This is a genomic window from Massilia eburnea (assembly GCF_050709955.1).
Taxonomy (GTDB): Bacteria; Pseudomonadota; Gammaproteobacteria; order Burkholderiales; family Burkholderiaceae_D; genus Rugamonas; species Rugamonas eburnea_A.
On sequence record NZ_JBNZFX010000002.1, the window covers coordinates 224,228 to 331,210 of the forward strand.

Annotated in this window: 127 protein-coding genes, 1 tRNA gene and 5 pseudogenes (2 of these 133 only partly in view); 57 read left to right on the forward strand and 76 right to left on the reverse strand. The window is 61.1% G+C overall.

Annotated elements, in window-relative coordinates; all coding sequences use genetic code 11:
- Window positions 1-1,855, forward strand: partial view of a 5-methyltetrahydropteroyltriglutamate--homocysteine S-methyltransferase gene (gene metE, locus ACQ4MM_RS02420; RefSeq protein ID WP_431475868.1) — the 3' portion only. 476 nt of this gene lie to the left of the window's left edge; 1,855 of the gene's 2,331 nt are visible here — the last part of the coding sequence; its start codon lies off the left edge, out of view; its stop codon occupies window positions 1,853-1,855.
- 71 nt (window positions 1,856-1,926) lie between these two features.
- On the forward strand, window positions 1,927-2,142 hold the full coding sequence (locus tag ACQ4MM_RS02425; protein ID WP_431475869.1) for a hypothetical protein: 216 nt from the start codon (window positions 1,927-1,929) through the stop codon (window positions 2,140-2,142).
- On the opposite strand, the gene ACQ4MM_RS02430 is transcribed toward ACQ4MM_RS02425, so the two are convergent.
- The gene (locus ACQ4MM_RS02430) at window positions 2,139-2,627 is read right to left on the reverse strand and encodes a GNAT family N-acetyltransferase (RefSeq protein ID WP_431475870.1); all 489 of its coding nucleotides are present in this window, start codon (window positions 2,625-2,627) and stop codon (window positions 2,139-2,141) included. The genes ACQ4MM_RS02425 and ACQ4MM_RS02430 overlap by 4 nt on opposite strands.
- Window positions 2,628-3,086: 459 nt before the next feature.
- On the opposite strand from ACQ4MM_RS02430, the gene minC reads away from it, so the two are divergent.
- Genes minC through minE form a run of 3 tightly spaced genes read left to right on the forward strand, consistent with a single transcriptional unit; the run spans window position 3,087 to window position 4,939 of the window.
- The gene (gene minC / locus ACQ4MM_RS02435; RefSeq protein ID WP_431475871.1) at window positions 3,087-3,851 is read left to right on the forward strand and encodes a septum site-determining protein MinC; all 765 of its coding nucleotides are present in this window, start codon (window positions 3,087-3,089) and stop codon (window positions 3,849-3,851) included.
- A 21-nt stretch (window positions 3,852-3,872) separates the two neighbouring features.
- On the forward strand, window positions 3,873-4,688 hold the full coding sequence (gene minD / locus ACQ4MM_RS02440; protein WP_431475872.1) for a septum site-determining protein MinD: 816 nt from the start codon (window positions 3,873-3,875) through the stop codon (window positions 4,686-4,688).
- Window positions 4,688-4,939 (forward strand): cell division topological specificity factor MinE, encoded by a 252-nt coding sequence (gene minE, locus ACQ4MM_RS02445; protein WP_055927094.1) that lies wholly within the window; start codon window positions 4,688-4,690, stop codon window positions 4,937-4,939. Before minD ends, minE begins: the two co-directional genes overlap by 1 nt.
- A 33-nt stretch (window positions 4,940-4,972) precedes the next feature.
- Here minE and ACQ4MM_RS02450 read toward each other — a convergent pair whose 3' ends face one another.
- Entirely contained in the window at window positions 4,973-5,467 is a 495-nt protein-coding gene (locus ACQ4MM_RS02450; RefSeq protein ID WP_431475873.1) for a hypothetical protein, read from the reverse strand.
- Window positions 5,468-5,673: 206 nt separating this feature from the next.
- Between ACQ4MM_RS02450 and ACQ4MM_RS02455 the strand changes: the two genes are divergently transcribed.
- From ACQ4MM_RS02455 to ACQ4MM_RS02485, 7 genes are all read left to right on the forward strand, one after another.
- Window positions 5,674-6,363 (forward strand): response regulator transcription factor, encoded by a 690-nt coding sequence (locus ACQ4MM_RS02455; RefSeq protein ID WP_431475874.1) that lies wholly within the window; start codon window positions 5,674-5,676, stop codon window positions 6,361-6,363.
- Between the two features lie 54 nt (window positions 6,364-6,417).
- Window positions 6,418-7,692, forward strand: a complete 1,275-nt coding sequence (hemA, locus tag ACQ4MM_RS02460) for a glutamyl-tRNA reductase (RefSeq protein WP_431475875.1) — start codon at window positions 6,418-6,420, stop codon at window positions 7,690-7,692.
- Window positions 7,693-7,758: 66 nt separating this feature from the next.
- Window positions 7,759-8,835 carry a peptide chain release factor 1 gene (gene prfA, locus ACQ4MM_RS02465; protein ID WP_431475876.1) on the forward strand — a complete coding sequence of 359 codons (1,077 nt, stop codon included), beginning with the start codon at window positions 7,759-7,761 and terminating at the stop codon, window positions 8,833-8,835.
- A gap of 169 nt (window positions 8,836-9,004) precedes the next feature.
- Entirely contained in the window at window positions 9,005-9,472 is a 468-nt protein-coding gene (locus ACQ4MM_RS02470; RefSeq protein ID WP_431475877.1) for a disulfide bond formation protein B, read from the forward strand.
- Window positions 9,469-10,299: a peptide chain release factor N(5)-glutamine methyltransferase gene (gene prmC, locus ACQ4MM_RS02475; protein ID WP_431475878.1), complete on the forward strand. Its 831-nt coding sequence runs from the start codon at window positions 9,469-9,471 to the stop codon at window positions 10,297-10,299. Before ACQ4MM_RS02470 ends, prmC begins: the two co-directional genes overlap by 4 nt.
- A 110-nt stretch (window positions 10,300-10,409) precedes the next feature.
- Window positions 10,410-12,002, forward strand: coding sequence for a glutamate--cysteine ligase (gene gshA, locus ACQ4MM_RS02480; RefSeq protein WP_431475879.1), 1,593 nt, complete (start codon window positions 10,410-10,412; stop codon window positions 12,000-12,002).
- Window positions 12,003-12,005: 3 nt separating this feature from the next.
- Window positions 12,006-13,013: a histone deacetylase family protein gene (locus ACQ4MM_RS02485; RefSeq protein ID WP_431475880.1), complete on the forward strand. Its 1,008-nt coding sequence runs from the start codon at window positions 12,006-12,008 to the stop codon at window positions 13,011-13,013.
- 2 nt (window positions 13,014-13,015) lie between these two features.
- On the opposite strand, the gene ACQ4MM_RS02490 is transcribed toward ACQ4MM_RS02485, so the two are convergent.
- Entirely contained in the window at window positions 13,016-14,335 is a 1,320-nt protein-coding gene (locus ACQ4MM_RS02490) for an ATP-binding protein (RefSeq protein ID WP_431475881.1), read from the reverse strand.
- The gene (locus ACQ4MM_RS02495) at window positions 14,332-15,072 is read right to left on the reverse strand and encodes a response regulator (protein ID WP_431475882.1); all 741 of its coding nucleotides are present in this window, start codon (window positions 15,070-15,072) and stop codon (window positions 14,332-14,334) included. Before ACQ4MM_RS02495 ends, ACQ4MM_RS02490 begins: the two co-directional genes overlap by 4 nt.
- A 153-nt stretch (window positions 15,073-15,225) precedes the next feature.
- Between ACQ4MM_RS02495 and ACQ4MM_RS02500 the strand changes: the two genes are divergently transcribed.
- The 5 genes from ACQ4MM_RS02500 to ACQ4MM_RS02520 all read left to right on the forward strand — a co-directional run bounded on the left by ACQ4MM_RS02500 (window position 15,226) and on the right by ACQ4MM_RS02520 (window position 17,879).
- Window positions 15,226-15,927, forward strand: coding sequence for a cytochrome c biogenesis CcdA family protein (locus ACQ4MM_RS02500; RefSeq protein ID WP_431475997.1), 702 nt, complete (start codon window positions 15,226-15,228; stop codon window positions 15,925-15,927).
- Window positions 15,928-15,929: 2 nt separating this feature from the next.
- Complete coding sequence (locus ACQ4MM_RS02505; protein WP_431475883.1) at window positions 15,930-16,448, forward strand: thioredoxin family protein; 519 nt, start codon at window positions 15,930-15,932, stop codon at window positions 16,446-16,448.
- A 153-nt stretch (window positions 16,449-16,601) separates the two neighbouring features.
- Complete coding sequence (locus tag ACQ4MM_RS02510) at window positions 16,602-17,030, forward strand: organic hydroperoxide resistance protein (RefSeq protein WP_055927128.1); 429 nt, start codon at window positions 16,602-16,604, stop codon at window positions 17,028-17,030.
- Between the two features lie 55 nt (window positions 17,031-17,085).
- Window positions 17,086-17,385 (forward strand): DUF4148 domain-containing protein, encoded by a 300-nt coding sequence (locus ACQ4MM_RS02515; RefSeq protein ID WP_431475884.1) that lies wholly within the window; start codon window positions 17,086-17,088, stop codon window positions 17,383-17,385.
- Between the two features lie 41 nt (window positions 17,386-17,426).
- Window positions 17,427-17,879, forward strand: coding sequence for a GNAT family N-acetyltransferase (locus ACQ4MM_RS02520; protein WP_431475885.1), 453 nt, complete (start codon window positions 17,427-17,429; stop codon window positions 17,877-17,879).
- Window positions 17,880-17,930: 51 nt separating this feature from the next.
- Here the strand turns inward: ACQ4MM_RS02520 and ACQ4MM_RS02525 are convergent, their stop codons facing one another.
- Both ACQ4MM_RS02525 and ACQ4MM_RS02530 read right to left on the reverse strand, forming a co-directional pair.
- Window positions 17,931-19,136 (reverse strand): FKBP-type peptidyl-prolyl cis-trans isomerase, encoded by a 1,206-nt coding sequence (locus ACQ4MM_RS02525; protein ID WP_431475886.1) that lies wholly within the window; start codon window positions 19,134-19,136, stop codon window positions 17,931-17,933.
- A 98-nt stretch (window positions 19,137-19,234) separates the two neighbouring features.
- On the reverse strand, window positions 19,235-21,115 hold the full coding sequence (locus tag ACQ4MM_RS02530) for a potassium transporter Kup (protein WP_431475998.1): 1,881 nt from the start codon (window positions 21,113-21,115) through the stop codon (window positions 19,235-19,237).
- A gap of 131 nt (window positions 21,116-21,246) precedes the next feature.
- On the opposite strand from ACQ4MM_RS02530, the gene rarD reads away from it, so the two are divergent.
- The 4 genes from rarD to ACQ4MM_RS02550 all read left to right on the forward strand — a co-directional run bounded on the left by rarD (window position 21,247) and on the right by ACQ4MM_RS02550 (window position 25,493).
- A complete protein-coding gene (rarD, locus tag ACQ4MM_RS02535; protein ID WP_431475887.1) occupies window positions 21,247-22,122 on the forward strand; it encodes an EamA family transporter RarD in 876 nt (291 codons plus the stop codon).
- Window positions 22,123-22,274: 152 nt separating this feature from the next.
- Complete coding sequence (locus ACQ4MM_RS02540) at window positions 22,275-23,057, forward strand: PEP-CTERM sorting domain-containing protein (RefSeq protein ID WP_431475888.1); 783 nt, start codon at window positions 22,275-22,277, stop codon at window positions 23,055-23,057.
- A gap of 107 nt (window positions 23,058-23,164) precedes the next feature.
- Window positions 23,165-24,832 carry an energy-dependent translational throttle protein EttA gene (gene ettA / locus ACQ4MM_RS02545; protein ID WP_431475889.1) on the forward strand — a complete coding sequence of 556 codons (1,668 nt, stop codon included), beginning with the start codon at window positions 23,165-23,167 and terminating at the stop codon, window positions 24,830-24,832.
- 187 nt (window positions 24,833-25,019) lie between these two features.
- Entirely contained in the window at window positions 25,020-25,493 is a 474-nt protein-coding gene (locus ACQ4MM_RS02550) for a DUF6265 family protein (protein ID WP_431475890.1), read from the forward strand.
- A gap of 101 nt (window positions 25,494-25,594) precedes the next feature.
- Here the strand turns inward: ACQ4MM_RS02550 and ACQ4MM_RS02555 are convergent, their stop codons facing one another.
- A complete protein-coding gene (locus ACQ4MM_RS02555; RefSeq protein WP_431475891.1) occupies window positions 25,595-26,179 on the reverse strand; it encodes a porin family protein in 585 nt (194 codons plus the stop codon).
- Window positions 26,180-26,363: 184 nt separating this feature from the next.
- Window positions 26,364-26,957: an alpha-ketoglutarate-dependent dioxygenase AlkB family protein gene (locus ACQ4MM_RS02560; protein ID WP_431475892.1), complete on the reverse strand. Its 594-nt coding sequence runs from the start codon at window positions 26,955-26,957 to the stop codon at window positions 26,364-26,366.
- An 18-nt stretch (window positions 26,958-26,975) separates the two neighbouring features.
- Here ACQ4MM_RS02560 and ACQ4MM_RS02565 point away from each other — a divergent pair, with 18 nt between their 5' ends.
- Window positions 26,976-27,554 carry a molybdopterin-dependent oxidoreductase gene (locus ACQ4MM_RS02565; protein WP_431475893.1) on the forward strand — a complete coding sequence of 193 codons (579 nt, stop codon included), beginning with the start codon at window positions 26,976-26,978 and terminating at the stop codon, window positions 27,552-27,554.
- Here the strand turns inward: ACQ4MM_RS02565 and ACQ4MM_RS02570 are convergent.
- A complete protein-coding gene (locus tag ACQ4MM_RS02570; protein WP_431475894.1) occupies window positions 27,545-27,907 on the reverse strand; it encodes a hypothetical protein in 363 nt (120 codons plus the stop codon). The genes ACQ4MM_RS02565 and ACQ4MM_RS02570 overlap by 10 nt on opposite strands.
- Window positions 27,908-28,125: 218 nt before the next feature.
- Between ACQ4MM_RS02570 and ACQ4MM_RS02575 the strand changes: the two genes are divergently transcribed.
- The 3 genes from ACQ4MM_RS02575 (at window position 28,126) to ACQ4MM_RS02585 (ending at window position 29,522) form a co-directional block, all read left to right on the forward strand.
- Window positions 28,126-28,746 (forward strand): MarR family winged helix-turn-helix transcriptional regulator, encoded by a 621-nt coding sequence (locus ACQ4MM_RS02575; protein ID WP_431475895.1) that lies wholly within the window; start codon window positions 28,126-28,128, stop codon window positions 28,744-28,746.
- 62 nt (window positions 28,747-28,808) lie between these two features.
- Complete coding sequence (locus ACQ4MM_RS02580) at window positions 28,809-29,336, forward strand: carboxymuconolactone decarboxylase family protein (protein ID WP_431475896.1); 528 nt, start codon at window positions 28,809-28,811, stop codon at window positions 29,334-29,336.
- Between the two features lie 9 nt (window positions 29,337-29,345).
- Window positions 29,346-29,522, forward strand: coding sequence for a hypothetical protein (locus tag ACQ4MM_RS02585; RefSeq protein ID WP_431475897.1), 177 nt, complete (start codon window positions 29,346-29,348; stop codon window positions 29,520-29,522).
- A 16-nt stretch (window positions 29,523-29,538) separates the two neighbouring features.
- Here the strand turns inward: ACQ4MM_RS02585 and ACQ4MM_RS02590 are convergent, their stop codons facing one another.
- The 5 genes from ACQ4MM_RS02590 to ACQ4MM_RS02610 are packed head-to-tail and all read right to left on the reverse strand — an operon-like array spanning window position 29,539 to window position 33,769.
- Complete coding sequence (locus ACQ4MM_RS02590) at window positions 29,539-30,369, reverse strand: Rossmann-like and DUF2520 domain-containing protein (protein ID WP_431475898.1); 831 nt, start codon at window positions 30,367-30,369, stop codon at window positions 29,539-29,541.
- Window positions 30,369-30,953 carry a DUF924 family protein gene (locus ACQ4MM_RS02595; RefSeq protein WP_431475899.1) on the reverse strand — a complete coding sequence of 195 codons (585 nt, stop codon included), beginning with the start codon at window positions 30,951-30,953 and terminating at the stop codon, window positions 30,369-30,371. The genes ACQ4MM_RS02590 and ACQ4MM_RS02595 overlap by 1 nt, the downstream gene beginning before the upstream one ends.
- Window positions 30,954-30,962: 9 nt before the next feature.
- Entirely contained in the window at window positions 30,963-31,706 is a 744-nt protein-coding gene (locus tag ACQ4MM_RS02600; RefSeq protein ID WP_431475900.1) for an MgtC/SapB family protein, read from the reverse strand.
- A 12-nt stretch (window positions 31,707-31,718) separates the two neighbouring features.
- Complete coding sequence (locus ACQ4MM_RS02605; protein WP_431475901.1) at window positions 31,719-31,982, reverse strand: hypothetical protein; 264 nt, start codon at window positions 31,980-31,982, stop codon at window positions 31,719-31,721.
- Window positions 31,979-33,769, reverse strand: coding sequence for a M24 family metallopeptidase (locus ACQ4MM_RS02610; RefSeq protein WP_431475902.1), 1,791 nt, complete (start codon window positions 33,767-33,769; stop codon window positions 31,979-31,981). The genes ACQ4MM_RS02605 and ACQ4MM_RS02610 overlap by 4 nt, the downstream gene beginning before the upstream one ends.
- Window positions 33,770-33,839: 70 nt before the next feature.
- Here ACQ4MM_RS02610 and ACQ4MM_RS02615 point away from each other — a divergent pair, with 70 nt between their 5' ends.
- Entirely contained in the window at window positions 33,840-34,625 is a 786-nt protein-coding gene (locus ACQ4MM_RS02615) for a nucleotidyltransferase domain-containing protein (RefSeq protein WP_431475903.1), read from the forward strand.
- A gap of 5 nt (window positions 34,626-34,630) precedes the next feature.
- On the opposite strand, the gene ACQ4MM_RS02620 is transcribed toward ACQ4MM_RS02615, so the two are convergent.
- Window positions 34,631-35,437, reverse strand: a complete 807-nt coding sequence (locus tag ACQ4MM_RS02620; protein WP_431475904.1) for a beta/gamma crystallin-related protein — start codon at window positions 35,435-35,437, stop codon at window positions 34,631-34,633.
- A 146-nt stretch (window positions 35,438-35,583) separates the two neighbouring features.
- A complete protein-coding gene (locus tag ACQ4MM_RS02625) occupies window positions 35,584-36,267 on the reverse strand; it encodes a Crp/Fnr family transcriptional regulator (RefSeq protein WP_057262169.1) in 684 nt (227 codons plus the stop codon).
- A gap of 135 nt (window positions 36,268-36,402) precedes the next feature.
- Here ACQ4MM_RS02625 and ACQ4MM_RS02630 point away from each other — a divergent pair, with 135 nt between their 5' ends.
- From ACQ4MM_RS02630 to ACQ4MM_RS02670, 9 genes are all read left to right on the forward strand, one after another.
- Window positions 36,403-38,325, forward strand: coding sequence for an AMP-dependent synthetase/ligase (locus tag ACQ4MM_RS02630; RefSeq protein ID WP_431475905.1), 1,923 nt, complete (start codon window positions 36,403-36,405; stop codon window positions 38,323-38,325).
- A gap of 14 nt (window positions 38,326-38,339) precedes the next feature.
- Complete coding sequence (locus ACQ4MM_RS02635; RefSeq protein WP_431475906.1) at window positions 38,340-39,152, forward strand: ABC transporter ATP-binding protein; 813 nt, start codon at window positions 38,340-38,342, stop codon at window positions 39,150-39,152.
- A 5-nt stretch (window positions 39,153-39,157) separates the two neighbouring features.
- A complete protein-coding gene (locus ACQ4MM_RS02640) occupies window positions 39,158-40,054 on the forward strand; it encodes a branched-chain amino acid ABC transporter permease (RefSeq protein WP_431475999.1) in 897 nt (298 codons plus the stop codon).
- Window positions 40,055-40,057: 3 nt separating this feature from the next.
- Window positions 40,058-41,116, forward strand: a complete 1,059-nt coding sequence (locus tag ACQ4MM_RS02645; RefSeq protein ID WP_431475907.1) for a branched-chain amino acid ABC transporter permease — start codon at window positions 40,058-40,060, stop codon at window positions 41,114-41,116.
- 29 nt (window positions 41,117-41,145) lie between these two features.
- On the forward strand, window positions 41,146-42,450 hold the full coding sequence (locus tag ACQ4MM_RS02650; protein WP_431475908.1) for an ABC transporter substrate-binding protein: 1,305 nt from the start codon (window positions 41,146-41,148) through the stop codon (window positions 42,448-42,450).
- Between the two features lie 7 nt (window positions 42,451-42,457).
- Window positions 42,458-43,258 carry an ABC transporter ATP-binding protein gene (locus ACQ4MM_RS02655; protein WP_431475909.1) on the forward strand — a complete coding sequence of 267 codons (801 nt, stop codon included), beginning with the start codon at window positions 42,458-42,460 and terminating at the stop codon, window positions 43,256-43,258.
- Window positions 43,259-43,262: 4 nt separating this feature from the next.
- A complete protein-coding gene (locus ACQ4MM_RS02660) occupies window positions 43,263-43,616 on the forward strand; it encodes an MmcQ/YjbR family DNA-binding protein (protein ID WP_431475910.1) in 354 nt (117 codons plus the stop codon).
- A complete protein-coding gene (locus ACQ4MM_RS02665; RefSeq protein ID WP_431476000.1) occupies window positions 43,616-44,872 on the forward strand; it encodes a phenylacetate--CoA ligase family protein in 1,257 nt (418 codons plus the stop codon). Before ACQ4MM_RS02660 ends, ACQ4MM_RS02665 begins: the two co-directional genes overlap by 1 nt.
- Before the next feature lie 95 nt (window positions 44,873-44,967).
- A complete protein-coding gene (locus ACQ4MM_RS02670; protein WP_431475911.1) occupies window positions 44,968-45,549 on the forward strand; it encodes a hypoxanthine-guanine phosphoribosyltransferase in 582 nt (193 codons plus the stop codon).
- A gap of 2 nt (window positions 45,550-45,551) precedes the next feature.
- Here ACQ4MM_RS02670 and ACQ4MM_RS02675 read toward each other — a convergent pair whose 3' ends face one another.
- The 10 genes and pseudogenes from ACQ4MM_RS02675 to ACQ4MM_RS02720 all read right to left on the reverse strand — a co-directional run bounded on the left by ACQ4MM_RS02675 (window position 45,552) and on the right by ACQ4MM_RS02720 (window position 51,337).
- Entirely contained in the window at window positions 45,552-46,985 is a 1,434-nt protein-coding gene (locus ACQ4MM_RS02675; RefSeq protein WP_431475912.1) for an ATP-binding protein, read from the reverse strand.
- Window positions 46,978-47,694, reverse strand: a pseudogene (locus ACQ4MM_RS02680) (response regulator). The gene ACQ4MM_RS02675 and the pseudogene ACQ4MM_RS02680 overlap by 8 nt, the downstream one beginning before the upstream one ends.
- On the reverse strand, window positions 47,666-48,193 hold the full coding sequence (locus ACQ4MM_RS02685) for a hypothetical protein (protein ID WP_431475913.1): 528 nt from the start codon (window positions 48,191-48,193) through the stop codon (window positions 47,666-47,668). Before ACQ4MM_RS02685 ends, ACQ4MM_RS02680 begins: the two are co-directional and overlap by 29 nt.
- Before the next feature lie 78 nt (window positions 48,194-48,271).
- Window positions 48,272-48,616, reverse strand: coding sequence for a hypothetical protein (locus ACQ4MM_RS02690; protein WP_431475914.1), 345 nt, complete (start codon window positions 48,614-48,616; stop codon window positions 48,272-48,274).
- 45 nt (window positions 48,617-48,661) lie between these two features.
- A complete protein-coding gene (locus ACQ4MM_RS02695; protein WP_431475915.1) occupies window positions 48,662-49,009 on the reverse strand; it encodes a hypothetical protein in 348 nt (115 codons plus the stop codon).
- A gap of 32 nt (window positions 49,010-49,041) precedes the next feature.
- Window positions 49,042-49,347 (reverse strand): hypothetical protein, encoded by a 306-nt coding sequence (locus ACQ4MM_RS02700; protein WP_431475916.1) that lies wholly within the window; start codon window positions 49,345-49,347, stop codon window positions 49,042-49,044.
- 510 nt (window positions 49,348-49,857) lie between these two features.
- On the reverse strand, window positions 49,858-50,169 hold the full coding sequence (locus tag ACQ4MM_RS02705; RefSeq protein ID WP_431475917.1) for a hypothetical protein: 312 nt from the start codon (window positions 50,167-50,169) through the stop codon (window positions 49,858-49,860).
- 280 nt (window positions 50,170-50,449) lie between these two features.
- Window positions 50,450-50,740 carry a hypothetical protein gene (locus ACQ4MM_RS02710; RefSeq protein WP_431475918.1) on the reverse strand — a complete coding sequence of 97 codons (291 nt, stop codon included), beginning with the start codon at window positions 50,738-50,740 and terminating at the stop codon, window positions 50,450-50,452.
- Window positions 50,718-50,885, reverse strand: coding sequence for a hypothetical protein (locus tag ACQ4MM_RS02715; protein WP_431475919.1), 168 nt, complete (start codon window positions 50,883-50,885; stop codon window positions 50,718-50,720). The genes ACQ4MM_RS02710 and ACQ4MM_RS02715 overlap by 23 nt, the downstream gene beginning before the upstream one ends.
- Before the next feature lie 101 nt (window positions 50,886-50,986).
- Window positions 50,987-51,337, reverse strand: coding sequence for a TonB-dependent receptor domain-containing protein (locus tag ACQ4MM_RS02720; protein ID WP_431475920.1), 351 nt, complete (start codon window positions 51,335-51,337; stop codon window positions 50,987-50,989).
- A 119-nt stretch (window positions 51,338-51,456) separates the two neighbouring features.
- Between ACQ4MM_RS02720 and ACQ4MM_RS02725 the strand changes: the two genes are divergently transcribed.
- The gene (locus tag ACQ4MM_RS02725) at window positions 51,457-51,582 is read left to right on the forward strand and encodes a hypothetical protein (protein ID WP_431475921.1); all 126 of its coding nucleotides are present in this window, start codon (window positions 51,457-51,459) and stop codon (window positions 51,580-51,582) included.
- Between the two features lie 363 nt (window positions 51,583-51,945).
- On the opposite strand, the gene ACQ4MM_RS02730 is transcribed toward ACQ4MM_RS02725, so the two are convergent.
- The 12 genes and pseudogenes from ACQ4MM_RS02730 to ACQ4MM_RS02785 all read right to left on the reverse strand — a co-directional run bounded on the left by ACQ4MM_RS02730 (window position 51,946) and on the right by ACQ4MM_RS02785 (window position 60,134).
- Window positions 51,946-52,164: a hypothetical protein gene (locus tag ACQ4MM_RS02730; protein WP_431475922.1), complete on the reverse strand. Its 219-nt coding sequence runs from the start codon at window positions 52,162-52,164 to the stop codon at window positions 51,946-51,948.
- The gene (locus ACQ4MM_RS02735) at window positions 52,157-52,729 is read right to left on the reverse strand and encodes a hypothetical protein (protein WP_431475923.1); all 573 of its coding nucleotides are present in this window, start codon (window positions 52,727-52,729) and stop codon (window positions 52,157-52,159) included. The genes ACQ4MM_RS02730 and ACQ4MM_RS02735 overlap by 8 nt, the downstream gene beginning before the upstream one ends.
- Before the next feature lie 2 nt (window positions 52,730-52,731).
- Window positions 52,732-53,064: a TonB-dependent receptor plug domain-containing protein gene (locus tag ACQ4MM_RS02740; protein WP_431475924.1), complete on the reverse strand. Its 333-nt coding sequence runs from the start codon at window positions 53,062-53,064 to the stop codon at window positions 52,732-52,734.
- 90 nt (window positions 53,065-53,154) lie between these two features.
- A complete protein-coding gene (locus ACQ4MM_RS02745; protein ID WP_431475925.1) occupies window positions 53,155-53,745 on the reverse strand; it encodes an extracellular solute-binding protein in 591 nt (196 codons plus the stop codon).
- Window positions 53,726-54,163 (reverse strand): hypothetical protein, encoded by a 438-nt coding sequence (locus ACQ4MM_RS02750; RefSeq protein WP_431475926.1) that lies wholly within the window; start codon window positions 54,161-54,163, stop codon window positions 53,726-53,728. Before ACQ4MM_RS02750 ends, ACQ4MM_RS02745 begins: the two co-directional genes overlap by 20 nt.
- A gap of 464 nt (window positions 54,164-54,627) precedes the next feature.
- Window positions 54,628-55,624, reverse strand: a pseudogene (locus ACQ4MM_RS02755) (NAD(P)H-dependent flavin oxidoreductase).
- 10 nt (window positions 55,625-55,634) lie between these two features.
- On the reverse strand, window positions 55,635-56,324 hold the full coding sequence (locus ACQ4MM_RS02760) for a DUF4139 domain-containing protein (RefSeq protein ID WP_431475927.1): 690 nt from the start codon (window positions 56,322-56,324) through the stop codon (window positions 55,635-55,637).
- The gene (locus tag ACQ4MM_RS02765; RefSeq protein WP_431475928.1) at window positions 56,269-56,556 is read right to left on the reverse strand and encodes a DUF4139 domain-containing protein; all 288 of its coding nucleotides are present in this window, start codon (window positions 56,554-56,556) and stop codon (window positions 56,269-56,271) included. Before ACQ4MM_RS02765 ends, ACQ4MM_RS02760 begins: the two co-directional genes overlap by 56 nt.
- The gene (locus ACQ4MM_RS02770; RefSeq protein ID WP_431475929.1) at window positions 56,531-57,232 is read right to left on the reverse strand and encodes a DUF4140 domain-containing protein; all 702 of its coding nucleotides are present in this window, start codon (window positions 57,230-57,232) and stop codon (window positions 56,531-56,533) included. Before ACQ4MM_RS02770 ends, ACQ4MM_RS02765 begins: the two co-directional genes overlap by 26 nt.
- A gap of 58 nt (window positions 57,233-57,290) precedes the next feature.
- Window positions 57,291-58,733: a hypothetical protein gene (locus ACQ4MM_RS02775; protein ID WP_431475930.1), complete on the reverse strand. Its 1,443-nt coding sequence runs from the start codon at window positions 58,731-58,733 to the stop codon at window positions 57,291-57,293.
- 263 nt (window positions 58,734-58,996) lie between these two features.
- Window positions 58,997-59,905 carry an MBL fold metallo-hydrolase gene (locus ACQ4MM_RS02780; protein WP_431475931.1) on the reverse strand — a complete coding sequence of 303 codons (909 nt, stop codon included), beginning with the start codon at window positions 59,903-59,905 and terminating at the stop codon, window positions 58,997-58,999.
- Window positions 59,906-59,909: 4 nt separating this feature from the next.
- Entirely contained in the window at window positions 59,910-60,134 is a 225-nt protein-coding gene (locus ACQ4MM_RS02785) for a DUF1289 domain-containing protein (RefSeq protein WP_431475932.1), read from the reverse strand.
- A 108-nt stretch (window positions 60,135-60,242) separates the two neighbouring features.
- On the opposite strand from ACQ4MM_RS02785, the gene ACQ4MM_RS02790 reads away from it, so the two are divergent.
- Window positions 60,243-61,211 carry an extracellular catalytic domain type 1 short-chain-length polyhydroxyalkanoate depolymerase gene (locus tag ACQ4MM_RS02790; RefSeq protein ID WP_431475933.1) on the forward strand — a complete coding sequence of 323 codons (969 nt, stop codon included), beginning with the start codon at window positions 60,243-60,245 and terminating at the stop codon, window positions 61,209-61,211.
- On the opposite strand, the gene ACQ4MM_RS02795 is transcribed toward ACQ4MM_RS02790, so the two are convergent.
- A complete protein-coding gene (locus tag ACQ4MM_RS02795) occupies window positions 61,153-61,416 on the reverse strand; it encodes a SemiSWEET transporter (RefSeq protein ID WP_431475934.1) in 264 nt (87 codons plus the stop codon). The two genes, ACQ4MM_RS02790 and ACQ4MM_RS02795, sit on opposite strands and share 59 nt — an antisense overlap.
- Window positions 61,406-61,624, reverse strand: a complete 219-nt coding sequence (locus ACQ4MM_RS02800) for a cysteine-rich CWC family protein (protein WP_431475935.1) — start codon at window positions 61,622-61,624, stop codon at window positions 61,406-61,408. The genes ACQ4MM_RS02795 and ACQ4MM_RS02800 overlap by 11 nt, the downstream gene beginning before the upstream one ends.
- Before the next feature lie 144 nt (window positions 61,625-61,768).
- Between ACQ4MM_RS02800 and argB the strand changes: the two genes are divergently transcribed.
- Both argB and ACQ4MM_RS02810 read left to right on the forward strand, forming a co-directional pair.
- A complete protein-coding gene (gene argB, locus ACQ4MM_RS02805; RefSeq protein ID WP_154668170.1) occupies window positions 61,769-62,662 on the forward strand; it encodes an acetylglutamate kinase in 894 nt (297 codons plus the stop codon).
- 39 nt (window positions 62,663-62,701) lie between these two features.
- Window positions 62,702-62,776 (forward strand) — tRNA-Thr (locus tag ACQ4MM_RS02810).
- Between the two features lie 6 nt (window positions 62,777-62,782).
- Here the strand turns inward: ACQ4MM_RS02810 and ACQ4MM_RS02815 are convergent.
- Window positions 62,783-62,866 (reverse strand): hypothetical protein, encoded by an 84-nt coding sequence (locus ACQ4MM_RS02815; protein WP_431476001.1) that lies wholly within the window; start codon window positions 62,864-62,866, stop codon window positions 62,783-62,785.
- Between the two features lie 70 nt (window positions 62,867-62,936).
- A pseudogene (locus tag ACQ4MM_RS02820) lies at window positions 62,937-63,767 on the reverse strand (TraB/GumN family protein); the annotation flags it as partial.
- Between ACQ4MM_RS02820 and ACQ4MM_RS02825 the strand changes: the two are divergent.
- From ACQ4MM_RS02825 to pabB, 3 genes are read left to right on the forward strand one after another with little or no spacing between them, the layout of a single operon-like run.
- Window positions 63,699-64,379 carry a pyrimidine 5'-nucleotidase gene (locus tag ACQ4MM_RS02825; RefSeq protein ID WP_431475936.1) on the forward strand — a complete coding sequence of 227 codons (681 nt, stop codon included), beginning with the start codon at window positions 63,699-63,701 and terminating at the stop codon, window positions 64,377-64,379. The pseudogene ACQ4MM_RS02820 and the gene ACQ4MM_RS02825 sit on opposite strands and share 69 nt — an antisense overlap.
- A 15-nt stretch (window positions 64,380-64,394) precedes the next feature.
- A complete protein-coding gene (slmA, locus tag ACQ4MM_RS02830) occupies window positions 64,395-64,970 on the forward strand; it encodes a nucleoid occlusion factor SlmA (RefSeq protein WP_431475937.1) in 576 nt (191 codons plus the stop codon).
- On the forward strand, window positions 64,967-66,796 hold the full coding sequence (pabB, locus tag ACQ4MM_RS02835; RefSeq protein ID WP_431475938.1) for an aminodeoxychorismate synthase component I: 1,830 nt from the start codon (window positions 64,967-64,969) through the stop codon (window positions 66,794-66,796). Before slmA ends, pabB begins: the two co-directional genes overlap by 4 nt.
- Here pabB and ACQ4MM_RS02840 read toward each other — a convergent pair.
- From ACQ4MM_RS02840 to ftrA, 5 genes and pseudogenes are all read right to left on the reverse strand, one after another.
- Window positions 66,784-67,155 (reverse strand): diguanylate cyclase domain-containing protein, encoded by a 372-nt coding sequence (locus ACQ4MM_RS02840; protein WP_431475939.1) that lies wholly within the window; start codon window positions 67,153-67,155, stop codon window positions 66,784-66,786. The genes pabB and ACQ4MM_RS02840 overlap by 13 nt on opposite strands.
- Window positions 67,127-67,426 (reverse strand): annotated as a pseudogene (locus tag ACQ4MM_RS02845) (diguanylate cyclase domain-containing protein); the annotation flags it as partial. The pseudogene ACQ4MM_RS02845 and the gene ACQ4MM_RS02840, both read right to left, overlap by 29 nt.
- Window positions 67,422-68,954: pseudogene (locus tag ACQ4MM_RS02850) on the reverse strand (PAS domain-containing protein); the annotation flags it as partial. The pseudogenes ACQ4MM_RS02845 and ACQ4MM_RS02850, both read right to left, overlap by 5 nt.
- 91 nt (window positions 68,955-69,045) lie before the next feature.
- Window positions 69,046-69,405 (reverse strand): DUF1428 domain-containing protein, encoded by a 360-nt coding sequence (locus ACQ4MM_RS02855; protein ID WP_431475940.1) that lies wholly within the window; start codon window positions 69,403-69,405, stop codon window positions 69,046-69,048.
- 30 nt (window positions 69,406-69,435) lie between these two features.
- Complete coding sequence (ftrA, locus tag ACQ4MM_RS02860; protein WP_431475941.1) at window positions 69,436-70,410, reverse strand: transcriptional regulator FtrA; 975 nt, start codon at window positions 70,408-70,410, stop codon at window positions 69,436-69,438.
- 98 nt (window positions 70,411-70,508) lie between these two features.
- Between ftrA and ACQ4MM_RS02865 the strand changes: the two genes are divergently transcribed.
- On the forward strand, window positions 70,509-70,922 hold the full coding sequence (locus tag ACQ4MM_RS02865; RefSeq protein ID WP_431475942.1) for a rhodanese-like domain-containing protein: 414 nt from the start codon (window positions 70,509-70,511) through the stop codon (window positions 70,920-70,922).
- On the opposite strand, the gene ACQ4MM_RS02870 is transcribed toward ACQ4MM_RS02865, so the two are convergent.
- Window positions 70,923-71,528, reverse strand: coding sequence for a glutathione peroxidase (locus tag ACQ4MM_RS02870; protein WP_431475943.1), 606 nt, complete (start codon window positions 71,526-71,528; stop codon window positions 70,923-70,925).
- A 37-nt stretch (window positions 71,529-71,565) separates the two neighbouring features.
- Here ACQ4MM_RS02870 and ACQ4MM_RS02875 point away from each other — a divergent pair, with 37 nt between their 5' ends.
- Window positions 71,566-72,546, forward strand: coding sequence for an extracellular catalytic domain type 2 short-chain-length polyhydroxyalkanoate depolymerase (locus ACQ4MM_RS02875; RefSeq protein WP_431475944.1), 981 nt, complete (start codon window positions 71,566-71,568; stop codon window positions 72,544-72,546).
- Here the strand turns inward: ACQ4MM_RS02875 and ACQ4MM_RS02880 are convergent.
- Genes ACQ4MM_RS02880 through ACQ4MM_RS02895 form a run of 4 tightly spaced genes read right to left on the reverse strand, consistent with a single transcriptional unit; the run spans window position 72,512 to window position 74,736 of the window.
- Window positions 72,512-72,835, reverse strand: coding sequence for a sensor histidine kinase (locus ACQ4MM_RS02880; protein ID WP_431476002.1), 324 nt, complete (start codon window positions 72,833-72,835; stop codon window positions 72,512-72,514). The two genes, ACQ4MM_RS02875 and ACQ4MM_RS02880, sit on opposite strands and share 35 nt — an antisense overlap.
- Window positions 72,741-73,511, reverse strand: a complete 771-nt coding sequence (locus tag ACQ4MM_RS02885) for a histidine kinase dimerization/phospho-acceptor domain-containing protein (protein ID WP_431475945.1) — start codon at window positions 73,509-73,511, stop codon at window positions 72,741-72,743. Before ACQ4MM_RS02885 ends, ACQ4MM_RS02880 begins: the two co-directional genes overlap by 95 nt.
- Window positions 73,504-74,235 (reverse strand): response regulator, encoded by a 732-nt coding sequence (locus ACQ4MM_RS02890; RefSeq protein WP_431475946.1) that lies wholly within the window; start codon window positions 74,233-74,235, stop codon window positions 73,504-73,506. Before ACQ4MM_RS02890 ends, ACQ4MM_RS02885 begins: the two co-directional genes overlap by 8 nt.
- Window positions 74,236-74,250: 15 nt before the next feature.
- Complete coding sequence (locus ACQ4MM_RS02895; protein WP_431475947.1) at window positions 74,251-74,736, reverse strand: Spy/CpxP family protein refolding chaperone; 486 nt, start codon at window positions 74,734-74,736, stop codon at window positions 74,251-74,253.
- A 207-nt stretch (window positions 74,737-74,943) separates the two neighbouring features.
- Between ACQ4MM_RS02895 and ACQ4MM_RS02900 the strand changes: the two genes are divergently transcribed.
- The 5 genes from ACQ4MM_RS02900 to ACQ4MM_RS02920 all read left to right on the forward strand — a co-directional run bounded on the left by ACQ4MM_RS02900 (window position 74,944) and on the right by ACQ4MM_RS02920 (window position 77,900).
- Window positions 74,944-75,129, forward strand: a complete 186-nt coding sequence (locus tag ACQ4MM_RS02900) for a hypothetical protein (RefSeq protein ID WP_057262264.1) — start codon at window positions 74,944-74,946, stop codon at window positions 75,127-75,129.
- A 51-nt stretch (window positions 75,130-75,180) separates the two neighbouring features.
- Window positions 75,181-75,480: a hypothetical protein gene (locus ACQ4MM_RS02905; RefSeq protein ID WP_431475948.1), complete on the forward strand. Its 300-nt coding sequence runs from the start codon at window positions 75,181-75,183 to the stop codon at window positions 75,478-75,480.
- 47 nt (window positions 75,481-75,527) lie between these two features.
- Window positions 75,528-75,836: a hypothetical protein gene (locus ACQ4MM_RS02910; protein ID WP_431475949.1), complete on the forward strand. Its 309-nt coding sequence runs from the start codon at window positions 75,528-75,530 to the stop codon at window positions 75,834-75,836.
- A gap of 47 nt (window positions 75,837-75,883) precedes the next feature.
- On the forward strand, window positions 75,884-76,177 hold the full coding sequence (locus tag ACQ4MM_RS02915) for a hypothetical protein (protein WP_431475950.1): 294 nt from the start codon (window positions 75,884-75,886) through the stop codon (window positions 76,175-76,177).
- A gap of 112 nt (window positions 76,178-76,289) precedes the next feature.
- The gene (locus ACQ4MM_RS02920; RefSeq protein WP_431475951.1) at window positions 76,290-77,900 is read left to right on the forward strand and encodes an alkaline phosphatase D family protein; all 1,611 of its coding nucleotides are present in this window, start codon (window positions 76,290-76,292) and stop codon (window positions 77,898-77,900) included.
- 8 nt (window positions 77,901-77,908) lie between these two features.
- On the opposite strand, the gene ACQ4MM_RS02925 is transcribed toward ACQ4MM_RS02920, so the two are convergent.
- Both ACQ4MM_RS02925 and ACQ4MM_RS02930 read right to left on the reverse strand, forming a co-directional pair.
- Window positions 77,909-79,516 carry an NAD(P)-binding protein gene (locus ACQ4MM_RS02925; RefSeq protein ID WP_431475952.1) on the reverse strand — a complete coding sequence of 536 codons (1,608 nt, stop codon included), beginning with the start codon at window positions 79,514-79,516 and terminating at the stop codon, window positions 77,909-77,911.
- Window positions 79,516-81,027, reverse strand: coding sequence for a polyamine aminopropyltransferase (locus ACQ4MM_RS02930; protein ID WP_431475953.1), 1,512 nt, complete (start codon window positions 81,025-81,027; stop codon window positions 79,516-79,518). The genes ACQ4MM_RS02925 and ACQ4MM_RS02930 overlap by 1 nt, the downstream gene beginning before the upstream one ends.
- A gap of 64 nt (window positions 81,028-81,091) precedes the next feature.
- Between ACQ4MM_RS02930 and ACQ4MM_RS02935 the strand changes: the two genes are divergently transcribed.
- From ACQ4MM_RS02935 to rsgA, 6 genes are all read left to right on the forward strand, one after another.
- Complete coding sequence (locus ACQ4MM_RS02935) at window positions 81,092-81,478, forward strand: DUF350 domain-containing protein (RefSeq protein ID WP_431475954.1); 387 nt, start codon at window positions 81,092-81,094, stop codon at window positions 81,476-81,478.
- Window positions 81,479-81,489: 11 nt separating this feature from the next.
- A complete protein-coding gene (locus ACQ4MM_RS02940; RefSeq protein WP_431475955.1) occupies window positions 81,490-82,545 on the forward strand; it encodes an SPFH domain-containing protein in 1,056 nt (351 codons plus the stop codon).
- Between the two features lie 11 nt (window positions 82,546-82,556).
- On the forward strand, window positions 82,557-84,038 hold the full coding sequence (locus tag ACQ4MM_RS02945; protein ID WP_431475956.1) for a DUF4178 domain-containing protein: 1,482 nt from the start codon (window positions 82,557-82,559) through the stop codon (window positions 84,036-84,038).
- Window positions 84,035-84,205, forward strand: coding sequence for a hypothetical protein (locus ACQ4MM_RS02950; RefSeq protein ID WP_431475957.1), 171 nt, complete (start codon window positions 84,035-84,037; stop codon window positions 84,203-84,205). The genes ACQ4MM_RS02945 and ACQ4MM_RS02950 overlap by 4 nt, the downstream gene beginning before the upstream one ends.
- Window positions 84,202-84,561, forward strand: a complete 360-nt coding sequence (speD, locus tag ACQ4MM_RS02955; RefSeq protein WP_431475958.1) for an adenosylmethionine decarboxylase — start codon at window positions 84,202-84,204, stop codon at window positions 84,559-84,561. The genes ACQ4MM_RS02950 and speD overlap by 4 nt, the downstream gene beginning before the upstream one ends.
- 207 nt (window positions 84,562-84,768) lie before the next feature.
- Complete coding sequence (gene rsgA / locus ACQ4MM_RS02960; protein WP_431475959.1) at window positions 84,769-85,782, forward strand: ribosome small subunit-dependent GTPase A; 1,014 nt, start codon at window positions 84,769-84,771, stop codon at window positions 85,780-85,782.
- Here rsgA and ACQ4MM_RS02965 read toward each other — a convergent pair.
- The gene (locus ACQ4MM_RS02965; protein WP_431475960.1) at window positions 85,779-86,168 is read right to left on the reverse strand and encodes a VOC family protein; all 390 of its coding nucleotides are present in this window, start codon (window positions 86,166-86,168) and stop codon (window positions 85,779-85,781) included. The two genes, rsgA and ACQ4MM_RS02965, sit on opposite strands and share 4 nt — an antisense overlap.
- Before the next feature lie 112 nt (window positions 86,169-86,280).
- Between ACQ4MM_RS02965 and ACQ4MM_RS02970 the strand changes: the two genes are divergently transcribed.
- Entirely contained in the window at window positions 86,281-86,835 is a 555-nt protein-coding gene (locus ACQ4MM_RS02970; RefSeq protein ID WP_431475961.1) for a hypothetical protein, read from the forward strand.
- Here ACQ4MM_RS02970 and ACQ4MM_RS02975 read toward each other — a convergent pair whose 3' ends face one another.
- The 15 genes from ACQ4MM_RS02975 to ACQ4MM_RS03045 form a co-directional block, all read right to left on the reverse strand.
- Complete coding sequence (locus tag ACQ4MM_RS02975; protein WP_431475962.1) at window positions 86,836-87,519, reverse strand: SDR family NAD(P)-dependent oxidoreductase; 684 nt, start codon at window positions 87,517-87,519, stop codon at window positions 86,836-86,838. It abuts the gene before it with no gap.
- A gap of 62 nt (window positions 87,520-87,581) precedes the next feature.
- On the reverse strand, window positions 87,582-88,007 hold the full coding sequence (locus ACQ4MM_RS02980; protein WP_055939532.1) for a F0F1 ATP synthase subunit epsilon: 426 nt from the start codon (window positions 88,005-88,007) through the stop codon (window positions 87,582-87,584).
- Between the two features lie 52 nt (window positions 88,008-88,059).
- Window positions 88,060-89,460 carry a F0F1 ATP synthase subunit beta gene (gene atpD / locus ACQ4MM_RS02985; protein WP_055939529.1) on the reverse strand — a complete coding sequence of 467 codons (1,401 nt, stop codon included), beginning with the start codon at window positions 89,458-89,460 and terminating at the stop codon, window positions 88,060-88,062.
- Between the two features lie 30 nt (window positions 89,461-89,490).
- Window positions 89,491-90,363 carry a F0F1 ATP synthase subunit gamma gene (atpG, locus tag ACQ4MM_RS02990; RefSeq protein ID WP_055939526.1) on the reverse strand — a complete coding sequence of 291 codons (873 nt, stop codon included), beginning with the start codon at window positions 90,361-90,363 and terminating at the stop codon, window positions 89,491-89,493.
- 45 nt (window positions 90,364-90,408) lie between these two features.
- The gene (atpA, locus tag ACQ4MM_RS02995; RefSeq protein ID WP_431475963.1) at window positions 90,409-91,950 is read right to left on the reverse strand and encodes a F0F1 ATP synthase subunit alpha; all 1,542 of its coding nucleotides are present in this window, start codon (window positions 91,948-91,950) and stop codon (window positions 90,409-90,411) included.
- A 48-nt stretch (window positions 91,951-91,998) separates the two neighbouring features.
- A complete protein-coding gene (locus tag ACQ4MM_RS03000) occupies window positions 91,999-92,532 on the reverse strand; it encodes a F0F1 ATP synthase subunit delta (RefSeq protein WP_431475964.1) in 534 nt (177 codons plus the stop codon).
- 2 nt (window positions 92,533-92,534) lie between these two features.
- Window positions 92,535-93,005 carry a F0F1 ATP synthase subunit B gene (locus tag ACQ4MM_RS03005; RefSeq protein WP_055939514.1) on the reverse strand — a complete coding sequence of 157 codons (471 nt, stop codon included), beginning with the start codon at window positions 93,003-93,005 and terminating at the stop codon, window positions 92,535-92,537.
- A gap of 40 nt (window positions 93,006-93,045) precedes the next feature.
- Complete coding sequence (atpE, locus tag ACQ4MM_RS03010; RefSeq protein WP_426166986.1) at window positions 93,046-93,327, reverse strand: F0F1 ATP synthase subunit C; 282 nt, start codon at window positions 93,325-93,327, stop codon at window positions 93,046-93,048.
- Window positions 93,328-93,399: 72 nt separating this feature from the next.
- Window positions 93,400-94,212 carry a F0F1 ATP synthase subunit A gene (gene atpB / locus ACQ4MM_RS03015; protein WP_431475965.1) on the reverse strand — a complete coding sequence of 271 codons (813 nt, stop codon included), beginning with the start codon at window positions 94,210-94,212 and terminating at the stop codon, window positions 93,400-93,402.
- Window positions 94,213-94,231: 19 nt separating this feature from the next.
- Window positions 94,232-94,600 (reverse strand): ATP synthase subunit I, encoded by a 369-nt coding sequence (locus tag ACQ4MM_RS03020; RefSeq protein WP_431475966.1) that lies wholly within the window; start codon window positions 94,598-94,600, stop codon window positions 94,232-94,234.
- A 247-nt stretch (window positions 94,601-94,847) separates the two neighbouring features.
- Entirely contained in the window at window positions 94,848-95,735 is an 888-nt protein-coding gene (locus ACQ4MM_RS03025; protein ID WP_431475967.1) for a ParB/RepB/Spo0J family partition protein, read from the reverse strand.
- 14 nt (window positions 95,736-95,749) lie between these two features.
- Window positions 95,750-96,520 carry a ParA family protein gene (locus tag ACQ4MM_RS03030; RefSeq protein ID WP_431475968.1) on the reverse strand — a complete coding sequence of 257 codons (771 nt, stop codon included), beginning with the start codon at window positions 96,518-96,520 and terminating at the stop codon, window positions 95,750-95,752.
- A gap of 98 nt (window positions 96,521-96,618) precedes the next feature.
- Window positions 96,619-97,263, reverse strand: a complete 645-nt coding sequence (gene rsmG, locus ACQ4MM_RS03035) for a 16S rRNA (guanine(527)-N(7))-methyltransferase RsmG (RefSeq protein ID WP_431475969.1) — start codon at window positions 97,261-97,263, stop codon at window positions 96,619-96,621.
- Window positions 97,263-99,191, reverse strand: coding sequence for a tRNA uridine-5-carboxymethylaminomethyl(34) synthesis enzyme MnmG (gene mnmG / locus ACQ4MM_RS03040; RefSeq protein ID WP_431475970.1), 1,929 nt, complete (start codon window positions 99,189-99,191; stop codon window positions 97,263-97,265). The genes rsmG and mnmG overlap by 1 nt, the downstream gene beginning before the upstream one ends.
- 157 nt (window positions 99,192-99,348) lie before the next feature.
- Window positions 99,349-100,110, reverse strand: coding sequence for a TSUP family transporter (locus ACQ4MM_RS03045; RefSeq protein ID WP_431476003.1), 762 nt, complete (start codon window positions 100,108-100,110; stop codon window positions 99,349-99,351).
- A 92-nt stretch (window positions 100,111-100,202) separates the two neighbouring features.
- On the opposite strand from ACQ4MM_RS03045, the gene ACQ4MM_RS03050 reads away from it, so the two are divergent.
- Window positions 100,203-101,360: an iron-containing alcohol dehydrogenase gene (locus tag ACQ4MM_RS03050; protein WP_431476004.1), complete on the forward strand. Its 1,158-nt coding sequence runs from the start codon at window positions 100,203-100,205 to the stop codon at window positions 101,358-101,360.
- Window positions 101,361-101,380: 20 nt separating this feature from the next.
- Here ACQ4MM_RS03050 and ACQ4MM_RS03055 read toward each other — a convergent pair whose 3' ends face one another.
- The 6 genes in view from ACQ4MM_RS03055 to ACQ4MM_RS03080 are tightly spaced (at most 26 nt apart) and all read right to left on the reverse strand, a layout consistent with a single transcriptional unit that may run on beyond the window.
- A complete protein-coding gene (locus ACQ4MM_RS03055) occupies window positions 101,381-102,358 on the reverse strand; it encodes a branched-chain amino acid ABC transporter permease (protein WP_431475971.1) in 978 nt (325 codons plus the stop codon).
- Window positions 102,359-103,243, reverse strand: a complete 885-nt coding sequence (locus tag ACQ4MM_RS03060; protein ID WP_431475972.1) for a branched-chain amino acid ABC transporter permease — start codon at window positions 103,241-103,243, stop codon at window positions 102,359-102,361.
- A gap of 5 nt (window positions 103,244-103,248) precedes the next feature.
- Complete coding sequence (locus tag ACQ4MM_RS03065) at window positions 103,249-104,445, reverse strand: ABC transporter substrate-binding protein (protein WP_431475973.1); 1,197 nt, start codon at window positions 104,443-104,445, stop codon at window positions 103,249-103,251.
- 26 nt (window positions 104,446-104,471) lie between these two features.
- Window positions 104,472-105,176 (reverse strand): ABC transporter ATP-binding protein, encoded by a 705-nt coding sequence (locus ACQ4MM_RS03070; RefSeq protein WP_431475974.1) that lies wholly within the window; start codon window positions 105,174-105,176, stop codon window positions 104,472-104,474.
- Entirely contained in the window at window positions 105,173-105,934 is a 762-nt protein-coding gene (locus ACQ4MM_RS03075; protein WP_431475975.1) for an ABC transporter ATP-binding protein, read from the reverse strand. The genes ACQ4MM_RS03070 and ACQ4MM_RS03075 overlap by 4 nt, the downstream gene beginning before the upstream one ends.
- 18 nt (window positions 105,935-105,952) lie before the next feature.
- A protein-coding gene (locus tag ACQ4MM_RS03080; protein WP_431475976.1) for a GMC family oxidoreductase crosses the window boundary here: on the reverse strand, window positions 105,953-106,983 show its 3' portion. 574 nt of this gene lie beyond the right edge of the window; only the last 1,031 of its 1,605 coding nucleotides appear in the window; the start codon falls outside the window, past its right edge — the gene reads right to left on this strand; it ends in the stop codon at window positions 105,953-105,955.

The following is a 106,983-nucleotide window of genomic DNA, read 5'->3' on the forward strand; positions in this document are numbered from 1 at the left end:
CGGCCACCCGGTCAAAGCGGTGCTGCTCGGACCGCTCACCTTCCTTTGGCTCGGCAAAGAGCGCGGCGCGGCCGCAGGCTTCAATCGCCTGGACCTGCTGGACCGCCTGCTGCCGCAATACAGCCGGCTCCTGATGCAGTTGCGTGCCGCTGGCGCCGAGTGGGTGCAACTGGACGAGCCAATCCTTGGCCTCGACTTGCCCAACGCCTGGCGCAACGCCTTCGAGCCGGCTTACTGGCTCCTCAACCAGGCTGGCGCGCAACTGATGGTTGCCACTTACTTTTCGCCGCTGGAAGAAAACGTCAGCCTGGCCTGCCGCTTGCCGGTCGCCGGCTTGCATGTGGATGCCGTACGCGCCGCCAGCGAGCTGACCAGCGTAGCCGACTGGCTGCCCGCGCATAAGGTGCTGTCGATCGGCATCATCGATGGCCGCAACATCTGGCGCGCCGATCTGGATGCCACCCTCGCGACGCTGTTGCCGGTGATTGCCAAGCGCAGCGGCCCGGTCTGGCTCTCGACGTCCTGTTCGTTACTGCATGTGCCATACAGCCTGGCCGCCGAGCCTGCGCTGGACGATGAGCAGCGCTCCTGGCTCGCCTTCGCTGAAGAAAAGCTGGCAGAGCTTGAGCTTCTCAAATCCGCCCTCTCGGCGGACGAGCGGGTATCCGGGCAGGTGGCACGTGGCTTTGCCGCGGCGCGTGCAGCGCTGGAGAGCCGCCGCGCCAGCCCGCGCGTTCACAATGCCGGCATCAAGGCACGTGTCGCAGCGCAGGCTTCGGATCAGGACGCCGACCGCCGTGCGTCCCCCTTCACCGAGCGCCAGCGCCAGCAGCAGGCTCGCCTCGGGCTGCCGGCCTTCCCGACCACCACGATCGGCTCCTTCCCGCAAACATCGCAGATCCGCACCGCACGCGCTGCTTTCAAGCGTGGTGATTTGTCGACCCCGGACTACCAGCGAGCGATGCGTGAAGAAATCGAGCACGCCATCCGCAAGCAGGAGAAACTCGGGCTGGACGTGCTGGTGCACGGCGAAGCGGAGCGCAACGACATGGTCGAATACTTTGGCGAACAGCTCGATGGATTCGCGTTCACCGCCAATGGCTGGGTGCAATCCTACGGTTCGCGTTGCGTAAAGCCGCCAATCATTTACGGCGACGTGCAGCGCCTGCGAGCGATGACGGTGCATTGGGCCGAGTATGCGCAGAGCCTGACCGCAAAGCCGGTGAAAGGCATGCTGACTGGTCCGGTCACCATCCTGCAATGGTCGTTCGTGCGCGACGACCAGCCGCGTTCCGACACCACCCTGCAGATCGCGGCCGCCATTCGCGATGAGGTGCGCGACCTAGAGAACGCCGGCATCGCCATCATCCAGATCGACGAGCCGGCGCTGCGAGAAGGCCTGCCGCTACGGCGCAGCCGCTGGGATGGCTATCTCGCGTGGGCCACCAAGGCCTTCCGCATCAGCGCTGCTGTCGCCGCCGACGCCACGCAGATCCACACCCACATGTGCTACGCCGAGTTCAACGACATCTTGCCGGCGATCGCCGCACTCGATGCTGACGTGATTACGATCGAATCAAGCCGCTCCGCCATGGAGCTGCTGGGCGGCTTCGCCAGCTTCCGTTACCCGAACGAGATTGGTCCCGGCGTGTACGACATCCACTCGCCGCGCGTACCCGGCAGCGATGAAATGGCTGATTTGCTGCGCAAAGCAGCGCGCGTGGTACCGCCGGCACAACTCTGGGTCAATCCCGACTGCGGCCTGAAAACACGGGCCTGGCCAGAGACCGCCGCAGCCCTGCAAAACATGGTCGCCGCCGCGCAAAAGCTTCGCGCCGAGATGGAACCTTCCTAAAGCATCCCTGTCCAAGCTCAAAGTCTCCTCCCACGAATCGGCTCAAAGTTGAGCCATTCGAAGGAGGCAATATGGATAACCGCGAGCGAATTGCCAAAGTAGAGACAGAGGTGACTAGCATGCAAAAAGATATCGACAGGCTCTATGGCGCGATCGAATCCTTGCGTGAGCATATGGACATAGGTTTCGAGTCGCTGCGCAAGGAACACGCAATTACGACTCGCTGGCTGGTTGGACTAACAATCATGATGGCCGGCATGTTCGGACGGCTATTTGGACTGTACTAGGAAACAGAATAGATCCAACGCACCACTGTTTCGCCGTCCGTGTCGACGAGAGTCTCACGCTCCGTGAAACCCAGGCGCGATACAACTTTCGACGAGCCGATGTTTGACGGGAGGATCTCTGCGACAACCTGCCGCACCGAGCGATCCGCTGCCGCCAACTTCAAGAGCTGAGCTACGGCGGCACTTGCAATGCCGCGGCCGCGCATAGGCTTGGCAACTCCATATGCTATTTCAACGTCGCCATTCGACGGCATGCCTTTAAAGGTGCATCCACCAAGGATGGTGCGCTCGCTCCGGGCTACGATCAGGAACGGCGAACACCAGAAAGCAGGCACCCCGGCTTCCTGTTGCTTCAACGCGCGGTCGGCAACATGCGGCGGTGGAAGCGCGCCTTCCGGCGTGCCGGTGAAATGATCGGCAGGTTCCGATTTCGCCCAGCCAAGCAATTCCTCACGCGTGAGCTGAAGCAATTCGATTTCAAGCACTAATTGGTACCTCCTCACCGGCAAAGTTTTCTGCCAACGCTGCAAAGCGCGCGCGGTTATCCATGGCTAGCCTTCCATTGTTGAATTGGCAAATACTAACCGGTTGGCAGCGGTCAGGCATAACAGCTCCAGCGTCAACGCGATTTCAACCAAGCTAAAAGTTACTTCTGACACTAGAAATTGTCGACATCGGAGGTGTCGAGATTGCAATTCAGGCGGCCAGCAACTTTCGGCAGTTGCGGTCTCTAGGGGTCACAATCAGGAAAACCGTCGACACCCTGATCGCGACGCGCTGCATCGAATCGCACTATGCACTGCTCTATAGCGGCAGGGATTTCAAACCGTTCGTCGAACATTTAGGCCTGCAGGCCGCATAAACACTGGGCTCCCCTCCCCAAGCAAGCTTAAGCAAAGTACAATGCACCCAGCCTGGGCCCAGCCCGTTACTTTGCGATTGTTATGCCTAAGAGTACGTTCCAGAAGCCTATCGAGATCAAGATTTCCACCGTCGTCGCCGTGTCCGCCATCATGTACACGAGCGATCTGGTCGCCCTCGACGCCGCCATGCATGAGATGACCGGCGGCGTTTCCGATTTCTTCGAAGGCGACTTGGCCGTCATCGACGTCGGCGACCTGGCGCCAGGCTGCGAACGTATTGACTGGGCGGCAACTATCGCCCTCCTGAAAAAATACTGCCTGAATCCGGTGGCTGTGCGCAACGCCAAGCCGGAGATGGTGGAAGAAATCCAGCAACACGGCCTGCAACTGGACAGCGGCAAGCGCGAAGAAGCGCCGATCCCTGCCTCCAAACCAGCGCCAGCTCCGGCCCCTGCGCCGGCCCCGGTTCCTGCCAAAGCAGCGGCACCGGCGGCACCAGCTTTCGGCGGTACCATGATCATCGACACCCCGGTCCGTGCCGGCCAGCGCATCTATGCGCGCGGCGGCGACCTGATCGTGATGGCAGTCGTCAATAACGGCGCCGAGATCATCGCGGATGGCAGTATTCACGTTTACAACACTCTGAACGGCCGTGCCCTGGCAGGCGCCTCCGGCGACACCTCGGCCCGTATTTTCGCTATGGCGATGAGCCCTGAACTGGTCTCAATCGCTGGTGTTTATCGTACTTTTGAAGATGGTTTCCCGACCGAAAACGCGCGCAAGCCGGTACAAATCCGGCTGAACGGCGAGAGTCTGGATATACAATCTGTCAATTCCGCAAAATAACAGTTCAGTAAAGGATTCTTTGTGGCACGAATTATTGTAGTTACGTCCGGCAAGGGCGGTGTCGGCAAAACGACTTCCAGCGCCAGCTTCTCCACCGGCCTCGCCATGCGCGGCCACAAAACCGTCGTCATCGACTTTGACGTCGGCTTGCGCAACCTGGACCTGATCATGGGTTGCGAACGACGCGTTGTGTATGACCTGATCAACGTGGTGCATAAAGAAGCAACCCTGAACCAGGCCCTGATCAAGGACAAGCACTGCGAGAACCTGTACATCCTGCCGGCGTCCCAGACCCGCGACAAGGATGCCCTGACTGAAGACGGCGTGGAAGGCGTGCTGGCTGAGCTGATCAAGATGGAGTTCGAGTACATCATCTGCGACTCGCCGGCTGGTATCGAACACGGCGCCCTGATGGCGCTGACCTTCGCCGACGAAGCCCTGATCGTGACCAACCCGGAAGTGTCGTCAGTGCGTGACTCCGACCGCATCCTGGGCATCATCCAGGCCAAGTCGCGCCGCGCGCTGTCCGGCGGCGAGCCGGTCAAGGAACACCTGTTGATCACCCGTTACTCGCCGAAGCGCGTAGAAGCGGGCGAAATGCTGTCATTTGAAGACGTGCAAGAGATTCTGCGCATTCCTTTGATCGGCATCATCCCTGAGTCGGAGCAAGTACTGCATGCTTCCAACCAGGGTAACCCGGCAATCCACTTCAAGGGAACCGATGTGGCCGAAGCCTACACCGACGTGGTGTCGCGCTTCCTGGGCGAAGAAGTTGAGCTGAAGTTTACCGACTATGAAAAGCCTGGTTTCCTGAAGCGTATCTTTGGAGCTAAATAATGGCCCTGCTTTCTTTCCTGTTCCAGAACAAGCCGAAAACGGCCAGTGCGGCGAAGGAGCGCTTGCAGATCATCATTGCTCGCGAGCGTAACGGCCGCGCCGGTCCGGACTTCATGCCGGCGCTGCACAAAGAGCTGGTTGACGTGATCTCGAAGTACACCAAGGTGTCGGCTGACGATATCAAGATCTCGCTGGACCGCCAGGGTAACCTGGAAGTGCTTGATGTGAACGTGGTCCTGCCGGACGCCTGACATCGGGGTCAGACCCTTGGGTCTGACCCAGCCTTACCGGTTTTGACCCGCAACCATCACCTGCCGCGCCACCTTGGCGCAAGCTTCCACGTGCTGGTAGCCTATCTGCCGGAAGGCAAAGAAACCAATAGTAGCTGACGCAATTTGACCGGCAATGGGCACCAGTTTGCCCGCCTGTTTGGCTGCGATCTTGCCCGCGCTGCGCTTCAACACGACCGCAACCAGTTCGCGTGTGACGACTTTCCCCACCAGCATCCCGCCCAGGCTGATGACCGCCTCGTACGCGATCAGCTTCAATTTGGGCTGCATGCGGTCGATCTGGTCCGGCGACAGGCCGAATTCGTGGTTCACGTCGTCGATCAACTGGGTGAACAGGCGCAGGTCAGACACGACGTCGATACCGGGGATCGGCACCGCCGCAACCCCGGCCGAAACCGCCGCGCGGCGCCGTACCAGGCGCCGGCAACGTTCGCGTACGGCATCGATATCCACCTCGGTGGAGGGCAACACAGTCCAGTCATTTTTCATGTTTCGCTCCCCATTCGACTTGCAGAATAAGACCTGTTCCATTGTGCTAGCCTCCCAAGCAGTGTACCGTGTGATAGAGGGACAGCCTCGCACGGCACCCGACAGAGTAGTACCATACGGCAATCTTTGATCAAATTGGTAACTATTTCTTGTAAAACTCTGTTATATTCGTGTGACTGCTTCTTAACATTTTGCTGTAAAGAACCATGAGAATCGTTGTCCTTGATGCTGACCGAAGCCAGGCGGACCTGATCTGCCAGGTCCTGACTTCTGCTGGTCATGCCTGCCATGGCTACCAGACGGCCAAGGACCTGCTTGCCAATATGCGCAAGGACAGCGTCGATATGCTGATTCTTGACTGGCAGGTTACCGATATGGATCCTGCCGAGGTAATTCGCAAGGCCCGCGAAAAACTGCCTGAAAACGGCCCTGTGATGTTCCTGACCACCAGTTCCGGCGAAGACGATATCGTGGCCGGCCTGTCGGCCGGCGCCGAAGACTTCCTGGTCAAACCGCTGCGCCGCGCCGAATTGGTGGCGCGCGTCCAGGCCCAGTTGCGCCTTGCCTATCCGAGCCAGAATGGCGCCGAGCAATTGCAATTCGGCCAATACGTCTTCGAAACCCGCCCTGGCCGCTTGTTGATGGATGGGCAAGTGCTGGATGTCACGCACAAAGAGTTTTACCTGGCGCTGCTGTTTTTCCGCAACATTGGCCGTCCGCTATCGCGCGCCTACATCCATGAAGCGGTCTGGATCCGCGAAACCGAGGTGCCGTCGCGCACCATGGATACCCATGTTTCCCGCGTTCGCAATAAACTGCAATTGAAACCGGAAAACGGCTTCCGCCTGGTACCGGTATATAGCTACGGCTACCGGCTGGAAAAGCTCGGCTCCTAAGAGCGAAACCAGCTCAAGGTATAATGGCGTCTGGAATCTTCCGTCTGGACCAAGATGCAACTGCTCGCCGTCGGCCTCAACCACACCACTGCACCCGTCGCGCTGCGCGAACGGCTGGCGTTCGCGCCTGAGCAGCTGGGCACGGCGGTGGCGGCCGCACGCAACTGGTTTGCCTGCGCGGATTCGAAAGGCGGCGACGAAGCGGCCATCCTGTCCACCTGCAATCGCACCGAGCTGTACGCGGCCAGCAATGCCGCCCACCCGCTCGACGCCGGCGCGCAATTCCTGGCCGACTTCCACAAACTGAATTACGCCGAGCTGCGCCCGCACCTGTACATGCTGCCGCAACATGACGCCGTGCGCCATACCTTCCGCGTCGCTTCCGGCCTGGATTCAATGGTGCTGGGCGAGACCCAGATCCTGGGCCAGATCAAGGATGCGATCCGCACTGCCGACGAAGCGGGCGGCCTCGGCACCTACCTGCACCAGCTGTTCCAGCGCAGCTTCTCCGTTGCGAAGGAAGTGCGCAGCACCACCGAGATCGGCGCGCATAGCGTATCGATGGCCGCGGCGGCCGTGCGCCTGTCGCAACGCATCTTCGACAAGATCTCCGAGCAGCACGTGCTGTTCATCGGCGCCGGTGAAATGATCGAGCTGTGCGCCACGCACTTCGCGGCGCAGAATCCGAAATCGATCACGGTTGCCAACCGCACCATGGAACGCGGCGAAGCGCTGGCGCACCGCTTCAACGGCAAGGCCATGCGCCTGGCCGAACTGGGTAGCCAGCTGCAGCAATACGATATCGTCATTTCCTGCACCGCTTCTTCGCTGCCGCTGATCGGGCTGGGCATGGTGGAACGCGCCATCAAGGCGCGACGCCACAAACCGATGTTCATGGTCGACCTGGCCGTGCCGCGCGATATCGAGCCGGAAGTGGGCCGCCTGAACGACGTCTTCCTCTACACCGTGGATGACCTGGGCAAGGTGGTGCAGACCGGCATGGAAAACCGCCAGGCTGCGGTCGCGCAGGCCGAGGCGATTATCGAAACCCGCGTGCAGTCCTTCATGCACTGGATAGACGACCGCGCCGTGGTGCCGGTGATCCAGGGCCTGCAGGAAAACGGCGAAGCGATTCGCCTGATGGAACTTGAACGCGCGCGCAAGCTGCTGGCCAAGGGCGAATCGGCCGATGCTGTGCTGGAGGCATTGTCCAAAGGCCTGACCGCGAAATTCATGCACGGTCCGCAGCAAGCGCTGCATCGTGCGCAGGGCGACGAGCGCGCCCAACTGGCCGAACTGCTGCCACAATTGTTCCGCGGCCGCCGTTAGCGGCGCCACACTTCTTCCTGCCGCCCCTGCGCGGCTACCCGTGCTACCCCTCGAATTCAGGAACGTATGAAACCATCAATGCTGGCCAAGCTGGACCAATTGGCAAACCGCCTTGTCGAACTGGACGAACTGCTGATGTCCGAAGGCGCCACGTCGAATATGGACAGCTACCGCAAGATGACGCGCGAGCACAGCGAGCTGCAGCCGCTGGTGGCGCTATACAAGGATTACCTGCAGGTGCTGGGCGATATCGACGACGCGCAAGCCATGCTGTCCGATCCGGACATGAAGGAATTCGCGCAGGAAGAAATCGAGGCCGGCAAAGCGCGCCTGGGAGGGCTGGAGCTTGACCTGCAGAAGATGCTGCTGCCGAAGGATGAAAACGACGAGCGCAATATCTTCCTCGAAATCCGCGCCGGTACTGGCGGCGATGAATCGGCTCTGTTCGCGGGCGACCTGCTGCGCATGTACACTCGCTTTGCCGAGCGTTCACGCTGGCAGGTGGAGATTGTGTCGGCATCCGAAAGCGACCTTGGCGGCTATCGCGAAGTGATCGTGCGCATTATCGGCAATGGCGCCTACTCCAAGCTGAAGTTCGAATCGGGCGGCCATCGCGTGCAGCGCGTGCCGGCGACCGAAACCCAGGGCCGTATCCACACGTCCGCCTGCACCGTGGCGGTGATGCCGGAAGCGGATGAGGTGGAAGACGTCCATATCAACCCGGCCGACTTGCGCATCGACACCTACCGCGCATCCGGCGCCGGCGGGCAGCACATCAACAAGACCGATTCGGCGGTGCGCATCACCCACCTGCCATCGGGCATCGTGGTGGAATGCCAGGACGACCGCTCGCAGCACAAAAACAAGGCTTCGGCGATGAAGGTGCTGGCAGCGCGCATCAAGGACGTGCAGCTGCGCGAGCAGCAGTCGAAGGAAGCGGCCACCCGTAAGAGCCTGATCGGCTCCGGCGACCGTAGCGAACGCATCCGCACGTATAACTTCCCGCAGGGCCGCATGACCGACCACCGCATCAACCTCACGCTGTACAAGCTGGACATGATCATGGACGGCGACCTGGGCGAACTGACCACCACCCTGACCACCGAGCATCAGGCCGAACAACTGGCCGCCCTGGGCGACTAAATGTCCACCATGGGGTCAGGAACAGAAGTGGACATTTCAAGAAAATGTCCACTTTCGTTCCTGACCCCATGGTGGACATTTGCTCGGCCGTAATAATGGCAACTTAAGGATTGCGCTGGCGCTTTGTGCGAGAATTGGGCGGATTTTTAACCTTGATAACTTGATGACGATGAGCAACCGAAATGTATTGCTGGCGATCGCCTTTGTGAGCTTTGGCATGATCGGCGCGGCGATGTATCTGCAGCATGTGCTGTACCTGATGCCTTGCCCGCTGTGCGTGATCCAGCGCTACCTGTTCATCGCGATCGGCCTCGCGGCCCTGATCGGCGCCTTGACCTCCAAGCCGAAAATCGCGGCTGGCGTTGGCTTGCTGGCCGCATTGGGCGGCGCTGGCGTGGCGATCAAGCAGTTGTGGATACTGGCCCACCCTGGTTTGTCCTGCGGCATCGATCCGATGGAAACGATGTTGAACAAGATCCCGACGTCCGAGTACCTGCCATGGCTGTTCTACGCCGAAGGCCTGTGCCAGGACGCGAACGAAAAATTCCTGGGCCTGGTGATTCCGATGTGGTCCTGCATCTGGTTCGGCATCCTGGCCATCGTCACCGCGTGGCTGGTGCTGCGCAAGCGCGCATGAAAGACCAGGTAACGGCCGGCATCACGCTTGGCGCCCTGCAGCGCAAGCCCCTGCTCGATCCGGTCGACCAGCGCATCCTGGTCTGCCACGCCCTCGGCATCAGCCGCACGGCACTGATTACCCAATCCGACCGTGTGCTGAACGCGCAGGAAGCGGCGCGTATATCGGACCTGCTGCAGCGCCGCCATGGCGGCGAGCCGGTGGCGTATATCGTCGGCCAGCGCGAATTTTTTGGCCTCGATTTTGAAACCACTCCGGCGGTATTGATCCCGCGTCCCGACACGGAACTGCTGGTGGAACTGGCGCTGGTGCGCCTGCCGCCGCGCGGCAAGGTGCTGGACATGGGTACCGGCAGCGGCGCCATCGCCGTCGCCATCGCCCACAACCGGCCAGACGCCAGCGTTAGCGCGCTGGACGTGAGCCTGGACGCCCTCGCCGTCGCCACGCGCAATGCCGAGCGCAATGGCGCCAACGTACGCTTCCTGCACAGCGACTGGTACGCTGCGGTGGAAGGCGAACAGTTCGACCTGATCGTCTCCAACCCTCCCTATATCGCCGATGGCGACCGCCACCTGTCGGAAGGCGACCTGCGCTTCGAGCCTGGCGCTGCGCTGACCGACTTTGCGGATGGCCTGAGCGCCCTGCGCATCATCATTTCCGGCGCCCAGGCCAAACTGGCGCCGGGTAGCTGGCTGCTGATGGAACATGGCTACGACCAGTCAGCCGCGGTACGCGAGCTGCTGTTGTCATCCGGTTACACTGACGTGCAAAGCTGGCAAGATCTGGCTGGCATCGAACGGGTCAGCGGCGGCCGCCGGCCCGGGTAAAATACGGCAACATGCGGCTTCCGGGCCGTTTTTGGCGGTCATCGTACGCGCCTTTCGGTTTTCGGTTAATCTCGCACCAATTTGATTTGCTGCATCGGAAAGGAAGCAAATTGTCCAATCTATTGACTCGCCGCCTGGCCTTGTTGGCCGGCGATAAGCACCGTGCGGTGCTGGGCGGCGGCCTGCGCGGCATTGAACGAGAAACCTTGCGGGTGCAAGCGGATGGCCGCCTGGCGCATACGCCCCATCCCCTGCCCCTGGGCTCGGCCCTGACGCACCCGCACATCACCACCGATTACGCCGAGACCCTGCTGGAGTTCATCACCCCGGCGGAGCACGACATCAAGACTACGCTGGAAAAGCTGGATGCGATCCACCGCTTCAGCTACACCAAACTGGGCAATGAGCTGATCTGGAGCCAGTCCATGCCTTGCGAATTGCCGGGCGAAGAAGAGATCGAGATCGCGTGGTACGGCAAGTCCAACCTGGGCATGTTGAAGCACGTATACCGGCGCGGCCTGGCCCTGCGCTATGGCAAGGCGATGCAGTGCATCGCCGGCATCCACTACAACTATTCGCTGGACGAGCGCCTGTGGCGCATCCTGGCCGAGAACGAGGGCGCGACCCACGTCACGCCCAAGGCCTACCAGTCGGAAGCCTACCTGGCAACCATCCGCAACTTCCGCCGCTATAGCTGGCTGTTGATGTACCTGTTCGGCGCTTCACCGGCGCTGGCCGAAGGCTTCCTGCGCGGCCGCCCGCACAAACTGGAAAAACTGTCCGGCGACACGCTGTACCTGCCGCATGCCACCAGCCTGCGCATGAGCGACCTGGGTTACCAGAACGAGGCGCAATCCGGCCTGCATCCGCACGAAAACAGCCTGGATTCCTATGTGGCCACGCTGACCAAGGCGGTCAACCAGCCTTACGAGCCGTATGCGAAGGTCGGCACCAAGATCAATGGCGAGTGGGTCCAGCTGTCGACCAATGTGATCCAGATCGAAAACGAGTACTACTCGACCATCCGTCCCAAGCGCGTGATCAATACCGGCGAGCGTCCGATCCAGGCGCTGTGCAACCGCGGCGTGCAGTACATCGAAGTGCGCTGCATGGACGTGGACCCGTTCGAGCCGGTCGGCATCAACGTGCAGACCGGCCGCTTCCTCGATGTGTTCCTGCTGTTCACCGCGCTGGAAGAAAGCCCGCTCATCACGCCGGAACATGGCGCACTGCTGGCGCGTAATTTCGCGCGCACGGTGAAGGAAGGCCGCCGTCCTGGCCTGACCCTGACCCGCGATGGCGAGGAAGTCACTCTGAAGCAGTGGGGCCTGGATCTGCTGGAGCGCTTCAAGCCGGTGGCTGAATTGCTGGACCGCGAACACGGCGGCCGCGAACACATGGCGGCGCTGGAAGCACAGGCGGCCAAGCTGCACGATCCTGAAGTCACACCATCGGCACGCGTGCTGCAAGCGCTGCGCGAGAACGGCAAGTCGTTCACCGCTTTCGGCCTGCACCAGAGCGAAAAACATGCGGCTTACTTCCGCAGCCATCCGCCAAGCGCGGAAGATGTGGCGCGCTTCACCGAGATGGCGCGTGTCTCGATCGCGGAGCAGGAGGAGCTGGAACGCACCCAGACCGGCAGCTTCGACGATTACGTCAAGGCCTACCGCGCCAGCAACCTGTGCCCGAATCACTGCACCTGACCCTTGCTCACTTTCTTTAATGAACAGCACGCGCAGCACTTCGGCGGTACGGCCCATCTGGTAGGGTCCGTACAGGCCGAACTGGAGCGGCGCGGGCTGGGCCAGATCGTGACGCCGCAAAGCGTGCCGCTTACCGCGCTTGAACGCACGCACAGCCCACGCTACCTGGCTTTCCTGCGCAACGCATGGAGCGAATCGCAAGCGCAGGCGAAATTTGTGGGCTGGCCGGTCGTCACCGCCAATCAGTTGGCGATACGCACCATGCGCACCGATATCGAGCCGGAAGACTTGCTCGCCCGTTTCGGGCTGTATTCGATGGATACCTTCACCGGGATCGGTGCCGGCACCTGGAGTGCTGCCAAGGGCGGCGCCGACTGCGCGGTCAACGCTGCCCATGCCTTGCGGGTCGGCGAGCGCGGCACCTTTGTGCTGACGCAGCCGCAAGGCCACCACGCGGGGGCCGATTTTTGCGGCGGCTACAGCTACCTGAATAACGCGGCGCTGGCCGCGCAGCACTTGCTGGACGACGGACTGGCCAAGGTTGCCATCCTCGACCTCGACTACCAGCACGGCAACGGAGCGCAGGGCATATTTTACGAACGGGCCGACGTGCTTTGCCTGTCGATCCATGGCGACCCGCGCCAGACCTACCCTTACTTCTGCGGCCACGCCGACGAAACCGGCGCCGCTGCCGGCCTGGGCTATAACGTCAACATCCCGCTGGCGCCGGGCTCCAATGTGCAGGCCTGGTTTGCCGCGCTGGAAACGGCTTGCATACGCTTGTCGATGTACCGCCCGGAGGCGCTGGTCGTGGCCTTGGGCGGCAACATCTTCCTCGGTGAGCAGCATGGCGGCTTCGGCCTGGCGCCCGCCGACTTCCTGCGCCTTGGCGAACGCCTGGCCTGGCTTGGCATTCCCACCACGTTCCAGCTGGAAGGCGGAACGGTCCGGCGCGAACTGGGCACCAATATCGTCAACGTGCTGGAAGGCTTCGACTGCGCCATGGCCTAGGCTTAGCCGGGCAGCGCCAGCCGCGCTTCCAGGCCGCCGCCTTCGCGCTGGTGCAGCGCCAAGCTGCCGCCCATCGCGGTGGCCAGTTGGCGCGCAATCGCCAGGCCCAGCCCCGTGCCGCCGGTTTCGCGGTTGCGTGAGGATTCCAGCCGCACGAAGGGCTCAAAGACCGTTTGCAGCGACTCCTCCGGGATGCCCGGGCCGCGATCGAGCACCTTGATCACGATGCTGCTGCGATCCCCCCCCGCGCCGTCCGCGCGCGCCACGTGCACCTCGGCGCTGCCGCCGAATTTCAGCGCATTGTCGATCAGGTTGCCCAGCACCCGGCGCAGCGCTTGCGGGCGCAATTCCATCGCGTGGCCGACCGCGCCATGCAGCGTGACGTCCTGGCCTGCATCGGTGTAATCGTGCACCATGCTGTCGAACAGCGCATCGGGGTCGATGCGGGTGGGCGCCTCGGCAGTGCCGTGCAAGGTGCGTGCATATGCCACGCCTTCCTTCACCAGCTGCTCCATCGCCTGCAAGTCCTGGCGCAGCTTCGCCTGCTGCGTCTCGTCGTCCATCAGGTCGACCCGCAAGCGCATGCGGGTAATCGGCGTCTGCAAATCGTGCGAGATCGATGCCAGGATCTGGATGCGTTCCGCCATATAGCCGCCGATGCGCTGCTGCATGGCGTTGAAAGCTCGGGCCGCACGTGCCACTTCCGAAGGGCCGCTTTCCGCCAGGTGGGCGCCCTGCATGTCGGGTCCCAGCGCATCGGCGGCTAGCGCCAGCTGCTCCAGTGGACGGGTGGCGAGACGCACCGCCAGCCAGCAGCACAAGGCAAACACCGCAAGCTGCGCCACCATCAGCGCGCCAAACCAGGGCGACATCGGCACGCTGCGCATGGGGCGGAAATCGATCGTCAGCGGCATGCCGTCGCTCAATCGCAGGTGCACCTGGTAGCGTTCATGTTCGCCCAGAATCTGGTGCACGGTCAGCTTGTATTGCTTGCCGACGCCTTCCTCAAACGAGCGCACCGCATTGGCTTCCAGCACGTCCAGGTGCGGCAGCGATTCGTCGCATTCCTCCAGCCTGAATTCATAGCTGCGGCGCGCCAGGCGCGGCAGCCACTCCGCACGTTGCGCGGCAGGCAAGGCATCGAGCAGGGCTACGGAAGTGGTGACCTCGCGCTCGATATAGCCCATCATCATGTTGGTGGTCGCCTCGTTCCGCTCGCGCATGGTGAGCCAGAACGACAAGCCCTGAGCCACTGCCACGCCAAGGCACAGCAGCAAGGCCAGGCGCGCAAACAGGGTGCGAGGCCAGCGCAGGCGCATCATGCCTCTCCCGCCGTCAACGTCACGCTGGCGGAAAATACATAGCCTTCACTGCGCAAGGTCTTGATGTAGCGCGGTTCGCGAGCCGTATCGCGCAGTCGCTGGCGCACACGGCTTACCAGCAGGTCGATCGAACGGTCGAACTGGTCGGCATTGCGGCCCTGGGTCAGGTTCAAGAGCTGATCGCGCGTCAGCACCCGCTGCGGATGATCGAGGAAGACGCGCAGCAGGCGATATTCGGCGCCGCTCAGCGCCACTTGCGTGCCGTCGGCGTCAATCAGGTGGCGCGCCACCGTATCGAGGCGCCAGTCGCCGAATGCCAGCACAGGCACCGACTCGTTGACCTGCATATTCGGCGGCAGCATGCGCGTGCGGCGCAGCACCGCGTTGATGCGCGCCAGCAGTTCGCGTACGGCGAACGGCTTGGGCAGGTAATCGTCGGCCCCCATTTCGAGTCCGATGATGCGATCGGTTTCGTCATTGCGCGCGGTCAGCATCAGCACCGGAATGGCCTTGTGCTTGCCGGCCCGCAGGTCGCGGCACAGCGCCAGGCCGTCTTCGCCGGGCAGCATCAGGTCCAGCACGATCAGGTCCGGCGTGTCCTCTTCAATGACAGCGCGCATCTGGCGGCCGTTGGCTGCCAGCGAGGCGCGCAGGCCGTTTTTCTGCAAGTAGGCGCCGATCAACTCGCGGATATCGCGGTCGTCGTCAACAATCAGGATGTGGTCTTGGTTTTCCATGAAGCCATGATACCCAATGCCTGGGAGAGATTTGTATCCCAGTGTGTACAGCCGGACCAGGTACACAAAACATTGCACAGGCGGGTGTGCAGCGACATATGCCAGATACCTGCGGGCGGTCCAATGGAGTCATTCCAAAACACGGAGCTGACCATGACCAACCCGCTCGATACTCCGCTGGCCTTCCTGGCCGGCCTACTGACCATCGCTTCGCCTTGCGTGCTGCCGATGCTGCCCATCCTGCTGGGCTCCGGCGTCAACCAGCGCAACCGCCGCCGCCCGCTGTTCATCGTGGCCGGATTCATCCTGAGCTTTGCCAGTTTCGCCATGCTGCTGGGCGTGGTCTCGGCCACCATCGACGTGGCGCAGGAAGTGCTGCGCAATACCGCCATCGCCCTGCTGGCCTTGTCCGGCCTGTTCCGCCTGTGGCCGGCGCCGTATGAATGGCTGATCGCACGCCTGCCGGTGCGCGGTGCCGGCACCGCACCGCGCGAAGATGACGGCAGCAACGGCGGCGCCTTCCTGCTTGGCATATCGCTGGGTGCGGTGTGGACGCCGTGCGCCGGACCCGTGCTGGCGTCCATCCTGGTGCTGGTGGTGAAGGCGCAGGACCCGGCCTGGTCGGCCCTGCTGCTCACCTTGTACGCCATCGGCGCGGCCGTGCCGATGCTCGGGATTATTTACGGCGGCCAGTACGCCACCCAGCGCGTGCGTTCGGTCGCCCGCCATGCCCAGCGCCTGCAGCAAGTGTTCGGCGTGCTGGTGGTGGCCACCGCCATCGCGATCTACCTGCAATACGACACCCTGGCCTATTCCTGGGCCGCCCAACACCTCCCAACCCTGAAAGGACTGTGAACATGAAGAACACCCTGAAATTGCTGGCTGCCGCGGCCACCCTGCTCGGTGCCAGCGCCGGCGCCAGTGCGGCAACGGCCCCGTTCGAAGCCCCTGAGTTCAGCGGCATCAGCCAGTGGCTGAACAGCGAGCCGCTCACGATCAAGCAACTGCGTGGCAAGGTGATACTGGTTGATTTCTGGACCTATGACTGCATAAACTGTATCAACACCCTGTCCCATGTCGTGCAGTGGCACGACAAGTACAAGGACAAGGGCTTGGTCGTGGTCGGCGTCCATACGCCGGAGTACGCTTTCGAGCGCAAGACCGAGAATGTGCGCACCGCACTTAAGCGCTTTGACATACGCTATCCAGTCGCCCAGGACAACCGCTACGCAACCTGGAACGCGTACAACAACCGCTACTGGCCAGCTTTCTATTTAGTCAACAAGAAGGGCCAGGTGGTGTACACCCACTTCGGTGAAGGCCAGTACGAGCAAACCGAAGCGCGGATCCAGCAACTGCTGGCTCAAACCGAGTGAGTTCAAGATGAGCGATAAATTGTTTAAAAATAGCTTGCAATTGAATCGCACACTATCTATAGTGTGCACATGGGCAGCAAGCAAGGCCCCGGAAACTGGAAACAAATAGCACGCTAGTTAATCGCTCACTACTCACGAAAAGGAAACATCATCATGGCAAAGATCTCCAACATCCTGTACCGCGCAAACGCCACCTCCACCGGCGGCCGCGAAGGCAAATCCAGCTCCAGCGACAACGCACTGGACGTCAAGCTGACCACTCCAAAAGAACTGGGCGGCAATGGCGCGTTCGGCACCAACCCGGAGCAACTGTTCGCGGCCGGCTACTCGGCCTGCTTCATCGGCGCCTTGAAGTTTGTTGGCGGCCGCGACAAGATCGCGGTCCCGGCTGACGCTTCGATCAATGCCACCGTCGGCATCGGCCCGATCGAGACCGGCTTCGGCATCGAAGTGGAGCTGAAGATCTCCCTGCCAGGCGTAGACCGCGCCACCGCAGAAAAACTGGTGAACGCCGCCCACATCGTCTGCCCGTACTCGAACGCGACGCGCGGCAACATCGACGTCACCCTGACCATCGTATAAGCAAGCAAGGGCCCGGCAACACAAGCGGCCGGGCCCACTTAATAGGAGAAATATCATGAAAGCATTTGCAACCATCATCGCTTCCGCCGCCCTGGCCCTCTCCACTGCCGCCCAGGCAGCGCCGCCCGACAATTACAGCGGCGAAGGCTACCAGGCCGACACCAGTTTCGTATCGACCAAGACCCGCGCGGAAGTAAAGGCTGAGACCATCGCCGCCCTGCGCCGTGGTGAAATCCTGACCGGCGAACTGTATCCACTAGATTTTGCCTCCCCGATCCGCGGCAAGACCCGCGCCCAGGTGAAAGCCGAGTTGGCCTTGGCCCTGCGTGATGGCGAGATCCGCATCGAGCAGTAAGCTGGCATAAAATGGTCGCCTCCCATCAAGCGAGGCGACCAATGACTGAATGGCAGTGGCTGGACTTCAACAGCATTCCCAACGCAGACCTTTACGAAATGCTGCGCCAGCGGCAAGAGGTCTTCGTGATCGAACAGCAGTGTTTTTACTCGGATATGGACGGCTACGATCAGGCCGCCCATCACCTGCTCGGCTGGCAATCAGTCGACGGCAAGCGCACGCTGGCCGCCTACCTGCGCTGTATTGCGCCGGGCATCAAATATCCTGAAATGTCATTGGGCCGTGTGCTGACCACGCAAGCTGCGCGCGGCAGCGGCGCTGGCCGCCAGTTGATCGCGGAAGGCATCCGCCATGCGGAAGCGCTGCATCCTGGCCACCGCATCCGCATCGGCGCCCAGTCCCACTTGGAAAAGTTCTATGGCAGTGTCGGCTTCAAGGCTGTGGGCGAGCCTTATGACGAGGACGGCATTCCGCACCTGGAAATGCTGCGCTGAGCAAAAAAAAACGGCCCGCAGGCCGTTTTTCTTTTCCTGGCTCCCGCCTGCTCAAGGAGCGGTAACGGAAATCACCTCGATCTCGAAGATCAGCGGGGCATTGGCCGGAATGCTGCTGCCCTGCGCGTTGCCACCGTAGGCCTGGTCGGCCGGGATGATCAGGGTACGCTTGCCGCCTGCTTTCACGCCGAGCAAGCCCGTCTCCCAACCCTGGATGACTTTATTTTCGCCCAGCTTGACCGAGAACGGGGTCCCGGTGATACGCGAGGTATCGAAACGCAGGCCCTTTTTGTCGGTCACGTTATCGTTGTACAGGTAGCCGGTGTATTGCACCGACAGGGTGTGGCCTTTGGCCGCGGCCAGGGTGCCGGTGCCAATCACATCGTCGATAACCTTGTAGGCAGGCTGGGTGGTCTGTGCTGGTGGCGTGGCATTCACCGCGGTCAGTTCGATGTCGTACACCACACTGGTATTGGCCGGCACAAGGACGTTCCCTGCGTTATCTTTGCGACCATCCTTGCCCCATGCCAAGCTGGAATCAATCTCCAGGGTGCGCTTACCGCCCACTTTCATGCCGAGAATGCCCAGGTCCCAGCCCTGGATACGGCTATCGACGTTCAGCAGGAAGGAAAACGGCGCACTGGAGGTTTCAAACCGCGCGCCCTTCTTGTCGGCCTTGCTTTCGTCGCGCAGGTAGCCAACGTAATTGATGGTTACCAGGTTCTTGGTAGCAGCAGTGGCGCCGGTGCCGATAACGGTGTCGGTCTTTGGAACCAGCGACAGCGTCGTAAAGGAAACCACCTCCAGGTCGAAGACCACGGCAGTGTTGGCTGGTACTTGAACTTTTCCGCTTGCGTCGGTGAAGCCGGTCGGGCCGAATGCCATGTTTGCGGGGATCAGCCAGGTGCGCTTGCCGCCCACTTTCATGCCAACCAGGCCTTGGTCGATGCCGGGAATAACCGCGCCGACGCCGACGGTGACCGCGAGCGGTGCTCCGGCACGCGGAGTGATGAACGCCGGCGTGCCTTTCTTGTCTGTCTTGGTCTCGTCGTACAGGTAGCCGGTGGCATAGTAAGACACGAGGTCGCCGTTTGCCACGGCAGTGGGGCCGGTCCCGACGACTTCACCTGCCGCCATGGTGTAGGTGGGCTGTGGTGGCAGCGGGGTAGTGGTTTCGTTATTGGAACCACCACCGCAGGCCGTCAGGGCCACGGCGCAAGCCAGGGTGGCGATTGCCTTGAACATCGAGTTCTTCATTTCAATCTTGCCTATTCGTCAAATGAGTCGGGGGTAACGGAGCAGAAGTTTAGCAGACCGTTAATTCCCCCTCCACATGACGCTACTTCCGTTACAAATTAAATTTCCACTTGTGTGCCGAGTTCGATGACGCGGTTTGGCGGGATCTGATAGTAGTCCGCCGCGGCGCGCGCATTGCGCGACATGGCCACGAACAAGTGCTCGCGCCATGGCGCCATGCCGGCTCCGGGCGACGAGATCACGGTCTGGCGCGCGATGAAGAACGAGGTTTCCATCATTTCGAATTTCAAGCCTTGTGCTTCGCACAGGGCCATGATGGCCGGCACGTCCGGCTCGTCCTTGAAACCGTAGTTGATACTCAGCTGGAAGCACTCGTGCCCCAGCGGAGCGACGCGTACCTGTTCCGACGGCGGCACATAAGGCTCTTCCACGATGTGCACGGTGAAGAACACCACGCGCTCATGCAGCACTTTGTTGTGCGACAGGTTGTGCAGCAGGGCGTGCGGCACGCCATCGCTCTCGCCGCGCAGGAACACCGCAGTGCCCGGCACGCGGGTCGGCGGCGCCATGAACAGCGAGTTCAGGAAATCTTCCAGTGGAATCGCGTGCTTTTCCAGGTTCTTGAACACCAGCTCGCGGCCGGTGCGCCAGGTCAGCATGACGGTGAACAGCGCGGTACCGAGCAGCAGCGGGAACCAGCCGCCATGGAACAGCTTCAGCGCGGAGGACGAGAACAGCATCACGTCCATCACGATGAAGAAGCCGGTCGCGGCAAAGCACACCAGCAGCGGCAGGTGCCAGCGGTAGCGGATCACGAAGAAGGTCAGGATGGTGGTCGCGAACATGGTTGCGGTCACCGCGATACCGTAGGCGCTAGCCAGGTTGTCCGAACTCTGGAAGCCAATCACGGCAATCAGCACCACGATCAACTGCAGCCAGTTCACCACCGGGATGTAGATCTGGCCGATTTCGCTGGCCGAGGTGTGCTGCACGCGCATGCGCGGCAGCATGCCAAGCGCGATGGCCTGCTTGGTCATCGAGAACGAACCGGAAATCGTGGCCTGCGAAGCGATCACCGCAGCGGCGGTGGATAGCACCACCAGCGGGTACACGCTCCACGCGCCCAATTGGTTGAAGAATGGGTTGGCAATGGCGTCCGGATTGCGGATCAGCAGCGCGCCCTGGCCCAGGTAGTTCAATATCAGCGAAGGGAAGCAGACCCAGAACCAGGCCATGCGGATCGGCTTTTTGCCGAAGTGGCCCATGTCGGCGTACAGCGCCTCGGCGCCGGTAATTGCCAGCACCACGGCGCCCAGCGCAACGAAGGCGATGAAGCCGTTGTCGCGCATGAATACCAGTGCATGGGACGGCCACAGAGCATGCAGGATGGCCGGGGTTTCAACAATATTGATGGCGCCCATGACGGCCAGCGCAGCGAACCAGATCATCATGATCGGGCCGAAGAAGCGGCCAATGCCGGCGGTGCCATGGCGCTGCACGGAGTACAGGGTGACCAGTACGATGATGGTCAAGGGCACCACGTACTGTTTCAGCCCCGGGGCCGCGACTTCCAGGCCCTCGATCGCACCGAGCACGGAAATGGCAGGCGTGATCACCGAGTCGCCGTAGAACATGGTGGCGCCGAAAGTACCGATCAGCAGCAGCGGGAAATGCCACTTCGGCGCGGCCTTGTGCACCGAATTCAGCGCCAGCGCCATCAGGGCCATGATCCCGCCTTCGCCGCGGTTGTCGGCGCGCAGTACCAGGAGCACGTACTTGAGCGACACGATCAGTGTCAGGCTCCAGAAGATCAGGGAGATGATGCCCAGCAGGTTGGCTTGGTTGAGTGCCAGACCGTGGGTGGGGTCGAAGACTGTTTTGAGGGTATAGAGGGGGCTGGTACCGATATCGCCGTAGACAATGCCGATGGCGGCCAGCGTCAGCGCGGCAACGCTGCTTTTCTTATGTTCTGACAAGATTTCACCCAAAATTGGTTTTGGTGCATCGCACAATAGGCCAACTAAAAGCCTTTTGCAAGTTTTTCAGCCGCCGGTGAAAACCTGACGGATATGCTATTTTCCACCTTTACGCATAGAAAATCATCGCTCTCATGAATACCGGCATGCTGTACGCCGCAGGCGCCTTCCTGTCCTGGGGCCTGTTTCCACTGTATTTTCACGCAATTAAGAATGTGCCGGCGTCCGAAATCCTGGCGCACCGGATGGCGTGGTCGCTGCTGTTCCTGATGCTGGTGCTGGCGGTGCGCCGCCAGTGGAATTGGCTACCGCAAGTGCTGCGCCAACCCAAGGTGGTGGCCAGCTTCCTGGCCAGCGCTTTCTTGCTGAGTGCGAACTGGTTCATGTATATATGGGCGGTCAACAACGGCCATGTGGTGGATGCCAGCCTGGGTTACTTCATCAACCCATTGGTAAATGTCCTGCTGGGCATGCTGGTACTGAAGGAAACACTGCGCCGCGGCCAGTGGATTGCCATCGGTGTGGCGGCAACCGGCGTCGCCTGGCTGACGTGGCAGGCCGGCCAGGTGCCGTATATCGCGCTGGTGCTGGCCCTGAGCTTTGGCGCCTATGGGCTGCTGCGCAAGACTGCTGCGCTGGCGGCACTGGAAGGGCTGTCCTTCGAGACCCTGATCCTGTTCCCGCTGGCGGTGGCTTACCTCGGCTGGCTGGTGTACCACGGCCAGAGCGTGTTCCTGAATGCCGAGTCGGACAGTACGCGCTGGCTGCTGGCAGCAGCCGGCCCGACCACTGCCATCCCGCTGCTGTTGTTTGCGGCTGGCGCGCGCCGCATCCCGATGTCGGTGCTGGGCATGCTCCAATACATGTCGCCTTCACTGCAGATGCTGCTGGGGGTCTGGGTTTTCCACGAAGCGTTTTCGCCGACCAGGCTGGTTGGATTTGTTTTCATCTGGAGCGCTTTGGCAATCTATATGCTGGAGGGCTGGTTGACGAACAGAAAGGCGAGTTGAGTGTCGGAAAATTTTGCAGGGTTACCTCTATGACAAGCATCATTTCCATCATTCAATTGAGTTTTCCGCAATTGAATCAATGATCTAGGGAAAGTTGATTGCGTCCAGGCATGACAATTGCTTAATTCCCGGTATCACTTCGGGAGAGCATAATGGTAAGCAAAAAATTTCTGGTAGGCATCGCCGCCCTGTTCTGCGCGGCATCGGTGCACGCGGCCCCGGTCGCCCTTTCGTCCTCGCTTTCTCTGGACAATTACCTGACGACGGGCCTGAGCCAGAACTTGCAAGTCGACGTCAACAGCCTGCTGGCCGGCAGCGGCCTGTCGAGCGCCTCGATCATTTCCGGTTCCCTGACTGTGTTCGGCTATTCCGCCGCCGATTATGGCCTGACCTCCTCGGTCAAGCAGTTGAACTATTCGGTTGACCGCACCACCACGGATTGCAACAAGCAGGGCAAATGCAAGGTGGTGAAGGACAACTTCCACGTCAAGCAATTCAACGCGAAATACAGCGACAACGTAGTGGACCAGATGGAAGTGCGCACCGGCGCCACTTCCGCCTCCGACAGCGTCGACGAACACCTGGTCTCCAACACCGACAGCGGGCAGATCGAAGACAAGAAGAAACGTACCGGCTCCGAAAACGGCGGCTACAACTACTTCTACAACCAGGACATCAACCAGTACGACGCCTATCGCGGCGACTTGTCGGTGGAGTTGAACCTGGATGCGCTGGCCCTGAACGACCTGGTCGCCGACGGCATCCTGAACCTGACCATCAAGTCCTTGCTGGGCCAATTCAATATCTCCGACGTGCGCCTGGACTTCGTGGCACAAGATGCTGTTCCGCCGGCCGATGTACCTGTGCCGACCAGCCTGCTGCTGACCGGCCTGGGCCTGATCGCACTGGCCACGGTGCGCCGCCGCAAAGCATAAGCAGTCGCCTTCACGCCAGAAAGGACCCGGCACATGCCGGGTCTTTTTTTATGCGCCACCACAATGCGCTAAACTAGCGCCTTTACGAACCGACAAGAACACATACCGTGGCCAATTACGTCTATACCATGAACCGCGTGGGCAAAATCGTCCCACCGAAACGTCAGATTCTGAAGGACATTTCACTGTCCTTCTTCCCGGGCGCCAAGATCGGCGTGCTGGGCCTGAACGGCTCCGGCAAATCGTCCCTGCTGAAAATCATGGCAGGCATCGACACTGACATCCAGGGCGAAGCACGCCCGATGCCGGGCCTGAACATCGGCTACCTGCCGCAGGAACCGCAGCTGGACCCGGAAAAAACCGTGCGCCAGGAAGTGGAATCCGGCCTGGGCGAGGCCTTCAATGCGCAAGCGCTGCTGGAAGCCGTCTACGCCGCCTACGCGGAAGAAGACGCTGACTTCGACGCGCTGGCCAAAGAGCAGGAACGCCTGGAGTCGATCATCGCTGCTGCCGACGGCGGCAACCTGAACCTGCAACTGGAAATGGCGGCCGACGCGCTGCGCCTGCCGCCTTGGGACCAGAAGATCAGCGTGCTGTCCGGTGGTGAAAAGCGCCGCGTGGCGCTGTGCAAGCTGCTGCTGTCCAAGCCGGACATGCTGCTGCTCGACGAACCGACCAACCACCTGGATGCGGAATCCGTGGAATGGCTGGAGCAGTTCCTGGTGCGCTTCCCGGGCACCGTGGTCGGCATCACCCACGATCGCTACTTCCTGGACAACGCTGCCGAATGGATCCTGGAGCTGGACCGCGGCCACGGTATCCCATGGAAGGGTAACTACTCTTCGTGGCTGGACCAGAAGCAGGACCGCCTGAAGCAGGAAGAAGCCACCGAGTCCGCGCGCCAGAAAGCGCTGCAGAAGGAATTGGAATGGTCGCGCCAGAATCCAAAGGCACGCCAGGCCAAATCCAAGGCCCGTATGGCGCGCTTCAATGAACTGAGCGAGTACGAATACCAGAAGCGCAACGAGACCCAGGAGATCTTCATCCCTGTGGCGGAACGCCTGGGTAACGACGTGATCGAGTTCAAGAACGTCAGCAAATCGTTTGGCGACCGCCTGCTGATCGACAACCTGTCCTTCACCGTGCCGCCTGGCGCGATCGTCGGCATCATCGGCCCGAACGGTGCCGGTAAGTCGACCCTGTTCAAGATGATCGCCGGTATCGAGCAGCCGGACAGCGGCGAAGTGGCGATCGGCAAGACCGCCAAGATTTCGCTGGTGGACCAGAGCCGCGACAAGCTGGACAACGAGAAGACCGTGTTCGAGGCAGTCTCCGGCGGCGCCGACATCCTCAGCGTGGGCCGTTTCGAAATGCCGTCGCGCGCCTACGTCGGCCGCTTCAACTTCAAGGGCTCGGACCAGCAGAAAGTCGTTGGCAACCTGTCCGGCGGTGAGCGTGGCCGCCTGCACTTGGCCAAGACCCTGCTGATGGGCGGCAACGTCCTGCTGCTGGACGAACCGTCCAACGACCTCGACGTGGAAACCCTGCGCGCGCTGGAAGATGCACTGCTGGAGTTCGCCGGTTCCGTGATGGTGATCTCCCACGACCGCTGGTTCCTGGACCGTATCGCAACCCATATCCTGGCCTTCGAAGGCGATTCCCAAGCTACCTTCTTTGCGGGTAACTACCAGGAATACGAAGCCGACAAGAAGAAGCGCCTGGGTGAAGAGGGTGCCAAGCCGAAGCGTATTCGCTACAAGCCGCTGCACGGCTAAAACCGGTAAACCTGGGTCTGACCCAAGGGTCAGACCCTGTCTATGCCGAAGCCGCTGGTCCGGTTGTGCGCCTTTGACTTTCGACCAACGTCAAAGACCTGTAACCAACCCCGTTAGCGGCAAGATCATTAGGGGTCAGACCCTCGGGTCTGACCCCGCTTTACCGGTTTTCAGAAGGGAGCCCCGCATGCGCAAACAATTCCTATGTGGACTGGTCCTGGCCAGCGCAGGCGCCATTGCGCACGAGGCCCCGATCGACAAACTATCCTGGCTGGCCGGCTGCTGGTCGCATACCGGCGCCGAAAAAGGTTCAGTGGAAATGTGGACGCTGCCGGCCGGTGGCACCATGCTGGGCGTGGCCCGCACCGTGAAAAACGGCAAGACGGTCGAGTGGGAACACACCATGATCCGCGAAACCGAGCCGGGCATCTGGGCCTATGTGGCCAAGCCAAGCCGGCAACTGGAAGCAGCTTTTCCGATCAAGTCGGTCGGCGATGGTGAAGTGGTATTTGAAAACCCGCAGCATGACTTCCCGCAGCGGATCATTTACAAGCGCGATGGCGCCGACGGCATCAAGGCCCGTATCGAAGGTGTCTCGAAGGGCAAGGAAAAAGCCTTCGACTACCCGATGCAGCGGACGCAATGTCCGAATGGAGGGTGAGGCGGGCACAAGGACATTGGCAGCGCCAGGCTGCCGTTGTCGCACCCGGCCTCGATCGGGACTTTGCGGGGGGAAGCAGCTGAACTGCCCTCCCCCTCGACTCAGAAGCTTGCCTTGACGCCCAGGTTGACCGCACCTTTGCGGCGGCCCTGGTCGATGTCGTTCTTGCCGAAGTGTTCGTACTCCAGCACGCCCGACACTTTCTCCGTGAAGGCGTATTCAGCGCCAACCGAGGCGTACAGCGCATTTCGGCTGCTATCGCCGTTATACGCGGAAGCCAGGCCGGTGGCATTCACATCATTCTTGTTGTGAGCCAGGCCCAGTTTGCCGGTCAGTGCAACCTGCTGGTTGATCGGGAAGGTGCCTTTGCCGGCCAGGTAGAAGGACTTTGCCTTGCCTTCGATGCTGCCGGTGCCGGCGCCGGTGGTGTAGTTGTACGACTGTTTGCCGAAGTCTACATAACCAGCTTCCACGCCCCAGGTCTTGTCGATCTGCACGCCACCGAAAATCTTGCCGCCATACTCGGTGGTTTTCTTGTCACCGTCGCTGGTGTCATTCGGCAGGGTGTACTTGTTGGAGTTCGCCACCACGCCCGCGCCGATGTACGGTTTGAGCTCCTGCGCCTGGACGGAAGCCGCGCTCAGGGCAACGGCGGAAGTGATGAGTGCGAGTGCGATTTTTTTCATGTTCGTGATCTTTCAGCAAAAGTAAGTCGGACTTGCTTGGGATCGCGCTTCGTCTGTGGAAGTGCGATGGAAAGCACGATAACACTGCCAAAAGTTCAAGGGGGAGACGAAGCGGTAAGAATTGTGTGCATTTGTAAGCGGCCTTGAATTACCAATATTCAACCCAAAATGAGCGAACTTGGCATCAGATAAGCCTAAATGTCAGATTGATACGAGGACCGCAGGGTTTTCGCTCTTTATTGATGCCGTGCCGCCAGCAATGCTGGAGTTTTCCCGCCATTAACAACATGCTGCCGTCGATGAGGTCGATCTTGACGGTTTTGGGCTGCTTTTTGTGCTTGAGGATGAAAGTGCGGGTGGCGCCGAAGCTGACCGAGGCAATGGCAGGCTGCGGGCCCAGCTCCGGTTCATCGTCGCTGTGGAAACCCATGCTGTCCTGCTCATTGCGGTAGTAGTTCAGCAGCAGGCTGTTGAAGCGCTTGCCACTGGCGGCCTCGACAGCGCGCTTGATTTCAAGCTGCAGCGGCGTGAACGGCAACGGTTCGAAAGTGCGGCCCGAGTAGGTGTAGCGCTGCTCGCCATACCAGGCACTCAGGCGCGGCTGCGCCACCTCGCGGCCGAACAGGAAGATGGTTTCTGCCCTCCAAGCGGTTTCATCCAGCAGGCCTTGCATAACTTGCGCGTTATCCACAGCCAGCGGAAGCTGCTGCAGGAAATACAGCTCGCCATCGTCGATCGGGATGGGCAATAACTCGGCTTCAGCAGAAAACAGGTCCATAGGCGTTATCATATAGCAATGAACAAACGTCAATTCCTCGGCGCCGTGGCAGCGGCAGGCGCCCTCCCCTCGTTGGGCGCCGCTGCCCCCAAGGCAGAGCGTGGCCCGGCACTGCTGACCGTCACCGGCGCCATTGCCAAACCGAACCGTGGCGGCTTCGACCGCGTCGCGGACCAGATGATGCACCGCCAGCGCCTGACTTTCGACAAGGCTTTCACCTTCGATTTTGCCGCACTGGCTGCGCTGCCGGCGATCACCATCAAACCGACGCTGGAATACGATAGCCGGCCGCATACCCTGTCCGGCCCGCTGCTGGCGGACGTGCTGAAAGCCGCCGGCGCGCAAACTGGCGACAGCAGCAACCTGATCCTGCGTGCAGTGGATGGTTATGCAGTGGCGGTGGCCCTGGCGCGCGCCAAGGCGCAGCGCTACATCGTTGCCACCCACCTGGACGGCGCGCCGATGGCGCTGGGCGGGCTGGGTCCCTTATGGGCGATTTATGATGCGGATCGCGTGCCGGAAATGGCAAGCAGGCCCGTTGGCGAGCGCTTCGCTACCTGCCCCTGGGCCCTCTATCACATTGAGGTTCAGGCGTAAGCTTCAGCCAGCGACATGACGCGCGGGGTGATCGCGACGCCGATATCGCCAAAGATCTTGTTGATGATGGCCATATTGGCTTCGGCTTCGTCCGCCTTCCAGCCGTTGAACAGGTCAGTGCCATCTTTCTGGAAGTGCAGGTCCAGCACCTTGCCACGGTCCTTGTGGGTGTAGCCGGAGCTGTGCACTTGCTTGAAACCGCCGGCAGCCAGTGCGTCGAGCACGGAAGTCGGCGGATTATCCGGGTCGGTTGCCATGTACACGCCGAAAGTCTTGCCAGGCGGCTTGGCGGCAATATCAACTTCGTAGATGCCGGGCGCCTTGGTGACAGACGTGGATTTCAAAAATAACATAGCGTTCCCCTAGAACTGTGTATGTGGCTTAGGTGGACAAGCTTATTGCTAACGGCCAATTTTGTCACTCGCCAGGTCCATCTTTTTGCTCGTCCACAACAGAAGCCAGAGCAAAAATCATTACCGGCTCTTCAACTATACTTTTGCACTGCTGATTTACAAGACGGAGATTAGTTAGGAGTCCTTGACAAATAGTTTTTCGCCCCTATACTTGGCGCATGGACACCACTTCAACCCGCATTGTTTCCGCCATTTCCCGCATCGGCAGCGTGCTGCGCTCGGGCATGTGGGAATTTGCGACCAGCGAAAACCTGAACCCGGCGCAGGCTGAGATCCTGCAATTGCTGCACAGCCGGGCGCAAGGTGTGCGCTTGTCCTGGGTTGCAAAACAACTTTCAATTTCAGCAGCCAGCGCCAGCGATTCGGTAGCGGCACTGGTTGCGAAAGGCCTGGTCCGCAAAGCACGTGCACTGGACGATGGCCGCGCCACTGACCTGTATCTTACCGACGCAGGCCGGCAGGTGGCGCAGCGCATTGCGGGCGCAACCGGCTTTGCCGACCAGGCAGTCGCGAAGCTGTCGCCCCAGGCGCAGGAACAGTTGCTGGGCGGCTTGCTGCAGGTGATCGGGCAGTTGCAGAAGACGGAACGTTTCCCGGAGCTGCGCGCCTGCCTGTCCTGCAAACATTTCCAGCCAGACCGGCACCAGGACGCCGCCGCCCCGCACCATTGCGGGCTGGTCGACGCGCCGCTGTCGGTGGCGATGCTGCGCATCGATTGTCCGGAGCACCAGCCGGCCGATCCTGCGCAGCAAGTAAAGAATTGGCAGGCCCTGGTTTAAGGGCGGCCTTTTTTTGGTCCTAAATACTTAGGACTCCTACTTTAAATGAAAGGAACTTCATCATGTCGCGCATTCCACTCAACACCAATGACTCCACCGGCCTGCTGGCGCAGATCCACCAGGCATTTGGCGCTACGCCGAATATGTTCAAGGCGGTTTCCAATTCCCCGGCCGCTTTGCAGAGCATGTGGGGCAGCTTCGGCGCCCTCGGCGACGGCAAACTCGGTGCCAAGCTGGGCGAACAGATCGCTGTGGCGATCGCTGACCGCAACGATTGCGAGTACTGCCTGGCCGCGCACACTGCACTGGGCCGCAAGGCCGGCGCCTCGGCTGACGAGATGAGCGCGGCGCAGGCCGGCCAGTCGGGCGATCCGAAAACCGCTGCCGCACTACGCTTCGCCGTAGCAGTGGTCAGCAACCGCGCCAAAATTGACGATGAGCAGGTGGAAGAGCTGCGCACGGTCGGCTTCAGTGATGAAGAAATCGTGGAGATCATGGCCCATGTGGCGCTAAACCTGTTCACCAACTACGTGAACGTGGCGTTCAAGGTGCCGGTCGATTTCCCTGGCGTGAAGCTGCGCGCAAAATGATGCGGCTCGATGCTTCCGCGCGACACGCCCAGCCTGCTGCTGTTCGATCGCGACGGTCGACTGCGGCTGAACCACTTCGGAAGCATCGATGACATGGTGCAGGGAGGAGTGATCGGGCGCATGCTGGCCGAACAGCACGGCGGCGGCCCGCCCTGCGACGCGGATGGCTGCGTCGCGCCCAGCTAGCGAGCAGGCAGGCCCGTCAGGGCTTGCCTGTCCGTTTACGCTCAGCCAGCGCGATCGTTGGCGGGACCAGCGCGCGGTACAGCTGGCCCGTTTCCGCATCCCACGCCATCACGGCATCCTGCTGCCGCAGCACGGTGGCCATATCGCCGCGCGCCACCGGTCCGGTGAGCGCCGGCGCCGCGCCAAGGCGGAAAGCATTCTCCATCGACTCCAGCGCCAGCGGCCGCGCCAGTTCGCGCGCCACCGCTTCTGGGATGCCGGCAGCCTGGTAGGCACGCAAGGCAGCATCGATCACGGTCACCAGGTAATTGCTCGCGAAGACAGCGGCTGCGTGATAGACAGTCTTGGCCGCAGGGTCGATCTGCACTGCCCTTGCGCCAATCGCTGCCAACGCAGGCAGCAGCACGTCCAGCGCCGGCTGGTCGCCCTCAACCCCGCAGAAGGTACCTGCAAATCCCGCCGCCACCGCGTCCACGTCGGCAAAGCTGCGGATCGGATGCACACTGGCGACGTAAGCGCCGGCAGCGCGTGCCGCTTGCAGCCGGTCGGATGCCAGCGCACCACTGCAATGAAATACCACAGCGCCCCGCAAAGGCACGGCAGCCGCCAAAGCTTCGCAAGCCGGGACGATCTGGTCGTCCGTTACCGTCAACATGAAGATATCGGCCGGCCGCATGGCGCCTTTCCCAGTGACCGGCATGCCGGCGCCGATAAAGGCCACCGCTTGCGCGGCACTATCAGCCGAACGCGCCAGCACATCCTGTACAGCAAATACGCCTGCCGCCGAAAACAGCCGGCCCAGGACGCGGCCAACGTGGCCGCCGCCAACAACAGTCAATGCTCGCATCAGAAACTCGACCCCGGCTGTTTCAGGAACTCGATCTCCTCCGGCGTCGACTCGCGGCCGAGGATGGCATTGCGATGCGGGAAGCGACCAAAGCGGCGGACCACTTCGTAATGCTTTTTGGCGAAATCCAGCATGCCTGCATAGCCCGAAGAATCGGCTGCCAGCATTTCGAACAAGTCCACGCAGCGCATCTGCATCGACAGGTTTTCCGAATGCTCAAGCGGCATGTAGGAGAACGCACGCTGCGCAGGCGGCAAGGTCTGGTTGGCGCCGGAATCATCCATGGCTTTGGCGGCCTCCAGCGCCAGCTCATCGCCGGCAAAGGCTTTCGGCGTGCCGCGATAAACGTTGCGCGTGAACTGGTCCAGCACGATGATGCGCGCCAGCGTACCTTGCGTGCCCTCGTCGTCCCACTGTCGCAGGCCACCTAGCAGCGCATCTTCGATCACGTCGCCGAACTGCTGGAATATAGCGCGGTCGAATGCATCGTCCTTGCGCCACCACTCGGGGCGCTGAATATTGTGGCCCTTGGCGCCGATTGGCAGGAACCAGAAATCGAGAACGTCTTGTGAATGGATGACCAAACCTGCCTCCTAGTTGCGTGCGTGGGTGACCTGGAAGCTATCGATGCCTTCGTAATGGGTCATCTCTTCCGCGATGCGCGACAGCGGCGACCCACTGCGCTTGCTCAATGCCAGTGCGACAAAGCGCCATTCCAGTTTGCCCTGGTCCATGCCGATGGTCATCGAGCCGCCTGCGATCTGGTAGCCGCGCTCCAACGCCATGGCACGTAGCTGGTCTTCCTTCGGCTCAAAACCCGGCTTGAAACGCATGGTGATGGCGATTGCATGGCGCGACGGCAGCCACGCTTCAACCTTCGACAGGAAGATCATCGACATCGCGCACAGGAAGGCCAGCCCCATAGCGCCGAGGTAGAAGCCCAGGCCTACCGCAATGCCGATCACCGACGAGGCCCAGATCGACGCCGCCGTCGTCAGGCCTGAAATGTTGAAGCCCTCGCGCATGATCACACCCGCGCCAAGGAAACCGATGCCGGTCACTATGCCTTGCACCACACGGGTTGGATCGGTGCCAACCAGCTCGGACATATGGCCGCCGAACCATAGCGACGGGTAGCCGCATACCACGGTCAGTGCCGCCGATGCCATGCACACCAGTCCATAAGTGCGCATGCCCGCCGCTCGCCCGTGGTAAGAGCGCTCATAGCCCACCAGCAGGCCAAGCAGTAGCGCACCGCCGATATTCATCAGGATTACGAGGTTGGTCGCCAGTTCGCCGGACGACCAGTAGGCACGCAGGAACTCTATGCTGGGCATAGCTGCCTCACTTTATGGTTTTGGTGTTTTCTTGGCTGCGAGCTGCTTTTCGAATGCTACATCGAGTTTGCTGACGCGTTTAACTTTCTGCGGGCCTTGCGCATTGACGAAGGCCACAAAATTGTCCAGTTCCATGGGCGGACAAAGTGGCGGCTGGCCAGGTCCTTCCGTCAGGAAGAAATGGCCGCTGCCGGTCATGGTCAGCGAATAGGCCTGGTTGCCGGAGCGCTCTTTCAGGCGCGCCAGCGCGTTGGATGCTCTGGTGGAGCGACTCATATTGCCTCGGTTCTTTCGTTCAGCCAGCGCAGCGCATCGCCGCTGACATGCTTGGCCAGTCGTTGACGCACGGTGGCGTGGTATTCATTCAGCCAGTGCACTTCGTCTTCGCGCAACAGGGACTTTTCGATGCAGCGCGTGTCGATCGGACACAGGGTCAGGGTTTCAAAGCGCAGGAATTCGCCGAATTCCGAATCCGGCGCCGGCACGTTCAGCACCAGGTTTTCGATACGGATGCCCCATTTACCGGGACGGTAAATGCCAGGCTCGTTGGACGTGATCATGCCGGGCTCCATCGCCGTATGCGCATCCGGCGGCGTTGACGGCGAGATCGATTGCGGTCCCTCGTGTACATTGAGGAAGAAGCCGACGCCGTGGCCGGTGCCGTGGCCGAAGTCGATTCCCTCCGCCCACAACGGCGCACGTGCAATCGCATCCAGCATCGGCGATTTGACGCCGCGCGGGAAGCGGGCGACAGACAGCGCCATCATGCTTTTCAGGACCAGGGTGAAGTCGCGTTTGTGTTCCCGGCTGATGACACCGACCGGCACCACGCGGGTGATGTCGGTGGTGCCGCCGTTGTACTGGCCGCCGGAATCGAGCAACAGCAGGCCATCGCCTTCCACCACGGCGCTGCCTTGTGCCGGAGCGCGGTAATGCATGATCGCGCCGTTGGCGTTGAAGCCTGCGATAGTGCCAAAACTTGGGCTGACGAAGCCGGGACGGCGGCGGCGCGCGTCCAGCAGATGCTGGCCGACGGCGTATTCGGTCAGCGGTTCGCGCCTCGGATTCGCCAGGGTTTGCTCAAGCCAGCTAAAGAACTCGCATAGTGCGGCGCCATCCTGCTCCATCGTTGCGCGAACATGATCCGCCTCGTGTGCAGTCTTGCGGGACTTGGCGAATGTAGTTGGGTTGACGGCTTCGATTGCCTTCACGCTCTCGGGCACGGCCTGGCGCGTACCGAAAGTGATGCGGCGCGGGTCCAGCAGCAGCGTGCTGCCAGCCGGGATTGTGGCCAGTGCCTGCGCCGCTTCCTCATATGGCGCGACGAAGACATTGTCGGCTGCCAGCAGTCCCGACAAGCCCGGCTCGATCTTGCCTGCGCCGACGAACAGCATGGCACGCTCCTGGTCGACCAGTACGTGCGACAGGAAGATCGGGTTGTAGTTGACGTCCGAGCCGCGCAGGTTGAACAGATAGGCGATATCGTCCAGCGTCGAAATGATGTGGTGGGTCGCGCCCTGGCGCGCCATTTCCGCCCGCAGCGCCGCCAACTTGGCCGCGCGGGTCATGTCGGCAAATGGACGCAGGTGTTCGTAGACGGGAGCATCCGGCAGGCCGGGGCGGTCGGTCCAGACCTCGTCCAGAAGGTCGAGGTCAGTGCGCATGACGATACCGCGTGCCTGCAGCAGGCGGGCAATCGACAAGCCCAGAACCGCGCCATCCACCGCCAGCACCTGGTCCGGCTTCAGTGTCTCGGCCAGCCAATCCACATACTGCACACTGGCGCCCGATGAAATTTTCATCAGCTTCACGCCTGTGCCAGCCAGCTCCGCTTCCGCCTGCGTCCAATAACGGCCGTCGGTCCAGACACCTGCAAAATCCTGGGTGATGATAAATGTGCCGACCGAGCCGGTAAAACTCGACAGCCATTCCCGCCCCTGCCAACGCGCCGGCAAATACTCGGACAAATGGGGATCGGAGGAAGGGACCATGCAGGCATCAACCTGATGGCGGCGCATCGCCGCGCGCATGGATTCAAGTCTGGTGCGGATTGATTCTTTCATAGCGCAATCATACCCCGATTGCGTCATAATGCTCGGCTGCCGCCGCTTTCTGGCGGCAATGGAGAGAGAATTGATACCTGACGACGTACGGGCCGAAATCATGCACCGGCTCGCGGCTGCGGAAGCCGAACATAATGTGCGTGTACTGTTGGCAGTAGAGTCCGGAAGCCGTGCCTGGGGTTTTGCCTCGCCGAATAGCGATTACGATGTGCGCTTCATATATGCGCATCCACGCGACTGGTACGTGGCGGTCGACCTGGAAGAGAAACGCGACGTCATCGAATACGAGATCGTCGACGAAATCGACATAAATGGCTGGGACCTCCGCAAAGCGCTGCGCCTGTTCCGCCGCTCGAATCCGGCATTTGTCGAGTGGATCCAGTCGCCGATCCTGTACCGTTCGCACGGCGGTTTCGCGGATGGCGCCCGCGCGCTGCTGCCGCAAGTGTATTCCTGCGAAAACGGTACCTACCACTATCGGAGCATGGCAAAGACCAACTATCGCGGCTATCTGCGTGCCGATATGGTGCCATTGAAGAAGTATTTCTACGTACTGCGCCCCTTGTTGGCCGTACGTTGGCTCGAACGTTATGGCACGCCGGCGCCTATCGAGTTCGATAAGCTACTGCATTTGCTGGAAGGCGAAACGGAACTGCTGGACGCCATCGCCGCGCTGCTGGAGAAGAAAAAAGCGGCGCCAGAAATGGGACTGTCCGAGCCAGTCCCATGCCTGAACCGCTTCATCGAATCCGAACTCGAGCGGCTTGAACGGCCAGACGTGGTCAGCGTCCGAAGCAGTGACGTCAATGCTGAACTGAACCGGCTATTCCACACCGTCCTGGCCGAGCAGCGTTAATCCCGCTACATGCGCGGCTCGCCATCACGGTTGACCGTGATGGTGCGGCCGGGTTCCGACGAAAGCTGAGCCCGGTGTTCAGTGCCGCGGTACTCGTAGGTCACGTCCCAGTATTGCGGAGTACGGCTCGGAATCGTTTCGCAACGCTGGACGTTCTGGGCATACTGGTTGCCCGCGTTGCGGCCCACGTTGGAACCGACAGCCGCGCCGGCGATCGCGCCGCCAACCGTGGCAATATCACGGCCGGAACCGCCGCCGACCTGGTGGCCCAGCACGCCGCCAATCAAGGCGCCGGCAATCGTTCCAGCGGTGCCGCTGCCGCCCGAAGCCTCGACCTGCTGCCGTTCAACCCAACAGCGTTGCTCAGGCGGGCCGACCACCGCACGGGCCGAGGTAATCGGCGCCTCATAAGTGCGCTCGCTTGGACGCATGCGGTATTCATAGTTTGGCTGGGCGACTGGCTCAGGCGCGTAAGCCATTTCATCCACGCGGCGACGCGATGGCACGGCACGAATCGACGAGATATTGTCATTCAGCCCCATGCCTTCCAGTGATTCATAACTGCCGCGCCGCAAAATCCGGCATTCGCCCTGGAAGTTGGGCTGCGGGCAAACCTCCCAGCGGCCGCGCTCAACCACCACGGACGAGGCACGGTTGTCGAACCCTGCGGAACGCAAATCGCTGATGGAGCGGGTCACATTGACCGGGCGTCCACGCCAGCCTTCCCGTGGATAAAGCGTGATTTGTGCAAAGGCTTGCGCGCTGACGAGGGCGACAAGGGCCGCCAGCGTAGTTCTGATTGGAAAGTTCATGATGTCCTCCGATACAGATCAGGTTCGCCTAGCATGGCGCGGCAAACGGGGCTGGTCTGTTCGGGAACACGCGTTACTTAGTAAACTGAACCTCCGGGTCATTGGCGCTGCGCAGTTCATCAGTGGCAACTGTGCCGCACGGAATCTCAGGCTTCAAAGCGGCGCAAGCCGTCCAGGTCGAGTATGCGAATACCGCCGTAGTCCACGCGCAACAGGCCCTGTTTTTCGAGCACTTGCAGGGCCTGGTTGGCGCGCTGGCGTGAGGAGCCCGACAGCAGGCCAACCTCTTCCTGCGAAATCTGCACCAGCCGTTCGATGCCCGGATAAAGGTGGGAATTGAATAATGACGCCAGGCAACGTGCAACGCGTGTGTCCGGGTCCAGCAGACGCTCGTTTTCCACCATTCCGATGAACTGACCCAAACGTTCGTTGAGCTGCATCAAGAGGAACCGGGTGAAGGGTAGGCTATTCTCGAGCAGGTAGTGGAAGGTCACGGCCGGCATGCGTGCAATGCGGCTGTCACGCAGGGTCATGGCGTCATATCGGCGGCATTCATCTTTAAGTAATGAACCTTCACCGAACCAGCCGCCCGGCGGCACTCCAGTAAATGTGACGCTTTTCCCGTTTGGCGAAAAATTATTCATTTTCACCATGCCCGAAATAATGCCGATCCAATTATCGACAATTTCGCCTTTATGGCAAACGAAGCCTCCTTTGGGAATAAATTCCTCATAGCAGCTGGCCTCTACGCGCGCCAATTGTTCCTCTGTGAGCACGGGCGCCCAGGTGGAGCTGCGAATGGCTTCAATCAGGCTGGGTTCAGTTTTCATTGTTGTTGCGTCGCACCATCAAAAGTCGACGAATTGTCTTTGAAATGACAACTTTGCGACATAGCTCACGCTAATATCATCACACAAAAAGCGCGTCACAACTAAAAAAGCGCACCTACAATCCAAGGAGACACCGTGCAGGATAATCTGACGACCTTCCCTCGCAGGCTGCTTCAGCATGGCAAGGAGCGGCCGCACAAGCCTGCGTTCCGCGAAAAAGACCTGGGCATCTGGCAGACCTGGGACTGGCAGCAAGTGAATGCCGAAGTGCGCGCGCTGGCTTGCGGGCTGGCGGCAATCGGCTTCCAGCGCGGCATGAACCTGGCCATCATCGGCGACAATCGCCCGCGCCTGTACTGGTCGATGCTGGCGGCGCAGTGCCTTGGCGGCGTGCCGGTGCCGATGTACCAGGATGCTCCGGCGGCCGACTTGGCCTTCGTGCTGGAGAACGCGGAAATCCAGTACGCCATCGTGGAGGACCAGGAGCAGGTCGACAAGCTGCTCGACTTGTGCGAGCAATGCCCGGGGATCGCGCATATCGCGTACGAAGACGAGCGGGGCATGCGCAATTACACCCACCAGCAGTTGATGTCCTATGCCAGCCTGCAGGAACTGGGGCGGGAGTATGACAAGGCGCATCCAGGTTTCTACGAAGCGTCGATCGCCGAAGGCAAGGAAAGCGACAGCGCGATCATCCTATACACCTCCGGCACCACTGGCAAGCCAAAGGGCGTGTGCCAGACTCACAAGGCTTTGCTGTCGGCGGCCACTGGCGGCATCGGCTTCGACAAGCTGACCGATTCGGAAAACGTGTTGTCCTACCTGCCGATGGCGTGGGTGGGTGATTGCCTGTTCTCGTTCGCGCAGGCGCTGACTGCCGGCTTCACCGTCAACTGCCCGGAGTCCTCGGACACCGTCACCACCGACTTGCGCGAAATCGGCCCTTCTTACTACTTTGCGCCACCACGCATCTTCGAGAACATGCTGACGCAAGTGATGATCCGCATGGAAGACGCAGGCGCCATCAAGCGCAAGATGTTCCATCACTACATGGACGTTGCACGCCGCGTGGGCTCGGATATCCTGGACGGCAAGCCAGTGCCGCTGGGGGACCGCATCAGCTACGCCATCGGCAACGTTCTGGTGTATGGGCCGCTGCGCAACGTGCTGGGCATGTCGCGCATCCGCGTGGCCTACACGGCGGGCGCTGCGATCGGCCCCGACCTGTTCCGTTTCTACCGCTCGATTGGCGTCAACCTGAAGCAGTTCTACGGTTCGACCGAAACCTGTGCCTATATCTGCCTGCAGCCGGATGGCGAGATCAAGTTTGATTCGGTCGGCAAGCCTGCGCCGGGGGTGGAGGTGAAGCTGGCGCAGAACGGCGAGGTGCTGGTCAAGTCGCCGACGCTGATGCACTGCTATTACAAGCGTCCCGACGCAACGGCCGAAGCGATCGACGGCGAAGGCTACTTCCACACCGGCGATGCCGGCATCTTCGACAACGACGGCCACCTGCGCATCATCGACCGCGCCGACGACGTAGGCAAGATGAACAATGGCGCCATCTTCGCGCCGAACTACATCGAGAACAAACTGAAGTTCTTCCCCTTCATAAAAGAAGCCGTGGCGTTTGGTCATGAGCGCGACAAGGTGACCGCCTTCATCAACATCGACATGGAGGCCGTGGGCAACTGGGCCGAGCGGCGCGGCATCGCCTACTCCGGCTACACAGACCTGGCCGCGCACGAACAGACTTACGCGCTGGTCAAGGAATGCGTGGAGAAGGTCAACGCCGACCTGGCACAGGAGGCGTTGATGGCGGACACCCAGGTCCACCGGTTCCTGGTGCTGCACAAGGAGCTCGACCCTGACGATGATGAACTGACCCGCACCCGCAAAGTGCGCCGCAAGTTCATCGCCGAAAAATACGCGGTGCTGATCGAGGCACTGTACGGCGACAAGGCTTCGCAATACATCGAAACCCAGGTCAAGTTCGAGGATGGCCGCACCGGTATGGTGGCGGCTGACCTGCGGATCATGGACCTCAAGGCAGCATAAGCGGGAAAGCCACCATGCAAATGAATGAACCGGAAGCCATCACCGCTGGCCGCAAGATCGGCGACGTGATCCTGGACATGCGCAATATCTCGCTGTCGTTCGGCGGAGTGAAGGCGCTGACCAATATCTCCTTCGACGTGCGCGAGCACGAGATCCGCGCCATCATTGGTCCGAACGGCGCAGGCAAAAGCTCGATGCTTAACGTGATCAACGGCGTATATCGTCCGCAACAGGGCGAGATCATTTACCGCGGCCAGCAGCGCAAGAATATGGATTGCTACGCGGCCGCCAAGTCGGGCATCGCGCGCACCTTCCAGAATATCGCGCTGTTCAAGGGCATGACGGTGCTGGACAACATCATGACCGGCCGTAACCTGAAGATGAAGTCGAACTTCCTGCTGCAGGCGCTGTACTGGGGTCCGGCACGTCGCGAAGAGATCGAACATCGCCGCAAATGCGAGGAAGTGATCGACTTCCTCGAGATCCAGCATATCCGCAAGACGCCGGTGGGGCGCTTGCCTTACGGCTTGCAAAAGCGCGTTGAGCTGGGCCGCGCCCTGGCCGCGGAGCCGAACATCCTGCTGCTGGACGAACCGATGGCCGGCATGAACGTGGAAGAGAAGCAGGACATGTGCCGCTTCATTCTCGACGTGAACGAGCAATTCGGCACCACCATCGTGCTGATCGAGCACGATATGGGCGTGGTGATGGATATTTCGGACCGCGTGGTAGTGCTGGATTACGGCAAGAAGATCGGCGACGGTACGCCGGATGAAGTCCGCACCAACCAGGACGTGATCGACGCTTACCTCGGAGTGGCTCACTGATGGATATCAATTTCTTTGCCGAAGTGCTGATCGGCGGCCTGCTTTCCGGCGTGATGTATGCCTTGGTGGCCATCGGCTTTGTGCTGATCTACAAGGCGTCCGGGGTTTTCAATTTCGCCCAGGGGGCGATGGTGTTCTTTGCCGCCCTGACCTGCGTTGGCTTCATGGACAAGTTCGGGCTTTCGCTATGGCTGGCGATACCGGCGACGGTGCTGGCGATGATCGTCCTCGGACTGGCCATCGAGCGCGTAGTGTTGCGGCCCCTGGTCAACCAGCCCGAAATCACGCTGTTCATGGCCACCATCGGCCTGGCCTTCTTCATCGAGGGTTTGGCGCAGCTTATCTGGGGTTCGCAGGTGCACAAGCTGGACATCCCGATCGAGGACGTGCCCAGCGAATACCTGATGGAGAAATTCAACATCATCGTTTCCAAGTTCGACCTGACGGCGGCAGCGATTTGCGCAGTGATGGTGGCCCTGCTGGCGGTGATGTTCGCCAAGACCAAAGTCGGCCGCGCGCTGCGTGCGGTGGCGGATGACCACCAGGCAGCGCAAGCGGTCGGCATCCCGCTGCAGCGCATCTGGGGCATCCTGTGGGCGGTGGCGGGCATGGTGGCACTGGTGGCCGGCCTGCTGTGGGGCGCGCGCAATGGCGTGCAGTTCGCGCTGACCTTCATTGCGCTGAAAGCGCTGCCGGTGCTGATCCTGGGCGGCTTTACCTCCGTGCCAGGCGCGATTGTCGGCGGCCTGATTATCGGCGCTTCGGAAAAGCTGGCCGAAGTCTATATCGGGCCGCACGTCGGCGGCGGTATCGAAGGCTGGTTCCCTTATGTGCTGGCCCTGTTGTTCCTGCTGGTTCGCCCTGAAGGGCTGTTCGGCGAAAAAATCATCCGGAGGATTTGAGCGATGTTCTACCGCGAAGCAGGACAATTCAAAACCAGCTACGAGGCGGACGGCCAGATCCTGCCGATCCGCCAGGACCGTATCGCGCTGTTCACCACGCTGGCGATAGCGCTGCTGGTACTGCCGCTGGCGTCGTCGCCCTACATGCTGTCGGCGATCTTCATCCCCTTCCTGATCTTCGCGCTGGCTGCGCTGGGGCTGAACATCCTGACCGGCTACGCCGGCCAGCTTTCGCTCGGTACCGCAGCCTTCATGGCGGTCGGCGCGTTCTCGGCGTATAACTTCATGCTGCGCATCCCCGGCATTCCCGTATTGCTGGCCTTCGTGCTGGGCGGCCTGTGCGCCGCGATGGTCGGCATGGCTTTTGGCCTGCCATCGCTGCGCATTCGGGGCTTTTACCTGGCAGCATCCACGCTCGCAACCCAGTTCTTCGTGGTGTGGTGCCTGACAAAGATCGGCTGGCTGACGAATTACAGCTCCTCCGGCGTGATCACCGCGCAGAAAATGGAAATCTTCGGCTATGCCTTCGACACGCCGGAACGCAAATACCTGCTGGTACTGGCGGTTGTGGCGATCATGGCCCTGCTGGCCAAGAATCTGATCCGCTCCAACGTAGGCCGCTCCTGGATGGCCGTGCGCGACATGGATGTGGCGGCGGAAGTGATCGGCATCCGCCTGATGCGCACCAAGCTGCTGGCGTTTGCGGTCAGCTCCTTCTACTGCGGCGTGGCCGGCGCGCTGTACGCCTTCGCCTACCTCGGCACCGTGGAGCCGGAAGCCTACAACCTGGACCTGTCCTTCCGCATCCTGTTCATGATCATCATCGGCGGCGTCGGCTCGGTGCTGGGTTCATTCCTCGGCTCTGCCTTCATCGTGCTGTTGCCGGTGTTCCTGAACATCGTGGCCCACAGCCTGGCGCTGCCAACCACTGTGGCATCAAACCTAGAGCTGATGGTGTTCGGCGCCCTGATCATTTTCTTCCTGATCGTGGAACCCCACGGTCTGGCGCGTTTGTGGCAAATCGGTAAAGAGAAACTCCGCCTGTGGCCTTTCCCGCACTGAGCGGCAACTATAAAACCTGGAGACATCACATGAAATCGTTCGTATTTGGCATCGCCGTAGCAAGCAGCATCGTCGCCAGCAGCGCATGGGCGCAAGCAGCCGATCAATTCGTCGCTCTGCCCTCCTACCGCGTCGGTCCTTATGCGGCAGGTGGCTCCGGCTTTTATGGCGGCATCATCGACTACTTCAACCTGGTCAATGCCAACGGCGGCGTCAATGGCGTGAAAGTCAGCTGGGAAGAATGCGAGACCGAGTACAACCCGTCGCGCGGCATTGAATGCTATGAGCGCCTGAAAACCAAGAACGGCGGCGCCACTGTGGTCGAACCGCTGTCCACCGGCATCGCCTACGGCATCCTGGACCGCATCCCGCAGGACAAAATTCCGATGACGACCCTGGGCTACGGCCGCTCCGACGCAGCCAACGGCAAGGTCTTCCCGTACGTGTTCCCGCTGATCTCCAACTATTGGAGCCAGGCCGCAGCGATGGTGAAATACCTGGGCGAGAAGAGCGGCGGCATGGATAAGCTGAAAGGCAAGAAGATCGTCCACCTGTACCACGATTCGGCCTTCGGCAAGGAACCGCTGCCGGTGCTGGAAGCGATGTCCGCGCAATACGGCTTTGAACTGGTCAAGATCCCTGTCGCTCCGCCAGGCAGCGAACAGCAGTCGCAATGGCTGCAGATCCGCCAGGCCAAGCCGGACTACGTGATCCTGTGGGGCTGGGGCGTGATGAACTCCGTCGCGATCAAGACCGCGCAGCGCAACGGCTTCCCGCGCGAGAAAATGCTGGGCGTATGGTGGGCCGGCTCCGAGGAAGATACCGTGCCATCGGGCGATGCGGCGAAAGGCTACACCTCGATGACCTTCAACACCCCGGGCAACTACCCGCTGCTGGATGAACTGCGCAAGAAGGTCTATGCCGGCGGCAAGGGCAACCTGACCGACCAGGCGCGAATTGGCTCTGTCTACCACATGCGCGGCCTGACCGCAGGCGTGATGTATGTGGAAGCAATGCGCGCCGCGCAGGAAAAATTCGGCAAGGGCAAAGCGGTCACCGGCGAACAACTGCGCTGGGGCTTCGAAAACCTGAACATCGACGAAACACGCCAGAAGGCGCTCGGCGTCTACAACATGTTCCCGACTGTGAAGACTTCCTGCGAGGACCATGAGGGCTCCGGCGCCGTGAAAGTCCAGCAGTGGGATGGCAAGGCCTGGAAGGCTGTGACGCCGAACTGGGTGGTGGGCGACAAAGTCCTGCTGCGCAAGCTGGTGGACGAATCGTCCGGCAAATACGCCGCTGAGAAAAAGATCACGCCTGCCTGCATGAAGTGAGAAGCCTATGAGCTACCTGTCGGTAAATAACATCGAGGTCATTTACGACCACGTGATCCTGGTGCTGAAAGGCGTGTCGTTACAGGTCCCGCAGGGCAAGATCGTTGCCCTGCTGGGCGCCAACGGCGCCGGCAAATCCACCACGCTGAAGACCATCTCGACCCTGCTGCGCGGTGAGCGCGGCGACGTGACCAAGGGCGAGGTGCAATTCAAGGGGGAACGCATCGATCAGCTCACGCCCAATGAGCTGGTCAAGCGCGGGCTGTCGCAAGTGATGGAAGGTCGTCACTGCTTCGGCCACCTGACCATCGAGGAAAATTTGCTGACGGGTGCTTATACACGCAGTGTGTCGCGCGGCGAAATGAAGGAATCGCTGGAGAAGGTCTATCACTACTTCCCCCGCCTGCGGGAGCGCCGCAACAGCCAGGCTGGCTACACTTCCGGCGGCGAGCAGCAGATGTGCGCCATCGGCCGTGCTTTGATGGCCAAGCCTTCCATGATTTTGCTGGACGAACCTTCAATGGGCATTGCGCCGCAGATCGTGGAAGAGATCTTCGGCATCGTGAAGGATCTGAACGCCAAGGAGAACGTGTCGTTCCTGCTTGCGGAACAGAACACCAATGTGGCGCTGCGCTACGCGGACTTTGGCTACATCCTGGAAAACGGCCGGGTGGTGATGGAAGGCGAGGCCAGCGAACTGGCCAACAACGAAGACGTCAAAGAGTTCTATCTCGGCATGTCCGGTGCCGGCCGCAAGAGCTTCCGCGACATGAAATTTTATCGCCGACGCAAACGCTGGTTAGCTTAACTATATGAATCCGACTAAAGCAAAAGATTATTGCCGCAACCTGCCTGGCGCCACCGAAGACATCAAATGGGACTGCAACCTGGTGTTCTCGGTCGGTGAAAAGATGTTCGCTGTGATGGATGCCAAGGAAAAGGAGAAGTCGATCAGCTTCAAGGTGGACGACGACCGCTTCCTGGAGCTGACGGACCGTGAAGGCATCATCCCGGCACCTTACCTGGCGCGCGCCAAGTGGGTAATGGTGCAGGACCTGTCCAAACTACCGGATGCGGAAGCGAAGGCGCTGCTCAAGCGCTCGCACGAGCTGGTATTTGCGAAATTGACCAAGAAACTGCAACGCGAGATTGAAGGAGCGGCATGATGGCCGAAACCCTGGACAGCCTCGAGACGCGCCCGCACGCCGAACGCGAACGCGATTTGATGGAGCGCCTGCCGCTGCTGGTGGCACAGGCGCAATCCGCGCCTGGCTGGGCACGCATCCTGTCCGGCATCGATGCCACCCGCATCAACAGCCGCGCAGCCCTGGCGCAACTGCCGGTCACGCGCAAGTCCGACCTGAAGGCGCTGCAGGCGCAGGAACGTCCCTTCGGTGGCTTGAACAGCACCCCTGCCGGCAAACTGGGACGCATCTTCATGTCCCCCGGCCCCATCTTCGACCCCGAGGGCCGCTCGATCGACTGGTGGCGTTTTTCGCGCCCCATGTTTGCCACCGGCGTGCGGCCGGGCTGCCTGGTGCAGAACTGTTTCTCCTACCATTTCACCCCCGCCGCCTTCATGGTGGAAGGCGGTGCGGCACGCATCGGCTGCACGGTGATTCCCGCCGGCGCCGGCCAGACCGAATTGCAGGTGCAGGCGATGGCGGAACTGCGGCCCGACACCTATATCGGCACGCCATCCTTCTTGAAGATCATCATCGAGAAGGCCGCCGAAATGGGCACGGACATCAGCAGCGTCAAACGCGCCATGATGGGCGCGGAGGCACTGCCTGAATCGCTGCGGCAGTGGTTCGCCGAGCATGGCGTGCCGGAAGTGATTTCGACTTACGCCTCCGCCGACATTGGCAGCATCGCTTACGAAACGCGCAGCAATGGCAAGCTCAATCCTGGCATGGTGCTGGACGAAGAGGTGTTGCTGGAAATCGTGCGTCCCGGCTCCGGCGAGCCAGTGGCGCCGGGAGAAGTGGGCGAGGTGGTCGTCACCCTGTTCAATCCCGACTACCCGCTGATCCGGTTTGCCACCGGCGACCTGTCGGCCGTGCTGACGGATGCCGCGCCATCGGCTTGTGGCCGCACCAACACCCGCATCAAGGGCTGGCTGGGGCGCGCCGACCAGACCACCAAGGTGCGCGCCATGTTCGTCCACCCGTCCCAGGTGCACGAGATCGCGCGCCGCCACCCTGGCATGGGCAAGGCGCGCCTGGTCGTCTCCGGCAAGATCGCCGACGAAACCATGACGCTGCATTGCGAAACCGACGATCCCGCGCTGCAGGCGCAAGCCACCGAAATCGTCGCCACCATCCGCGACATCACCAAACTGCGCGGCGAAGTGCGCTTTGAGCCGCGCGGCAGTTTGCCAAATGACGGCAAGATCATCGACGATGTGCGCGATTACAGTTGAGATGTCGCCGCGTGTGGCGTAAATCCAACTGTTCCTAGGGCGTGCGGCGGAATGGCGGGATAATTGAACCATTCTTGACCTGCCTCAGAAACATCATGCAAGACTTTCACCACAACCGCGCACGCAGCCTGCTCCAGAACGCAGAAGAGCTCTTCGACAAGGAAGCGGTACAGGTAGCGGTCAGCCGCATGGCCGACACGCTGAATGACCGCTTCGGTGATCCGTCCAGACAGGAATTTCCCTTGGTGCTGGGGGTGATGGGCGGCGCTGTCGTCTTCACCGGTAACATCCTGCCGCAGCTCACATTCCCGCTCGAATTCGACTACATCCACGTCAGCCGTTACGGCGACGATGACCAGGGCGGCAAAGTGGTGTGGAAAGTTGTCCCGCGCCCGACCGTTTCCGGCCGCACCGTAATCGTACTGGATGACATCCTCGACGAAGGCGAGACCCTGGCGCACGTCAAGGAACGCTTGCTGGAAATGGGCGCCAAGGAAGTCATCATCGCCGTCTTCTGCGACAAGGATATCGGCAAGACCAAACCTGTGAAAGCGGATCTGGTTGGCCTGACCATTCCGAACCGCTTCGTGGTCGGCTTCGGCATGGACGCTTACGGCTACTGGCGTAACCTGCCAGGCCTGTGGGCGATCAATCCTGCAGACCTGAGCAAGGGCTGAACTCAACCCGGCAGCCGGATCACCGCATTCAGGCCGCCGTCCGGGTGATTGGCCAGCAGCAGCTGGCCGCCATGTCCGTCCACGATCCCCTTGGCGATGCCAAGGCCAAGTCCCATGCCTGTGTCGTTGCGTTCGCGGCCATGGGTGAGACGGACATAAGGCTCGAGCAAACTCGTTATGGCCTCCTCCGGCACGCCGGGACCATGGTCACGCACCGCTATTTCGGTCCATCCGCCCGCAGAGTGCACGCTGATCTGCGCACGCTCGCCGTAAAACAAGGCGTTGTCCAGCAGGTTGCCGATGGCGCGCTTCAGGGCTAACGGTTTGCCACGTACGGCGATGCCGCTTTCGTCATAAGCCACGTTGTGCCCTGCCAGTTCCGCGCTGCGAACCAGGCGACGGATCAGCGGGTCCAGCTTTACTTCGGTCGGATTCTCGTGGATATCGCTGTCTTTCACGCATTGCAGCGCGCCCTTGACCATCATGTCCAGCTCATCCAGGTCTTCCTCGAATTCACCGCGAAGAGCATCGTCGTCAAGAAGCTCGGCGCGCAGCTTGAGACGCGTAATCGGCGTGCGCAGGTCGTGCGAGATGGAGATGAACAGGCGTTCGCGGTCCTTGATGTATTTGGCAATGCGTTCGCGCATGGCGCCGAAGGCACGCGCTGTGTTGACGAACTCGCGGCTGCCGGATTCTGGCAAGGCTGGCGCATGTTCATCCTTGCCGAACGCCTCGGCAGCATCGGATAGCGCCGCCAGCGGGCGCGTGATCGATCGCACCACTAGGATGGAGAGCAGCAACAGCACCGCCAGCGATACACCTTGCACCACCAGCTTGTCCGGCGACAGCGGGTCGTTGCTATTCAAGAAATATGGATTGGGCATCAACGTGGCGAGGTAGAGCCAGTTGCCCGGTTCGAGCTCGGTCTGGATGACCAGGATCGGTGCCGGATCGGGCTTGAGCAGCAGGATGTGGCGCACCCACGCTTCCGGCAGCTCACCGACGCGCACTCCGTCAGGCGACACGCTCAGCTGGTCGGGCCAGGCGAAGTCCAGCCGCAGGCGATTGTCGCCGGCCAGGTCCTTGCGCAGCGTTGCCTCCAGGGCGCCAAGCGCAGTCCGGGCCAGTGCGTTCGGCTCGATCTGCTGCACTTCGACCTGATCACGGTTCAGCGCAACATAGAAACGCGTGCCGCCCATTTCGCGGAACTGCTGGATCAGCAGGCTGCGGTAGCTCGGGGGCAGGCTGCGGAAGAAGCGGATCGAACTGGCGGCGCCTTGCCCCAGGTATTGCGCCGCCGACTTCACGTCCGCCTGGGTCTTGTCGCGCAGTTGCAAGGTCCACAGCGTGCTTACCGCTACCTGCGTCAGGAGCAGCCCCGCCACCATCACCAGCGACAGCCGCGCCAGCAGCGATTGCGGCCAAAGCTTACGCATGCGTCACCGCCACCGTGGCGGAGAACACATAGCCAGCGCCGCGCACGGTCTTGATCAGCATGGGTTGCTTGCCATCGTCGTTAAGGCGCAGCCGCAGGCGGCTGATCTGCACGTCCAAGGACCGATCCAGCGGCCCCGAATCGCGGCCGCGCGTCTCCTCGCACAGCAGGCTGCGGTCCAGCACCGCGCCGGGATGTTCGACGAAATATTTGAGGAGCTGGAAATCGAGCCCGGTCAACGCCAGCGGCGCGCCCTTCACTATCGATCACCGTTGCGTTCCGCCAGGTCCAGTGTGAAGCCGTTGAAGTGGTAGGCGCGCACCGTGGGAGCGGGATCGGCCCCGGCGCGGCGCAGGATCGCCTTGATGCGCGCAAGCAGTTCGCGCGGGGCTGTATGGCTTGGCGATGTAATCGTCTGCACCGAGCTCCAGGCCTACCACGCGGTCGGTTTCGTCCGAACTGGCGGTCAGCATGATGATCGGCAGGTTGGAACGCTGGCGCACGATGCGGCACAGCGCGAAGCCGTCGGTATCCGGCAGCATCACGTCAAGGATCACCAGCGACAATTGGTCTTCGTGCGCGTGCAGTTCGGCCAGGAAGCTTTCGCCGTTGTGCGCAAGGATCACCTCATACTGGTTCTTTTCCAGATAGGTCTTGAGCAGCAGCCGGGTTTTTTGGTCGTCATCGACGATCAGTATCTTGCGTGGCATGTTGGCTTCCTTGCTGTTTGTGTGAGCGGAGGTTCAGGGTGCGCAGGAGGCCGGCCAGGCGGCGCTGCGTTTCCGCAGCCGTCACGCCGTCATCCACGTAGAATCGGTGCAGCTCGGCGATGATGGCATCGCGGCTTTCCTCATCGGCGGCCCATGCGGTGCACCAGGCTTGGCGCCTGCGCCGCGGCACCGCGAGCAAAAACGCGCCAGGAGGAACGCGCGCAGCTATCCATTGCTGCGGGGTTGGCATCGCGGCGCACCGGTACCGAGCCCTTGGCGGCGCTGTATTGCTGCTGCGCGAGCGGGCGACAATCACGGCTTTCGCCAGTTTTTCCTGCGCCGCCTGGTGGCTGTAATCGTTGACGAACATGGCCAGCGTGTCCACGCTGTAGAGATGGTAGTTGTCGGTCCCGGGCAGCGGAACGCAGGAGAAATCGGCGTCGATATTCTGTCCCAACTCATTGAGTTCAGCCTTGGCCCAGTCACCCATCACGAACATGGCCGCCTCGCCGCGTGCGAATCGCTTGACTGCTTCGGTCCAAGGCTGCTCCTCCGCCGGGTTAAAGCATCCAGGTCTTCATGGTGCGTAGCCGCTGCAAGGCCTGCGCCAGGCGCGGATCTGCCAGCGGCCTGCGGGCTTTTGGCGCACGAACAGCTCGCGATAATATTCAGGGCCCGCCGGTCGCCAGCAGCAGGTTCTCGAACAAGGTGGCGACCTGCCACGGCTCGGCTGCTTTGTACCAGAGGCGCTATGCCGGCCGGCACGCAGCTGGCGCGCCGCCTTCTCGAATTCGGGCCACGTAACGGGCGGCACGATGTTGAGGCGCTCGAACAGTTTGCGGTTATAGAACAGGGTGTTGATGCGATGGATGCCCAGCGGCGCCGCCACCACATGGCCGCGATGACGGACCAGGTCACGCACAGTGGGGAAACAGGGGCCTTGTTCCAGTTGCCGGAGTTAGCAACACTATCCAGCTCGAGCAGCAGGCCCAGTTCCGCCCACTCCCCGATGGAAACCGCCGATGATTTGCGTCGCATCCGGCGCATTACCCGCCAGGACCCCGGCTGCGCAGGACCTTGCCCGCCCCCAGGCCCGGCCCCGCCGGGAATTGCCGCGTCCTGCCAGGTGATCCCCTTCATCTTCCAGGCGCGCCGCCAGCACATTGGCGGCGTGACGCTCCCCGGCCGAAGTCCACCAGTGCAGCACCTGCAAGGAAGGCGCGGCCGCTTGGGCGGGGAAAGACATCAGCATCAGGGGAAATGAGAGCAGGCGCGCCAGGCGCACAATCTGCAAACGCCGGTGGAACTTGTGCACCTACTACTCCAGCAGATAACGATCCGGCAATTCTATCTCCATGAAGTCATTTTGTGTCCTTTTACGGCATAGAACAGGATCAGGGCATAGCACGGCAGCAGCAGCCAGTATGCCGCCTGCGAACCGGAGACGTCCGACAGGTGCCCATAAAGCATTGGCAGCAGCGCCCCGCCCGCGATCCCCATGATCAGCAGCGCCGAGCCACTGGCGGTGTAGCGCCCCAGGCCTTCCAGCGCCAGCGGCCAGATTGCCGGCCATACCAGCGCGTTGGCGAAGCCCAGCATGGCGAGGAACATCACCGTATCCGGAACTGCCGGCACGCCGAACGCGCCCAGCATCGCTTGCGACAGGCCCGCTGCCGGTCGCCGAGCCCTGGATCACGCCGAAGGAGAACACGATGCCGCACACGGCGGACAGCAATAACGCCTGTTTCTGCGACAGCCAGCGCGGAATCGCGACGATGCCGACGATATAGCCCGCCACCATGAATCCCATGGTGTATGAGGTGAGGATGCCGAATTTATCCACATGCAGGTTATGCCCATACAAGCCGATGGTATCGCCCCGCGATCACCTCCACACCCACGTAGACGAACAGCGCCAGCGCGCCCAGCACCAATTGCGGGAATTGCAGCACACCCCCAGCGCGAAGTGCCCTCGTCGCTGCTGGCTTGCTGGCCGGGGATCTCGCTCAACGGCGCAAAGCGCACGATGACTGCCATCGCCAGCAGGCCGGCAGCCATCAGGCCATACGGCAGCACCAGGCGTTGTGCGAGCTGGCTGCGCAGCAGCGCGCTGTCGGCTGCACCTCATGGCAGCGAGCGTCGCATCCGAGTAGCGCCCAAAGTCTAGACAGCATCATGCCGCTGAACACCAGCGGCACCAACACACCAGCTGTCTTGTTGAACAAGCCCCATGATGCTGATGCGCGTAGCTGCACTTTCACGGGCGCCGATGCAGACGATGTAGGGGTTGATGGCAGTCTGCATCAAGGTCATGCCACTGGCCAGCGTGAACAGCGCCAGCAGGAAAAGCGGGTAAGACGCCGCGCGTGCCGCAGGAATGAACAGCACCGCGCCGAAAGCCATTACGGCCAGGCCGATCGACATCCCCGCCCGGTAGCCCGTGCGGCGCAATACCGCGGCCGACGGCAATGCCATCAGGGTGTAGGCAATGTAGAAGGCAAAGGTGACCCACAGGGGACTGGAAGTTATTCAGGTCGCAAGCGATCTTCAGGAAGGGGATCAGCGATCCATTAAGCCAGGTGGCGCATCCAAGAATGAAAAACATCAGGCCGATGAAAAGTCATGGCCACCGCCACGCTGGCGCCGGGGACGGCTTGGGTGCCGCCCATCTCGAGGGTCTGTTCTTTGTGCATGTGAATCCGAAGGGCAAAGATAGGGAAGCCCCCTCCCGGGCGGGAGGGGGCGTTGCGGCAAATCAGAACTTGCCGCGCAGGGCCGACGCTGTAACGCGCTCCGTTCTCGTTACACACCAACCGGCAAACCGTCGGTAGTGTTTGGTGCGGATCAGCTCATTGCCGATGTTGACGGCGCTCGCGAAGATGCTCAACTGCGGCGTGATGTCCCAGTTGGCGGTGGCGTCCCATTGGCCATAAGCGCTGGTCACGTCCTGGCCGCCCTGGTCCAGGCCACCGTAGGACTTCGAGCGATAGTTGTACGACAGGCGCACGCTGTAGCTGTTCTTTTCATAGAACACACTGGCATTCATCTGGTTCTTCGAATTGCCGATCACGTTCAGCTTGCGCCCCGCCCGCCACCGCACCGGTCTTGGCATCGGTGTAAGTGAAGTTGACCACCGTGCCGAAGCCGCTGCTGCCAAACGCTTGCTGCCACTGGAGTTCCAGGCCGTTCACCTTGGCGCCGTTGTCGGCGTTATGCGGACGGGGTCACGGGACGCTGCACGCCGGCCACGTTCTCCATCGCAGTCGAGGTATAGATGAAGGTATCGAGCTGTTTAGAGAAGGCGGTGGGCCGACAGCAGCGATGCATCGGCGAAGTACCATTCCGCGCCGATCTCGAACTGGTTGGCGTGGTAAGGCTTGAGCAGCGGATTGCCCGCCGTCGCGGCATTGGTGGTGCCGCTGACCTCCGTGCTGGCACTCAGGTCGCTGAAGGTGTTGCGGGCCATGACGCGCGAAGCGGCGGCACGCAGCAGCAGGTCTTTGCGGAAGTCGTATACGACGTTGATGTTCGGCAGTGCATCGGTGTAGCTGCGGCCTACGCTGCCCAGCGCGTAGTTGCCGGTGCCGTCCAGGTCCTGGTAGGCGTCCGACGTCTGCCTGGTGCGCCCGCGCCAGGCGCACACCGAAGTCGCCTCGCCACTTGTCGAAGGCGTAATCGGCCCGCACATAGGCCGCCGAAATCTTCTCCTGGATGCGGTAGTACTCGCCCTTGGCCTCCTTGTAGACCATGCCTTTGTCGTACATGGCAAAGCCTTTGCTCGCGGCCAGGCCGTCATCCACCCAGGCGAACTGGGTCAGCGAGCCGGCAGTGGCGGCCTCCTGGCTGATCTTCGGCGAGGCGCCAGTGGAGAGGTCGGCCAGCGTGTAAGGAATCCAGCCAACGCTGCCCGGGCCGACGGTGCCGATAGTGCGGCGGTTCTGCACCTTGTTGTCGCGGTACTTCAGGCCTACTTTGACAGACTTGATGTAGGGATTTTCCAGGTCGAAGGTCAGGTCGGCCTGGCCATAGTTTTCCTTGCTCTCCATGCGGCGGATCCAGTCGCGCGCACTTTGCAGCGTCAGCTTGGTCGGATCGAGTGGGCTCATATCGAGGTACTTCACCTCGTAGGTGTCCGGCGCGATATTGATGGTGGCGCGGGTGTTCCCCGTGAACCAGAAGTTGCGGTCATGCTTGCTGCCGCCGGAACCGGAAGTCGTGCCGGCCTGTGCATGCAGCTTCCAGTTGTCGCCGTCATAGCTGCCTTCCCAGGTCCAGCACTTTCGATTTCACATAGGCTTCGCGATAAATCGGTTCGAACGACACGCCGTTTACGGGACCCACGGTACCGCCCACTACGGATTTTCCGCCATCCGAGTTGTTGATAAAGCGCGGGTTATCCACACGGATATTATTGTTCGCGTCAGCCAGGCCGCCGATCTGCCACAGGTAGTTCTGGTTGCTGTTATCCATCTTCATATCGGAATTGAGGTAGTTCAGCGATATGTCGGATTGCGGTGTCGGACGCAGCTGCAGGGTGATGTTGCCCGTGGTGCGTTCGCGGTCCTGGCGGAAGATCGGCGTGCCGCCGCCCCAGGAGGCATAGGGCATTCGGGGTGACCGCACCATTCTGGTCGACGATGTTGTATTTGGTCGCGTCGGTGAAATTCTCCAGGCCATCGCGGCGCATGGTGCGCTCCTGGCGGCTCAGGGCCACCAGCACGCCAAAAGTCTTGGCTTCGTTGACCCAGTTCACCAGGCCGGAGAACTGCGGGTCGGTTTTCTTCGGCAGGTCACTGTAGGTTGCTTCCGCCGAGGCTTGTGCGGTGAAGGGCTTCTTGAACTGCAGCGGCTTGCGGGTGCGCACGATCACCAGGCCGCCGATGCTGCCCTCATCGAGATCGGCCGAAGGGCTTTTGAACACATCCAGGCTGCCAACCAGCTCGGACGGCAGAATGTCGTAATTGAAGCCGCGGCTTTGCGCGTCGTTCTTCCACCAGTAGGCCGAAGCGACGGACTGGCCGTTCAACTGCGTCATGTTCAGGTTTTGTCGGTGCCGCGTACGAAGATATCGCGGCCTTCGCCCCAGGTGCGGTCAACAGAAATGCCCGGGATACGCTGCAGGGAATCGGCCACGTTCTTGTCCGGGAACTTGCCCAGGTCCTCCGCCGTGACGGAATCCACCACATTCAGCGCGTCGCGCTTCTCGGCCAGGTTGCGTTTCAGCGTTTCGCGAATGCCGCGAACCTCCACAGACTGCAAGGCATCGTTGCCGTCTGCAGTCTGTGCCTGCACATGATGCAGTGCCAGCGTGCCGAACATCAGCGCGATCAACTGCGGTAGTTTCTTCCTTCCTAGCGGTGCTCCGTTCATTTCTTTTTCCTTATCGTCTCTAAAGCGCTGCAAAAAATTCCCCGGCATACTCCCCATGCCGGGGCCAACACACTGCTTGGGGGAGTGTGATCATTCCTGCTGTGGCAGATACCACTTGGCAAAACCATTCTGTATGCGGGCCGCCGCCTCGCGTGCGCCCAGCTTCCCGTTCAAGACTTGCGCATTCACTGACCACAGCTCGCTTTCCATATTGGGCAAGCCGCGGTTCATGATCAGCGCGTTGAGCCGAAAGTTCGAATCGCAGCTCGTGCGCCAGGCGGCCATCTGCTTGGCCAGCGGATCGCGCACGGCGATCAGGTGGTTCGATAGCGTGAAGAAGCCGATCACGCGATTGGTGTACAAATCAGCGAATTCCTGCGAGCCGAGCCAGGCCAGGAACTTGTAGGCATCGGCCTTGTTGCGCGATTTGCGGTTGATGCCGATACCGATGTCCATGTGGTCGGAAATCTGGCAGCGGTCACCCACCAGTTGCACCGGTGGCGCGAAGACGCCTAGCTCAAGCTCAGGGAACTGGTTGAAATAGGAGATGTCCCAGGAGCCGGCTGGGTAGATTGCCGCGCCGCCCTGGGCGAAAAGGAGCTGCGCATCGCGGTAGGTCTGCACCGGGGCCGACTTCGGCAGGTACGCTGCCAGGCGTGCCTCAAATTCGAACGCGGCCACGAAAGGCGCATCGGTGAATTTCGCTTTGCCGGCAATCAGCGCGCGCCTGCCCCTGCTCCCCGCCCCAATAATTCGGCCCGATGTTGGTGAACACAGTCTGGCTGGACAGCCATTCGTCGGCGGTGCCCAGCGCCAGCGGCGCGTACTGGCTTTTACGGACTGCATCCAGCACACCGAAGAACTCCGCTTCCGTCGCGGGCGGCTGCAGGCCAAGCTTGCGGAAGATCTTCTTGTTGTACAGGAAGCCGTGGATCACCGAGGCGACCGGCATGCAGAAGATATCCTTGCCATCGTCGGTCTGCCAGGCGACCAGGGAACCAGGCGCGAAGTTCTCCATGCCGGCCTTGCCATTCAGCTTTTCGAGGTAGCCGCGGCGATACAGCAACAGCGAAGTATCGAAGGGACGGCAGGCCAGCATATCGCCTGCGGTGCCGTTGCCAAGGCGCGCGGCCAGGCTGGTGTCGTATTCAGTGGGGAGCGGTAGGCGAGAACTTTACCGAGATGCCGGGGGTACTTGCGTTCGAAACGCAGGCAGCAGCACGGTCCTCCCACAGGGGCCTTGTCGTCAACCCCGCCAGCTCTCCAGCACCAGGGTGCCGGCGCGTACGGCGCTGGAGCACGTCAGCGCCAGAACTAGTGCGGCTCGCAGGATACGGCTGGTTTGGCACGGAGGCTTCTCCACGGGGTGTTGTCGATCAGTAAATTCATGCTAACACCGTGAAAAAATGTGACACCAGCGACGCCATCGCGTGCGAAGTAGCGGGCGCAAAACCGTTGATTCTTATGAGGATTTTGCAGAAGAAGCGGGGGCCCGCGCTTACAAAAACTTTACAGAGCGGCGGCCACAGCCCGGTGATTGCGTTCACGCCTCGTAATGAGCGCTTACAAAAACATTACGAAAACGCGCGCATTTATTACGTGCGAAGCTGCAGGCGAGCGGCGCGCAGCGTTGTATTCCGTCTTCAGCCGTTCCACCAGTTCGGCGGTTGTCGGCACGTCGTGCATCAAGCCGACACCCTGGCCTGCGCCCCCAGATATCGCGCCAGGCTTTGGCAGTGCCACTGTTGAAGCTCATTTTCGTCTTGTCCGATTCCGGCAGGTTCTCCGGATCGAGGGCCGGCCCGCCACGATGGACTTCTTCAGGTAGTTGCCATGCACGCCCGTAAACAGGTTGGTGTAGACCACGTCCGCCGCCGACGATTCGATGATGGCTTCACGGTAGTCTTCGGTGACGTTTGATTCCTGCGTGGCCAGGAAGCGCGAGCCGATATAGGCAAAGTCGGCGCCCATCGCCTGCGCGGCCAACACCGCATCGCCGGTCGCAATCGATCCGGACAGCGCCAGAGGGCCGTCGAAGAAGCGCCGCACCTCGCCCACCAGCGCAAAAGGCGACATCGTGCCGGCATGGCCGCCCGCGCCGCTGGCAACCAGGATCAGGCCATCGACGCCCGCTTCCAGCGCCTTTTGCGCATGGCGGATATTGACCACGTCATGCAGCACGATGCCACCGTAGCTGTGGATAGCATCCAACATTTCCACAGGCGGTGCGCGCAAGGAGGAAATGATGATTGGCACCTTGTGGCGCACGCACACTTCCACATCGTGCTCCAACCGTTCATTCGAATGGTGGACGATCTGATTGACCGCAATCGGACCCACGCGCACGCCGGGATTCTCGGCCTGGTAGTCGGCAAGTTCCTTCTGCAGGTCGGTCAACCAGGTATCGAGCAGCTCTTTCGGCCGCGCGTTCAGCGCCGGGAAAGAACCGACAATGCCCGCCTTGCACTGCGCAGCCACCAGCGCGGGGGCCGCTGGCGATGAACATCGGCGAAGCAATGACTGGGAGCGTCAGATTCTGCAATACGGCGGGTAGTGTCATGGACCTGTCCTTAGAAATTATGCATGCCGCTTACTGTACCTTCTTTGGGATAGCTGATGGTGTAGCCGACGTTGATCTTCATGGTCTCGTTGGGCGCCATGGTTTTTTCCCAACCAACGACGCCCTGGCGTTGCTCCCACGCCGCGATGCCCGGCTGCGGCGAGAACGTCTGCTTTACCTTGATCTCTTCCGACGCGCTGACCGGCGTGGATTCCAGCACCAGCAGTTCGACCGGCGCCTTGTGGAAGCTGCTGATGGTGAACACATCGGCGACCTGCTGCTCGCCGCGCTGCGACAGGAAACCGCGGCTGCCTGACTGCTGGTCCGCGCGATCAACCGTGACGCGCACCAGCTCATCGCGGCCGAAGGACAGCGCCAGCTTGTCCGAAGTCTGGGTATTCCAGTAGGTAGCGCCGACATAGCCGCCATCGCGGAACAGCTGGATATTTCCGCTCAACCAGACGCCAGTGGGACGCTCTGCTTCCGCCGTGATCACGGCGAATTTTTCCTGGCGAGGAACCACGCGAACGCGCTGCTTGGCGGCGACCTTCAGGGTCGACAGGGGCAGGGTAATTTCGCGGCCGTCGGAGGCCAGGGTGACCCGGTTCGGCACGGAGAATTCTGTATCGAAGGTGCCTTGCGTCTCAAGTACAGGAGGGATGAAGTTGTCCGACGCAATGCGTGATCCGGCAACCGCCACCGGGGCCGCAGGGGGGCGCCGGTACGTACATCGGCTCCGCCAACGCGCGCGATTCCTGCGGCGGCCGTGGCGGGTAGTAGGTCAAACGCTGCGGCACAGGTTCAGGCGCCTGCGGCGACAGGCGCGGCTGGCCGGTAGACAGCCGCATCTCGACACCGGTCCAGTCCTCGCCGGACTTCTGCGCCACCACAGCCATGCGTTCAAGGTCAATGGTGGACGTGGTGGAGTTCAAGGAAGCGCGGTAAGCAGGCTTCCAGCCCGCGCGGTTCACCTGGTAGGACACTTGGACGCTGCCGGCCTGCTGCGCAGCGACAGCAATAGTGATACTGCGCTGGTCGCGTGCCCCGCTGCGCACTTTTTTCCAATTCGCGTTGCACGGTCTTGATCTTCTTGTCGATCTCGCGCAGTTGAACCTGGGTGCGCTGGATCTGCGCCAGCGCCTCGCGGCCACCGCGCTTGATCGTGTCGACCGCGGCAGCGAGCGACTTGCCGTCAACCTGGCTCGGAACGCCCTCGCCGCCATTCAGCTTGGACAGGTAATTCTTCACCAGGACGGACGACTCGATCTCCACATTCAGCAAATCGCGGCTGTCTTCCAATGCCTGCAATTTCGCCTCCAGCTCCGCCTCGCGCGGGCTGACCGCATCCGCCTGCCCCACATCACGCGTCACGACCTGTCCGACCTGCACTCCCGGCGAGGCCTGGATGCGCAGCGTCTGCGCATCGAAATTGGCCGGCAGGCCGGTGATTTCAAGCTCCCTCATGCCAGGGGAAACCTGGGCGCTGCGCTCCACGCTGGCGATCCCGGAATACAGGGTCACGCGCGAGATCGGCGCATTGTTGGCGCAGGCAATTCCCTGCAGGGAGAAACAAAGGGCAACTGCAGCGGCGATACGGCTTGGCTTCATGACGGCTTCACAGGCGATGGAAAACCTGATCTTGCAGTGCCCGTATAGTATTGTCAATTTAGGAACGCCACACCGAGGCCAGGGCCTTCACCTTGGTCCAGATGGAAAGGCGTTCGTCCGACAGCGCATCGAGAAAATCGGACAGGCGCTTGGATTTCGCCATGGTGTAGACCGTCAGTGCGGTGGTGATGACGAACACCGAAGCGAAGATCCACACCCGGCGCGACGTCGGCGCATCGGCTTCGGCCAGCAGGTTCATGCCGAGGAAGCCGGTGGTAATGGTGCCGATCATGCCGAAGATGGTGACCACCGTCAGGCGCACCACGGTATTGGCCTGGCGCCGCAGGCTGTCGGCCTCCAGGTAGCCGTTCATATCAGCCACACGGGTTTTCACTTCCGCGTAGGCACGTTCGATGTCGAGATGCTGGCCGCACATCCGGAACAGGGCACGGATCTGCTGCTGGTCCGAGACTTCCGTGAACCAGTAGCGGTGCGTGAAGCGCAAGAAGCTCTCAAAGGAGTAGCGGATACGGCGCTTGAACGAGCGCACGCTATCCGCATCAGCCACCTGCAGCTCCGTCAGCGCTTCCGCCAGGCGGTCGGAGAACATCAGCAGCGACGCCTTCTGCAGGTGGGCGATCATGAAAAGCAGGAAGTGCTGGTGGCGAAATTGCGACAGCACGCCACGCTCCTTGCAGCAGAAGAATTGCGAGGCTGCGTCGCCGACGACAAGCAGCGCGTAGCCGCTGCAGACGTAGCGCGTGTAAGGGGCGGCCCCGCCGTCACACCAGAAGCGGTCGTAAAAATAGCGGCGGTCCACCCCGTCCGACTGCGTACGCTGGGCATCGGCCGGCGCGGAAGAGGTTCCCGCCATCGTGCCCAAGGCCGCGAAATCAGCCGGCGACAGCTCGCTTGGCCGGTCAACGGCGAGGTAAGCCATCATCGGCATGCGGTAATACTCTACCTGGCGGTAGCGCAGCGCTGCCGTGGCTCCGGGTGCATCCGGCTCCATCGGCTCCAGCAGGTAGCGCCAGTGCGAGGCGATGCGCGGCGCCTGGTGGCGCACCACATGGTCAATGAAAGCTTGCCGCTCCTGCGCATCCGTTTGCACCAGCAGGCGGCCATCGGCATCGAGCCATTCAACGCCGTGCATGCAATGCAGCGCGTTGCCCGCGTCGTCCCAGCCGGCCGGGTAGGCGCGGCCGAAGCGGTATAGCAGCTCCTGCGCTTCATCGAACGGCAGGTCGCTGGCGCCGACTTCCATTACCAGCAGCACGATATCGACGTCGAAGAAGAAATGCAGGCAGAGATTGTGCACATCCAGCACGCGTGGTGCGGCGCCGGGATGGGTCGTCACGCGCACCCTGGCGATATCCTTGCGGCGGAAGATACGGCGCTGGCCGGCGCCAAACAGGAAACGCTGCACATAGGGCAGGAAGCTGACGAACTCGGTGTAATAGCGCTCCTGGAACGCAGCGCTCGCATCCTGCGCTGAAGTCACTTCGCGCCACGGCGAATCAGCGCCCAGAAGTTCCCAAGGCCGCGCATGCGCACGCTCCGCCCCATCAGGCGGCATCAACCGCAAGGGCCATAAAAGAACCTGCCTTACATGCCGGACATGCGGGGATTGGGCGCTCATGCAGCCCAGTATAGCCGAGCCCGTGTCACACCTTGGGGTCACACCCCGAGTGTGACACGGGCTCGGCTATGAAATAGATGGGTTCGTGTCACACTTCGGGTGTGACCCCACGGTGTGACACGAAGTCAGCCGTCGTTGAGGAGGATGTCGTTTTCGACGCGGGCGCTGCAGGCGCGTACCAGTTGCTTGATGGCCCAGGCGGCCAGTTGCTCGGTGCTCATGCCGAGGTGGCGGCTGGCGATGGCTTGCATCAGGGGGATCGAGGCGAACAGGGGGACTACGTCGGCTGCCGGCATGCTTTGGCGCTCCAGCAGCAGGAATTTGAGCAGGACTTTGACCGCGTACTCCGCATTGCGCTTGGGGTCGGCCGACAGGAAATCGAGGCGGCGGCGGGCGCGCGACAGTGCGGCTTCCACATCGTCGAACACGGCGCCATGGCCAGGGATTACGACTTTCACGTCCAGGCCGGCGATCACGTCCAGGGTGGCTGCAGCTTCGGCAAAGCCTTCATCGCCTTCCAGCTCGGGGAAAATCACGCCGAAGCCGTTTTGCCACAGCGCGTCGGCCGATACCAGCACCTTCTCCGATGGGCAGTAGAAGATCACGGAGTGGGCATGGTGGCCCGGCGCGCCCAGCACCTGCCATTCCAGGTCGCCCAGCGTCAGCGTTTCACCGGCGGCGATCACGCCGTCGATGGAAAATCGTTCGCATTGCTGGCCGGTGGCTTTGAAACTGAGCGCCTCCTCGTCCCAGTGCCGCACTTTGTCGGCTTCCGGCTCGGGGATGTAAGTGTTGCAGCCGAAGTGCGCCTGCAGCGCCGCATTGCCGCCGCAGTGGTCGGAATGCAGGTGCGTGGTGTACAGGCGGTCCAGGCGGCGGCCGTGCAGGGCGTGCCGCACCAGGTCGAGCGTCTGCTGCTTGTGCGCGACGTAGCCGCTGTCGATCATGGCCGCGTCATGTCGGCCCAACAGCAGGACATTATTGGAGGAGAGCCAGCCGCGTTCGAAAACGTGGATGGATGGGTGTAGCTTCATTGCGTCAGTCAAAGTCGATCAGTTGCTCACGGCGGCGCAGCTCGGCCCACACGGCGCGCTTGTAAGCGTCGTCGGCACGCGACCAGGCGACGATTTCATCGATGGTGCGCAGGCAACCTTCGCAATAACCGCTGTCCTGGTTCATCTTGCACAGGCTGATGCAGGGGGATGGCACGGGCGTGGCCAGTTCCGGCGCGCCTGGCGGCAGTTCAGTACTCATGGCCGACATTTTACCGCAGTGCGGTAAAAATGCCCGGAATGGCCATATACTGATGACGCACCAGAACAATAAAGAATGGCGAGGAGACAACCTGACCAACCAGCCTCCGAGGTGCTTATGAAGCTCGATCGCCATTGGTTTTCCCGCGCGCTGGGCCAACTCGCGCGCCGCCGCATGGATCGCCCCGGCCCTGCGCAACCGCAATTCATCGGCGGCGATTTCGATTGCCGTGCCGGTAGCCGCAGTTACAAGCTGTATGTGCCTTCCTGTTACGAAGGCCAACCGATGCCCCTGCTGGTGATGTTGCATGGCTGCCTGCAGGACCCCGACGATTTCGCCGCCGGCACGCAAATGAATGCGGTGGCCGAAGAGCGTGGCTGCCTGGTGCTGTATCCGGCGCAAACGCCGGACGCCAATCACACCCGATGTTGGAACTGGTTCAGTGCCCTCGACCAGGAGCGCGGCCAGGGCGAACCAGCGATCATCGCGGCCATGGCGCGCGACGTCATGGCGCACTATCCGGTACTGCAAAGCGAGGTTTACATCGCTGGGCTGTCGGCCGGCGGCGCCATGGCGGTCATCGTTGGCACCCTGTATCCGGACCTGTTTGCCGCCGTCGGCGTGCACTCCGGCCTGCCGTTCGCCGCCGCGCGCGACCTCCCCTCGGCGCTGCTGGCCATGCGGCGTGGCGCCGCGCGCGCGCAGGCGGCCCTGACGGCGGGCCAGCCGGTCATCGTTTTCCACGGGGACCAGGACCGCACCGTGCACCCTGCGAATGGCGAAGAAGTGCTGGCGCAGGGCTTGCGCAGCCATCCGCTAGGCGAACAGGCCAGTCCTGCCACGCTAGCGGGCCAGGTACCCGACGGCCACTCTTTCACGCTGAAGGCGCACTGGCTGGAAGATGGCTCGCCGCTGGGCGAACATTGGGTGATTCATGGCGCCGGCCACGCCTGGTCTGGCGGCAGTGCGGAAGGCAGCTACACCGATCCGCGCGGGCCGGACGCCAGCCGCGAGATGATGCGCTTTTTCAGCGCCGCGAAAAGTGCAGTTTCATCGCCAGCACGCACAGGGCCAGCACCAGGGTGATGCCATTGGCGATAATCACCGGCCAGGCCTTGGTTTGCAGGCCATATAGCAGCCACAGAAGCACGCCGACGCTGAAGATCAGGTACATGCCGGTGGAAATGCCGTCGGCGTGACGCTGGCGCCAAACCAGCAGGACTTGGGGTACAAAAGCGAAAGTGGTGCAAAAGGCGGCGATAAAGCCGAGCAGGTCAGGCTCAAGCAACATCAGTTCGAGTTTCCAGGGTGGCGATATGGGCACGCAAGCATGCAGGACACCAGCATCCCACCGCCTCGGTTCCTGGAACCGGTATGGCCGGCGGCAGGAAGGTGCACCAGCATGGCGTCTCGCCCGGCGCCCCGGTCGGCTTCTGCCCGGATGGCGCATCGGCCATGGCGCAGTGGAACTCGGCGCCGCAACGCTCACAGGTGCTCATATCATCAATGCAATTATGCGTAGGGGAGAAGGCCAGACTAGCGGATCAAACCGTAAATTACAACTCGATTGGCCCTATAATGCGCACCATTGACCTTTTTTCTGGAATTTCGCCATGAGCAACCTGCCAGTCCACGACCCGGATATGTCCACTGACCTGAGCGGCGTCACGCCCCAAGTCAAGGCTCAGATCCTGGCCGAGGCGCTGCCGTACATCCGTAATTACCACGGCAAAACCATCGTCATCAAATACGGCGGCAATGCCATGACCGAAGAGCGCCTGAAGCACGGCTTCGCGCGCGACCTGATCCTGCTGAAACTGGTGGGCATGAACCCGGTCGTGGTGCACGGTGGCGGCCCGCAGATCGACAATGCGCTGAAGAAGATCGGCAAGCAGGGGACCTTCGTGCAGGGCATGCGTATTACCGACGAAGAAACCATGGAAGTGGTGGAGTGGGTGCTGGGCGGCGAGGTGCAGCAGGACATCGTCATGCTGATCAACCATTACGGCGGCCAGGCGGTTGGCCTGACCGGCAAGGACGGTGGCCTGATCCGCGCCCGCAAAATGGCGATGCCGGACAAGGAAAAGCCAGGCCAGTTCCTGGACATCGGCTTCGTCGGCGAGATCGAAGCGATCAACCCGGCCGTGGTGAAAGCCCTGCAGGATGATGCCTTTATTCCAATTATTTCCCCGATCGGTTTCGGCAAGGACGGCCAGGCTTACAACATCAATGCCGACGTTGTCGCCGGCAAGATCGCCGAAATCCTGAAAGCTGAAAAGCTGATCATGATGACCAACATCGCCGGCGTGCAGGACAAGAACGGCAACCTGGTGACCGACCTGTCGGCGCGTGAAATCGACGAGATGTTCGCAGACGGTACGATTTCGGGCGGCATGCTGCCAAAAATCTCTTCCGCACTGGACGCCGCCAAGTCCGGCGTGAACACCGTGCACATCATCGACGGGCGAATTGAACACAGCCTGTTGCTGGAAGTCTTGACCGAACAGGCTTTTGGCACTATGATCCGGTCTCACTAAAATTTTTGGCGGCTTGCAACAGCCGCCGAAAACGTGAATGCCCTTGTAGCTCAGTGGTAGAGCACTCCCTTGGTAAGGGAGAGGCCACGTGTTCAATCCACGTCAAGGGCACCATTCTCCTTAGTAGATCCGCTCTACTTTCACGCCACGCTGGCGCAGCAGTTCCGCAACATTCCCCGTTCCGACAAGATGCAGAGTGCCGATTGCGGCAAAACCTGTGCTGTTCTTTTTTCATCATTTCCACGATGCCGTCGGCCAGCACAGGATTGCGCTCGGTCAGCAACACCTGTTTCATGAATTTGCCGGAGAAGGTCTTGTCCTCTTCCACTTCGCGCGCCAGCACCTCGAACTTCGCCGCATCGGCGGAAGCCCAGGCTTCGACCAGGTCGCGCGGCTGCACGCCCTGCTTGCTGTCTTCAAAGGTATCCAGGCTGTCTTCCAGGAAGCGGGCCTGCTCCTGCGGTGTCAGGCGCCCGAACAGCGCTGCCTGGCCGCCCACCGATTCCAGCTCCACCACGCGCTGTTTGCGGCCATGCGCGGTGCGCGCCAGTTGCAGGTCGACGCCCAGTTCCGGACGGTAGCCCAGGGCGCGGTATTCGCCGATGGTGATCATCATGACGATCAGCCATGGCTTCATCGACGCCACCATTTCGGGGGCGATGCCGTGCTTCTTCAACATGCTTTCCAGGCGCGGGCGGTATTCGGGCCGGATATCGGTCATGGCGCTGCCGGAGCCGGGCGCGTACAGGCCGTATTCGCGCATGACGGCCATCGACTTGGCAGGATCGGCGGCAGGGTCGACTTCCAGCGCCACCGCCGTGGCGCGCTCCATGGCCTGCGTGACGCGCGGTTCGAGCGGATAAAAGTCGGGGATGCCGACGTGGATGGTGCCGAACAGCCAGGATGTGTTGCCTGCGTATTCCAGCTTGTACAGGGCACCGCGCGCCGGCGGCGCGGCGGTGGCCGCAAAGCTCAGGCCAAGCAGAAGGCAAAACATCACTATAATCGTGCGTCGCATAGTCTCTCCAGGTAGATCGTGAATATTAAACCTTTGGCACCGGTCTGGCTGTTCGACCTGGACAACACGCTGCACAATGCCTCGCATGCCATCTTCCCCGCCATGGTGGAGAAGATGAACGCATACATGGCGCGCGTGCTGGGCGATGGCAAAACGCCGGCCAGTGCGGAGGAAATCAGCGCCACCCGCGCCCTTTACTGGCAACGCTATGGCGCCACCCTGCTCGGGCTGGTGCGCCACCACGGCGTCGATGCGGCCCATTTCCTGCGCGAGACGCACGACCTGCCCGACATCGAGGAAATGATCCGGTTTGAGCGCGGCCTGGGCCAACTGCTGCGCCGCCTGCCGGGGCGTAAAATCCTGCTGACCAATGCGCCGCGCGATTACGCGCGCCAGGTGGTGGGACACATGGGCATCGGCCGCCATTTCAGCGACCAGATCACCATCGAATCGATGCATGTCCATCGCCAGTTGCGCCCCAAGCCGTCGCGCATCATGCTGCGGCGGCTGATGCGCCGGAAGGGCCTGGACCCGCGCCGGTGTATCCTTGTCGAAGACACGCTGGATAACCTGCGATCGGCACATGCGCTGGGCATGCGCACGGTGTGGGTGACGCAATACCTGCTGAAGCCGGGGAAAAAACCGGCATGGCTCGATGTCAAAGTAAAATCAGTTAAAAAGCTGCTGAAATCTAAATAAACAGGTCCAAAACCCATGGCAAGTACACAGCCCGGACAGCGCAAGCTGCAAATCCTCCAGGCACTGGCTGAAATGCTGGAGCATCCAAAAGGAGAAAAGATCACCACGGCTGCGCTGGCGCGCAAGCTGGATGTATCCGAGGCGGCGCTGTACCGCCATTTCGCCAGCAAGGCCCAGATGTTCGAGGGCCTGATCGAGTTCATCGAGTCCACCGTATTCGGCCTGATCAACCAGATCGCCGATAAGCAGGCCGACGGCCTGGCCCAGGCGCGCGACATCCTGGGCATGCTGCTGCATTTCTCCAGCAGCAACCCGGGCATGACCCGGGTGCTGATCGGCGACGCGCTGGTCAACGAAGACGAGCGCCTGCAGCAGCGCATGAACCAGTTCTACGACCGCGTGGAACTGTCACTGAAACAGGCGCTGCGTGCTGCAGCGGCCGAAGGCCAGGCCCACGAGGCTGACGTGAGCGCCCGCGCAGGGCTGCTGGTCAGCTTCGTGCTCGGGCGCTGGCACCGATACGCCAAGAGCGGCTTCAAGTCGAATCCTTCGCAGGACTCAGCCGTCCAGATTGCATTGCTGCTGAATTGAACTGCTTGACCTTTGCTTTGCTGGACGACGCTAGCGTCGATCCAGCCACCGGTGCTGGCCGCTCTTCCCGTCTCTACACCGGTCATCACGCCACCCTCGCCTGCAGCGACTTCGCCGGCTGGCCTGGCGTGCTGGCCGGGATGGAGCAGGCGCTCGCACGCGGCTTGCACGCGGTGCCGGTCCTCAGCTACGAATTGGGTCACCATATCGTTGGCGTGAAGCCGCGCGCCGCGGCGCCCGGCGCACCGGCTTTGGCGCAGGTACTGTTGTTCGAGCGCTGCGACCAGATGTCGCAAGCCGAGGTTGCCGCCTGGCTGGCGGCACAGGCCGGCCCCGATGCCGGCCCGGCCGGAGTGGCAGGCATCCGCGCCAATGTGAGCGAGGCGCAGTTTGTCGACGCCATCCAACGCATCCGCGACTACATCGCGGCCGGCGACACCTACCAGGTCAACTACACCTACCGCCTGCACTTCGACGCGTTCGGATCGCCGTTCGCGCTCTACCAGCGCTTGCGCGCCCGCCAGCCCGTACCATACGGGGCCCTGATCGGCTTCGATGACGGCCGCGCCGTGCTGTCGCTGTCGCCGGAACTGTTCGTGCGCAAGGAAGGCGACACCCTGACCGCGCGCCCGATGAAAGGCACCGCCCCCGCCGCGGCCGACGAAACGGAAAACGCGCGCCGCGCCGCCGCCCTGGCAGCCGACCCGAAGAACCGCGCCGAAAACCTGATGATCGTCGACCTGCTGCGCAACGACATCGGCCGCGTGGCGGCCACCGGCAGCGTCGAAGTACCGAAGCTGTTCGAAGTCACCCGCTTCAGCAGCGTGCTGCAGATGACCTCCACCGTGCAGGCACGCCTGCGCCAAGGCGCGACGCTGCAGGACATCTTCTCTGCGCTCTACCCCTGCGGCTCCATCACCGGCGCGCCCAAGAAGCGCACCATGGAAATCATCGCCGAGCTGGAGCCCGATGCACGCGGCATCTACACCGGCGCCATCGGCTGGTTTGCCCCGGACGGTGATTTCTGCCTGAACGTGCCGATCCGCACACTCACGCTGCAAGCCGAGGAAAGCGGTATCCGCAAGGGTGTGATGGGCGTCGGCGCTGGCATCGTCTACGATAGCGAGCCGCACGACGAATTCGCCGAATGCCAGCTGAAAGCCCGCTTCCTGACCGGCCTGTCGAACGATTTCGAACTGTTCGAAACCATGCATGCCACCCGCGAGACCGGCGCCCGCCACGTCGAACGCCACCTCCAGCGACTGCAAACCTCCGCGCGCTATTTCGGCTTCGCCTGGGACGAAGCCGCCGCACGTGCCTACCTCACGCTCGCGTGCCAGGCCCTGCCTGCCGGCCAGCCGCACCGCCTGCGGCTCGCAATGAACTGCGCCGGTGCATTCGCCGTGCAGACAGGCGCGCTGGTGCCGTTGCAGGAGCCGGTGCGCGTGCTGCTGGCCGACGAGGCAACCGACAGCAGCGACCTTTTCCTGCGTCACAAATCCACCATCCGCGAACGCTATGACGCGGCGTGGAAAGCCGCCGACGCCCAGGGCGCGTTCGACAAACTGTTCTTCAATGAGCGCGGTGAGTTGACGGAAGGAGGACGCAGCAATGTCTTCATCCGCATGGATGGCATGTGGATAACGCCGCCCTTATCCACCGGCATGCTGCCCGGCGTGATGCGCGCCGTGATCATCGAGGCCTGGGGCGCGCAAGAGCGCATCGTCACGCGCGACATGCTGCTCGCCGCGCAGGAAATCGTGGTCTGCAATTCCCTGCGCGGTGCGATGCGGGTGGTGCTCGCGCCTGCCTCTCAGGCCGAATAGCAGCGCAAGGCGTTGCGCCCGGCCTTCTTCGCCTCGTACATCGCCATGTCTGCCTGTTTCAGCAGCATATCCGGCTCTGCCGGATGAGGCCCGAACAGGGTCAGCCCAAGACTGCCGGAGCAATTCCATTCCAGGTCGTCCAGCTGGAACGGCTTGGCCAGCGCAGCCAGCACCTTGGCACCAACGCCCTGCGCCTGCTGGTACGCGTTCACCGCTTCGGCATCGAGGGTTTCCAGCACCAGGACAAACTCGTCGCCGCCGAGGCGCGCTAACCGTGTCTCCGGCGCGCACGCAGTCCTGCAGCCGTTGCGCCACCTGCTGCAACAGGCGGTCGCCGTATTCGTGGCCATGCGTGTCATTAAGCGCCTTGAACTTGTCCAGGTCGATGAAGCAGAGAGCTCCGTGCCGCTTGCTCCGACCACTGGAATACAAAGCCTGCTGCAGCCGGTCCATCAGCATGCGCCGGTTCGGTAAGCCGGTCAGCGCATCGAAGTAGGCAAGGCGCCGCACCAGCTCTTCGCGCGCCTTGCGTTCCGAGTTGTCGACAAACATGTGCACATAATGCGTTACCTCGCCGGCCAATCCACGCACTGCCGTGATGGAGGTCAGGACCGGGCATTCGCTGCCCATCCTTGCGGCGCAATTCGATCTCGCCTTCCCAGGTATCGTGCTGTCCGATGGCGACTGCGATGGTTGCCTGCAGTGCGGGCTCGCCGGGCAAGGAGTACAGGCGCTGCGGAGTATCGCCGGCCAGTTCAGCCAGGGAATAACCACTAAGCGTGGCGAGCGCGCGGTTGACCCGCAGGATGCGCCCGGCCGCATCGGTGACCAGCATGCCCTCTTTGGTATCGAAGGCGATTGCAGCCACCCTGGATTCTTCCACAGCGCGTCGCCTGTCCGTCACGTCGGTGGTATAGCCGAACCATAGGACGCTGCCGTCCGGCTGCCGCTCCGGCACGGCGCTGTTCAACAGCCAGCGGTCTGTGCTTTCGTCCTGAGTGACACGGTATTCGATATGCCATGGCGCTAACGTTCGTACCGACTCCATCATGGAGTCGCGCACCACCGAGCGGTCATCCGGATGCAGCTTATCCAGCAGCAGCGCCGCGTCGTTGCGTACGCACTCGGGATCGGTGCCGTACAAGCCATGCATCGCATTGCTGGCGTAGGGAAAACTCAGGTTGCCATCCGCACGACGCTGGAACACATGCACCATTCCCGGCACCATGCGGGCGATCTTGTCCAGGCGCTCGAACGATTCCTGCAGCTGGCGCGCCGATTCCCGTTTTTGCTGGTCGGCGTCCTGCAGGTCATGCTGCATCTGTCCCAACCATCCGAGCACGCTGTCCTGCTTGCGCGCCGCGAGCACGCGGCCCAAACGGCCCTCCGCCAGGTCGAGCATGACTTCATGGATTTCACCCATCGTACCGCCCAGCGTGCGGCGCGTCGCGAAATAGAGCTCGACCAGCATGGCCATGCTGAGTACGCCGAGCACCACCACGACCGTGCGCAGCGTGATTGCCTCCGCCTGGGCTCCGGCAACCGCTTCGCGCGTCCGTTCATCAATCGCCACGAAGGCGACGTCGATTGATTGCATGATGTCCCGTTTGGCCCGGTCGTAGCGGTCGCCGAACAACGCAGAGTCCGACTGCTCCAGCTTGCCGTCCGCAGCCAGCTCCATGGCCTCGTATTCCATCTTGGTCAAGGAGTCGGAACGGCGCTTCGAGTCTTGCAGCAGGTATAGCTCAGATGCCGTGAAGCCTGCCTTCCGCATGCGCTCCAATAAAGGCGTGCGTTCGGCGCTGAAAGGGCGAGGCCGGCTGCCGTCGGCCAGCACAAGATCCCAATACACGCCGTCATAGCGCTCGGGCCGCGGCTGCAAGCCATCGCGGATAGCCAGCACTTCCTCGAAATAGCGGCGATAGTGCGACTTGCCGGTCGCGGCGTATGAACGCGCCAGCTTGGTCAGGTCCTGCGACGACTGACGCAATTCATCCATCAACGTCAAGGATTGCTCGCGCTGCACATTGATGGCGTCGACACGCAACTCTTTTCGCGCATACAAGGTGAATGCCGTGACCAGCGCGGCCAGGACCACGAGCAAGGCCGCGGAGCGAACGAAGAATGGGTTATCGGGTAACGCCGGCAATCGTTTCATGACGGGCTGGAGGAAAGGTGTCGCTTGATCATACGCCAAGCGCTTCCCCCAAAACCCACCATGAGTCCATTCTGCAACAATGTTTGAGTGACTATAAATCTATCACCATCTCAAAGCCGCCGTAGATCAGCCGTTTGCCATCGAACGGCATCTTGGCGGGATCCATCATTTCCTTCATGCGCGGGTCGGACATGACCTTCTCGTTGCAGGAATCGCGCACCTCGCGCGAAGGATAGATAATCCACGAGAACACCACCACCTCGCCATCCTCTAGCTTGACCGCTTGCGGGAAGGAGGTGTGAACACCCACTTTCACATCATCGGCAACTGTTTCGCGGTATTCCGTCGCGCCGTATTCGCGCCACACCTTTGCACACTGGCGCGACATCTCCAGGTAAGCATCCATGTTCTTGCTGGGAACCGGCACAATGAATCCATCGACATAAGCCATTTGAATCTCCTTGTGAAGTGAGTCCTCAGCTTATGCCGCACGATTGGCCGTGACAAGGAAAGCTCGCCGGTATGCGCCCGGGGTGGTTGAGGCAACGCGGCGGAAATGGTGGCGCAGCGACTCTTCCGAGCCAAAGCCGGCCCGCTCGGCTACCTGGGCCAGCGCGATGTCCGGCGACTCGAGCAAATCCTTCGCAATAGCTACCCGCTCACGCGCCAGCCATTCGACCGGTCCCATGCCGGTGGCATCCTGGAATTGGCGCTGCAAGGTCCGTGGGCTCATGGCCGCGCGCTCGGCCATGCTGGCCACTGTATGCGGCTCGGCCGGGTGGCTGCGCAGCCAGTCCATCAGGCGTGACAACCTGCCCTGCTCATCATGCGCCATGGGGCGCGGCAGGAATTGCGCCTGCCCGCCTTCCCGATGCGGCGCCACCACCAGCCGCTGCGCCACCATATTGCCGACCCGCGCGCCGTAATCGCGCCGCACCAGGTGCAGCAGCATGTCCAGTCCCGCAGCCGAACCGGCGGAAGTGATGATCTGCCCCTCGTCGACATACAGGTCGTCCGCCAGCACGCGGATGCGCGGATAACGGCGCGCGAGCCGTTCGGCATAGCGCCAGTGGGTGGTGGCGCGCCGCCCATCCAGCACGCCGGCAGCGGCCAGGATGAAAACGCCGGAACAGATGGTGCACAGCCGGGCACCGCGCGCGTGGGCGGCGCGGATCTGCTCGAGAAGCGCTTCCGGCGGCTCCTCGTCGGCATCGCGCCAGCCGGGGATCACGATGGTATCGGCCCGCTCCAGCAGCGAAGGATCGTAAGGCGCGTGCACCATGATCCCGCCAGCCGCACGGATCGGCCCCTGCTCGACTGCGCAGACGGCAAAGTCGTACCAGTCCACGCCCAGCTCCGGACGGTCCAGGGCAAACAGCTCGACCGTACAGCCGAATTCGAAGGTGCACAGGCCGTCATAGGCCAGCGCCACGACCAGGTGTTTTTTCGCGCTCATGGCGCAATCTTAACGCATTACGGCATTCGCGCCACTGCCGCACGAGGCGCCGGAGGCCGAGAATGGTGTCACTTTCAAACCGCTAAAGGAGAATTCAGATGCCATCCATCGTCACCGAAGCCGCCGCAGCCCCAAGCACTGAGGCCCTCGCCCACTTTGAAGATTCGCTGCGTTTTGAAACGGATTGCTGGGATGTCCACAGCGTGATGGGCACCGCGCAGCAGGATTTCGTGCTGCTCGACGTGCGGGGAACGGAAAAGTATGCGGCCGGCCACGTGCCAGGCGCAGTGGACCTGGCTCACCGCAAGATCATCGGCTCCAGGCTGGCTGAGTACCCGCCGGATACCGTGTTCGTGACCTACTGCGCCGGCGCGCACTGCAACGGCGCAGCGCGCGCCGCGATCCGCCTGGCGAAGCTGGGCCGCCCGGTGAAGATCATGACCGGCGGGATCACCGGCTGGCTGGACGAAGGCTTTGCCCTCGCCGCCTCACCGCTGGCCGCCGCCGCGTAATCAGCCCGCGAGGGCTTTCTCGAGCGCTTCGACCAGGGCCTTGTCGTCCGGTTTGACCTTGCTTGGGAAGCTCTCGACCACATTGCCCTTGCGGTCGATCAGGTATTTATGGAAGTTCCAGGCCGGCGTCTTGCCGGTCGCCTTGATCAGCTTTGCGTAAAACGGGTTCGGCGCGTCGCCCGACACCACGGACTTGGCGAACATCGGGAACTTCACGCCATAGGTGTTGTAGCACAGGTCAGCAATCTCCTTGCTGCTGCCCGGCTCCTGCTTGCCGAAATCATTCGACGGGAAGCCCAGCACGACCAGCCCTTTCACCGAGTATTTCGCATACACTTCTTCCAGTCCTTTGTACTGCGGGGTATAGCCGCAATAGCTGGCCGTGTTGACGACCAGGATCACCTTGCCGGCATACTGGCACAAGTCCTGCGGCGCATCATCCTGCAGGCGGTTGAATGACTGTTTAAGAATGGCGGGGCAGCTCGCAGCTGGCGCGTTGGCGACAGTTGCAGCTGCGGGTTGCGCGGCAGGTGCCTGTGCAAAGGCAGCAGCGGCGCTCAGGCTCAGCGCGGACAGCGCTGCAAACTTGGTGAGGATAGATGGCATGGGTAGTCTCTTCCGGTTCGTTCGAATTTCCGATTGTATGACAATTGCCGGCTGCACGTTGGCGCTGGCGGTCGTCGCGCAAGCCTCGGCCGCGCCGGCCCCACTACCAGCGATGAAAACGCAGCAGGTATCGATTTCCGGGCTTTCATCCGGCGCCTTCATGGCGGTGCAATACCAGGTCGCCTATTCCGGCAGCGTGGTTGGCGCCGGGATCATCGCGGGCGGCAGCTATTACTGCGCGCAAGGCAGCATGATGAACGCCATCGGCAGCTGCAAAGGCGCCGACGTTGCCGAACTGGCGGCAGTGACCCGAAAACGCGCCGAGGCGGGACAGGTCGATCCGGTCGCGAAGTTGGCCACGCACCGCGTGTGGATGTTCTCCGGCACCCTCGACAAGCTGGTCCCATCGGCCTCGATGGCCGACCTGGCGAAATACTACGCGGCCTTCATCCCAGCCGCGCAAGTCCAATTCAAGAGCGACCTGGCCGCCGGCCATGCCATGCCGACCGACAGCTTTGGCAATAAGTGCGACGCCCTGGCTGCGCCATTTATCAGCAATTGCGGTTTCGACGCGGCCGGCAACCTGCTGCAATGGATCTACGGCCCGCTGAAAGCACGCGGCGATAATGCCGCCCCGGCGGGCAAGCTGCAGGAATTCGACCAGTCCGAATTCCTGCCTGCGCCCACCACGCACGGCATGGCCAACACCGGCTACGTCTACATTCCACCGGGCTGTGAGGCCGGTGGAGCTGGCTGCAAGCTGCACATCGCCCTGCATGGCTGCATGCAGGATATCGGCACCCTCAAGGATACCTATGCGCGCAACGCGGGCTACAACGCCTGGGCCGACACCAACCGCATCGTGGTGCTTTACCCGCAAACGGCGGCGATCAGCCCGATGCCGAATTCAAAAGCCTGTTGGGACTGGTGGGGCTACGACGATCCCGACTACTCGGTGCAGGGCGGCCGCCAGCTGCGCGCCATCAAGCGGATGGCAGAGCGCCTGACGGGAGCGTAACCCGGAAGCAGGCGCCATGCTCGCCATGCGGCAGGCATTCGACCTCGCCGCCATGGCGGCGCGCGATCTGGCGCACCAATGACAGGCCCAGGCCGACGCTGCCCGCCTTCTCCGACGCCCCAGGCAGGCGATAGAACGGCTCAAAAATCCGCTCACGCTCGGCCTGCGGCACACCCGGGCCGCGGTCGCAAACCTCAAGCATGGTTCCAGCGGCAGCGCTGGCGAGCATCACGCTCACCTCCGCCTCCCCGCCATGGCGCCGTGCGTTCTCCAGCAGGTTGCGCACCATGCGCCGCAGCAGCGTTGCATCGCCATGCATGGCATGCGCCACACCATCCAGCACCGCGCCGACCCGCGCGCATTCTTCGGCCACGATGGCGGTGAAGTCCACATCGTCCTGCGCCGCACCGTCCTGCGGCAACCGCGTCGAGCCGGCTGGCCAGCAGGACTTCATCGATCAACTGGTCCAGCTCCGAGATATTGCGTGCCAATTCCCGGCGGATCGCCGGGCTGGCCGAGTCTTGCAGCAATTCCACCGCCATCCGGATACGCGCCAGCGGCGACCGCAATTCATGCGAGGCATTGGCCAGCAGGGACTTCTGCGCAACCACCAGCGCCTCGATGCGCGCCGCCGAATCGTTGAAACTGGCCGCCAGTTGCGCCACTTCATCCGAGCCCCTGGCGTCGACGCGTGCGGCCAGGTCGCCCCGCCCCCAAGCCTGCACACTGCCTTGCAGGTGCTCCAACCGGCGCGTAATGCGCCGCACGACAGGATAAGCGCCCGCCGCAATCACGATCGCGATCATCAGAAGCAGCATCGTCACCGCCATGGTCGCATTGCGCGGCATATGACGCGGCGGAGCGAACCAAAAGTGGATGTAGCCAAACATCAGGACGGCCAGCAGGATACAGGCCAGCAGCGTCGCGTATATGCGCACGTACATGCGCGAGCCAAAGTTACGCATCCTGGACCTTCGCGAAAACATAGCCTGCGCCGCGCACGGTAATGATGCGGCGCGGCGCCTTGGGATCATCCTCAATTGCGGCACGCACCCGGCCCACGTGGACGTCAATGGAGCGGTCAAATGGCTCCAGCGCGCCACCTTTGAGCGCATCGATCAATTGTTCGCGCGACAACACGCGCCCCGCACTCTGGGCGAAGGCCATCAAAAGGTCGAACTGGTATGCAGTCAGCGGACGCTCGGCGCCATCGACACGCACCATGCGTGCGCCGGGATCGATTTCGAGACGGCCGAAACGCAAGGGCGGTAAGGCGGCCGACGCCACACCCGCGTCGGCCAGCGTCGGTCGGCGCAACAAGGCACGCAAACGCGCCAGCAACTCACGCGGCTCAAAAGGCTTCGGCAGATAGTCGTCGGCGCCGAGCTCGAGGCCGATGACCCGGTCGAGAGGGTCGCCCTTGGCCGTCAGCATCAACACCGGAAGGCTGCGCAGCGGTTGCGGCATGCCGCGCAGGCGGCGGCAGACCTCCAATCCATCGACGTCGGGCAGCATCAGGTCCAGGATCAGGGCCGAGTAGCTGCCCTGAGCGGCCTGCGCCAGCCGGTCCAGCCCTGCCTGCGCGGTCCCGGCATGCTCCACGCGCAGGCCATTCTGGGCCAGATAGGTTTCAACCATGGCCGCCAGGCGCTGGTCGTCGTCGATGATGAGGACAAGGGGTTGGGACATGGTTGAAACTATAACTTAATGGCTTCCCATATGGCTCGTCGCCATCATATGCAAGGCGCCATTGAACTTGGTGCGCTGTTCCGGCGTCAGGACTTCGGCCGCATCCATTGCAGCGGCCAGTACGCGGCGCGACATCAGGTCCATCTTCTTCACATGATCGGCTCGCAGGGATTCCAGGGCGGCGCGGTCGATTGCCGGCTGGGCGAGCTGGCGCGACATCGCCTCGTGCCCCTCCTGCAGCTGCTGGTGGAGCGGCTTCACATCGTTGAAACGGGCCTTGGCGATCTCGGCCAGGCGCGATTTCTGGGCCTCCGTGGCGTCGGGCAGGATGTGCGCCACCATCGTTTGAATGTGCTTGTCCGCCTGCGCGGCGTCCATCGACCATGGGCTATGCCCGCGTTCGTGGCCATGACCTCCTGCGTGGCTGCCGCCGGCGTAGGCGGCGGTACCGCCCAGGGCGGCGACAACTGCGGCAATTGCGATCCAGTACTTCTTGTTCATGACATCTCCTGATAAAGGTTGGTGGGTAGGACCACTGTAGGGAGGCCGCATGTCGCTTCGATGAGTCCTGCGTAAAGTTTTGTAAATCTGCGACAAATGTAAGGGTTTGTAATGACGGTCAACACACTGATGAGTGAGCCCGTTTTCAGCTCAGTGACACAGGAAACAGTGCGCTACACAAGATCAACTAATAGTGAGGATTTAAAAATGAAAAAAGTCATCGCAACCATGATCGCCGGCCTGTTCGCAAGCGCCGCATTCGCACAACAAACTCCTGCTCCAGCTACCCCAGCGGTCCCGGAAGTAAAGGCTGAAGTGAAGGCTGAAGTCAAAGCCGAAGTCAAACAAGAAGTTAAGCAGGAAGTTCAAAAACCTGCAGCTGAAAAGAAGTAACAAAATAATTAGCTAAACGATTTATACAATTTCTTCCAAAGGACACGCACCATGAAAAAGACCATCGCTACCCTGATCGCCGGCCTGTTTGCTACCGCTGCTTTCGCTACCACCCCGGTTGCTCCAACCACTGCAGCGCCTGTAGTAGCACCTGCGGCAGCCGTTGCAGCCACCAGCGCCAAGGTAGAAGCAAAAGTCGAAGCCAAGACCGACGCGAAAGTCGAGAAGAAAACCGAACACAAAGGCACGCACAAGAAAGCTGAAAAGCCTGCTGAAACCAAATCCGAAGTGAAGGCGAGCACCACCACCGCAGCAGCCCCTGCGCCTGCCGCCGCTCCAGCAGCCAAGTAATCCTCGCCAAACCGACTTAAAGACTACTGATTAAAAGGACACCTACCATGAAAAAGACCATCGCTACCCTGATCGCCGGCCTGTTCGCTACCGCTGCTTTCGCTACCACCCCAGTTGCTCCAGTCGCTCCAGCAACGGCCGCTGTGCCTGCGGCTGAAGCCAAGGTGGAAGCAAAAGCAGAAGCCAAGACCGAAGCAAAAGTCGAGAAGAAATCCGTGCACAAAGCTGCACACAAGAAGGCCGAAAAGCCTGTCGAAACCAAGTCTGAAGTGAAGGCGAGCCCGGCTGCGACCACGGCCGTGGCGCCTGCACCGGCTGCAACCCCAGCCACCACCGCAGCTCCAGCAGCCAAGTAATTTTTGCCAAACACGCAGCCCCTCACTCGACTTAAAGGACACACACCATGAAAAAGACCATCGCTACCCTGATCGCCGGCCTGTTCGCTACCGCTGCTTTCGCTACCACCCCTGTTGCACCTGCCACTCCGGCAGCACCAGCAGCGGCACCTGCGGCTGAAGCCAAGGTAGAAGCGAAAGCAGAAGCCAAGACCGAAGCAAAAGTCGAAAAGAAAACCGCGCACAAGGGCACCCACAAGAAGGCAGAAAAGCCTGCTGAAACCAAGTCCGAAGTGAAGGCGAGCCCGGCCCCGACCACGGCCGCGGCGCCTGCACCGGCAGCAGCTCCAGCAGCCAAGTAATCCCCGCTTTCCCCCGGAAAGGCCTCTTCCCGCACGAAGAGGCCTTTCTTCATTCGCCCGTCATATTCCGAAAATACATTGATGAACCGTCCAACATCAATGAGGTTCAAATATGACGAATCCTGGCTATAACCGCAGGCGCTTCCTTACCCATACAGGAGCATTCACGGTAGGCACGGCAGCATTCGGCCTGACCGGCTGTGGCTCCGGCTCGTCCACCGCCGCTCCTGCCATCATTGCTTCCGAATCTGAACGACCCAAGCTGCCATATGGGATCCAGATCGGCGACATTGCCGACGGCCGCGCCATGGTGTGGGCACGCTCCGACCGCCCGGCCCGCATGCGGGTGGAGTTCGATACCACCGGCAGCTTCCTCAATCCACGCCAGGTCATTGGCCCGACTGCCACCGAGGCGAGCGATTTCACCAGCCGCATCGAGTTGACCGGCCTGCCTTCCGGCGAAAAGATATTCCTGCGCGTCTCCTATGACAGCGCGACCGACCTGAAAATTGGCAGCGAACTCGTGACAGGCAGTTTCCGCACGTTGCCGTCGCCGGACGGCAAGCGCCCGGTGCGTTTCGTGTGGAGCGGCGATACCGCAGGCCAGGGCTGGGGTATCAACCCCGAGTTCGGCGGCATGAAAATCTACGAAGCGATGCGCAAGCGCCAGCCGGACTTCTTTGTCCACAGTGGCGACAACATCTACGCCGACGGTCCGATCAGCGCCGAGGTCACGGCGGAGAACGGCCGCATCTGGAAGAACATCGTTGTCCCGGAAGTCTCGAAAGTGGCCGAAACTCTCAATGAATTCCGCGGCCGCTACCGTTACAACATGATGGACGAGAATATCCGCCGTTTCAACGCGGAAGTCCCGCAGATCTGGCAGTGGGACGACCACGAAGTCACCAACAACTGGTCGGCATCGAAAGATCTGAGCGGCGATACCCGCTACACCGAAAAGAACATCCAGACGCTGATCGCGCGCGGCAAGCAAGCCTTCCTTGAATATGCCCCGATGCGCTGGGGCGACCAGCCTGAATCGCAACGCGTTTACCGCCGGATTCCCTACGGCCCCTTGCTCGACGTATTTGTCCTCGACATGCGCTCGTATCGTGGCCCGAACAGCAACAACCTGCAAGCCATCGAAAGCGATGCAAGCGCCTTCCTCGGAGCGGCACAGGTTAAATGGCTCAAGGATTCACTGTCGCAATCGACGGCAACGTGGAAAGTAATTGCCGCCGACATGCCGATCGGCCTGCACGTACCGGATGGCAAAGATGCCAGCGGCACGGCACGCTGGGAAGCAATCGCCAATGGCAACGATGGCGTGCCCCTGGGCCGCGAAATTGAAATGGCAGGCCTGCTGCGCGATATCAAGTCGATCAAGAACGTGGTGTGGATAACTGCCGATGTTCACTACTGCGCCGCACATTACTACGACCCCGCCCATGCCCAGTTCACCGACTTCTCGCCATTCTGGGAATTCGTGGCAGGCCCGCTGAACGCCGGTACGTTCGGCCCTAACGCCCTGGATGCCACGTTCGGGCCACAGCTCAAATTCCAGAAAGCCCCACCTGCCGGGCAAGCCAATCTTTCGCCTTTCGCCGGCTTCCAGTTCTTCGGCGAGGTGAACATCGACCCGTTGACGAAAGCGTTCACCATCGACCTCAGGGACCTCGATGGCGCTTCAGTGTATTCCAACACCTTGCCGCCGGCCGTCTAAGCCGGCAGCTACCCGCGCAGTGCCCGTTGCGCTGCGCGGTATCCCCACCAGGAGGCTTCTTCGAACACCGAGAACCCGCTCAAATCCGAGTGCGCAAACAGCACTGGCCCCGCCATCTCCCGCAAGGCCTTCAACGCCGCGTCGCTACGGAATCCCGGCACCGGCACCGCCATCGCATGGCCGCGCAGGGTGATATCCACACGCTCCACGCAGCGTTCGAATTGTGCACCGTAGGCCGCTTTCAAGTCGACGCTCGCCAGCGCCAGCAGCTCCTCGCCACTCGCCGTCATCATCCATTTGCGCGCTTCGCGCGGATCGCGGTCGGCCAGCGCCATATAGCTGGTGAACACCGTTTTCTCCGGCGGCGCCACGCGGATGTCCTGGTGGGTCGAGACCACGTAGCCCAGGCCCTTGGTGCCGTGCACCACGTTATCCCAGGACAGCGGCACCGCCGGCAGCTCCTGCGGAAAACGCTTCATCAGGAAGTTCGCCACCATCCATGGCGCGTGAATTTGCCTGTGGACATCCGGCATGTTTTCCACAACCCTTGCCGCGACATGCAGCGGCATGGCGGAAATGACGCGCCGCGCGCGGATCGTGAAGGTACGCGCCACTCCGCGCTCGAGCGCAAAGCAAAGCACCTCTACGCCACGCCCGCCAGCGGCGTTGTCCGTGCGCACACGCATCGCGCTGCCGGCCAGCCGCTTGGGCCGGGCGAGCCGCTCCATGCCACTCGCCAGCGTCTGCAGCCCGTCCGGCCAGGTCAGCCAGGAACCCTGCTCCGCGTTCTCCGCCTCGCCGCCGCGTCCGCAGAAATAGTGCAGCCCCGCCCAGGCGGACACCGCATCAACCCCGGCGCCATAATCGTCGCGGCAGCAGTAATCCATGTACCACAGCAGGGAGGGCGCCCGGTAGCCATGCTGGGCAAGCCAGGCGCCAAAGCTCATGCTATCGAGCTGCCCGGCCTCCGCATCCGCCGACGAGTGCTCGCTGGGGAAGGTAAACCTGCGCCGGCCATCCGCACCGACCGCGCCGCGCAAAGCCTCCACCTGCGCAAAGAAACGCTTATGCTCGGCCAATTCCGCTTCCGGTACGTCCTCATGCGGCAAAACACCTTCCTGCCAGACGCCGTTGAGCAGCAGCCGGTCTTCCGGCGCATGCAACACGAACCGCTCATCGTAATAAGGCTTGCGCGACGTCGCACCGCGCTGGATCACCCCCAAATCCGCCAGCAACTCGCGTACATGGGCGCATTCCTCGGTCGGCAACGGCAAATAATGCGCGCCCGTTGGATAGCCAAGCGATCCAAAATGCCCGCCGGCCGCATTCCCATACGGTTCAGGCCCATCGAGCATCAGGAAATCATCGTGCCCCTGCTTGCGTAACTGCCAGGCCGCCGTCAGCGCCGCGACGCCGGAGCCGAGGATCAGGACGTCGGTCGTCAACGATTGCGAAGGAGCAGGCAACGGCTTGCGGTCGCGCAGGAAATGCCCCTCCTCGCGCCCCGGCGCATTCACAGTCGGCGTGATCTCCTGCCAGCGCAGGTAGCCCGCCACGCTGGCCGCAGCGGTGGCGCCGCTGGCAGCGGCCCAGGCCAGGAAAGAACGACGCAGCATCAGCGAATCACCCTGCGCCAGTCCTGTTCGAATTCATGCACCAGCGATTGCGTATTGAGCCGGTTCGGCGCCATCGGCAGCGGCTTCATGTCCGGCGGGAAGACAAACATGGCCCGGGTGGTATCCGCGTTCAGGAATCGCATCGGCAGGCTGTACGACTCAGGCGGCCGGTAATCAAGCTGCGGCGAAGCCATGATGAAGCCCCATTCTCCGAATGAAGGCACGTACAGGTGATACGGCCAGGTGCGCATGCCCACTTCGCGCAGCGTCGCATCCACGGTCCAGTAAGCGTGCGGCGCAAAGAAAGGCGAAGTCGCCTGCACCACCACCAGGCCGTTGGCCGCGATATGCTTTTTCAGTACACCGTAAAAGGGCACCGAATACAGCTTGCCCAGAGCGAAACTGGAAGGATCCGGGAAATCGACAATCGCCGCATCGAACATCTCCCGGCTTTGCTGCAGCCAGATCGCCGCATCGGCATTGACGACTGTTACGCGTTTGTCGCGGAACGAACCCTTATTCAGCTCCACCAGTTCGCCGCGCGTGGTAAAGGCCGCCGTCATGGCGGGGTCCAGGTCCACCAGCGTCACGTGTTCCACCTGTGGATAACGCAAGACTTCGCGCAACGCCAGCCCGTCGCCGCCGCCCAGGATCAGGACACGCTTGGCCCACGGCAGTGCGCCCATGACCGGATGCACCAGCGCTTCGTGGTAACGGTACTCATCGCGCGAGGAAAACTGCAGGTTGCCGTTGATGTACAGCCGCAGGTCGTCCTTCCACTTGGTGATGACCAGGCGCTGGTACGGCGTGCTGGTCGAATACACGATCTCGTCGCCAAACAAGCCATGCTCGCCCCAGCCGGTCAGCCGGTCCGCGCCGCTGAAGCCGATCACCAGCGCCAGCATCACGGCGCTGGCGCGCAACAAACGCCCCGTCACGTTCGCAAGCTCTGTGCGAAAAACGTAAATTGTCCACAGGGCGACCGCGATATTCAGCATCCCGAACAGGAAACCGGTGCGCACCAGCCCAAGCTGCGGCGCCAGCACCAGCGGGAACAAGAGCGACACCGCCAGCGCGCCCAGGTAGTCGAAAGTCAGCACCCGGCTCACCAGTTCACTGAATTCAGTCTGGCGCGAATTCAGCGCGCGCATCACCAGCGGAATCTCCATGCCCACCATGGCCCCCACCAGGAACACCATGGTGTACAGCATGGTGCGGAATGGGGCGGAAGCCCATGCGAAAGTCATGAACAGCACGGCGGCCGACACGCCGCCAATCAGGCCCACTGCCAGTTCGATGTCGACGAAGCGCGCCAGAACGTCCTCGTCCTTCACATACTTGGAAAAATGCGCCCCCACGCCCATCGCGAACAGATAGCAGCCGATAATGGTGGAGAACTGCAGCACCGAGTCGCCCAGCAGGTAGCTGGAAAGTGCACCGGCGATTAATTCGTAGGCAAGACCGCAGGACGCGACGACGAAGACGGAAACAATAAGAATCTTTTTGGTCATTTGAGTGCTTTTGTTCTAATATGTTTCTTTTGCTACAAGCTTGTCACTTTAACCGGGGATCGACGTGAACGCCATCCTAAATTATCTGGTCCACTTGGCACTGGCCGCACTGTTGTTGGTAGTCTTCTTCAAAGCCTATACGTGGCTGACGCCCTATGACGAAGTAAAATTGATCCGGCAGGGCAACCACGCCGCAGCCCTGTCGCTGGGCGGCGCCATGCTGGGCTTTTCAATGACCATCGCATCGAGCATCTTGCATACCAATAACTGGCAGCAGTTCCTGGCCTGGGCTTTCGGCGCGATGATCGTGCAGGCGCTCGGCTATGCCGTCACGACACACTGCCTGAAAATGGCGCAAGACCAGATTGAAGCCGACAACAGCGCCTTCGGCGGCCTGCTCGGCACTATTTCGCTTTCCATCGGTGGCATCAACGCCGCCTGCATTTCCTAAGAGGTCACATCATGGGTATCGGCAGCTTTATCAAGAAGCAGTTTATCGACGTACTGCAGTGGAATGAAGAAACGGAAGGCGTACTGTCCTGGCGCTACCCGATGCAGGACTTCGAGATCCAGAACGGCGGTGTGCTGATCGTGCGCGAGTCGCAGATCGCGGTATTCGTCAACGAAGGCCAGATCGCCGACGTGTTCGGCCCAGGTACCCACAAGCTGACCACGCAAACCCTGCCGCTGCTGACCAACCTGAAAAACTGGGACAAGCTGTTCGACTCCCCGTTCAAGTCGGATGTCTACTTCTTCAGCACCCGCGTGCAGACCGGCCGCAAGTGGGGCACCCCGCAGCCGATCACGATCCGCGACAAGGATTTCGACATGATCCGCGTGCGCGCCTTCGGCATGTATTCCTACCGCGTGACCGATCCGCGCAAGTTCTTCACCGAATTGAGCGGCACCCGCAGCACCTATACCCGCGACGACGTGGAAGACCAGCTGCGCGGCATCCTGCTGGCCTCCATGGCCAACTCGCTGGGCGCTTCGCAGATCGCCTTCCTCGACATGGCGGCCAACCAGGCCCTGATGGCGCAGGAAGTCAAAGGCGGCCTGGCCGATGCGTTCGCGCGCTACGGCATTGGCCTGGATGAGTTCAACGTGGCCAGCGTCAGCCTGCCGGAAGAACTGCAGGCCGCGCTGGACGAGCGCATCTCCGCCGGCATGAAAGGCGGCATGAGCGCCGACAAGATGGCCGGTTACACCAAGTACCAGGTGGCGCAATCGATTCCGCTGGCAGCCGGCAACGAAGGCGGCTTGGCAGGCATCGGCGCCGGCCTCGGTGCCGGCCTGACCGTCGGCCAGGTGATGGGCCAGGCTATGGGCCAGGCACTGAACCCGGGCGCGGCACCAGCAGCAGCGCCAGAAGCAGCTCCGGCTGCCGCCGCCGCACCAGCGCAGGAATCGATCGAGGACCGCCTCGGCAAGCTGAAAGGCCTGCTGGACAAGGGCTTGATCTCGCCAGCCGATTACGACGCCACCAAGGCTGAACTGCTCAAGAAACTGATCGGATAAGCCAGGGCCGCATGCAAACTGTTTCCTGCCCTAGCTGCGGCGCAGAGGTTAACTTCCGCTCGCACGCCTCCGTCATGGCGGTGTGCGAGTACTGCAACACGCGCGTACTGAAGGAAGCCGGCGCGGTCAAAGACCTGGGCAAGATTTCCTCGGTGCTGGAGGACTATTCCCCGATCCAGGTCGGTACCAGCGGCGTGCTGGGCGGCCGTAATTTCAATGTGGTGGGCCGCATCCAGCTGAAGTACGACGCCGGCATGTGGAATGAGTGGTTCATCGTCTTCGACGACGCCACCAGCGGCTGGCTGGGCGATGCGTCCGGCCAGTACACGGTGACCACCCTGCGCAAGCCCGACTCGCAGCTGCCGGCCTTTGAGGACATCGTCCCCGGCAAGCCCTACCAGCTGGTCGGCGCGCGCTATATGTCGGCCGACGTCAGGACCGCGCAATGCATCGGCGGCCAGGGCGAACTGCCGTTCAAGGTAGGCGACGGCTGGCAAGCGAAAGTCGCCGACTTCCGGCGTGCCGACCATTTCATCACCCTCGACTATTCCGACCAGGGCCCGCCGCTGATGTACACCGGCGTCTCGGTCACGCTGCAAGGCATGCAAGCCCAGTTGCTGCGCGATGTGGATGAAATCCAGCGCACCACCGGCCGTTACCGCGGCAAACTCGATGCCCTGGACTGCCCGAATTGCGGCTCCCAGATCAAATACCTGCCTGGCCTGACCGCAAACCTGGTCTGCCAGTCCTGCCAGACCGAGATCGACGCCGCCAGCCCGAAGGCTGAAGTCATTGCTATCGGCCAGCGGCAGGAAAAGGAAACTTTCACGCTGCCCCTGGGCGCCAGCGGCAAGCTTGGCAACCAGGACTTCACCGTCATCGGCGTGATGCGCCGGGCCGACGACGAAGGCAGCGGCTGGACCGAATACCTGCTGTACGGCAGCCGCAACGGCTTCACCTGGCTGGTCGAGACCGCGGATGGCTGGTCGCGCGCCAACGTCATGGACCAATGGCCGGAAGCAGCGGTGCTGGATTCCCAATCGGTCCTCTTCGACAAGGGCGATTACAGCAAGCTGTATGACTACAATTCGGTCGTCACCTACGCGGCGGGCGCTTTCAACTGGCGCGTGTCGGTAGGCGACCATACCCACGTCTACGAGTACAAACGGCAGCAGGTAACGCTGGCGGCCGAACTCACGACCACCGAACTTGGCTGGTCGCGCTCCACGCCGGTTGCCTGGGACCAGCTCAAGGCCTGGTTCGGTGACGCAATCAAAGGCGAAGCGAAGGGTGGCAGCGCACCTGCACAAGATTTCAGCAAGGGCCGCTACAAGCGCTCCGCCAAGAACTGGATGATCGGCATCCTGGTGCTGAATGCGATTCCGCTGCTGTTCAACTTCGGCGGCAGCATCGGAGTTACCCTGATGGCTGTCCTCGCACTCTACTTGCCAGCGGTGGTGCTGGACTCTCTCGACGATCAACAGAAAAAATGAATAAATTCTTCGGCTACGCTCTGATGGTGAGCATGTTCAGCGTCGGCACCAGCTGGGTCAAGTTCGTCAGCGAACCTTCATCGAGCAGCGGCGGCGGCTATCGCGGCAGCAGTTGGTCTTCCAATTCCGGCAGCTGGGGCAGCGGTGGCGGCGGAGGCCATAAGTGAGTATTCACCAACCAAGCGGCACGCACCTGCTGGCCGACATGTCCGGCATCGACGCGGGCCTGCTGGTGGACTGCACCGGGATCGAGCAATTGCTGCGCGGCGCCGCGGCGGCAGCCGGCGCCCAGGTGCTGCACAGCCACTTCCACAGCTTCGGCAGCGGGCTGGGTGTGACCGGCGTGGTGCTGCTGGCGGAGTCCCACATCTCGATCCACACCTGGCCGGAAAACGGCTTCGCTGCCGCCGACATCTTCATGTGCGGCGACGCCCAGCCCCACCTCGCGCTGGAAGTGATCGAAGAAGCGCTGCAGCCCGAGTGCTCCGAAGTCCGCTCTGTCGACCGCGAACCGCCACATTGACTTGCCCCGCCGCCGGTGCGACACTGGCGGCTTCCTCACCAACCCACAGGAGATTTGCCATGCGTTCGTTTGATCTTGCCCTCCTGTCGGCTGCCTGACCTTCAGCGTTTGAGCTAGAGCGCCCAGCCGGGCGCCGACTTTTCCAGACTATTCCTGCTTGCCACGCCGCGCGTGGCTGGCCGTGTTCACCCATGGAAAACGCTCATCATGATCGACTTCGACTACGAAGCTTTACGCAGTATCGGACTTAACAACACCATCATTTCGCGCCTGGCCGAAGCACCTGCCGGCCGGCTGTACCGCATCACAGAATATCAACGCGACCGCATCACACTGCACGACGGTACGGTGGAACTGCACGCACGCGCCCTGCCCCGCCTGCTCGCCGAAATACCGCTTTGCGTCGGCGACTGGGTCATCGCCGAGGCCAATTCCCTCAACGAGGTGTGGATAAATCATCGTTTATCCCCAATGAACCAGTTTGCCCGCGCCGATTCGCCACCGATCGCAAGCAATATCGACACCGCCTTGCTGGTCATGGGCCTGGACGGCGACTTCAATCTGCGCCGGATCGAACGCTATCTGGCGCTGGCAGCGGCCGCCGAAGTCACGCCCCTGATCGTGCTCAGCAAGCCAGATCTTTGCTCGGACCTCGATAGCCGGGTGGCCGCCCTGACGGAACGCCTGCCCTCGGGCACGCAATTCCTGCTGGTGAACGGTACCGATCCGGGATCGATTGCGCAACTGGAGCCCTGGCTGGGTAGCGGCCAGACGATCTGCCTGCTGGGTTCTTCCGGCGCCGGCAAGTCGACCTTGACCAACGCCCTGGCCGGATCCGCCCAGGAAACCGGCGGCGTGCGGCGCACCGATCATCGCGGCCGCCACACGACGACCGCGCGGTCGATGCATCTGTGCCCTGCCGGCGCATGCATCATCGATACGCCGGGCTTACGCAGCCTGAGCCCGGAATCCTTATCGTCCGCTTTCGAGGATATCGAGTCGCTGGCGGCGGGCTGCCAGTTCCGCGATTGCCGGCACGAGGGCGAACCTGGCTGCGCCGTGGTTGGCCACGTGGACCCCGACCGCCTGCATAATTTCCACAAGCTGCAGCGCGAAGTACGCCGCAACCAGCAAACCGCGCTGGAACGGATTGCTGAACGGCAAAAATGGAAATCCCTGATGAAATCGGCCGCAGTACGCAGCCGGTTGAAGCGGGGCTAAGTTTCCTGCACGGTGGCCTCGATGTTATTGCCGTCGAGGTCAATAATGAACGCGCTGTAGAAATTTGCATCGCTGACGCGTGGACCCGGGGCCCCGTTGTCTTCGGCTCCCAGCTCGATCGCCGCATAGTAAAAAGCATTCACCGCCGCCCGGTCCGGCGCGGTGAATGCCAAATGGATGGGACTGCGCGAGGGTTCGTGCCCGCTTTTCCAAAAGCTGGGAATCTCCGCGCCCACCCACAGGAAGGGATGGCCGGCTGCCGCGGCATAAATGGCCCAGTCCAGATCGGTCTCCGCACGGCGAATCCCGAGAGGAGCCAGGCAGGCATCATAGAGCGCCGCGCTGCGCACGAAATCTGCAACAACGATACCCAGATGGTGGATCATCAATGCCTCCCATCACGTTTGGTTCAAGATAGCACTGCGTCAGGGCAGGTGGCGCACCACTCGGCTAGCCGGTCGGGTAAACTGTCGGGACCAAAAACAAGAGGTTTACAACATGCGCAAAGCCGCGCCACTCGCCCTGCTGCTTGCCCTCGCCAGCTGTGGCGATACCTATACGCCTGCGTCGCTGTACCAGGCCACGTCGGCCGACTGCAGCACCCCAGTGGATGCAGACACGTTTGCGTTTCCGCGTGGGATTACCGTGGCTGCCACGACGGTCCTGCCGCAACCAGCCGAAGGCGGCATGGAAATCGGGGTCAACTACATGCTGCCCCGCACCACCCAAGTGCACTTTGCCACCGCCCACTTCCAGGTCAGCCAGCCGAAGGGCCCGCTGATTGAAAACGCGACCGTGCTGAGCGTCTACCAGCGCCCGACCAATGGCAAGCCCGAAATTGTGGAAATCGTCAACGGCGTGCCCCTCGCCCTGTATGCCGTCGGCACCAGCGATGACACCCAGTTCCGCTACCGCCTGATCATCAAGGGCAAGATGCCGAAACGCTTCGACCTGACCCCGCCCGACGTCATCATCGGCGAGAAGCGCTACGTCTCCCGCACCTTCACCTACCGCTGGTTTGAGGACAAGCAGGCCTACGGCATGTGCCACTGATCAAGTACAGGGGATCGCAGCGCCATGGATGGCACGGGCGGCCGGGCTGCAAAGGAAGAGAATCACATCGGCCAGCGCTTCCGGCGTGACCCATTTGCTGCGGTCGGCGTTCGGCATTGAGGCGCGGTTGTCGGGCGTGTCGATAGTCCCCGGCAGCACGCAGTTGACGTTGATGCCCTGCCCGCGCAGTTCCGCCGACATGGATTCCGTCAGGCGAATCACCACATCCTTGCTGGCGCAGTAAGCGCCCATATTCGCCAAACCCTGGCGCGCGGAACCGGAAGCGATGTTGACGATCTTTCCGCCCTGCCCGTCCAGCATGCCAGGCACCACGGCGGCGACGGTATTGCGCAGGCTGCGCACGTTCAAATCGAACAATTCATCCCACTGCGCGTCGCTGGTGGCATGCACCGGCGTGCCCATCGCAAAGCCGCCAGCGATATTGCACAAGGCATCGATCCGGCCGAAGCGCTCGGCGCCGGCGCGTGCTGCGGCGGCGACCGAGGCAGCGTCGCGCAGGTCGGCAACGGCCAACATGCGGCGTTCGCTGGCCGGCCCGCAGGCCGCTTGCAGCCGCGCGGTATCGCGGCCAATCAGGATGGTGCTGGCACCTGCGGCGTCGAAGGCGCGGGCAACAGCACTGCCAAGTGCGCCAGCGGCGCCGGTGATGATAATTGTCGTCATGCGCCAATCATAAAAGAAAAAGGCAGCCGAAGCTGCCTTTCCGATGCTGCGGGAAAAAGGAATTAGCCCTTGATCTTGCGCAGTTTTGCGATTGCTGCCAGCTGGCCAATAGCCGCTGCCAGTTCTGCTTGTGCTTTCGCGTAGTCGATGCCGGTCTGTTTGTTGGCCAGGCTTTCTTCCGCCAGTTTCTTGGCAGCTTCAGCTTTGGCTTCATCCAGGTCATGACCACGGATCGCGGTGTCAGCCAGGACCGTCACAGCGTTTGGCTGCACTTCCAGCAGGCCGCCGGCGACGAAGACGAACTCTTCTTCAGCCTGGCCTGGAATCTGGATGCGCACCGCGCCTGGACGGATACGGGTGATCAGCGGGGTGTGCTTAGGGTAGATACCCAGCTCGCCCTGCTCGCCCGGCAACGCCACGAAAGTCGCTTCGCCCGAGAAGATCTGCTCTTCGGCCGAAACCACATCAACGTGAATAGTGTTTGCCATGTTTATCCTCTGTAGATAGCAGCCCCGCAAGCGAGGCCGCTACTTCAATCGATTAGCCCAGTTTCTTGGCTTTTTCGATGGCTTCGTCGATGGTACCAACCATGTAGAAGGCCTGTTCTGGCAGGTGGTCCAGTTCGCCGGAAGCGATCATCTTGAAGCCCTTGATCGTGTCTTTCAGCGAAACGTACTTACCTGGGGAACCGGTAAACACTTCAGCAACGTGGAACGGCTGGGACAGGAAACGCTGCATCTTACGTGCACGTGCCACCACCAGCTTGTCTTCCGGAGCCAGTTCGTCCATACCCAGAATCGCGATAATGTCGCGCAGTTCTTTGTAACGCTGCAGGGTGCCCTGTACGGCGCGTGCGGTAGCGTAGTGCTCTTCGCCCACGACCAGCGGGTCCAGCTGGCGGGAGGTCGAATCCAGTGGGTCAACTGCAGGGTAGATACCCAGCGCAGCGATGTCACGGGACAGAACGACGGTCGAATCCAGGTGACCGAAGGTGGTCGCTGGCGACGGGTCGGTCAAGTCATCCGCTGGAACGTACACGGCCTGGATCGAGGTGATCGAACCGGTCTTGGTGGAGGTAATACGCTCCTGCAGACGGCCCATCTCTTCAGCCAGGGTAGGCTGGTAACCCACTGCGGAAGGCATACGGCCCAGCAGTGCGGAAACTTCGGTACCGGCCAGGGTGAAGCGGTAGATGTTGTCCACGAAGAACAGAACGTCACGGCCTTCGTCACGGAACGATTCAGCGATGGTCAGGCCGGTCAGCGCGACGCGCAGACGGTTGCCTGGTGGTTCGTTCATCTGACCGTAAACCATGGCTACTTTGGAGTTGGCCGGGTTTTCCAGGTCAACCACTTTAGCGTCAGCCATTTCGTGGTAGAAGTCGTTACCTTCACGGGTACGCTCACCAACACCAGCGAACACGGACAGACCCGAGTGCGCTTTAGCGATGTTGTTGATCAGTTCCATCATGTTCACGGTCTTGCCCACACCTGCACCGCCGAACAGACCAACCTTACCACCCTTAGCGAATGGGCAGACCAGGTCAATCACCTTGATGCCGGTTTCCAGCAGGTCTTGGGATGGGGACAGTTCGTCGTAAGCAGGAGCTACGCGGTGGATCGAAGCAGTCTGCTCGTGGGAGACAGGGCCGCATTCGTCGATCGGGTTGCCCAGCACGTCCATAATACGGCCCAGGGTGGCTTTACCCACTGGAACCATGATTGGTTTGCCGGTGTTCTGGATGGTCATGCCGCGACGCAGACCGTCGGAGGAGCCCAGAGCAATGGTACGGACAATGCCGTCACCCAACTGCTGTTGCACTTCCAGGGTCAGCTCGGAGCCTTCCATTTTCAGCGCGTCAAAAACCTTAGGCATCGCGTTGCGTGGGAACTCAACGTCCACCACTGCGCCGATACACTGAACGATTTTGCCATCAGCCATGTTCGTTCCTTCAAATATAGTTAAATTCGTTTAAACCGCTGCCGCACCGGCGACGATTTCAGACAGTTCTTTGGTAATTGCAGCCTGGCGGGTCTTGTTGTAGACCAGCTTCAGCTCACCGATCACGTTGCCGGCGTTGTCCGATGCGGACTTCATCGCCACCATACGCGCCGATTGCTCGGACGCCAGGTTTTCTGCAACGGCCTGGTACACCAGCGCTTCAATGTAGCGCTCAAGCAGTTCGTCGATCACGGAAGCAGCATCCGGCTCGTAGATGTAGTCCCAGTTGTGGGACTTGTCATCGGCCTTCATCTTGTCCGCGGTCAGCGGCAACAGCTGCTCGACCAACGGTTCTTGCTTCATCGTGTTGATGAACTTGGTGTAGCACAGGTAAACGGCGTCCAGTTTGCCTTCCTGGAATTTCTCCAGCATCACTTGCACTGGGCCGATCAGCTTTTCCAGGTGCGGCGTATCGCCGATCTGGGTAGCTTGTGCGACCACTGGTACACCGATGCGGTTCAGGAAGCCCAAACCTTTATTACCAATTGCGACTGCTTCAATCTTGTTGCCTGCAGCTTCCAGCTCGCGGGTCTTGTTGGTCACCATACGCAGAACGTTGGTGTTCATACCACCGCACAGACCTTTGTCGGTCGTCACGATGATAAAGCCCACAGCCTTGGCTTCCGTACCGGCTTCAGCCAGGAACGGGTGCGTGTACTCGGGGTTGGCATTCGCCAAGTTTGCAGCGATATTACGAATCTTGTCACTGTAGGGACGGGCGGCGCGCATACGGTCCTGCGCCTTGCGCATTTTCGATGCGGCGACCATTTCCATCGCCTTGGTGATCTTCTTCGTATTCTCTACGCTCTTGATCTTGCCACGTATCTCTTTGCCTGCTGCCATGATCCTTCTCCTTTGCGGGGTGGCCCGTTACCGGGCCACCAGGTATTAGTTTGCGAAGGATTTCTTGAAATCAGCAATGGCGGCCGACAGCGCAGCTTCGCTGTCTTTGTCCAGTTGCTTGGTTTCTTCGATCTTGGCCAGCAGTGCGGAGTGCTTGGTCTTCAGGAACGAGTGCATTTCAGCTTCGAAAGCCAGCACGCGCTTGACTGGAACGCTGTCCAGGAAGCCTTTGTTCACTGCGAACAGGGAAGCGCCCATCAGGGAAATCGACAGCGGCGAGTACTGAGCCTGCTTCAGCAGTTCGGTCACGCGGGCACCGCGGTCCAGCTGCTTACGGGTCGATTCGTCCAGGTCGGAAGCGAACTGCGCGAACGCAGCCAGTTCACGGTACTGTGCCAAGTCGGTACGGATACCGCCGGACAGGTTCTTGATGACCTTGGTCTGCGCAGCGCCACCAACGCGGGACACCGAGATACCTGCGTTAATCGCAGGACGGATACCGGAGTTGAACAGCGAAGTTTCCAGGAAGATCTGGCCGTCGGTAATCGAAATCACGTTGGTTGGAACGAACGCCGAAACGTCGCCAGCCTGGGTTTCGATGATTGGCAGGGCGGTCAGGGAACCGGTCTTGCCTTTGACAGCGCCCTTGGTGAAGGCTTCGACGTAGTCGGCGTTCACGCGAGCTGCGCGTTCCAGCAGACGGCTGTGCAGGTAGAACACGTCGCCTGGGTACGCTTCGCGGCCTGGTGGGCGGCGCAGCAGCAGGGAGATCTGACGGTAAGCAACTGCTTGCTTGGACAGGTCATCGTACACGATCAGCGCGTCTTCACCGCGGTCGCGGAAGTATTCGCCCATGGTGCAACCGGAGTAAGCCGAGATGTACTGCATTGCTGCGGATTCCGAAGCGGAAGCGGCGACAACAATGGTGTACTCCATCGCGCCGTGCTGTTCCAGGGAACGCACAATGTTCTTGATGGTCGATGCTTTCTGGCCGATAGCAACGTAGATACAGGTAACGCCCTGGCCTTTTTGGTTGATGATGGCATCAACTGCAACGGCGGACTTACCGGTCTGACGGTCGCCAATGATCAGCTCACGCTGGCCACGGCCGATTGGTACCATCGCGTCGATCGACTTCAGGCCGGTCTGCATAGGCTGGCCGACGGACTCACGGGCGATAACGCCTGGAGCGATCTTTTCGATTGGGGAGGTCAGGCTGGTGTTGACAGGACCCTTGCCGTCGATCGGCTGGCCCAGCGCGTTAACTACGCGGCCGCACAGTTCAGGACCGATTGGCACTTCCAGGATACGGCCGGTGCACTTAACGGTGTCGCCTTCGGAGATGTGCTCGTAGGCGCCCAGAATAACGGCACCAACGGAGTCGCGCTCCAGGTTCATTGCCAGGCCAAAGGTGTTGCCTGGGAATTCCAGCATCTCACCTTGCATCACGTCCGACAGGCCGTGGATGCGGCAGATACCGTCTGCTACGGAAATTACGGTGCCTTGATTGCGCACTTCAGCGCCGCCGTCAATGCCTTGGATCCGGCTCTTGATCAGCTCGCTGATTTCGGATGGGTTGAGTTGCATACTAACTCCTAAATGTTTTCTCTCTAGCTGTCGCGAAAGGCGGCCTGATTAGGCGACCAGCGCGGAACGCAGCTGCTGCAGCTTGGCATTGACCGAAGTGTCCAGCACTTCGTCGCCAACCACGACGCGAACGCCACCGATCAGCGATGGATCAACGGACACGACTGGTTTAAGCTTGCGGCTGAATTTCTTTTCCAGCGTCTTGATCAGCTCGGCCACTTGGGCTTCGCTCATGTCGAATGCGCTCGTGATCTCGGCGTCTGCCGCACCTTCGGCCGCATTCTTCAGCAGCGCGAATTGGGCACCGATTTCCGGCAGCAGTGCGATACGACCGTTTTCGATCAGCATCGAGAGGAAGTTGTTCGCTTCCGCGTTGAGCGGCGATTTCAGCAAGGCCTTGATGGCTGCGATGACATCGCTATCCAGAACTTTTGGATTGCGGGCATATGCCAGCACCTCTTCATGCGAACCGATCTGGGCCAGTTCGGACACCAGATCGGACCACTGCGCGAGGTTGCCAGCCTGGGCTACGCGGAAGACGGCTTCCGCGTAAGGACGGGCGACGGTTGCGAGCTCTGCCATAATCAGAGCTCGGTAGCCAGGCGAGACAGCAGGTCAGCGTGAGCCGACGCGTTGACTTCGCGCTTCAGGATTTGCTCCGCGCCCTTCACAGCCAGATCAGCCACTTGGCCGCGCAGTGCTTCGCGGGCCTGGGTTACTTGCTGCTCAGCTTCAGCTTTAGCTTGTGCCACGATGCGGGCAGCTTCAGCTTGTGCGTTTGCTTTGACTTCTTCAGCGACCAGCTGAGCACGCTTTTCAGCGTCCGAAACGAGCGACGAAGCGTCGTTACGGGCAGTGGTCAGGAGTTCTGCAGCGGCTTTTTCAGCGCGCTTCATGGCATCCTGACCTTGGTCGGCGGCAGCCAGACCATCTGCAATTCGCTTGGCACGCTCATCCAGCGCACCATTCAGCGCTGGGAATACGAACTTCATCGAGAACCAGACGAGCACCGCGAAGGTGATCATCTGACCGATGAGAGACATATTGATGTTCATACCTTGCTCCTAAAAGTTTTCTCCAGATTCAGGAGAAAGATTACTGAGCAGCAGCGGCGGTCAGGGCGGTCAGGAATGGGTTGTTGAAGGTGAACAGCAGAGCAACACCAACGCCGATCATGGAGATCGCGTCCAGCAGACCAGCGATAACGAACAGTTTGGTTTGCAGTTGTGGCATCAGTTCTGGTTGACGTGCCGAAGCTTCCAGGAACTTGCCACCCAGGATAGCGAAGCCGAGTGCGGTGCCGATGGCGCCCAGGCCAACGATGATTGCTACGGCCAGAACGGTCATGCTTTGTACTTGTGCGATCAGAGCTTGCATTAGATTTCTCCTAATTTAAAAAAAACGAAAATACCAAAAAACTAAAACCAAATACTACGAATAAGTTGCTGATTAGTGCTTTTCAACCGCGAGGGCCAGGTACACAACCGTCAACGCCATAAACACAAACGCTTGCAGGGTAACAATCAGAATGTGGAAAATTGCCCATGGACCGCCCAGCAGCCACTGTGCCCACCATGGCAGCAGCGCGATCAGGATGAAGATCAGTTCGCCGGCGTACATATTGCCGAACAGTCGCAGCGACAGGGAGATTGGCTTGGCGAACAGTTCCAGCATCTGGAAGATGAAGTTCACAGGAGCCAGCAGGATGGTGGCCACGGTGCCGTGAGCGTGGAACGGTGCGGTGAACAGTTCTTTACCCCAGCCGCCAACGCCTTTGGCTTTGATCGAGAAGCCGATGATGCAGATCAGGACGCCGATCGACATGCCGAAGGTGTGGTTGACGTCGGCGGTCGGGACGACGCGCAGGTAGTTGACGCCAACATAGCTCAGCAGCTTAGGCAGCAGGTCGACTGGCAGGAAGTCCATTGCGTTCATCAGCCAGACCCATACGAAAATGGTGATGGCCAGAGGAGCGATAACTGCGGATTTGGCGTGGAACGCGGAATTGACGGTCTCGTTGACCATCTCCATGACCCATTCCACGAAGTTCTGCAGCTTGCCTGGTACGCCAGGGGTGGCGCGACGGGCTGCCATAGCGAAGAACACCAGGAAAACCAGGCCCAGGGCGAAGGAGATCCAGAAGGTGTCCAGGTTGAAATCACTTGGAGTTGCACCAGTGCTGTTGTGGGTCAGGTGGTGCTGGATATACTCGGTGGCGTTAGCCGGGCCGGCGTGACCGCCCGTTGCGTGTTCAGTAGTCATAGGTCCGAATTTTTAATGATTAAATCTTGAGCAGCGACAGCCAATAAGCCAGGGTTGCCACTACGAATCCCAGGATCAGCCATAACCAGGCGGCTGACTTAAACAGCACCAGTGCGCAAATAAACAGCACTGCCGTTACAAATACCTTCAGCATCTCGGCGCGGAAGTGCGCTCGAAATGCTTTCTTTGCATCGTCGGAGCCGCGCGCAACCATCAACGCGTAAACCAGGCTACCGATTACTGCCATACCGCCGCCCATGGCAGCGGACCAGCCTTTTTCCACCCCGGCGAAAAGCGCCACGGTGGCGGAAAAGAGGACGGCGATTGTGAATTGCAGGGCAACTACTCGGAACACTGGCCAGGCGATACTTCTCGAAGAATCACTCACTTGCCACCATTCCCTAAGACCCAAAGACACGGGATTATAGTTTGTTTACATCACCAAGGTCAAACGTGGTGCATCGCAAAAAGTCGCTCTAACAACAACTTATTCTGCTCAAAAGGGAGGCATTTGGCGATTACTTCGGGGGTAATCCAAAACCGGTAGATCTGGGTCCGACCCAAGGGTCGGACCCGCTTATGCGGCTGCTGAAGGTGCGGGTCTGACCCTTGGGTCAGACCCTGTTTTGCCGGTGTTAGCCGCGCAGACGGGCAATAACCCCATCCAGAATATCGAGGTCGGCGAAATCGATGATCATCTGGCCACGTCCTTTGGCCCCCATCTTGAACACCACCGAAGTAGCCAAGCTATCCGACAGCTCCTCTTCCAGCCGCTTGATATCGCCCGACTTTTCCTTGGCCCGGGCGGTCGGCTTAACCTTCGCCTCTTCCATATGGTTGTGGACAAGTTTTTCCGTCTCACGCACCGATAGTCGTTTCGCTACAACAACATTCGCCAAAGCAATTTGCGATGCCGCATCGACAGCCAGCAGCGCACGCGCATGGCCCATGTCGATATCGCCTGCCATCAGCATGGTCTGCACCGGCTCCGCCAGGTTCAGCAGACGCAGCAAATTGGACACCGCCGAACGCGAACGGCCGACAGCCTGCGCCGCCTGCTCGTGGGTGAACGAAAAGTCGGTAATCAGGCGATGGATACCCTGCGCCTCTTCGAGCGGATTCAGGTCTTCACGCTGGATGTTCTCGATCAGGGCCATGGCGGCCGCGGTCGTGTCATCCACATCCTTCACCAGGACCGGCACAGTTTCCAAACCGGCAAGCTGCGCAGCACGGAAGCGACGCTCGCCGGCGATGATTTCATATTTGACATGGCCAGTTGCCGTGTCGATGCCAACCGGGCGCACCAGCAGCGGCTGGATGATGCCCTGGGTCTTGATCGACGATGCCAGCTCCGCCAGGCCACCCTCATCCATCTGGGTACGCGGCTGATACTTGCCGGCTTGCAAGAATTGCACAGCCATCTCCGACGGGGTCGGGTGCGAAGTTGGGTTGGACGGATCTTCGTCGCCGCCGAGCAGCGCGTCGAGTCCGCGGCCGAGGCCTTTCATTTTTTTAGTAGCCATTGTGGATAAGTCGCTTACATTTTCTTGATACGTTTAACCATCTCGGCGCCGAAGGCGATGTAGGCCTGAGCGCCCTTCGACGTCGGATCGAACGTCACGCCCGGCATCCCATACGAAGGCGCCTCAGCCAGTCGCACATTCCGCGGGATGATGGTCTTGAATACTTTGTCGCCGAAGTGCTGCTCGAGCTGGGCCGAGACTTGCTGCGACAGGGTCATGCGCGGATCGAACATCACGCGCAGCAGCCCGATGATCTTGAGGTCCGGGTTCAGGTTGGCGTGCACCTTCTTGATGGTGTTGACCAGGTCGGACAAACCTTCCAGCGCGTAGTACTCGCACTGCATGGGGATGATCACGCCATGCGCCGCGCACAGGCCGTTCAGCGTCAGCATTGACAATGCAGGAGGACAATCGATCAGCATGAAGTCATAGTCTTTAGCTGCCGCGGCCAGCGCATCGCGCAGGCGCCGTTCGCGGTTCTCAAGCTGCACCATCTCGACTTCCGCACCGGCCAGCTCGCGGTTGGCCGGCAGCACGTCAAAGCCGCCCGCTTCCGAGCGCACGCGCGCGGTGGCCACGTCGGAGGCGCCGAGCAAGACTTCATAAGTGGAAGCTTGAAGCGTCGCCTTGTTGATCCCGGCGCCCATTGTTGCGTTACCCTGTGGATCGAGGTCAACAAGCAACACTCGTTGATTAAGTTTGGCCAGGCCGGCGGCCAGGTTAACAGTCGTGGTAGTCTTACCTACGCCGCCTTTTTGATTTGCTACACAGAAAATTTTGGCCATCGAGTTTTCTTATATGGTCTAAATCGTTTATTCGGTATCAACCGTTTATACTATTTATTTCGTATAAACGATTAAAATTATTTATACTGTTTAGCCTGTTACACCCTGCCGATGAAAACCAGGTGACGCTGTGCGTCCAGTCCTGGTATTTGCAAAGGCTGTAGCTCGTTCACTTTCCATGGGTCTGGCAGTCGCTCGCGCTCCTCTGCCGGCGCCGTGCCTTTCAGGGCGATGAATCGCCCGCCCTCTGCCAGCAGGTGCCCGGACCAGTTCACAAAATCGCTGAGGTCAGCAAAAGCACGCGAGGTGATGACGTCGTAAGCGGTCTTGACCTGCAGGTCCTGCACCTTCTTCGTGTACACCGTTACGTTGCCCAGTTCCAGCTCTGCCTTCACCTGGTTCAGGAAGGCCGTCTTCTTGTGGACAATGTCGATCATCGACACTTTCATGTCCGGCCGGGCGATCGCCAGTACTACGCCCGGCAACCCGCCCCCTGCCCCTACATCCAGCACATTCTGCGCATCCTTGAAGGCGGGCACTGCCGCCAGCGAATCGAGGACGTGCAGGGTCATCATTTCCATCGGGTCGCGCACGGCCGTCAGGTTGTACACCTTGTTCCACTTGTTCAACAAGGCCAGGTAGTCCAGCAGTTTTTCCTGCTGTGCTTCGCTCAGGCCCAGTTCCAGCTGTTCGACACCGTTCTTCAGTACATGCGCCAGCGCGGCGCGATCAAACACCGCCATTAAGCCGCCTCATCTTTCAGCGTAACGAATCCGCCGTAGCCGGCTTTCTTCAGGTGCACCAGCAACAGCGAGATCGCGGCCGGGGTTACGCCCGAAATACGCGAAGCCTGGCCCAGGGTTTCCGGACGATGCTTCTGCAGTTTCTGGCGCACTTCCATCGACAGCGCCGTGATCTCGGCGTAGTTGAAACCTTCCGGCAGCTTCAGGTTCTCGTAATGCTCATGGCGCTCGACTTCGCGCAGCTGGCGATCGATATAGCCCGAGTACTTCAAGGTGATCTCGATTTGTTCCTTCACCGCCTCATCACTGACGCCCGGCCCGGCCAGCGACTGGCCTTCGTTGCCGGTCATGGTCATCAGCTTTGCGTAGCCGACACCTGGACGGCGCAGCAGGTCGGCCAGCGAATATTCGCGCTCAATGGCTTGGCCAATGACACGTTCGGACTCGGCGGCTGCCAGGATGCGCGGGTTGACCCAGGTCGATTTCAGACGCTCAAGTTCTTGCGCCACGGCTTCGCGTTTGCGCTCGAAGGCTTCCCATTGCGCATCACCAACCACACCGAGCTTACGCCCGATTTCTGTCAGGCGCATGTCAGCGTTGTCTTCGCGCAGGCTCAGGCGGTATTCCGCGCGGCTGGTGAACATGCGGTACGGCTCTTGCACGCCTTGCGTTACCAGGTCGTCTACCAGCACGCCGAGATAGGCTTCGGAACGGGCTGGGGTCCAGGATTCCTTACCCTGGGTTTGCAGTGCGGCGTTGATACCGGCCAGCATGCCCTGCGCCGCCGCTTCTTCGTAACCGGTGGTGCCGTTGATCTGGCCGGCAAAGAACAGGCCGTTGATCGCCTTGGTTTCCAGCGAAGCCTTCAGGCCGCGCGGGTCAAAATAATCGTACTCGATGGCATAACCCGGGCGCAGGATGTGCGCGTTCTCCAGCCCTTTCATCGAACGCACCAGCTCGATCTGGACATCGAATGGCAGGCTGGTCGAGATCCCGTTCGGGTAGAACTCGTGGGTCGTCAGGCCTTCCGGCTCGAGGAAAATCTGGTGCGATTCCTTGGCCGAGAAGCGGTGGATCTTGTCTTCAATTGATGGGCAGTAGCGCGGACCAACACCTTCGATCACGCCGGTGTACATTGGGCTACGGTCCAGACCGCCACGAATAATGTCGTGGGTCTTCTTATTGGTGTGGGTGATCCAGCACGGCAATTGCTGCGGGTGCATCGAGGTATTGCCCATCACCGAGAACACTGGCACCGGGTCCAGGTCGCCCGGCTGCTCGGTCATTTGCGAGAAGTCGATGCTGCGGCCATCGATGCGCGGCGGGGTGCCGGTCTTCAATCGGCCTTGCGGCAGCTTCAGTTCTTTCAGGCGAGCGGACAGCGAAATCGCTGGTGGATCGCCGGCGCGTCCAGCGGAAAAGTTCTGCAGGCCAACGTGGATCTTACCGTCCAGGAAGGTACCGGCGGTCAGCACGACGGCACGGCCCAGAAATTTCAACCCGATCTGGGTGACGGCGCCGACCACGCGGTCGCCCTCCACCATCAGGTCGTCCACCGCCTGCTGGAACAGCCACAGGTTCGGCTGGTTTTCCAGGCGATGACGGATGGCGGCCTTGTACAGGATACGGTCGGCCTGGGCACGCGTCGCGCGCACGGCAGGGCCTTTGGACGAATTCAGGATACGGAACTGGATGCCCGACTCATCGGTAGCGATAGCCATGGCGCCGCCCATTGCGTCGACCTCTTTGACGAGGTGGCCCTTGCCGATGCCGCCAATGGATGGGTTGCACGACATCTGGCCCAACGTCTCAATGTTGTGGGTCAACAGCAGAGTCTTCTGGCCCATGCGGGCAGAAGCCAGGGCCGCTTCGGTACCGGCGTGACCACCGCCGACAACGATGACGTCGAATTCAGTAGGAAATAACATGGTAAAAATGGGGAAAGCTGGGGATCGAACTGAATTATAAAGTTTTTTCGCCCCTGCGAATTTTTTGGGCAGGATATTTTTGCTCGCAATGTTTCACGTGAAACAAAAAAGGGCGCCGTTGGGCGCCCTCCTGGAGATTGTTTCACGTGAAACACTATCACTTAAGCCATGCGTCATAACCGGTTTTGATGATCAACAGCACCACCACGACCAGGAACAAACGCCGAACAAACTCACTGCCATGCTTCAGCGCCAGCCTGGTCCCGAGCACAGAACCGACGACCTGGCAGACGGCCATCATCAAACCCAGTTGCCAGATGATGTGGCCGGTGAAACCGAACAGCAGGATCGCCGCAACATTACACGCCACATTCACCACCTTGGCCGCCGCCGAGGCGCCGAGGAAATCAAAGCCGAAGCTGCGTACAAACAGGAAGACCAGGAAGCTGCCGGTCCCCGGACCAAAAAAGCCGTCATAGAATCCAATCCCCGCCCCAACCAGAACCGCCAACACCTTTTCCTTGGTACCGGTGTGCAGAGGAGCGTGAACGGTGCCGAGATCTTTGCGGAAGAAGGTATATGCCGCCACCGCGACCAGCACGAATGGCAGCAGGCCGCGCAGGAAATCGGGTGGGATCCTGGTAACGGTATAAGCGCCCAGGAAGGCAAACAGGAAAGCTGCGATCGCCGCGGGAGCGACGGTGGTCCAGGCGATCTGGGTGCGGCGGGCATAATTCACAGCTGCCGCGCCAGTCCCGAACACACTGGCCACCTTGTTCGTTCCCAGCAGTGTCGCCGGTGGAGTACCGCCCATGGCCGAGAACAAGGCTGGAATCTGGATCAGTCCGCCACCTCCCACCACCGCATCGACAAATCCGGCCGCGAATGCAGCTCCCGCCAACAAACCATACTCGACCATCGCGCTGCCCCAGCTATATTCGCTAATGTAATATTGTAAGTCGGAAATCAGCACGGTGCAGGAGGCTGGTGTAAGCTTGCCCGATGGACCTGTTGACCTCTTTCAGCTTCGCTACCGTTCCCGTGATCCTGTCCGCGCCCGGCGCAACAAAGGAACTGGGCCGGGAGCTTCGTGCTCGATTCCCCACCATCCGGCGCGTGCTGCTGGTGACCGACCAGGGATTCTTGCGCACGGGCCTAGCCGACGCGCCCATCGCAAGTCTGCGCGCAGCAATGTTTCACGTGGAACAATTTGCTGACGTGGTAGCTGATCCGCCTGAACAGGTGATTGAAGAGGCCCTTGTTCTCGCCCGCAATCATGAGATCGAATTGGTGATCGGCCTGGGTGGCGGAAGTTCGATGGATGTGGCCAAACTGGTCGCCGTGCTCGCCACCAGCACGCAATCGCTGGCCGAAATTTACGGCATCGGCAACGTGAGCGGCACACGCCTGCCCCTGGTCCAGATTCCAACCACCGCCGGCACCGGCTCTGAAGTCACCAACATTTCCATCGTCACCACCGGCGCGACCAGCAAGATGGGGATTGTCGCACCCCAGCTTTACGCCGACATGGCGATCCTCGATGCCGAGCTCACCATCGGCTTGCCACCCGCAGTGACTGCCGCAACCGGCATCGACGCCATGGTTCACGCCATCGAGGCATACACCAGCAAACACAAAAAGAACCCTCTATCGGATGGGCTCGCTTGCCAAGCTTTGCATCTGCTCTCGCGCCACCTGATCCGCGCATTCGAAAACGGCCACGACCTGGCCGCCCGCCAGGCCATGCTGCTTGGCGCCATGCTGGCTGGGCAAGCTTTCGGGAATGCTCCGGTTGCCGCGGTCCATGCGCTGGCCTACCCCATCGGCGGCATCTTTCATGTCCCGCACGGCCTGTCGAACTCGCTGGTACTGCCCCATGTCCTGCGCTTCAACGCAGAGGCATGCGCCGAGCAGTATGCCGAACTGGCGACCATCGTCGATCCGCTCGCCGAGGGAAGCTCGGCAGCCCGAGCCGAAGCACTCGCTGTTGCAATGCAACAATTCGCAACCATCACCGGCTTGCCCCGCACCCTGAGCCAGGTCGGCATTTGCGACAGCGACCTCGACCTGCTTGCCGACGACGCCATGAAGCAGACCCGCCTGCTCGGCAACAACCCGCGCCCCGTCACGCGCGAAGACGCTTACTCACTGTACAAACTCGCGTTCTGAATCGTCGCGCTGGCTGCTGCTCAAGCCTGCTTGCGCCACTTTCCTTGCAGGACGAGGAACTCGCCAACGAGCCCTTTGCGGAACAACAGAACACAGGCAACAAAGATAAATCCGATCACCAGGCTGACCGCTTCGCCAAGCGTGGAGAACCACTCGATGCCCGTGGCGCCAGCCATCATGGTGCCGAAGTCGCCAAGTTTGTTTTCCAGGGAGATGATCAGGATCGCGCCGATGATCGGGCCAACCAGCGTCCCCATCCCACCAACCAGCGTCATCAGGATGACCAGGCCGGACATTGCCCAATGCACATCGGTCAGTGTTTCAAAGCCCAGCACAATCGACTTGGTCGCCCCCGCAAGCGCAGCCAATGAACCCGAAAGCACGAACGCGGCAAGCTTGTACTTGTCCACGTCATAGCCCAGCGAAACCGCTCTCGGCTCATTGGCCTTGATCGCCTTCAGTACCTGGCCAAACGGCGAATGCACCGTGCGCATGATCAGCGCAAAGCCCGCGATGAAAATTCCCAGCACCACGTAGTACATGGTCAGGTCGCTACCCAGGTCCAGCACGCCGAGCAGCTTGCCGCGCGGAACACCCTGCAAGCCATCTTCGCCACCGGTGAAATCGGTAAAGCGCAGCGCTGCGAAATACACCATCTGCGCCAACGCCAGTGTAATCATCGAGAAGTAAATCCCTTGGCGACGAATCGCCAACCCGCCCATCACCAACCCAATCGCCGCACCGGCCAGGACGCCGACCAGCAAACTCAATTCAAATGGCAGGCCCCAATTCTTCAAGGCGTTGCCGGCAAAGTAGCCTGCCGCGCCAAAGAAGGCGGCATGGCCAAACGACAACAAACCCGTAAAGCCAATCAGCAGGTTGAACGCACAAGCAAACAGTGCGAAGCACAGCAGCTTCATCAGCAACACGGGATAGCCGACAAACGGCGCGCCCAGCGCCAGCACGAATGCGATGGAATAACCCAGCTTCTTGTTCATCTATTTTTCCTTGCCAAACAGGCCGGCGGGGCGCAGCAATAGGATGATGACCATCACCAAAAACACGACGGTGTTGGCAAACTCGGGATAAAAGACTTTCGTCAGGCCTTCGATCACGCCAAGCGCCAGGCCAGTCACGATCGAGCCCAGGATCGACCCCATGCCCCCGATCACCACAACGGCGAACACGACGATAATCAGGTTCGACCCCATCAGGGGTGTCACTTGCTGGATTGGAGCCGCCAGGACCCCTGCAAAGCCCGCCAAAGCGACGCCGAAGCCATAGGTCAGGGTCACCATCAGCGGAACATTGATGCCGAAGGCTTCCACCAGCTTCGGATTCTCGGTGCCGGCGCGCAGGTAAGCACCGAGTTTGGTCTTCTCGATCACGAACCAGGTCGCCAGGCAAACCACCAGGGAAGCCAACACCACCCAGGCACGGTAATTGGGCATCATCATGAAGCCAAGGTCGGTTGCCCCCTGCAGGGCCTCAGGCGTTTCAAACGGCTGCCCGGAGACCCCGTAGAACGAGCGGAAACTGCCCTCGATCAGCAGGGTCAGCCCGAACGTCAGCAGCAAGCCGTAAAGATGATCAAGCTGGTACAGGCGGCGCAGCATGGTCCTCTCGATCACCACGCCCAATACGCCAACGATCAACGGCGCCAGCAACAGCATGCTCCAATAGCTCATGCCGAAATAAGTCATGCCGATCCACGCAAGGAAGGCGCCCATCATGTACATGGCGCCGTGCGCGAAGTTGATCACGTTCAGCAGCCCGAAAATCACGGCGAGGCCGAGGGACAGCATGGCATAAAAAGAGCCGTTGACGAGCCCCAGCAAAAGCTGGGACATCATCATCGGAAGCGGGCGGCCGAAGATCTCCATCTAGCTTACTTCCACAAGGCGCACTTGGATTCAGCCTTGGACATATAGGCCTGGTCACCCGGAATCGTTGCCGCGACTTTGTAGTAGTCCCATGGATACTTGGATTCCGACTGCTTCTTCACTTCCATCAAGTACATATCGTGCACCATGCGGCCGTCCGGCCGAATCACGCCGTTATTGGTGAAGACGTCCTTGATCGTGGTCGATTTCAGCTTCGCCATCACCTTGTCGGCATCGTCCGTGCCGATTGCCTTCACCGCGGCCAGGTATTGCGTAGCGGCGGAATAATCGCCCGCCTGCAGCATCGACGGTTCCTTCTTCATCTTGGCGAAGTAGCGCTTGGACCAGGCACGCGTGGTGTCGTTCATGTCCCAGTACCAGCCGTCCGTCAGGTACATGCCTGCGGTAGCATTCAGGCCCAGGGAGTGGATGTCGTTGATGAACACCAGCAGGCCGGCCATCTTCATCTTCTTCGACACCCCGAATTCATTGGATGCCTTGACCGAGTTGATAAAGTCGCCGCCGGCATTCGCCAGGCCGAGCACCTGTGCGCCGGAGGAAGAAGCCTGCATCAGGAAGGACGAAAAGTCCGTCCCAGGGAAGGGGTGGCGCACATTGCCAATCACCTTGCCGCCGGATTTGTTGACCACCTCGGTCGTGTCTTTCTCCAGAGAGTGGCCGAAGGCGTAATCGGCGGTCAGGAAGTACCAGTTCTTGCCGCCCTGCTTGACCATGGTGGCGCCGGTACCGCGCGCCAATGCCACGGTGTCGTAGGCGTAGTGCACGGTGTACGGCGTGCATTCCTCATTGGTCAGGCGCGACGAGCCCGCGCCGATCACCATGAAGACCTTTTTCTTGTCTGCGGCTACTTTCGCCATGGCCAGGTTGGCGCCGGAATTGGTGCCGCCAACCAGCATGTCCACGCCCTGCTGATCGAACCATTCGCGCGCCTTGGAAGCGGCGATATCGGCCTTGTTCTGGTGGTCGGCAAAAACGAACTCGACCTTCTTGCCGTTGATCGCGCCGCCCGCATCGGCAATCGCCATCTTGATCGCTTCGGCGCCGCCCTGCCCGTCAATGTCTGAGTAGACGCCCGACATATCAGTGATAAAGCCGATCTTGATGGTGTCGTTGGAAATCTGGGCATGCGCGCTGCTGAAGGCGCAAAGGGCTGCTGCAAAGGCTATGGCGTTGCGTTTCATAGTGTCTCCGTTTTCAGTTTTGATATTCAAACGCCCAACAGCTCGGTCAATACCGGCATGCGGGCATCCAATTCCGATGACGCAAAACTCTCAACAATCCGACCGTGTTCCATGACATAAAACCGATCCGCCAGCGGCGCCGCGAACCGGAAATTCTGTTCGACCATCACAATCGTGTATCCCTTGGCTCTCAGCGTGCGGATCATGCGCGCCAGGCCCTGCACGATCACCGGCGCCAGCCCTTCCGAGATTTCATCCAGCAGCAGCAAGCGTGCGCCGGTGCGCAGAATGCGCGCGACAGCCAGCATCTGCTGCTCGCCACCGGACAGCCGCGTGCCCTGGCTGGCGCGGCGCTCCTTCAGGTTCGGGAACATCTCGTAGATTTCCTCGACCGACATGCCCTGCCCGGTTTTCAGCGCCGGCGGCAGCATCAGGTTTTCTTCGGTCGTGAGTGAAGAAAAAATGCCGCGCTCTTCGGGACAATAGCCGACTCCCAAGTGTGCGATCTTGTGCGTCGACAAGCCGATTGCTTCCTGACCGTCGATGCGAATCGAACCCTTGCGCATTCCGGTCAGGCCCATGATGGCGCGCAGCGTGGTCGTGCGACCCGCGCCATTGCGGCCGAGGAGCGTCACCACTTCGCCGTGGTTCACATTCAAGTTGACGTCGTGCAGGATGTGCGACTCGCCGTACCAAGCCTGCAGCTGGCTGATTTCCAGCGCGGCCTTCATGCGCCCACCCCGGCTTCGGTCCCCATATAGGCTTCCATCACTTGCGGATTTTTTGCGACTTCCTGATACGGCCCTTCCGCCAGCACGGCGCCGCGCTGCAGCACGGAGATGCGGTCGCAAATGCCGGAGACCACGCTCATATTGTGTTCCACCATCAGGATGGTGCGGCCCGCGGAGACCTTCTTGATCAATTCCGTCACGCGGTGCACGTCCTCGTGCCCCATGCCCTGGGTCGGCTCATCGAGCAGCATCAGTTCAGGTTCCATAGCCAGCGTGGTGGCGATCTCCAAAGCGCGCTTGCGGCCATAAGGCATATCGACCGTCAGCGTATCGGCGAACGAAGCCAGGTCAACCTCGGCCAGCAACTCCATCGCGCGGCCATTCAACTGCTCCAGCGTGCGTTCACTGCGCCAGAAATGGAAAGTCGTACCGAGCTTGCGCTGCAGGCCGATGCGCACGTTTTCGAGCACAGTCAGGTGAGGGAAAACTGCGGAAATCTGGAATGAGCGAATCACCCCCATGCGCGCAATCTGCGCCGGCTTGTGCGAGGTGATGTCCTTGCCGTTAAAGAGGATCTGGCCCGAAGTCGGTACCAGGAACTTGGTCAGCAGGTTAAAGCAGGTCGTCTTGCCGGCGCCGTTTGGGCCGATCAAGGCGTGAATATGCCCACGCTGGACTTGCAAGTCCACGTTGGCGACAGCGGTAAATCCCTTGAACTCCTTGGTCAAACTTTTTGTTTCCAAGATGAAGTCGGACATTGCGTCTCCCCGGTTTTGCTAGATCATACACAAAAGCGCTGCCTTTTCCGCAATCATGATTACCGGGGAATTCGTGTTACCGGAGGTTATGGTGGGCATCACCGAAGCGTCGGCGATGCGCAGGCCGCGCACCCCGCGCACCCGCAATTCGCTGTCAACCACGGCCGAAACGTCGTCGGCGCGCCCCATTTTACAAGTGCCAACCGGATGGAAAATCGTGGTGCCTATCGCCCCCGCAGCCTCGGCCAACTCCTCGTCGGTGCGAAAATGCACACCGGGTCTGCATTCTTCCGGCCGGTATTTTGCCAACGCCGGCGCCGCAACGATCTTGCGCGTAAGGTTCAACGCAGCCGCGGCGACACGCCGGTCTTCGTCGGTGCTCAGGTACATCGGCGTGATCTTCGGCGGCGCATAAGAGTCGGCGCCAGCGATCCGCACATGGCCGCGCGAGGTAGGGCGCAGGTTGCAGACACTGGCCGTGAAAGCAGGGAAGTCGTGCAGCGGCTCGCCGAAGCGCTCCAGCGACAGCGGCTGCACATGGTATTGCAGGTTGGGCGTGGCCTGCTCCGGGCCCGAACGCGCAAAGGCCCCCATTTGCGATGGGGCCATCGACATAGGTCCGCTCCGGAACAACGCATATTCAAGGCCGATGCGGGCCTTGCCCAGCCAACTGGCCGCCAAGGTATTCAACGTGCGGGCGCCTTCCACTTTAAACACCATGCGCAGCTGCAAATGGTCTTGCAGATTGGCGCCGACGCCCGGCAACTCGTGCACCGGCGTCACCCCTGCCTTCGCCAGCACGTCCGCCGGCCCGATGCCGGACAGCTGGAGGATTTGCGGCGTACCGATAGCGCCAGCTGCCAGCACTGTCTCGCGCCGTGCCTCTGCGCTCCAGCGGGTTCCGCCACCGGTGAAGATCACACCTTTGCAAACACCCTCCTCCAGCACCAGTTTCTCGACATGGCAGCCGGTCATCACGGTCAGGTTAGGACGCCGCGCAGCGCTGCGCAAAAAGGCCTTGGCTGTGTTCCAACGGATGCCGCGTTTCT

What these genes read in the sequence shown, in the direction of transcription:
- ACQ4MM_RS02425 (WP_431475869.1), top strand. Translation starts at nt 1,927, where the DNA reads ATGGATAACCGCGAGCGAATTGCCAAAGTAGAGACAGAGGTGACTAGC.
- minC (WP_431475871.1), top strand. Translation starts at nt 3,087, where the DNA reads ATGCCTAAGAGTACGTTCCAGAAGCCTATCGAGATCAAGATTTCCACC.
- minE (WP_055927094.1), top strand. Translation starts at nt 4,688, where the DNA reads ATGGCCCTGCTTTCTTTCCTGTTCCAGAACAAGCCGAAAACGGCCAGT.
- ACQ4MM_RS02450 (WP_431475873.1), bottom strand. Translation starts at nt 5,467, where the DNA reads ATGAAAAATGACTGGACTGTGTTGCCCTCCACCGAGGTGGATATCGAT.
- ACQ4MM_RS02455 (WP_431475874.1), top strand. Translation starts at nt 5,674, where the DNA reads ATGAGAATCGTTGTCCTTGATGCTGACCGAAGCCAGGCGGACCTGATC.
- hemA (WP_431475875.1), top strand. Translation starts at nt 6,418, where the DNA reads ATGCAACTGCTCGCCGTCGGCCTCAACCACACCACTGCACCCGTCGCG.
- prfA (WP_431475876.1), top strand. Translation starts at nt 7,759, where the DNA reads ATGAAACCATCAATGCTGGCCAAGCTGGACCAATTGGCAAACCGCCTT.
- ACQ4MM_RS02470 (WP_431475877.1), top strand. Translation starts at nt 9,005, where the DNA reads ATGAGCAACCGAAATGTATTGCTGGCGATCGCCTTTGTGAGCTTTGGC.
- prmC (WP_431475878.1), top strand. Translation starts at nt 9,469, where the DNA reads ATGAAAGACCAGGTAACGGCCGGCATCACGCTTGGCGCCCTGCAGCGC.
- ACQ4MM_RS02490 (WP_431475881.1), bottom strand. Translation starts at nt 14,335, where the DNA reads ATGATGCGCCTGCGCTGGCCTCGCACCCTGTTTGCGCGCCTGGCCTTG.
- ACQ4MM_RS02495 (WP_431475882.1), bottom strand. Translation starts at nt 15,072, where the DNA reads ATGGAAAACCAAGACCACATCCTGATTGTTGACGACGACCGCGATATC.
- ACQ4MM_RS02500 (WP_431475997.1), top strand. Translation starts at nt 15,226, where the DNA reads ATGACCAACCCGCTCGATACTCCGCTGGCCTTCCTGGCCGGCCTACTG.
- ACQ4MM_RS02505 (WP_431475883.1), top strand. Translation starts at nt 15,930, where the DNA reads ATGAAGAACACCCTGAAATTGCTGGCTGCCGCGGCCACCCTGCTCGGT.
- ACQ4MM_RS02510 (WP_055927128.1), top strand. Translation starts at nt 16,602, where the DNA reads ATGGCAAAGATCTCCAACATCCTGTACCGCGCAAACGCCACCTCCACC.
- ACQ4MM_RS02515 (WP_431475884.1), top strand. Translation starts at nt 17,086, where the DNA reads ATGAAAGCATTTGCAACCATCATCGCTTCCGCCGCCCTGGCCCTCTCC.
- ACQ4MM_RS02520 (WP_431475885.1), top strand. Translation starts at nt 17,427, where the DNA reads ATGACTGAATGGCAGTGGCTGGACTTCAACAGCATTCCCAACGCAGAC.
- ACQ4MM_RS02525 (WP_431475886.1), bottom strand. Translation starts at nt 19,136, where the DNA reads ATGAAGAACTCGATGTTCAAGGCAATCGCCACCCTGGCTTGCGCCGTG.
- rarD (WP_431475887.1), top strand. Translation starts at nt 21,247, where the DNA reads ATGAATACCGGCATGCTGTACGCCGCAGGCGCCTTCCTGTCCTGGGGC.
- ACQ4MM_RS02540 (WP_431475888.1), top strand. Translation starts at nt 22,275, where the DNA reads ATGGTAAGCAAAAAATTTCTGGTAGGCATCGCCGCCCTGTTCTGCGCG.
- ACQ4MM_RS02550 (WP_431475890.1), top strand. Translation starts at nt 25,020, where the DNA reads ATGCGCAAACAATTCCTATGTGGACTGGTCCTGGCCAGCGCAGGCGCC.
- ACQ4MM_RS02555 (WP_431475891.1), bottom strand. Translation starts at nt 26,179, where the DNA reads ATGAAAAAAATCGCACTCGCACTCATCACTTCCGCCGTTGCCCTGAGC.
- ACQ4MM_RS02560 (WP_431475892.1), bottom strand. Translation starts at nt 26,957, where the DNA reads ATGGACCTGTTTTCTGCTGAAGCCGAGTTATTGCCCATCCCGATCGAC.
- ACQ4MM_RS02565 (WP_431475893.1), top strand. Translation starts at nt 26,976, where the DNA reads ATGAACAAACGTCAATTCCTCGGCGCCGTGGCAGCGGCAGGCGCCCTC.
- ACQ4MM_RS02570 (WP_431475894.1), bottom strand. Translation starts at nt 27,907, where the DNA reads ATGTTATTTTTGAAATCCACGTCTGTCACCAAGGCGCCCGGCATCTAC.
- ACQ4MM_RS02575 (WP_431475895.1), top strand. Translation starts at nt 28,126, where the DNA reads ATGGACACCACTTCAACCCGCATTGTTTCCGCCATTTCCCGCATCGGC.
- ACQ4MM_RS02580 (WP_431475896.1), top strand. Translation starts at nt 28,809, where the DNA reads ATGTCGCGCATTCCACTCAACACCAATGACTCCACCGGCCTGCTGGCG.
- ACQ4MM_RS02585 (WP_431475897.1), top strand. Translation starts at nt 29,346, where the DNA reads ATGCTTCCGCGCGACACGCCCAGCCTGCTGCTGTTCGATCGCGACGGT.
- ACQ4MM_RS02590 (WP_431475898.1), bottom strand. Translation starts at nt 30,369, where the DNA reads ATGCGAGCATTGACTGTTGTTGGCGGCGGCCACGTTGGCCGCGTCCTG.
- ACQ4MM_RS02600 (WP_431475900.1), bottom strand. Translation starts at nt 31,706, where the DNA reads ATGCCCAGCATAGAGTTCCTGCGTGCCTACTGGTCGTCCGGCGAACTG.
- ACQ4MM_RS02605 (WP_431475901.1), bottom strand. Translation starts at nt 31,982, where the DNA reads ATGAGTCGCTCCACCAGAGCATCCAACGCGCTGGCGCGCCTGAAAGAG.
- ACQ4MM_RS02610 (WP_431475902.1), bottom strand. Translation starts at nt 33,769, where the DNA reads ATGAAAGAATCAATCCGCACCAGACTTGAATCCATGCGCGCGGCGATG.
- ACQ4MM_RS02620 (WP_431475904.1), bottom strand. Translation starts at nt 35,437, where the DNA reads ATGAACTTTCCAATCAGAACTACGCTGGCGGCCCTTGTCGCCCTCGTC.
- ACQ4MM_RS02625 (WP_057262169.1), bottom strand. Translation starts at nt 36,267, where the DNA reads ATGAAAACTGAACCCAGCCTGATTGAAGCCATTCGCAGCTCCACCTGG.
- ACQ4MM_RS02635 (WP_431475906.1), top strand. Translation starts at nt 38,340, where the DNA reads ATGCAAATGAATGAACCGGAAGCCATCACCGCTGGCCGCAAGATCGGC.
- ACQ4MM_RS02645 (WP_431475907.1), top strand. Translation starts at nt 40,058, where the DNA reads ATGTTCTACCGCGAAGCAGGACAATTCAAAACCAGCTACGAGGCGGAC.
- ACQ4MM_RS02650 (WP_431475908.1), top strand. Translation starts at nt 41,146, where the DNA reads ATGAAATCGTTCGTATTTGGCATCGCCGTAGCAAGCAGCATCGTCGCC.
- ACQ4MM_RS02655 (WP_431475909.1), top strand. Translation starts at nt 42,458, where the DNA reads ATGAGCTACCTGTCGGTAAATAACATCGAGGTCATTTACGACCACGTG.
- ACQ4MM_RS02660 (WP_431475910.1), top strand. Translation starts at nt 43,263, where the DNA reads ATGAATCCGACTAAAGCAAAAGATTATTGCCGCAACCTGCCTGGCGCC.
- ACQ4MM_RS02665 (WP_431476000.1), top strand. Translation starts at nt 43,616, where the DNA reads ATGGCCGAAACCCTGGACAGCCTCGAGACGCGCCCGCACGCCGAACGC.
- ACQ4MM_RS02670 (WP_431475911.1), top strand. Translation starts at nt 44,968, where the DNA reads ATGCAAGACTTTCACCACAACCGCGCACGCAGCCTGCTCCAGAACGCA.
- ACQ4MM_RS02675 (WP_431475912.1), bottom strand. Translation starts at nt 46,985, where the DNA reads ATGCGTAAGCTTTGGCCGCAATCGCTGCTGGCGCGGCTGTCGCTGGTG.
- ACQ4MM_RS02685 (WP_431475913.1), bottom strand. Translation starts at nt 48,193, where the DNA reads ATGTTCGTGATGGGTGACTGGGCCAAGGCTGAACTCAATGAGTTGGGA.
- ACQ4MM_RS02700 (WP_431475916.1), bottom strand. Translation starts at nt 49,347, where the DNA reads ATGCTGGGCGCGTTCGGCGTGCCGGCAGTTCCGGATACGGTGATGTTC.
- ACQ4MM_RS02705 (WP_431475917.1), bottom strand. Translation starts at nt 50,169, where the DNA reads ATGGCATTGCCGTCGGCCGCGGTATTGCGCCGCACGGGCTACCGGGCG.
- ACQ4MM_RS02710 (WP_431475918.1), bottom strand. Translation starts at nt 50,740, where the DNA reads ATGAATGCCAGTGTGTTCTATGAAAAGAACAGCTACAGCGTGCGCCTG.
- ACQ4MM_RS02725 (WP_431475921.1), top strand. Translation starts at nt 51,457, where the DNA reads ATGGCAAAGCCTTTGCTCGCGGCCAGGCCGTCATCCACCCAGGCGAAC.
- ACQ4MM_RS02730 (WP_431475922.1), bottom strand. Translation starts at nt 52,164, where the DNA reads ATGGATAACAGCAACCAGAACTACCTGTGGCAGATCGGCGGCCTGGCT.
- ACQ4MM_RS02735 (WP_431475923.1), bottom strand. Translation starts at nt 52,729, where the DNA reads ATGACGCAGTTGAACGGCCAGTCCGTCGCTTCGGCCTACTGGTGGAAG.
- ACQ4MM_RS02740 (WP_431475924.1), bottom strand. Translation starts at nt 53,064, where the DNA reads ATGAACGGAGCACCGCTAGGAAGGAAGAAACTACCGCAGTTGATCGCG.
- ACQ4MM_RS02750 (WP_431475926.1), bottom strand. Translation starts at nt 54,163, where the DNA reads ATGCTGGCCTGCCGTCCCTTCGATACTTCGCTGTTGCTGTATCGCCGC.
- ACQ4MM_RS02770 (WP_431475929.1), bottom strand. Translation starts at nt 57,232, where the DNA reads ATGAAGCCAAGCCGTATCGCCGCTGCAGTTGCCCTTTGTTTCTCCCTG.
- ACQ4MM_RS02780 (WP_431475931.1), bottom strand. Translation starts at nt 59,905, where the DNA reads ATGAAGCTACACCCATCCATCCACGTTTTCGAACGCGGCTGGCTCTCC.
- ACQ4MM_RS02785 (WP_431475932.1), bottom strand. Translation starts at nt 60,134, where the DNA reads ATGTCGGCCATGAGTACTGAACTGCCGCCAGGCGCGCCGGAACTGGCC.
- ACQ4MM_RS02790 (WP_431475933.1), top strand. Translation starts at nt 60,243, where the DNA reads ATGAAGCTCGATCGCCATTGGTTTTCCCGCGCGCTGGGCCAACTCGCG.
- ACQ4MM_RS02795 (WP_431475934.1), bottom strand. Translation starts at nt 61,416, where the DNA reads ATGTTGCTTGAGCCTGACCTGCTCGGCTTTATCGCCGCCTTTTGCACC.
- ACQ4MM_RS02800 (WP_431475935.1), bottom strand. Translation starts at nt 61,624, where the DNA reads ATGAGCACCTGTGAGCGTTGCGGCGCCGAGTTCCACTGCGCCATGGCC.
- argB (WP_154668170.1), top strand. Translation starts at nt 61,769, where the DNA reads ATGTCCACTGACCTGAGCGGCGTCACGCCCCAAGTCAAGGCTCAGATC.
- slmA (WP_431475937.1), top strand. Translation starts at nt 64,395, where the DNA reads ATGGCAAGTACACAGCCCGGACAGCGCAAGCTGCAAATCCTCCAGGCA.
- ACQ4MM_RS02840 (WP_431475939.1), bottom strand. Translation starts at nt 67,155, where the DNA reads ATGACACGCATGGCCACGAATACGGCGACCGCCTGTTGCAGCAGGTGG.
- ACQ4MM_RS02855 (WP_431475940.1), bottom strand. Translation starts at nt 69,405, where the DNA reads ATGGCTTATGTCGATGGATTCATTGTGCCGGTTCCCAGCAAGAACATG.
- ftrA (WP_431475941.1), bottom strand. Translation starts at nt 70,410, where the DNA reads ATGAGCGCGAAAAAACACCTGGTCGTGGCGCTGGCCTATGACGGCCTG.
- ACQ4MM_RS02865 (WP_431475942.1), top strand. Translation starts at nt 70,509, where the DNA reads ATGCCATCCATCGTCACCGAAGCCGCCGCAGCCCCAAGCACTGAGGCC.
- ACQ4MM_RS02870 (WP_431475943.1), bottom strand. Translation starts at nt 71,528, where the DNA reads ATGCCATCTATCCTCACCAAGTTTGCAGCGCTGTCCGCGCTGAGCCTG.
- ACQ4MM_RS02875 (WP_431475944.1), top strand. Translation starts at nt 71,566, where the DNA reads ATGACAATTGCCGGCTGCACGTTGGCGCTGGCGGTCGTCGCGCAAGCC.
- ACQ4MM_RS02880 (WP_431476002.1), bottom strand. Translation starts at nt 72,835, where the DNA reads ATGGTGCGCAACCTGCTGGAGAACGCACGGCGCCATGGCGGGGAGGCG.
- ACQ4MM_RS02885 (WP_431475945.1), bottom strand. Translation starts at nt 73,511, where the DNA reads ATGCGTAACTTTGGCTCGCGCATGTACGTGCGCATATACGCGACGCTG.
- ACQ4MM_RS02890 (WP_431475946.1), bottom strand. Translation starts at nt 74,235, where the DNA reads ATGTCCCAACCCCTTGTCCTCATCATCGACGACGACCAGCGCCTGGCG.
- ACQ4MM_RS02895 (WP_431475947.1), bottom strand. Translation starts at nt 74,736, where the DNA reads ATGAACAAGAAGTACTGGATCGCAATTGCCGCAGTTGTCGCCGCCCTG.
- ACQ4MM_RS02900 (WP_057262264.1), top strand. Translation starts at nt 74,944, where the DNA reads ATGAAAAAAGTCATCGCAACCATGATCGCCGGCCTGTTCGCAAGCGCC.
- ACQ4MM_RS02905 (WP_431475948.1), top strand. Translation starts at nt 75,181, where the DNA reads ATGAAAAAGACCATCGCTACCCTGATCGCCGGCCTGTTTGCTACCGCT.
- ACQ4MM_RS02910 (WP_431475949.1), top strand. Translation starts at nt 75,528, where the DNA reads ATGAAAAAGACCATCGCTACCCTGATCGCCGGCCTGTTCGCTACCGCT.
- ACQ4MM_RS02915 (WP_431475950.1), top strand. Translation starts at nt 75,884, where the DNA reads ATGAAAAAGACCATCGCTACCCTGATCGCCGGCCTGTTCGCTACCGCT.
- ACQ4MM_RS02920 (WP_431475951.1), top strand. Translation starts at nt 76,290, where the DNA reads ATGACGAATCCTGGCTATAACCGCAGGCGCTTCCTTACCCATACAGGA.
- ACQ4MM_RS02925 (WP_431475952.1), bottom strand. Translation starts at nt 79,516, where the DNA reads ATGCTGCGTCGTTCTTTCCTGGCCTGGGCCGCTGCCAGCGGCGCCACC.
- ACQ4MM_RS02930 (WP_431475953.1), bottom strand. Translation starts at nt 81,027, where the DNA reads ATGACCAAAAAGATTCTTATTGTTTCCGTCTTCGTCGTCGCGTCCTGC.
- ACQ4MM_RS02940 (WP_431475955.1), top strand. Translation starts at nt 81,490, where the DNA reads ATGGGTATCGGCAGCTTTATCAAGAAGCAGTTTATCGACGTACTGCAG.
- ACQ4MM_RS02945 (WP_431475956.1), top strand. Translation starts at nt 82,557, where the DNA reads ATGCAAACTGTTTCCTGCCCTAGCTGCGGCGCAGAGGTTAACTTCCGC.
- ACQ4MM_RS02950 (WP_431475957.1), top strand. Translation starts at nt 84,035, where the DNA reads ATGAATAAATTCTTCGGCTACGCTCTGATGGTGAGCATGTTCAGCGTC.
- rsgA (WP_431475959.1), top strand. Translation starts at nt 84,769, where the DNA reads ATGATCGACTTCGACTACGAAGCTTTACGCAGTATCGGACTTAACAAC.
- ACQ4MM_RS02965 (WP_431475960.1), bottom strand. Translation starts at nt 86,168, where the DNA reads ATGATCCACCATCTGGGTATCGTTGTTGCAGATTTCGTGCGCAGCGCG.
- ACQ4MM_RS02970 (WP_431475961.1), top strand. Translation starts at nt 86,281, where the DNA reads ATGCGCAAAGCCGCGCCACTCGCCCTGCTGCTTGCCCTCGCCAGCTGT.
- ACQ4MM_RS02975 (WP_431475962.1), bottom strand. Translation starts at nt 87,519, where the DNA reads ATGACGACAATTATCATCACCGGCGCCGCTGGCGCACTTGGCAGTGCT.
- ACQ4MM_RS02980 (WP_055939532.1), bottom strand. Translation starts at nt 88,007, where the DNA reads ATGGCAAACACTATTCACGTTGATGTGGTTTCGGCCGAAGAGCAGATC.
- atpD (WP_055939529.1), bottom strand. Translation starts at nt 89,460, where the DNA reads ATGGCTGATGGCAAAATCGTTCAGTGTATCGGCGCAGTGGTGGACGTT.
- atpG (WP_055939526.1), bottom strand. Translation starts at nt 90,363, where the DNA reads ATGGCAGCAGGCAAAGAGATACGTGGCAAGATCAAGAGCGTAGAGAAT.
- atpA (WP_431475963.1), bottom strand. Translation starts at nt 91,950, where the DNA reads ATGCAACTCAACCCATCCGAAATCAGCGAGCTGATCAAGAGCCGGATC.
- ACQ4MM_RS03000 (WP_431475964.1), bottom strand. Translation starts at nt 92,532, where the DNA reads ATGGCAGAGCTCGCAACCGTCGCCCGTCCTTACGCGGAAGCCGTCTTC.
- ACQ4MM_RS03005 (WP_055939514.1), bottom strand. Translation starts at nt 93,005, where the DNA reads ATGAACATCAATATGTCTCTCATCGGTCAGATGATCACCTTCGCGGTG.
- atpE (WP_426166986.1), bottom strand. Translation starts at nt 93,327, where the DNA reads ATGCAAGCTCTGATCGCACAAGTACAAAGCATGACCGTTCTGGCCGTA.
- atpB (WP_431475965.1), bottom strand. Translation starts at nt 94,212, where the DNA reads ATGACTACTGAACACGCAACGGGCGGTCACGCCGGCCCGGCTAACGCC.
- ACQ4MM_RS03025 (WP_431475967.1), bottom strand. Translation starts at nt 95,735, where the DNA reads ATGGCTACTAAAAAAATGAAAGGCCTCGGCCGCGGACTCGACGCGCTG.
- ACQ4MM_RS03030 (WP_431475968.1), bottom strand. Translation starts at nt 96,520, where the DNA reads ATGGCCAAAATTTTCTGTGTAGCAAATCAAAAAGGCGGCGTAGGTAAG.
- rsmG (WP_431475969.1), bottom strand. Translation starts at nt 97,263, where the DNA reads ATGGCGGTGTTTGATCGCGCCGCGCTGGCGCATGTACTGAAGAACGGT.
- mnmG (WP_431475970.1), bottom strand. Translation starts at nt 99,191, where the DNA reads ATGTTATTTCCTACTGAATTCGACGTCATCGTTGTCGGCGGTGGTCAC.
- ACQ4MM_RS03045 (WP_431476003.1), bottom strand. Translation starts at nt 100,110, where the DNA reads ATGGTCGAGTATGGTTTGTTGGCGGGAGCTGCATTCGCGGCCGGATTT.
- ACQ4MM_RS03055 (WP_431475971.1), bottom strand. Translation starts at nt 102,358, where the DNA reads ATGAACAAGAAGCTGGGTTATTCCATCGCATTCGTGCTGGCGCTGGGC.
- ACQ4MM_RS03060 (WP_431475972.1), bottom strand. Translation starts at nt 103,243, where the DNA reads ATGGAGATCTTCGGCCGCCCGCTTCCGATGATGATGTCCCAGCTTTTG.
- ACQ4MM_RS03065 (WP_431475973.1), bottom strand. Translation starts at nt 104,445, where the DNA reads ATGAAACGCAACGCCATAGCCTTTGCAGCAGCCCTTTGCGCCTTCAGC.
- ACQ4MM_RS03070 (WP_431475974.1), bottom strand. Translation starts at nt 105,176, where the DNA reads ATGAAGGCCGCGCTGGAAATCAGCCAGCTGCAGGCTTGGTACGGCGAG.
- ACQ4MM_RS03075 (WP_431475975.1), bottom strand. Translation starts at nt 105,934, where the DNA reads ATGTCCGACTTCATCTTGGAAACAAAAAGTTTGACCAAGGAGTTCAAG.